The organism is Roseateles saccharophilus (assembly GCF_004342485.1).
GTDB classification, from domain to species: Bacteria; Pseudomonadota; Gammaproteobacteria; order Burkholderiales; family Burkholderiaceae_C; genus Pelomonas; species Pelomonas saccharophila.
Genome location: NZ_SMBU01000003.1, coordinates 164,193 through 252,944 on the forward strand (window position 1 = coordinate 164,193; position 88,752 = coordinate 252,944).

General features: G+C 68.6%; 86 protein-coding genes, 3 tRNA genes, 2 pseudogenes and 1 riboswitch (1 of these 92 cut by a window edge). Of the genes and pseudogenes, 58 read left to right on the top strand and 33 right to left on the bottom strand.

Going from position 1 to position 88,752, the window contains the following annotated elements:
• From EV671_RS04130 to EV671_RS04165, 8 genes are all read right to left on the bottom strand, one after another.
• Positions 1-1,581, bottom strand: the 5' portion of a protein-coding gene (locus tag EV671_RS04130; RefSeq protein ID WP_132570020.1) for a TonB-dependent receptor plug domain-containing protein. The gene continues 1,260 nt to the left of window position 1, outside the view; 1,581 of the gene's 2,841 nt are visible here — the first part of the coding sequence; its start codon is at positions 1,579-1,581; its stop codon lies beyond the left edge, outside the window.
• Positions 1,582-1,829: 248 nt separating this feature from the next.
• Positions 1,830-3,662 carry an ABC transporter ATP-binding protein gene (locus EV671_RS04135; RefSeq protein ID WP_132570021.1) on the bottom strand — a complete coding sequence of 611 codons (1,833 nt, stop codon included), beginning with the start codon at positions 3,660-3,662 and terminating at the stop codon, positions 1,830-1,832.
• A complete protein-coding gene (locus EV671_RS04140; RefSeq protein WP_132570022.1) occupies positions 3,655-5,097 on the bottom strand; it encodes an ABC transporter permease in 1,443 nt (480 codons plus the stop codon). Before EV671_RS04140 ends, EV671_RS04135 begins: the two co-directional genes overlap by 8 nt.
• Entirely contained in the window at positions 5,094-6,077 is a 984-nt protein-coding gene (locus tag EV671_RS04145; protein ID WP_132570106.1) for an ABC transporter permease, read from the bottom strand. The genes EV671_RS04140 and EV671_RS04145 overlap by 4 nt, the downstream gene beginning before the upstream one ends.
• Positions 6,077-8,305 (bottom strand): ABC transporter substrate-binding protein, encoded by a 2,229-nt coding sequence (locus EV671_RS04150; RefSeq protein ID WP_415840367.1) that lies wholly within the window; start codon positions 8,303-8,305, stop codon positions 6,077-6,079. Before EV671_RS04150 ends, EV671_RS04145 begins: the two co-directional genes overlap by 1 nt.
• Before the next feature lie 124 nt (positions 8,306-8,429).
• Positions 8,430-9,407 (bottom strand): LD-carboxypeptidase, encoded by a 978-nt coding sequence (locus EV671_RS04155; protein WP_132570023.1) that lies wholly within the window; start codon positions 9,405-9,407, stop codon positions 8,430-8,432.
• Entirely contained in the window at positions 9,407-9,964 is a 558-nt protein-coding gene (gene tadA / locus EV671_RS04160; RefSeq protein ID WP_132570024.1) for a tRNA adenosine(34) deaminase TadA, read from the bottom strand. The genes EV671_RS04155 and tadA overlap by 1 nt, the downstream gene beginning before the upstream one ends.
• Before the next feature lie 25 nt (positions 9,965-9,989).
• The gene (locus EV671_RS04165) at positions 9,990-10,493 is read right to left on the bottom strand and encodes a winged helix DNA-binding protein (protein ID WP_243655570.1); all 504 of its coding nucleotides are present in this window, start codon (positions 10,491-10,493) and stop codon (positions 9,990-9,992) included.
• Positions 10,494-10,550: 57 nt separating this feature from the next.
• On the opposite strand from EV671_RS04165, the gene pxpB reads away from it, so the two are divergent.
• The 7 genes from pxpB (at position 10,551) to EV671_RS04200 (ending at position 16,349) form a co-directional block, all read left to right on the top strand.
• The gene (gene pxpB, locus EV671_RS04170) at positions 10,551-11,207 is read left to right on the top strand and encodes a 5-oxoprolinase subunit PxpB (RefSeq protein ID WP_132570026.1); all 657 of its coding nucleotides are present in this window, start codon (positions 10,551-10,553) and stop codon (positions 11,205-11,207) included.
• Positions 11,204-12,124, top strand: a complete 921-nt coding sequence (locus EV671_RS04175) for a 5-oxoprolinase subunit C family protein (RefSeq protein ID WP_132570027.1) — start codon at positions 11,204-11,206, stop codon at positions 12,122-12,124. The genes pxpB and EV671_RS04175 overlap by 4 nt, the downstream gene beginning before the upstream one ends.
• Positions 12,125-12,132: 8 nt before the next feature.
• Entirely contained in the window at positions 12,133-12,867 is a 735-nt protein-coding gene (gene pxpA / locus EV671_RS04180; protein WP_132570108.1) for a 5-oxoprolinase subunit PxpA, read from the top strand.
• A 161-nt stretch (positions 12,868-13,028) separates the two neighbouring features.
• Complete coding sequence (locus tag EV671_RS04185) at positions 13,029-13,742, top strand: DUF969 domain-containing protein (protein WP_132570028.1); 714 nt, start codon at positions 13,029-13,031, stop codon at positions 13,740-13,742.
• On the top strand, positions 13,739-14,701 hold the full coding sequence (locus EV671_RS04190) for a DUF979 domain-containing protein (RefSeq protein WP_132570029.1): 963 nt from the start codon (positions 13,739-13,741) through the stop codon (positions 14,699-14,701). The genes EV671_RS04185 and EV671_RS04190 overlap by 4 nt, the downstream gene beginning before the upstream one ends.
• Positions 14,701-15,363: a pyroglutamyl-peptidase I gene (gene pcp, locus EV671_RS04195; RefSeq protein ID WP_132570030.1), complete on the top strand. Its 663-nt coding sequence runs from the start codon at positions 14,701-14,703 to the stop codon at positions 15,361-15,363. The genes EV671_RS04190 and pcp overlap by 1 nt, the downstream gene beginning before the upstream one ends.
• Entirely contained in the window at positions 15,363-16,349 is a 987-nt protein-coding gene (locus EV671_RS04200; RefSeq protein ID WP_132570031.1) for a DUF72 domain-containing protein, read from the top strand. Before pcp ends, EV671_RS04200 begins: the two co-directional genes overlap by 1 nt.
• Here EV671_RS04200 and EV671_RS26655 read toward each other — a convergent pair whose 3' ends face one another.
• Both EV671_RS26655 and EV671_RS26660 read right to left on the bottom strand, forming a co-directional pair.
• Complete coding sequence (locus EV671_RS26655) at positions 16,350-16,895, bottom strand: 2'-5' RNA ligase family protein (protein WP_165917463.1); 546 nt, start codon at positions 16,893-16,895, stop codon at positions 16,350-16,352.
• A gap of 8 nt (positions 16,896-16,903) precedes the next feature.
• Positions 16,904-17,122 carry a hypothetical protein gene (locus EV671_RS26660; protein ID WP_165917464.1) on the bottom strand — a complete coding sequence of 73 codons (219 nt, stop codon included), beginning with the start codon at positions 17,120-17,122 and terminating at the stop codon, positions 16,904-16,906.
• Between the two features lie 283 nt (positions 17,123-17,405).
• On the opposite strand from EV671_RS26660, the gene EV671_RS04210 reads away from it, so the two are divergent.
• Positions 17,406-19,304, top strand: a complete 1,899-nt coding sequence (locus tag EV671_RS04210) for a S53 family peptidase (protein ID WP_207911086.1) — start codon at positions 17,406-17,408, stop codon at positions 19,302-19,304.
• Positions 19,305-19,409: 105 nt separating this feature from the next.
• On the opposite strand, the gene EV671_RS04215 is transcribed toward EV671_RS04210, so the two are convergent.
• From EV671_RS04215 to EV671_RS04250, 8 genes and pseudogenes are all read right to left on the bottom strand, one after another.
• Positions 19,410-19,811 carry a hypothetical protein gene (locus EV671_RS04215; RefSeq protein WP_132570033.1) on the bottom strand — a complete coding sequence of 134 codons (402 nt, stop codon included), beginning with the start codon at positions 19,809-19,811 and terminating at the stop codon, positions 19,410-19,412.
• 87 nt (positions 19,812-19,898) lie between these two features.
• Complete coding sequence (locus tag EV671_RS04220; protein ID WP_207911087.1) at positions 19,899-22,001, bottom strand: PKD domain-containing protein; 2,103 nt, start codon at positions 21,999-22,001, stop codon at positions 19,899-19,901.
• Positions 22,002-22,459: 458 nt separating this feature from the next.
• On the bottom strand, positions 22,460-25,069 hold the full coding sequence (locus EV671_RS04225; protein WP_165917465.1) for a PAS domain-containing hybrid sensor histidine kinase/response regulator: 2,610 nt from the start codon (positions 25,067-25,069) through the stop codon (positions 22,460-22,462).
• Positions 25,070-25,781: 712 nt separating this feature from the next.
• On the bottom strand, positions 25,782-28,148 hold the full coding sequence (locus EV671_RS04230; RefSeq protein WP_243655571.1) for a DEAD/DEAH box helicase: 2,367 nt from the start codon (positions 28,146-28,148) through the stop codon (positions 25,782-25,784).
• 465 nt (positions 28,149-28,613) lie between these two features.
• Positions 28,614-29,564 carry a nucleotidyl transferase AbiEii/AbiGii toxin family protein gene (locus EV671_RS04235; RefSeq protein WP_132570036.1) on the bottom strand — a complete coding sequence of 317 codons (951 nt, stop codon included), beginning with the start codon at positions 29,562-29,564 and terminating at the stop codon, positions 28,614-28,616.
• On the bottom strand, positions 29,548-30,369 hold the full coding sequence (locus tag EV671_RS04240) for a type IV toxin-antitoxin system AbiEi family antitoxin domain-containing protein (RefSeq protein ID WP_132570111.1): 822 nt from the start codon (positions 30,367-30,369) through the stop codon (positions 29,548-29,550). The genes EV671_RS04235 and EV671_RS04240 overlap by 17 nt, the downstream gene beginning before the upstream one ends.
• Positions 30,370-30,659: 290 nt before the next feature.
• Positions 30,660-30,938: pseudogene (locus EV671_RS04245) on the bottom strand (Arm DNA-binding domain-containing protein); the annotation flags it as partial.
• A 226-nt stretch (positions 30,939-31,164) separates the two neighbouring features.
• The gene (locus EV671_RS04250; protein WP_243655572.1) at positions 31,165-32,082 is read right to left on the bottom strand and encodes a DUF3800 domain-containing protein; all 918 of its coding nucleotides are present in this window, start codon (positions 32,080-32,082) and stop codon (positions 31,165-31,167) included.
• Between the two features lie 90 nt (positions 32,083-32,172).
• Between EV671_RS04250 and EV671_RS04255 the strand changes: the two are divergent.
• Together EV671_RS04255 and EV671_RS04260 are read left to right on the top strand one after the other, a co-directional pair.
• A pseudogene (locus EV671_RS04255) lies at positions 32,173-32,468 on the top strand (addiction module antidote protein).
• A gap of 285 nt (positions 32,469-32,753) precedes the next feature.
• A complete protein-coding gene (locus EV671_RS04260) occupies positions 32,754-33,014 on the top strand; it encodes a hypothetical protein (protein WP_132570038.1) in 261 nt (86 codons plus the stop codon).
• A 313-nt stretch (positions 33,015-33,327) separates the two neighbouring features.
• On the opposite strand, the gene guaA is transcribed toward EV671_RS04260, so the two are convergent.
• The 3 genes from guaA to guaB form a co-directional block, all read right to left on the bottom strand.
• Positions 33,328-34,914: a glutamine-hydrolyzing GMP synthase gene (gene guaA / locus EV671_RS04265; protein WP_132570039.1), complete on the bottom strand. Its 1,587-nt coding sequence runs from the start codon at positions 34,912-34,914 to the stop codon at positions 33,328-33,330.
• Positions 34,915-34,934: 20 nt separating this feature from the next.
• Positions 34,935-36,149, bottom strand: coding sequence for an MFS transporter (locus EV671_RS04270; RefSeq protein WP_243655573.1), 1,215 nt, complete (start codon positions 36,147-36,149; stop codon positions 34,935-34,937).
• 91 nt (positions 36,150-36,240) lie between these two features.
• Positions 36,241-37,710: an IMP dehydrogenase gene (gene guaB, locus EV671_RS04275; RefSeq protein WP_132570041.1), complete on the bottom strand. Its 1,470-nt coding sequence runs from the start codon at positions 37,708-37,710 to the stop codon at positions 36,241-36,243.
• Between the two features lie 60 nt (positions 37,711-37,770).
• Between guaB and EV671_RS04280 the strand changes: the two genes are divergently transcribed.
• The gene (locus EV671_RS04280) at positions 37,771-38,277 is read left to right on the top strand and encodes a DUF4124 domain-containing protein (protein ID WP_132570042.1); all 507 of its coding nucleotides are present in this window, start codon (positions 37,771-37,773) and stop codon (positions 38,275-38,277) included.
• Here EV671_RS04280 and EV671_RS04285 read toward each other — a convergent pair whose 3' ends face one another.
• Entirely contained in the window at positions 38,278-38,592 is a 315-nt protein-coding gene (locus EV671_RS04285) for an RnfH family protein (RefSeq protein WP_243655574.1), read from the bottom strand.
• Positions 38,582-39,040, bottom strand: coding sequence for a type II toxin-antitoxin system RatA family toxin (locus tag EV671_RS04290; RefSeq protein ID WP_132570044.1), 459 nt, complete (start codon positions 39,038-39,040; stop codon positions 38,582-38,584). The genes EV671_RS04285 and EV671_RS04290 overlap by 11 nt, the downstream gene beginning before the upstream one ends.
• A gap of 47 nt (positions 39,041-39,087) precedes the next feature.
• Between EV671_RS04290 and smpB the strand changes: the two genes are divergently transcribed.
• From smpB to EV671_RS04380, 18 genes are all read left to right on the top strand, one after another.
• Positions 39,088-39,549, top strand: a complete 462-nt coding sequence (gene smpB, locus EV671_RS04295) for an SsrA-binding protein SmpB (RefSeq protein WP_132570045.1) — start codon at positions 39,088-39,090, stop codon at positions 39,547-39,549.
• Positions 39,550-39,774: 225 nt separating this feature from the next.
• A complete protein-coding gene (locus tag EV671_RS04300) occupies positions 39,775-40,320 on the top strand; it encodes an outer membrane beta-barrel protein (RefSeq protein ID WP_132570046.1) in 546 nt (181 codons plus the stop codon).
• A gap of 65 nt (positions 40,321-40,385) precedes the next feature.
• The gene (gene ybiB, locus EV671_RS04305; protein ID WP_132570047.1) at positions 40,386-41,309 is read left to right on the top strand and encodes a DNA-binding protein YbiB; all 924 of its coding nucleotides are present in this window, start codon (positions 40,386-40,388) and stop codon (positions 41,307-41,309) included.
• A gap of 116 nt (positions 41,310-41,425) precedes the next feature.
• Complete coding sequence (locus EV671_RS04310; RefSeq protein WP_165917470.1) at positions 41,426-42,193, top strand: sulfite exporter TauE/SafE family protein; 768 nt, start codon at positions 41,426-41,428, stop codon at positions 42,191-42,193.
• A gap of 2 nt (positions 42,194-42,195) precedes the next feature.
• Positions 42,196-43,917: a nitrite/sulfite reductase gene (locus tag EV671_RS04315; protein ID WP_132570049.1), complete on the top strand. Its 1,722-nt coding sequence runs from the start codon at positions 42,196-42,198 to the stop codon at positions 43,915-43,917.
• Positions 43,914-44,408, top strand: a complete 495-nt coding sequence (locus EV671_RS04320) for a DUF934 domain-containing protein (protein ID WP_132570050.1) — start codon at positions 43,914-43,916, stop codon at positions 44,406-44,408. The genes EV671_RS04315 and EV671_RS04320 overlap by 4 nt, the downstream gene beginning before the upstream one ends.
• Complete coding sequence (gene yfcF, locus EV671_RS04325) at positions 44,408-45,022, top strand: glutathione transferase (RefSeq protein ID WP_132570051.1); 615 nt, start codon at positions 44,408-44,410, stop codon at positions 45,020-45,022. Before EV671_RS04320 ends, yfcF begins: the two co-directional genes overlap by 1 nt.
• Positions 45,019-45,774, top strand: a complete 756-nt coding sequence (locus tag EV671_RS04330) for a phosphoadenylyl-sulfate reductase (protein ID WP_132570052.1) — start codon at positions 45,019-45,021, stop codon at positions 45,772-45,774. Before yfcF ends, EV671_RS04330 begins: the two co-directional genes overlap by 4 nt.
• Positions 45,771-46,736: a sulfate adenylyltransferase subunit CysD gene (cysD, locus tag EV671_RS04335; RefSeq protein ID WP_132570053.1), complete on the top strand. Its 966-nt coding sequence runs from the start codon at positions 45,771-45,773 to the stop codon at positions 46,734-46,736. The genes EV671_RS04330 and cysD overlap by 4 nt, the downstream gene beginning before the upstream one ends.
• The gene (locus tag EV671_RS04340; protein WP_132570054.1) at positions 46,736-48,022 is read left to right on the top strand and encodes a sulfate adenylyltransferase subunit 1; all 1,287 of its coding nucleotides are present in this window, start codon (positions 46,736-46,738) and stop codon (positions 48,020-48,022) included. Before cysD ends, EV671_RS04340 begins: the two co-directional genes overlap by 1 nt.
• Positions 48,022-48,813, top strand: coding sequence for a uroporphyrinogen-III C-methyltransferase (gene cobA, locus EV671_RS04345; protein ID WP_132570055.1), 792 nt, complete (start codon positions 48,022-48,024; stop codon positions 48,811-48,813). Before EV671_RS04340 ends, cobA begins: the two co-directional genes overlap by 1 nt.
• Positions 48,810-49,133, top strand: a complete 324-nt coding sequence (gene fdxA, locus EV671_RS04350; protein WP_132570056.1) for a ferredoxin FdxA — start codon at positions 48,810-48,812, stop codon at positions 49,131-49,133. Before cobA ends, fdxA begins: the two co-directional genes overlap by 4 nt.
• A gap of 26 nt (positions 49,134-49,159) precedes the next feature.
• On the top strand, positions 49,160-50,248 hold the full coding sequence (locus EV671_RS04355) for an NAD(P)/FAD-dependent oxidoreductase (RefSeq protein WP_132570057.1): 1,089 nt from the start codon (positions 49,160-49,162) through the stop codon (positions 50,246-50,248).
• Between the two features lie 107 nt (positions 50,249-50,355).
• On the top strand, positions 50,356-50,787 hold the full coding sequence (locus EV671_RS04360) for a YciI family protein (protein WP_132570058.1): 432 nt from the start codon (positions 50,356-50,358) through the stop codon (positions 50,785-50,787).
• A gap of 37 nt (positions 50,788-50,824) precedes the next feature.
• A riboswitch (TPP riboswitch) is annotated at positions 50,825-50,926 on the top strand.
• A gap of 89 nt (positions 50,927-51,015) precedes the next feature.
• Positions 51,016-53,121, top strand: a complete 2,106-nt coding sequence (locus tag EV671_RS04365; RefSeq protein ID WP_243655575.1) for a TonB-dependent siderophore receptor — start codon at positions 51,016-51,018, stop codon at positions 53,119-53,121.
• A 36-nt stretch (positions 53,122-53,157) separates the two neighbouring features.
• A tRNA-Asn gene (locus tag EV671_RS04370) sits at positions 53,158-53,233 on the top strand.
• Between the two features lie 52 nt (positions 53,234-53,285).
• A tRNA-Asn gene (locus EV671_RS04375) sits at positions 53,286-53,361 on the top strand.
• 58 nt (positions 53,362-53,419) lie between these two features.
• A complete protein-coding gene (locus tag EV671_RS04380; protein ID WP_132570060.1) occupies positions 53,420-53,764 on the top strand; it encodes a zinc ribbon domain-containing protein YjdM in 345 nt (114 codons plus the stop codon).
• Positions 53,765-53,773: 9 nt separating this feature from the next.
• Here EV671_RS04380 and EV671_RS04385 read toward each other — a convergent pair whose 3' ends face one another.
• The 8 genes from EV671_RS04385 to EV671_RS04420 all read right to left on the bottom strand — a co-directional run bounded on the left by EV671_RS04385 (position 53,774) and on the right by EV671_RS04420 (position 59,473).
• A complete protein-coding gene (locus EV671_RS04385; protein WP_165917466.1) occupies positions 53,774-54,595 on the bottom strand; it encodes an HDOD domain-containing protein in 822 nt (273 codons plus the stop codon).
• 133 nt (positions 54,596-54,728) lie between these two features.
• A complete protein-coding gene (locus EV671_RS04390; protein ID WP_132570062.1) occupies positions 54,729-55,391 on the bottom strand; it encodes a hypothetical protein in 663 nt (220 codons plus the stop codon).
• Positions 55,392-55,451: 60 nt separating this feature from the next.
• Positions 55,452-55,661, bottom strand: coding sequence for a hypothetical protein (locus tag EV671_RS04395; protein ID WP_132570063.1), 210 nt, complete (start codon positions 55,659-55,661; stop codon positions 55,452-55,454).
• Positions 55,662-55,814: 153 nt separating this feature from the next.
• On the bottom strand, positions 55,815-56,252 hold the full coding sequence (locus tag EV671_RS04400) for a hypothetical protein (protein WP_132570064.1): 438 nt from the start codon (positions 56,250-56,252) through the stop codon (positions 55,815-55,817).
• A gap of 68 nt (positions 56,253-56,320) precedes the next feature.
• Positions 56,321-57,025 carry a TorF family putative porin gene (locus tag EV671_RS04405; RefSeq protein ID WP_132570065.1) on the bottom strand — a complete coding sequence of 235 codons (705 nt, stop codon included), beginning with the start codon at positions 57,023-57,025 and terminating at the stop codon, positions 56,321-56,323.
• Positions 57,025-58,230 carry a S8 family peptidase gene (locus EV671_RS04410; RefSeq protein ID WP_243655576.1) on the bottom strand — a complete coding sequence of 402 codons (1,206 nt, stop codon included), beginning with the start codon at positions 58,228-58,230 and terminating at the stop codon, positions 57,025-57,027. The genes EV671_RS04405 and EV671_RS04410 overlap by 1 nt, the downstream gene beginning before the upstream one ends.
• Complete coding sequence (locus tag EV671_RS04415; RefSeq protein ID WP_132570066.1) at positions 58,227-58,847, bottom strand: zf-HC2 domain-containing protein; 621 nt, start codon at positions 58,845-58,847, stop codon at positions 58,227-58,229. Before EV671_RS04415 ends, EV671_RS04410 begins: the two co-directional genes overlap by 4 nt.
• The gene (locus EV671_RS04420) at positions 58,844-59,473 is read right to left on the bottom strand and encodes an RNA polymerase sigma factor (protein ID WP_132570067.1); all 630 of its coding nucleotides are present in this window, start codon (positions 59,471-59,473) and stop codon (positions 58,844-58,846) included. The genes EV671_RS04415 and EV671_RS04420 overlap by 4 nt, the downstream gene beginning before the upstream one ends.
• A gap of 117 nt (positions 59,474-59,590) precedes the next feature.
• Between EV671_RS04420 and EV671_RS04425 the strand changes: the two genes are divergently transcribed.
• The 14 genes from EV671_RS04425 to EV671_RS04490 all read left to right on the top strand — a co-directional run bounded on the left by EV671_RS04425 (position 59,591) and on the right by EV671_RS04490 (position 71,397).
• Positions 59,591-60,754, top strand: coding sequence for an ABC transporter permease (locus EV671_RS04425; protein WP_207911088.1), 1,164 nt, complete (start codon positions 59,591-59,593; stop codon positions 60,752-60,754).
• Positions 60,751-61,602, top strand: coding sequence for an ABC transporter ATP-binding protein (locus tag EV671_RS04430; protein ID WP_132570068.1), 852 nt, complete (start codon positions 60,751-60,753; stop codon positions 61,600-61,602). Before EV671_RS04425 ends, EV671_RS04430 begins: the two co-directional genes overlap by 4 nt.
• A gap of 5 nt (positions 61,603-61,607) precedes the next feature.
• The gene (locus tag EV671_RS04435; RefSeq protein ID WP_132570069.1) at positions 61,608-62,573 is read left to right on the top strand and encodes an MlaD family protein; all 966 of its coding nucleotides are present in this window, start codon (positions 61,608-61,610) and stop codon (positions 62,571-62,573) included.
• Entirely contained in the window at positions 62,570-63,154 is a 585-nt protein-coding gene (locus tag EV671_RS04440; RefSeq protein ID WP_132570070.1) for an ABC-type transport auxiliary lipoprotein family protein, read from the top strand. Before EV671_RS04435 ends, EV671_RS04440 begins: the two co-directional genes overlap by 4 nt.
• A gap of 8 nt (positions 63,155-63,162) precedes the next feature.
• Positions 63,163-63,513 carry a divalent-cation tolerance protein CutA gene (gene cutA / locus EV671_RS04445; RefSeq protein ID WP_243655577.1) on the top strand — a complete coding sequence of 117 codons (351 nt, stop codon included), beginning with the start codon at positions 63,163-63,165 and terminating at the stop codon, positions 63,511-63,513.
• 79 nt (positions 63,514-63,592) lie between these two features.
• The gene (locus EV671_RS04450) at positions 63,593-63,910 is read left to right on the top strand and encodes a hypothetical protein (protein ID WP_132570072.1); all 318 of its coding nucleotides are present in this window, start codon (positions 63,593-63,595) and stop codon (positions 63,908-63,910) included.
• Positions 63,911-63,955: 45 nt separating this feature from the next.
• Positions 63,956-64,282, top strand: a complete 327-nt coding sequence (locus tag EV671_RS04455; RefSeq protein ID WP_132570073.1) for a cupin domain-containing protein — start codon at positions 63,956-63,958, stop codon at positions 64,280-64,282.
• Positions 64,283-64,366: 84 nt separating this feature from the next.
• Positions 64,367-65,386 carry an NADP-dependent oxidoreductase gene (locus tag EV671_RS04460; RefSeq protein ID WP_132570074.1) on the top strand — a complete coding sequence of 340 codons (1,020 nt, stop codon included), beginning with the start codon at positions 64,367-64,369 and terminating at the stop codon, positions 65,384-65,386.
• Positions 65,386-65,835: a GNAT family N-acetyltransferase gene (locus EV671_RS04465; RefSeq protein WP_132570075.1), complete on the top strand. Its 450-nt coding sequence runs from the start codon at positions 65,386-65,388 to the stop codon at positions 65,833-65,835. The genes EV671_RS04460 and EV671_RS04465 overlap by 1 nt, the downstream gene beginning before the upstream one ends.
• The gene (locus EV671_RS04470) at positions 65,832-66,716 is read left to right on the top strand and encodes an SDR family oxidoreductase (protein ID WP_132570076.1); all 885 of its coding nucleotides are present in this window, start codon (positions 65,832-65,834) and stop codon (positions 66,714-66,716) included. The genes EV671_RS04465 and EV671_RS04470 overlap by 4 nt, the downstream gene beginning before the upstream one ends.
• A 21-nt stretch (positions 66,717-66,737) precedes the next feature.
• Entirely contained in the window at positions 66,738-68,069 is a 1,332-nt protein-coding gene (locus EV671_RS04475) for a BaiN/RdsA family NAD(P)/FAD-dependent oxidoreductase (RefSeq protein WP_132570077.1), read from the top strand.
• Between the two features lie 48 nt (positions 68,070-68,117).
• Positions 68,118-69,332: a metallophosphoesterase family protein gene (locus tag EV671_RS04480; RefSeq protein ID WP_132570078.1), complete on the top strand. Its 1,215-nt coding sequence runs from the start codon at positions 68,118-68,120 to the stop codon at positions 69,330-69,332.
• Positions 69,333-69,355: 23 nt separating this feature from the next.
• Positions 69,356-69,964: a PEP-CTERM sorting domain-containing protein gene (locus EV671_RS04485; RefSeq protein WP_165917467.1), complete on the top strand. Its 609-nt coding sequence runs from the start codon at positions 69,356-69,358 to the stop codon at positions 69,962-69,964.
• A gap of 167 nt (positions 69,965-70,131) precedes the next feature.
• On the top strand, positions 70,132-71,397 hold the full coding sequence (locus EV671_RS04490) for a cytochrome-c peroxidase (RefSeq protein ID WP_132570080.1): 1,266 nt from the start codon (positions 70,132-70,134) through the stop codon (positions 71,395-71,397).
• Here EV671_RS04490 and EV671_RS04495 read toward each other — a convergent pair.
• The gene (locus tag EV671_RS04495) at positions 71,394-71,609 is read right to left on the bottom strand and encodes a hypothetical protein (protein ID WP_132570081.1); all 216 of its coding nucleotides are present in this window, start codon (positions 71,607-71,609) and stop codon (positions 71,394-71,396) included. The two genes, EV671_RS04490 and EV671_RS04495, sit on opposite strands and share 4 nt — an antisense overlap.
• 75 nt (positions 71,610-71,684) lie before the next feature.
• Here EV671_RS04495 and EV671_RS04500 point away from each other — a divergent pair, with 75 nt between their 5' ends.
• From EV671_RS04500 to EV671_RS04565, 14 genes are all read left to right on the top strand, one after another.
• Entirely contained in the window at positions 71,685-72,461 is a 777-nt protein-coding gene (locus EV671_RS04500) for a substrate-binding periplasmic protein (protein WP_132570082.1), read from the top strand.
• Between the two features lie 49 nt (positions 72,462-72,510).
• Positions 72,511-74,841 (top strand): Tex family protein, encoded by a 2,331-nt coding sequence (locus EV671_RS04505; RefSeq protein ID WP_132570083.1) that lies wholly within the window; start codon positions 72,511-72,513, stop codon positions 74,839-74,841.
• Positions 74,842-74,957: 116 nt separating this feature from the next.
• The gene (locus EV671_RS04510) at positions 74,958-77,177 is read left to right on the top strand and encodes a TonB-dependent receptor plug domain-containing protein (protein WP_165917468.1); all 2,220 of its coding nucleotides are present in this window, start codon (positions 74,958-74,960) and stop codon (positions 77,175-77,177) included.
• A 70-nt stretch (positions 77,178-77,247) separates the two neighbouring features.
• On the top strand, positions 77,248-78,336 hold the full coding sequence (locus EV671_RS04515) for a patatin-like phospholipase family protein (RefSeq protein ID WP_132570085.1): 1,089 nt from the start codon (positions 77,248-77,250) through the stop codon (positions 78,334-78,336).
• Positions 78,337-78,433: 97 nt separating this feature from the next.
• Positions 78,434-78,988: a glycine zipper 2TM domain-containing protein gene (locus tag EV671_RS04520; protein ID WP_132570086.1), complete on the top strand. Its 555-nt coding sequence runs from the start codon at positions 78,434-78,436 to the stop codon at positions 78,986-78,988.
• Between the two features lie 193 nt (positions 78,989-79,181).
• Positions 79,182-81,089, top strand: a complete 1,908-nt coding sequence (gene thrS / locus EV671_RS04525; protein ID WP_132570087.1) for a threonine--tRNA ligase — start codon at positions 79,182-79,184, stop codon at positions 81,087-81,089.
• 66 nt (positions 81,090-81,155) lie between these two features.
• Positions 81,156-81,701, top strand: a complete 546-nt coding sequence (gene infC / locus EV671_RS04530; RefSeq protein WP_132570088.1) for a translation initiation factor IF-3 — start codon at positions 81,156-81,158, stop codon at positions 81,699-81,701.
• A gap of 121 nt (positions 81,702-81,822) precedes the next feature.
• The gene (gene rpmI, locus EV671_RS04535; protein ID WP_132570089.1) at positions 81,823-82,026 is read left to right on the top strand and encodes a 50S ribosomal protein L35; all 204 of its coding nucleotides are present in this window, start codon (positions 81,823-81,825) and stop codon (positions 82,024-82,026) included.
• A gap of 26 nt (positions 82,027-82,052) precedes the next feature.
• On the top strand, positions 82,053-82,409 hold the full coding sequence (gene rplT / locus EV671_RS04540; protein WP_025564000.1) for a 50S ribosomal protein L20: 357 nt from the start codon (positions 82,053-82,055) through the stop codon (positions 82,407-82,409).
• Positions 82,410-82,524: 115 nt separating this feature from the next.
• Positions 82,525-83,568, top strand: a complete 1,044-nt coding sequence (gene pheS / locus EV671_RS04545) for a phenylalanine--tRNA ligase subunit alpha (protein ID WP_132570090.1) — start codon at positions 82,525-82,527, stop codon at positions 83,566-83,568.
• A gap of 41 nt (positions 83,569-83,609) precedes the next feature.
• Complete coding sequence (pheT, locus tag EV671_RS04550; protein WP_132570091.1) at positions 83,610-86,039, top strand: phenylalanine--tRNA ligase subunit beta; 2,430 nt, start codon at positions 83,610-83,612, stop codon at positions 86,037-86,039.
• 20 nt (positions 86,040-86,059) lie between these two features.
• Positions 86,060-86,428 (top strand): integration host factor subunit alpha, encoded by a 369-nt coding sequence (locus tag EV671_RS04555; RefSeq protein ID WP_132570092.1) that lies wholly within the window; start codon positions 86,060-86,062, stop codon positions 86,426-86,428.
• Positions 86,429-86,463: 35 nt separating this feature from the next.
• On the top strand, positions 86,464-86,991 hold the full coding sequence (locus EV671_RS04560; protein ID WP_132570093.1) for a MerR family transcriptional regulator: 528 nt from the start codon (positions 86,464-86,466) through the stop codon (positions 86,989-86,991).
• Positions 86,992-87,048: 57 nt separating this feature from the next.
• Positions 87,049-87,125: transfer RNA gene (locus EV671_RS04565), tRNA-Pro, on the top strand.
• A 339-nt stretch (positions 87,126-87,464) separates the two neighbouring features.
• Here EV671_RS04565 and EV671_RS04570 read toward each other — a convergent pair.
• Positions 87,465-87,791, bottom strand: coding sequence for an RES family NAD+ phosphorylase (locus EV671_RS04570; protein WP_277592488.1), 327 nt, complete (start codon positions 87,789-87,791; stop codon positions 87,465-87,467).
• 203 nt (positions 87,792-87,994) lie between these two features.
• Here EV671_RS04570 and EV671_RS04575 point away from each other — a divergent pair, with 203 nt between their 5' ends.
• Entirely contained in the window at positions 87,995-88,525 is a 531-nt protein-coding gene (locus tag EV671_RS04575; protein ID WP_132570094.1) for a DUF6431 domain-containing protein, read from the top strand.
• The last annotated feature ends 227 nt before the right edge of the window (positions 88,526-88,752 follow it).

An 88,752-nucleotide genomic window follows, 5' to 3' on the forward strand; every position in this document is an offset into this window, starting at 1 on the left:
GTCCGCGTAGTTCGGCTGCAGCGCGTTCTGTCCTTGGAGGATCGCGCTGGGGTTGTCCTTGTACTTCTGCAACGTGTAGTCAGCACCAATGCCCAGACCGATATCACCGCCAGGCAATTTGCCGAGCGAGGTCGAGCCGCGGACCGAAACCACATCGATCGAAGACTCAGATTGATCGATGACCTGGTGCAGAACCAGCGGGCGCAGCGAATTGACGCCGGCCCCCTTCACGGACATCAGCGGATCCCACGCGCCGCTGGACACGAGCTGGTCAAAGCCGATCTTGTCAACGTAGCCGCCATCGGCCTTGTCGGAGAACTTGTTCACCGAATGGGTGTAGGTGGCCGTCGTGTCCCAGTTGCCCAGGGTCGCGTCGACACCCGCGACAAAATGCAGCGTGTTGGTGGTGTACACGTCCGTACGGCCACCCGCGTCGAACAGGCGCATATTCATCAGCGTCGAGTTGCCCGCGACGGCGGTCACCCCGGGATGCCCCAACTGCGCCAGGTAGGGGTTGATATCCGCGGCAAGCAGGGATGCGGGGATCAGGTAGTTCTGCTGCGCCGGAGCCGCATAGACCGGCCGGTTCTGGAAGTTCGAAAGCGCCAATTCCGTGAACAGGGAAACCTTGTCGGACACGACCAAACGGCCGCTGGTGAACAGGCTGGCGCGGGTCGAAGCAGGGAGGTCCTCAACCGTTGCCGAATAGTCGTACTTGCAATAGTTGCCGGACTTGACCTGGTCGGCCGGGCAGGAACCCGACGCCAGCAAATGCGGGTTGAACTTCTTCTTGTACTGCGAACCATCGGACAACAGCACGTTCGACACGTTGGCAGGCACCGAATTCGAACTCAGCAACGGGATATTCTGCAGCTGGCCCTGATCCATGAACGTCAGGTTGCCCGTCTTCGAGAAATCACGCTGGCTTGCGAAGAGCGCCTGCTGGTTATCGAAGCCTGCCGCGAAGAGGATGTTGAACTTGTCCTTCTCCAGATCGCCGAAGCCCTTGCTGATGGACATCGTCGAGCTACCGCCGCCCGGATGCTGCGGCTTGTAGGCGCTAACGTTGAATTCGCCGTTGGTCGAATCCTTCTTCGTGATGAAGTTGACCACGCCGGCAATGGCATCGGAGCCATACAGCGCAGAAGCGCCGTCCGTCAGCACTTCGACCCGTTCGATGGCCGAAAGGGGAATGGCGTTCAGATTGACGGTGGAGCCCGTGTTCAGCGGCGCAAGGCGACGGCCGTTCAACAGAACCAGCGTATAGGACGCACCGACATCGTGCAGCGAAGCAGTGGTCGCACCAGCGCCGCCGCCATTCACCGACATCGAACTGGTGGTGAACCCCTGCATGGCCGGCAGGTTCTGGATCAGGTCCGTGACCGAGGTCACGCCGGACTTGGCGATCTCGGCCGAACTGATGGTCTGAACCGGCAGCGCCGCCTCGCCAGCAATGCGCTTGATCGAAGAACCCGTGACTTCGATGCGCTCCAGCTTTTGAGTGTCTTGAACCTCCTGGGCAACAGCGGTCGTGGCGGCCAGCGCCAAGATGGCGCCAGTGATAGTGGTAGTTTTGAACATTGAGACTCCTGTAAGGCTTGGGGCCTGCCCCCGTATTGAGGGCTGACTGACCCGGATGGGGCCGATCCTTGGACTGAGCGATTGGCTCAGGTTCGGGTGCCGAAAGTTTGATCGGGAGGGGGATATGCGCCCCCTTGGTAGATACCCCTAGGCCTCGTCAGAAATCACCTAAGCCATTGATTTATAAGAATCCGCACCATGATGGACCCTAGAGTGATTGCCCTAGGCGTTGGTTCTGCGCGACGGGTTCAGTGCGCCGGATTCGACAGCCGTGGCACCGCGGCCAGCAGATCTTTCGTGTAGCCTTCATGCGGCTGACGCAGGACCGTCTGACAACTCCCCTGCTCGACGATCCGCCCCGCTTTCATCACCGCAATTTCGTCCGCGATGTACTCGACGACGCCGATGTTGTGGGTGATGAAGAGATAGGCCAGCCCTTGTTCGCGCTGCAGTTCGCGCAGCAGGTTCAGGATCTGGGCCTGCACGGAGACGTCGAGCGCCGAAGTGGGCTCGTCGCAGACGATGAGCCGGGGCTCGACGGCGAGCGCGCGGGCGATGGCGATGCGCTGGCGCTGGCCGCCCGAGAACTCGTGGGGCCAGCGCTGTAGCGCGTCGCGGCGCAGGCCGACCTGGTTGACCAGGGTCAGCAGGCGTTCGTGCCGCTGGCCGGCATCCAGTTCGGGGCGCAACGCGATCAACCCTTCTTCGAGCACGTCGGCGACGCGCATGCGCGGGTTCAGCGAGGCGAATGGGTCCTGGAAGATGATCTGCACCTGGCGCCGCGCCTGCACGAGGGCCTGGCCCTGGAGCTGGAACAGGTCCCGGCCGTCGAACAGGGCCAGGCCGCTGACGCTGGCCTGGCGGCGCAGCAACTGGACGATGGCCTTGCCCGAGGTCGTCTTGCCGCAGCCGGACTCGCCGACCAGTGCCAGCGTGCGGCCGGCATGGAGCTTGAAGCTGACGCCATCGACGGCATCGAAATGCCGCGCCCCCCGGTGGAATAGCGGCGCCTTCAGCGCGAAGCGCACCCGCAGGTCGCGCGCGTCGAGCAATGGGGCGCCCCGCCCTGCCGGCTCGGGCGGCGGCGGCCTGGGCACGGCGGGCTGCCGGGGCAGGGCCTCGCCCGGCTGGCTGTAGAGCAGGCAGCGCACTTGGTGCTGTGGGCCTTCCTCGGTAAGCCGCGGCGGCGTGCTGGCGCAATGCCCCATGGCCTTGTCGCAGCGCGGCTCGAAGCGGCAGCCGGCGAAATCCAGCCATAGCGGCGGAACCGTGCCGGCAATCGCCGCCAACGGTTCGCCGCGCCGGGCCGCGTCCGGCAGGGCCTGCAGCAGCAGCCGGGCATAGGGATGCCTGGGCCGGGCAAAGAACTCCGCCGCCGGTGCGACCTCGATGATCTGCCCGGCATACATCAGCGCGACGCGGTGGGCCATGCCGCTGACGACGGCGAGGTCGTGCGTGATCAGCAGCACGCCGAGCTGGCGTTCGCGCTGCAGGCCGCGGATCAGGTCGAGGATCTGCGCCTGGATGGTCACGTCCAGCGCCGTCGTCGGCTCGTCCGCCACCAGGAAGTCGGGCTCCGCGGCCAGCGCGATGGCGATCATCACGCGCTGCTTCTGGCCACCGGACAGGCGGAAGGGATAGTCGTCGATACGGCGCGCAGGCTCGGGGATGCCGACGCGGGCCAGCCAGTCGATGGCCTTGGCGCGGGCGGCCTTGCCGCGCAGCGCGGTGTGAGCCTCGATGGCCTCGACGATCTGGTCGCCGACGCGCATGACCGGGTTGAGGCTGGTCGATGGCTCCTGGAAGATCATGGCCACCCGGCCGCCGCGCACCTCGCGCATGCGGCTTTCGGGCAGCGTGAGCAGATCCTGCCCTTCCAGGCGCACGGAGCCTGCGGCGATGCGGCCGTTCTCCGGCAGCAGGCGCATCAGGGCCAACGCCGTCATGCTCTTGCCGCAACCGCTCTCGCCGACCAGCGCGAAGGTCTCGCCACGCGCCAGCGTCAGATGCATGCCGTCGATGGCGCGCACGAGGCCGGCATCGGCGTCGAGCTGGACCTGCAGGCCGTCGATCTCAAGCATGCTCCGCCGCCCTCCTGCGCACGAAGACCCGAGGCCGCGTCGAGCGTGCCTTGGGGTCGAAGGCGTCGCGCACGCCGTCGGCGAACAGGTTGGCCGCCAGCACCAGGCTGACCATGAAGCCGAAGGCCGCCGCGAAGCTCCACCAGACGATGGGGTCGGCCGACATCTCGGCGCGGGCCAGGTTGATCATGCTGCCGAAGCTGTTCATGACCGGATCGACGCCGACGCCGACATAGGTCAGCACCGCCTCGTACAGGATCAGCTCGGAGAAGCTCAGCACCACGGTGATCAGCACCAGGTGCATCACATTGGGCAGGATGTGGCGACCCATGATGCGCAGATCGCCCACGCCGAAGGCGGTCGCGGCCTGCACATAGTCCAGCTCCCTCAGCTTCAACGTCTCGGCGCGCACGAGGCGGCACAGGCCGGCCCAGCCGGTCAGGCCGAGGATGAGGCAGAGCATCAGCATCTTGACGTCCGAGCGCTCGGCCGCGGTCTCGAAGAGTTCGGGGTTCTTGTCGAAGAAGACCTGCACCATCAGCACGCAGGCGGCGATCAGCAGCACATTGGGCACCGAGCTCAGCGTCGTGTAGAGGTACTGGATGGCCTCGTCCACCCAGCCCTTGTAGTAGCCGGCCAGCACGCCGAGCAGCAAGGCCAGCGGCAGCGTGGCCAGCGTGGACAGCGCACCGATGACGAACGCCGTGCGCAGGCTCTTCAGCGCCTGCACCAGCACGTCGTTGCCGGTGCGGTCGGTGCCGAAGACGTGGTAATGAGGCATCAGCGCGATGACGGGGCCGGCCAGCAGCAGCGCGACGGTCAGCGTGATGAGGATGGCGCGCAGCGGGTAGAAGCTGCGGTCGGCCGCGAGGTCGGCCAGCGCATGGCGCCAGCCCCCGTGCTGGCGGGCCAGGGCGGCGGCGGTCAGCGCCACGAGCAGCGCGGCGACCGCGAGGCCGGCGGCCAGGCCCAGGCCGGCGCGCGCAGCCACGTCGCCGGCCCACTGCGCGGCCGGGTCGCTCAGATGGGCGCCGCCGAACTTCAGGCGCGGGTAGTCGCGATGCACCTCGCCCCGGGCATCGATGACGCTTTCGCGGTTGAACCCATGTGTGCCCAGCGGCATGGAGTAGCTGATCTCGCGCATGTCGAGCTGGCGCTCCAGCAGCAAGTCCAGCAGCGACAGCGTGCGCGTGTCGTAGACGGCCGCCTCGCCCGGGGCCGTCGGCAACGCACGGCGCAGATGCAGACTGTCGACCAGGGTCACCAGCAGGCACAGCGCCAGCACGACACCGGCGCTCGCCGCCACCGGGTCGCGCAGCACGCGGCTCCAGGTCGTGCGCAGATGGGCCAGCGCCCTCACGCGCAGCGCATAGCCCACGCAGGCCGCGGCCATCAGCCACAGCGCGAGGTCGGTCCAGAGCAGCACGAACTTCATTGCAATCTCACCCGCGGGTCCACCCAGGTGTAGGCGATGTCGATCAGCGCATTGCTCGCGATGTAGAGCAGCGCGCCGAGGAAGACCATGGTGCGCACGATGGCGAAGTCCTGGCCGGTGATGGCCTCGATGACGAAGGCCCCGAGGCCGGGGATGCCGAAGAAGCTCTCGAACACCAGGCTGCCGAGGAAGACATAGGGCAGGTAACCGCCGGCGCTGGTGATGATGGGGATCAGCGCATTGCGCAGCACGTGGCGGCCCAACACCCGCCCCTCGCTCAGCCCCTTGGCGCGCGCGGTGCGGACATAGTCCTTGCCCATCTCCTCGAGGAACATCGCGCGGTACAGGCGAGCCTCGCCGCCCAGCCGGCTCAGCAGCGACAGCAGGATGGGCAGGGCCAGGAAGCGCACCGCGTCCAGGCCCGGTGCAAAGCCGTTCATCGGCACGAGGCGCAGCACGCGGGCGAACAGGAACTGGCCGACGATGATGTAGAACAGGCTGCTGATGGACAGCATCAGCACGCAGAGCACGACGCCCCAGAAGTCGATGCGCGTGTGCCTGAAGAACACCAGCAGCAGCGCGAAGGCCACGCTGGCGATGACCTGCAATATGAACAGCGGCAAGGCGAGTTGCAGGCTCACGCCCATGCGCACCTTGACCTCGTGGCCGATGTTGATGGCCTGGCGCGCATCGCTCTTGCCGAAGTCCAGCGCGAACAGCGACACCGAGCGCTCCCACAGGATGGTGTGCGTGACGCGCTCCGCCCCGGAGCGGCTGGCGTCGTAGTAGAGCGGCTTGTCATAGCCGCGCTCGGTCTTCCATTTCTCGATCTGCTCCTGCGTGACACGCTTGCCGCCGATGTTCAGCCGCGCCATGTCGTCCGGGGTGTTGACCGAGAAGAACAGGAAGAAGGTGAAGAGATTGACGCCGACCAGGATGGCCAGGCCATAGCCCAGGCGGCGCAGCACGAAGCCCAGCATCAGGCCGCCTCCACCCGAGCGGGCGCGGCCGTGGCCGTCTCGCGCTTGGCCCAAGCTCGGCGCGTGGCAACCCAGATGGCCAGAGCGCCGGCCGCCAGCAGCAGTAGCGGCCACCAGACCGGCCGGTTCCATTCGGCGACCTTGCGCGCGCGCTCCTCGGCATCCACGCGCAGATAGCGCGCACGGTCGCGCACGACGACGCCCGGCTTGCCGTTATGCACCCAGTGCTGGTAGGCGACGCCCGAGTAGCTCCAGTAGCCGAAGGCCCAGGGCGAGTCCTGGCGGACGATGTCCTCCATCTGCGCCATCAGCCGCGCCTTTTCGGGGCCGTCCTCCAGCGACTGCAGCTTGCGGAAGAGCCGGTCGTACTCGGAGTTGGCGTAGTTGGCCGTGTTCTCGCCCTCGTGCAGGCTCTTGCTGTTGGGGCCGTAGAGCAGGAAGAGGAAGTTCTCGGCGTCGGGGTAGTCGGCGAACCAGCCCCACCAGAAGATCTGGTGCTTGCCCTTGAGCACCTTTTCCTGGAACTGGTTGAAGTCGGTCGCGCGGACGTCGAGCTGGATGCCGAGCTTGGCGAACTGGCGCACCAGCCAGTCGTTCTCGGCCTTGAGCTCGGGCGTGATGACGCGCTGGAAGTCGTAGTTCAGCACCAGGGGCTTGCCCGTCACCGCGTCGCGGCCGCCGGGATAGCCGGCCTCGGCCATCAGCCTGAAGGCCTCCTCCAGCGGCCGGCGCACCACCCTGCCGTTCACGAGCCGGTGCGTCACCGGGTTGTATTCGCCGGGCTGGCCTTCCACGGAGCCGAACACGCCCGGCGGGATGGGGCCGTGGGCCGCATCGCCACCCTTGTCGCGGAAGATGCGGCCATAGCCCTCCTCCCAGTCGATGGCGATGGAGATGGCCTGGCGCAACGCGCGGTTGCGCTTGCTCTGCTCGGGCGTGTCGCCGCGGCCGACGACAGGGTCCAGCCAATTGAAGCCCAGATACCAGTTGGAGATGTCCACCATCATCGGCAGCCGGAAGCCGCGCTCCTCGTAGAAGCGCCTGACCTCGTCCGAGTCGTCGCGGTCCACCGCGAGATTGACACCCCAGTCGGCGCGGTCCATTTCGGGCAGGTCGAGATAGCCCTGCTTGAACAGCTCCTTGATGGGCACCTTCTCCTTCACGTTGGTGGCCACGACCTTGTCGACGAAGGGCAGGCGCTTGCCGCAATCGGCCAGCAGGCCCGCCTGCGCATCGCCCGGGCTGCCCTCGCAGGGGAAGGTGTCGGCGTGGTAGTTGGGGTTGCGGCTCAGCACGTGGCGGCGATCCTGCACGTACTCGGTCATCATGAAAGGGCCGCTGCCGACCGGCCACTGGTTCCAGGTCAGCGAATGGGCCGCCATGCCGGGCTGGGCGTAGAAGGCGTCGACTTCCCAGGGGATGGCTGCCGTGAAGTTGGTGGCCAGCCAGTACTGCCATTGCGGGTAGCGGCCCTTCAGGCGGATGCGCAGCAGGTGGTCGTTGACCGCCTCGGCACCGACCAGCGGCCAGCGGCGCAGGTCCAGGAAGGGCTTGTCGCCCAGGCTCTCGGGCAGGCCGGCCAGCTGGCTGTCGCTCTCGTGCCTGAGCAGGGCCATGTAGTCCTTCAGCCCCAGCACATGCTCGGAGAACAGCGCCGCCAGCGGCGCCTCGATGCGCGGGCTGGCATGGCGCTTGAGCGCATAGACGAAGTCCTCGGCCACGACGGCGCGCGTCGCCAGCTGCTTGAACTCGAAGGGGCTGCGCCTGTCGCCCAGTTCGCCGGGCTTGAGGTGGTGGTAGAGGTAGTTGCCCTGTGCGTCCTTCGCAAAGGCCGGGTGCGGCGACCACTTCAGGTCGGCGCGCAGGGGGATGTCGTAGACCGCCTCGGCGATCTGCTCGTCGGGTGCGTCGTCGGGCAGGCGGCGGCCCTGCGCGTCCAGGTAGTAGGGCTTGGCGATGGCCGCCGCGGCACGCGGGATCAGCGCATAGGGGCGCTTCAGCGCGTGATAGCCGTAGAGCGGCTCGCTGATCTCGTAGACGAAGGTGCTCTCGGGCGCCGAGTAGGACGAGGTCGGGTCCAGATAGCGCGGCGAGCGCTCCGAGAAGGCCATGTAGAGCGTGTTCTCCCGCTCGGCGCCCTGCGGATAGGGGCTGTTGTTGCAGCCGGCGAGCAACACGAGCGTCAACGCACCCAGGCCCGTCCTGATCCAAGCACCGATTCCAGCCACTGCGCCGCCCTCAAAACACGACGCCCCGGCGCGGGCCGGGGCGATGGGCGGGATGATAGTCGGGCACCTCGTCCGGACGAGGCTCGCGCCCCGGGAAAGCCGCTACGGAAAACCCGGTGTGACTTCAGTGATGGTGATGATCGTGCGCGTGGTCATGCGCATCGTGGGCCAGGCGCGGGTCCGACTGCCAGCCGACGATGGCCTCGCGGCCCTGCACATAGAGCTCCACGGTCCCGCCCACGGGCAGGCAGACCTTGGTGCGCACATGGCCGAAAGGCAGGCCGGTCAGCACCGGCGTCTTGGTGCGCGCACGCAGCGCCGCGACGGCGTCCTTGAGGCCGTAGCCGCGGTCCAGCGGCGACCTGGCCGCACCGCTGAAGTCGCCCAGCAGCACCGCCGCCTGCGCGTCGATGACGCCGGCCTGCTGCAGCTGCAGCAGCATGCGCTCGACGCGGTAGGGATGCTCGTTGACGTCCTCGAGGAACAGGATGCCGCCCTTGACCTTGGGCCAGTGCGGCGTGCCGAGCATCGAGCACAGCACGGTCAGGTTGCCACCCCAGAGTCGGCCGCGCGCCTCCAGGCCGTCGAAGTCGGCGGTCGGCGCACGGAAACCCACCGCCTCCAGCGCACCGCTCATCGCCTCCAGGAAGCAGTCGCGCGTGACCTCGTCGACGCCACCTTCCGCCTCGCTGCGGCCGAAGTCGTCGCAGGCCAGCGGGCCGGCCCACATGGACAGGCCCCCTTTGCGGCCGGGATTGCGCGCGATCAGGCCGTTCTGCAGCGCGGTCAGGTCGCTGTAGCCGACCCAGCGCGTGCCGTGCTCGACGCTATGCGCGATGCGGCCCCAGTCGAGCTGGTCGAGCAGGCGCGTCAGGCCATAGCCGCCGCGCGTGGCCAGCGCGACCGAAGGCGCCGCGTCGGCAATGCGGTGGATGGCGGCGAGGCGGGTCGCGTCGTCGCCGGCAAAGCGCTGCTGCCTGGCGAGCGCATCGGCGTCGATGCTGACCTCGAAACCCAGCTGCGTCAGCCGCTTGGCCGCGCGGTTCAGGTTCGCGGCCTTGGCCAGCACGCCCGAAGGCGTGAAGAGCGTCAGTGAAGTCATCAGGATTCGTCCAGTTCGGTGGCTTCGCCGGTGGGAATGAGGCCTTGGCCTGATTCGGCATTTCGGGCCCGCCGCGCACGTGCCGCCTCGCGGCGTTCGGCGAAGAAGTCGCGCAGCAGCTGGGCCGAGGCGTCCGCCATCAGCCCGCCTTCGACGCGCGTGTGGTGGTTGAGCTGCGGCTGGGCGAACAGGTCCATGACCGAGCCGGCCACGCCGGTCTTGGGGTCGGCCGCCGCGAAGACGACGCGCTTGAAGCGCGCATGCATCAACGCCATCGCACACATCGCGCAGGGCTCCAGCGTGACGAAGAGCTCGCACTCCGGCAGGCGGTAGTTCTCCAGCAGCGTCGCGGCGTGGCGCAGGGCCACGATCTCGGCATGGGCTGTCGGGTCATGCGTCGTGATCGGGCGGTTGTAGCCGGTCGCGATGACCTGGCCGCCACGCGTGATGACGGCGCCCACCGGCACCTCGCCCACCAGCCAGGCGTTGTGTGCCTGGTCCAGCGCCTGGCGCATGGCGTATTCGTCGGCGGGGGAGAAGGTGGTCGACTCGCTCATCGGGCCGGCAGTTTAGGCGCGGACCTCAGAGGGAAGCAGCGGAACGCGACGCCTGGTCGTACAGCCCCGACAAAAGGCGCATCAGCTGCGCGCAGTCGCCGATGTCCTGGTTCTGCTGCGCGCCGTCGGCCAGGGCTTCCATCAGGCAGCGCTCGCGCACCTCGCGGTAAGCCTCGCACAGCACCTGGCCCTGCTCGGTCGTCGAGTAGAAGGCCTCCTTGCCGATCTTCTCGCTCTGCACCAGGCCCAGGCCGACGAGCTTGCGCAGCGAGTAGGCCACGACGTGGGTGTCCTCCACGTTCAGCACGAAGCAGATGTCGGCCAGCTTCTTCTGCCGGTCGCGGTGGTTGACGTGGTGCAGCAGCGAGACGTCCATCGCCGCCAGGTCCTTCATGCCGGCCGCGGCCATGCAGCGCACCATCCAGCGGTTGAAGGCATTGCCGACGACGATGAGCCCGAATTCGAACTCCGACAGCTCGGCGCTCTTGTCCGACACCAGATGCGAGGACGACACGATGCTGCGAACCATGATTGACATCATAAACACGACTCGAATACAAATTGCATACGTTTTGAAAACATTGACATGAGCACCGCGCCACCACCCGACCTCCTCGTCCGCCCGCTGGGCGAGGCGGCGCTGTGCTGCGCGGTGGACGCGCCGGTCGCGCTCGAGCACCAGCAGCGCATCTGGCAGCTCGCCGCGGCGCTGGCCCGGACCGAGGGCGTGCTCGGCCTGATCCCGGGCATGAACAACCTGACGCTGAGCTTCGACCCGCTGAAGACCGATGGCGACGCGCTGGCCGAGGCCGTGCTCACGCTGTGGCGCAAGCCGCTGAAGCGCCAGCAGGCCGGGCGGCTCGTCGAAATCCCCGTGTGCTACGACGGGCCCGACCTCGCCGACGTCGCCGCTCACTGCGGCCTCACGCCCGACGAGGTCGTGCGCCGCCACAGCGCGGCCGACTATGTCGTCTACTTCATCGGCTTCCAGCCCGGCTTCGCCTACCTCGGCGGGCTGGATGAATCCCTGCACACGCCGCGCCGCGCCGAGCCGCGCACGGTGGTGCCGGCCGGCAGCGTCGGCATCGGCGGCGCGCAGACCGGCATCTATCCGCTGGCCACGCCGGGCGGCTGGCAGCTGATCGGCCGCAGCGCCCTGCCCCTGTTCGACCCGCAGGCCGAGCCGCCCACGCTGCTCGCCCCCGGGGACCGCGTGCACTTCGTCGCGGAGCAGCCCTCGTGATCGAGGTCTTGCGCGCCGGCCCGCTGACCACGGTGCAGGACCTCGGCCGCCATGCCTGGCGCGACCGGGGCCTGAGCCTTTGCGGCGCGCTGGACGAACTTGCGCTGCAGGCCGGCAACCTGCTGGTCGGCAACCCGCCGGATGCGGCCGGCCTGGAGTTCACGCTGGGCCCGGCCACGCTGCGCCTGCATGCCGACGGCTGCGTCGCGCTGACCGGCACCGATGCCGACGCCAGCCTCGACGGCCGCCCGCTGCGCCCCGGCTGGCGCATCCCGGTCCGCGCTGGCCAGACGCTCAAGCTCACCGCACCGCGTGAGCGCATGCGCAGCTATGTCTGCGTCAGCGGCGGTATCGCCGTGCCCGCCGTGCTGGGCTCGCGCAGCACCGACCTGAAGGCCGGCTTCGGTGGCCTCGAGGGCCGCGCGCTACGCGACGGCGACCGCCTGCCCATCGGCCCGACCGCGCGCCTGCCGACCCGCGCGATCGGCCTGCGCCTGCCCGACTGGACGCCCGCCGTGCGCGTGCTGCCCGGCCCCGAACACGAGGACTTTTCCACCGCCGCCCGCGAGGCCTTCTGGCAGGCCGGCTGGGTGCTGACGCCGCAGAGCAACCGCATGGGCTACCGGCTGGCCGGCCCCAGGCTGGAGCGCGAACGCGGCGGCGAGCTCGCCTCGCATGGCGTGCTGCCCGGCGTCATCCAGGTGCCGCCCTCGGGCCAGCCCATAGTTCTGCTGGCCGATGCGCAGACCACCGGCGGCTATCCCAAGATCGGCGTCGTCATCCGCGCCGACCTGTGGAAGCTCGCACAGCTGCGCCTGGGCGCCACGCTGCGCCTGCTGCCCTGCACCGCCGACGAAGCCCGCGCCGCACTGCGCGAGCAAACACTTCTGCTGGACCTGATGAGGAGCGCACTGTGAGCGAAACCCTGCACGTCGACCTGAACGCCGACCTCGGCGAAGGCGCCCCCGACGACGCCGAACTGCTGGCCCTGGTCAGCTCCGCCAACATCGCCTGCGGCTGGCATGCCGGCGATGCGCGATTGATGCAGGCCACCGTGGCCGCGGCACTGGCCAAAGGCGTCGCCATCGGCGCCCACCCGAGCTACCCCGACCGCGAGAACTTCGGCCGCAGCGAGATGCGGCTCGAGCCCGCCGAGGTGCGCGCCGACCTGATCTACCAGATCGGCGCGCTGGACGCCCTGGTGCGCGCGGCCGGCGGCCGGCTGCACCACGTCAAGCCCCACGGCGCCCTCTACAACCAGGCCGCGCGCGATCCGGTGCTGGCCGATGCCATCGCAACGGCCGTGCTCGACGTGGACCCCTCGCTGGCCGTCTACGGCCTGGCCGGCGGTGAGCTGCTGCGCGCCGCCGAGCGTGCCGGCCTGCGCGCCGTCGCCGAAGTCTTTGCCGACCGCGGCTACCGCGCCGACGGCAGCCTGGTGCCGCGCAGCCAGCCCGGCGCCATGGTCGACGACGTCGGCGCAGCCGTCGCGCGCACGCTGCGCATGGTCAGCGAAGGCGTCGTGCAGGCCGTCAGCGGCGAGACCATGCCGCTGCGGGCCCAGACCATCTGCCTGCACGGCGACGGCCCGCATGCCCTCGCCTTCGCACGCGCCATCCACGGTGCGCTCGCCACCGCCGGCGTTCAGCTGCACGCCTGAAATGATGACCCCTCGTCCAAGGCGTACCTTGGCCGGTCCCCCGTGGGGACGGCGATACATGCCGGCTCGACCGGCATGTACATCGCCAGCGCGGGCCGGCTTGGGAGCGGCCCGGCGCTCGGCCCGCAAGATCACGCGCGAAAGCGCCATGGAGCACTGACATGCAAACCACCGTCTCCCTGTGGCCACTGATCGGCGTCGCCGTCGTCATCGTCGGCTTCGTGCTGCGCTTCAACGCTGTCCTCGTCGTCACGGCGGCGGGCATCGCGACGGGCCTGGCGGCCAAGCTGCCGCCCGACCTCATCCTCGCCAAGCTGGGCACGGGCTTCGTGAAGACGCGCAACCTGCCGCTGACCCTGCTGCTGCCCCTGCCCATCATCGGCCTGCTGGAGCGCCACGGCCTGCGCGAGCGCGCCCAGGCCTGGATCGCCGGCATACGCTCGGCGACGGCGGGCCGCCTGCTCGTCGTCTACCTCTTCATCCGCGAGCTCGCCGCGGCGATGGGCCTGACCTCGCTGGGCGGGCATGCGCCGATGGTGCGCCCGCTGGTCGCGCCGATGACCGAGGCCGCCGCTGAAAAGACCCACGGCCCGCTGCCACCCACCGTGCGCGACAAATGGAAGGCTATGGCCTCGGCGACCGACAACGTCGGCCTGTTCTTTGGCGAGGACGTCTTCGTCGCGTTCGGCTCCATCGTGCTGATGCAGACCTTCCTGGCCGAGAACGGCATCGTCACCGACCCGCTGCACATCGCGCTGTGGGGCCTGCCGACCGCCATCGCCGCCTTCGTCATCCATTCGGCGCGGCTGATCCGCCTGGACCGGCGCCTGCCGCTGGACATCGCCCGCGCTCGCGCCAACGGGAGCACTGAATGAACGCCCTGCTCAAGCTCGACCAGATCTTCCTGCTGACCGGCCTGGCGCTGCTGGTCGTGGCCGGCCTGACCTGGCGCGACCGCAGCAACCCGCGGCGCTGGAGCAGCGCGCTGTTCTGGGCGCTGTGGGCCGCCATCTACCTGGTGGGCGACAGCCTGCCGCCCGTCGTCAGCGGGCTGATCGTCGTCATGCTCGCCGCGCTGGGCGGCCTGGGCGGCGTGTCCATCGGCAAGCACGGCCAGCGCGAGCCGGCCGAACGCGAGGCCAGCGCCGCGCGCCACGGCAACCGGCTCTTCCTGCCCATCCTCGCGATCACGGTGCTGACCCTGGTCGGCAGCCTGACGCTGAAGGACGTGGGCCTGGCCGGCTGGAAGCTCGTCGAGACCAAGAACCTGACCCTGGTCAGCGTCGGCATCGGCGCGCTGGTCGGCCTGGCCGCCGCGCTGCGGATGACGCGCGAGCGGCCGATGCAGGCCCTGCGCGAGGCGCGCCGCCTGCTGGAGGCCATGGGCCCGGCCGTCATCCTGCCGCAGATGCTCGCCACCCTCGGCCTGCTGTTCGCCGATGCCGGCGTCGGCAAGGCCGTGGCCCATATCGCGACCAGCACCATCCCGGTCGACAACCCGCTGTTCGCCGTCGCCGCCTATGCCATCGGCATGGCCCTGTTCACGATGGTGATGGGCAATGCCTTCGCGGCCTTCCCGGTCATGACGGCCGGCATCGGCATTCCCATCCTGGTCGGCCTGCACCAGGGCGACGCGGCCGTGATGGCCGCCATCGGCATGTTCTGCGGCTACTGCGGCACACTGATGACGCCCATGGCCGCCAACTTCAACATCATCCCCGCCGCCCTGCTCGAGCTGAAGGACAGGAACGCCGTCATCCGCGCGCAGTGGCCCACGGCCCTGCTGCTGCTGGCGGTCAATATCGTGCTGCTCAAGCTGCTGATGTTCCGCTGATGAAGACCGCCACCGTTCTGCTGACCGGCTTCGAACCCTTCGGGGGCGAAACCATCAACCCGTCCTGGGAGGCGGTGCGCCGCCTGGACGGCTGGACCGCGCCCGGCCTGCGCGTCGTGGCCGGCCTGCTGCCCTGCGAGTTCGGCGCCGCGCGCGACGCGCTCGAAGTGCTGATCGAGCGCCACCGGCCGCAATGCCTGATCGCCGTCGGCCAGGCCGGCAAGCGCACCGAGATCTGCGTCGAGCGCGTCGCCATCAACGTGGACGACGCGCGCATTCCCGACAACGCCGGCCGCCAGCCCATCGACACGCCCGTCGCACCCGACGGTCCGACCGCCTATTTCGCGACTCTGCCGATCAAGGCCATCGTGCACCGCCTGCGCGAGGCCGGCATACCGGCCGCGGTATCGCAGACGGCCGGCACCTTCGTCTGCAACCACGTCTTCTATGCCGCCATGCACGCGGCGGCCCAGCGAAGTTCAGGCGGCGGCGCCATGCGCGCCGGCTTCATCCACATCCCCTACCTGCCCGAGCAGGCCGCCCGCCACGACGGCGCGGCCAGCCTGCCGCTGGACCTCGTCGTGCAGGCGCTGCAGCTGGCCGCGCAGGAATGCCTGCGGACCGGCGCCGACCTGCGCGAGGGCGGCGGCCAGATCGACTGATGCAAGAGGACTTCTTCGGCACAGCGGCCGCCCGGCCGCGCACCCGCGGCGTGCAGCCCTGCCCACCCGACCCGACCGACGAAGCCCTGGCCGCGGCGCTGTCGCCGCATATCCATCTCGGCACCTCGACCTGGAGCTACCCCGGCTGGCAGGGCCTGGTCTGGACCGGCCGGCACGGCGAGGCGACGCTGTCCAAGACCGGCCTGACGGCCTATGCCGCCCACCCGCTGCTGCGCGCCGTCGGCATCGACCGCGGCTTCTACCGGCCGCTCGCGGCCAGCGAGTTCGAACGCCATGGCAACCAAGTCCCGCAGGGTTTCCGCTTCACGGCCAAGGCGCCCGCCCTCGTAACCGACGCGCTGCTGCGCAGCGAGGACGGCCGCGGCCAGAAGCCCAATCCGCTGTTCCTCGACGCAGAGACGGCGCTGCGCGACTTCGTCGAGCCGGCCTGCGAGGGCCTGGGCACGAAGATCGGCGCCCTGGTCTTCCAGCTCAGCCCCCTGACGCCGGCGCTGCTCGGGCGCATGAGCGAACAGCTGGACCGCCTGCATACGCTGCTGCTGGGCCTGCCCAAACCGCCGGCCGGTGTCATCGCCGTCGAGGTGCGCAACCCCGAGTGGCTCTGCCCCGACCTCGTCGCGCTGCTGCGCGACGCCGGTGCGCGCTACTGCGTCGGCCTGCATCCCAAGCTGCCGCCGCTGGCGGAGCAGCTGCCGCTGCTGCGCGCGCTGTGGCCCGGGCCATTGGTCGTGCGCTGGAACCTGAACCGCCGGCACGGCCCCTTCGGCTACGAGGCCGCCGAGAAGCGCTACGGCGAGTTCAACGAGATGCTCGACCCCGACCCCGACACGCGCGCCGAACTGGCCCGCGTGATCCGCGGCACGGCCGGCGCCGGCCAGGACTGCTTCGTCACCATCTCCAACCATGCCGAGGGCTCGGCGCCGCTGTCCGTGCGGGCGTTGGCCGAGAACATCGTCGAAGTCTGATCAGGGCTGCAAGGGCCAGCGGCCGATGACCTCGTGCCGCGTCTCGCCCTGCGGGCTTTTCACGAGCACGAATTCGCTGGCGATCCAGCCCGGCAATGCAACGTCCCAGGCCGGCGCGACGCGCTTGTCGTAGCGCAGGGTCAGATGCGGTTCGTAGTCGCGCGCCGGTGCGGCCAGACCATGGGCGACCAGGCGCGCAACCAGGGCGTCGCGCAGCTCGCGAACCGGCTCCAGGCCCTGGCCGCCGGTCAGCACGAAAGGATGCTTGCTCGCCGCGGGTTCGCCCCAGCTCCTGAAGCAGTCGAAGCCCAGGTCGAAGGCCGGCCGCAGCACCTCGGCCGCCGCGCGGCTGGCCAGCGCGACGAGCTGCGCATCCGGCTCGCCATCGAAGTAGCCGAAGTAGTGCAGCGTGATGTGGAAGATGCGGCTCGGCCGCAGCCGCGGCGCCAGCCCGCGCGCCGCATGCTCGGCGCTGACGGCACCGGCGATGCGCTCGGCCGTCTCCGCGTCGGGCCGCAGCGCGAAGAAGAGCTTGTGGCCGGGCACCGGCGGCCTCAGTTCGTCGCGGCGGAGGCGGCTTCGGCGGTGCGCCGGGCCGCCTCGTCGATGCTGCCCTGCACCTGCCGGCCGACGGCCTGGGGGACAGGCAGCGCCTCGCTCGCGGCCGACGCGGCGCCGGCCTGCGGCTTCAGCGCCGTGGCCTGCTTCTTGGCCAGCGACAGCACGATGGCCGCGACGATGACGAGGGCGAGAAGGCTGAAGGCGGCACGCACGATGGAATCCCCGCGGATGGATGGTGGTGGCCGGATTGTGGCGGCTCCACATCAGCCAGGAACCCGCTGCGTAAAGTTTGGTCAACGCAGCGAACGCCACCGCGTGGAGGCGGGGCCGGGTCTTGCCCGTTTTGCCTGCGCAGCCGGGCCGGCATTCCTGCGGCAGACGACGGGACCCCCACCAATCAGGGGACAGGCTTGCCCGATTGACGCTGTGCGGCACGGTCCGTAGAACCCGCGGGCCAGGCCCGACCAGGGCGCCACTTCCACACAAGGGAATCCCATGTCCATTCGCAAGCACAGACTCAATACCCTGATGCAGGCCGCCGCCTGCGCGCTGATCCTGTCGACCACCGCACCCGCGGCCTTCGCCGGCCGCTCCGGCGCGGCGCCCCAGGACCTGGGCGCCACCGCCGCCGACGCGGCGCAGACCGTCTCCATCGTGCTGAAGCTGCGCCACGCCGACGATCTGGATGCCTACATCAAGGCCACGGTCGACCCCGACAGCCCGCTCTACCACCGCTTCCTCAGCGTCGAGCAGTTCCGCGCCGCCTTCGCGCCCAGCCGTGACGAGATCCGCCGCGTGACCGCCTTCCTCGCCGCCAACGGCATCGCCGTCAACGAGGTCTACCCGAACGGCCTCATCATCAAGGCCACCGGCACCGCGGCCCAGTTCACGCAGGCCTTCCAGGCCATCATGCACGACTACCGCGACAGCGACGGCAAGACCTTCCGCAGGCCGGCCCACGGCCACAAGGTGCCGAGGGACATGGACGACGTGATCCTCTATGTGGCCGGGCTGAACACCCAGTCCTCGCAGTTCAAGCCCCACTCCACCCAGGCCAGGGCCAAGGCCGCCGGGCTGGGCGATGCGCAGCCCGCCGTGGTGCTGCCGGCCGGCAACGGCACGGCCACCGGCGTGCCGGGCAGCTTCACGACCGGCGACGTGGCCAATATGTATGGCGTGAACCCGCTCTATGCCAGGGGCATCACCGGCAAGGGCAAGACCATCGGCATCGCGACGCTGGCCAATTTCTACCCGTCCGACGCCTACACCTACTGGGGCGCCATCGGCCTGAACGTGTCGCCGACGCGGATCACCCAGGTGCACGTGGACGGCGGCGGCGACCTGTCGGCCAATGCGGGCTCGGGCGAGACGACGCTGGACGTGCAGCAGTCCGGCGGCCTGGCGCCCGACGCGAAGATGGTCGTCTACGACGCCCCCAACACCGAGGCCGGCTTCATCGACGTCTTCTACAAGGCCGTGGCCGACAACACCGTGGACACGCTGTCGGTCAGCTGGGGTTCGCCCGAGATCCTGAACTACGACATCCCCGGCATCTCCAGCGAGAGCCTGGGCGTGATGGTGGCCTACCACCAGGTCTTCGCCGAGGCCGCGGCCCAGGGCATCTCGACCTTCGCGTCGGCCGGTGACGACGGCGCCTATGACACCAACTCGGTGGCGCCCTACCCGACCTTCTCCAAGATCCTGACGGTGGACTCGCCCGCCTCCGATCCCTATGTCATCGCGGCCGGCGGCACGACCATCCCGGCCGACATCCAGCGCAAGTACGGCGTCGTCCATGTCCCGACCGAGCAGGTCTGGGGCTGGGACTACTTCAACCCCTACCTGATCGCCAACTACGGCAACGCCTTCAAGGACTACTACTTCTCGGTCGGCGGCGGCGGCGGCGTCAGCGTGTTCTGGCCGCAACCGGACTACCAGAAGAACACCAGGGGCGTCCGCCGCAGCGAGCCCAACCAGGTCTGGACCTACACCGACCCGAGCACCGGCGTGCAGACCTATCTGTACACGGTGCCGGCCAACGTGAAGGGCCGCAACCTGCCCGACATCTCGCTGAACTCCGACCCCTACACCGGCTACCTCGTCTACTCGACGACGGATGGCGGCTGGATCGCCGGCTACGGCGGAACGAGCTTCGCATCGCCGCAGCTGAACGGCATCTTCACGCTGATCTCGCAGGCCAAGTCCTCGCGCCTGGGCCTGCTGCACCCGATGCTCTACGGCGGCCGCGGCGAAGACTGGCGCCGTCTGTCCAAGCCGGGCACGCTGGACATCACCGCCGGCGACAACTGGTTCTACGGCGGCGTGAAGGGCTACGAGCCCGGCGCCGGCCTGGGCACCATCGACGCGTCGGCATTGGTGCAGGCCATCCGCTGAAGCACGACGCCGCGCGGCCTGCGGGCCCTGCGGCTTGACGGCATCGCCACGAGCCAGGGCCCGAGAGGGCCCTGGCTCTATTTCATCGGGCCGCGCCGCCGGCCGTCAACGCCGCACGCGGATCTCGACGTGTGCCTCGGCGGCCGGGTATTCGCGCAGCCGGGCCACCACGTGGAAGACGCCCTCCGTCGGCGGCGCGACATAGCGGGCCGCATAGCTGCCATCCTCGGCGCGCGCCTCGACAGGCTCCAGGCGGCCGCCGGCCTGGCCTTCGGCGACCTGCCAGTCGACATGGAACAGGATCGCCTCGCCGCCCTGCGGGCGCGCCGCGAGACGGACCTCGCCGCCGGGTGCCAGCAGCAGTTGGGCGGGCTGCAGTTCGAGTCGCGGCTGCGGCACAACTGGGCGGGCGGCCGGCACCGGTACCGCGCAGGCGGCCAGGCCGGCGATCAGTGCAAGCAGCGCGGCCGCGACATGCCGGCGCGGGCGTGCTTGCGATGTGGGCATCTCTTTCATCGACACGGACTCCAAGAAGAAAAAGGGCGGCCCGACGGGCCGCCCCTGGTTCAACGCGAGTGTGATCTCAAGGAATGATCACTGCACGGTCAGCGTGATGTCGTCCAGCACGAAGGAGGTCGCGAGCGACGAGTCCTCGGTACCGACGAACTTGAGGGTCACGGTCTGGCCGATGTAGGCGCTCATGTTCAGGCTCTTGAGCGCATAGCCAGAGGCTGCATTGACGTTGGAGTAGGTCGCCAGCGTGCCGAGCACCGTGCCGGCGCTGTTCAGCACCTGGACCTTCAGCGTGTCGTAGGCGGTCGAGCCCGTCTCCTGGGTGTCGATGTGCAGGTAGAACGACAGCGTCGCACTGGTCTTGCCGGCGGGGATGCTGACGGTCTGCGCGGCCGTGTCGGTGTGGCTGCTGCCGTAGCCGTCGAGCCACAGGAACCAGCTGCCGGCATGGGCCGTCTCGCCGCTGCAGCTGCTGTTGGAGCAGAGCACGCCGGAGGTCAGGGTCCAGGGCGCGGCGGCGCCGCTCTCCAGGCCGGTATTGCCCAGCAGCTGCGACGAGGTGCTCACCGTGACCGAGGTGGTCTTGGTGTTGCTCGTGCCGCTCACGCTGTCGGTCACCGTCTCGCTGACGCTGTAGGTACCCGAGGCCGCGTAGGTGTGGCCGGGGCTGGTGGCCGTCGAGGTCGAACCGTCGCCGAAGTTCCACGAACGCGAACCGATGGTGCCGCCGGTGTCGGTCGAGGTGTCGGTGAAGTTCGCCGTCAGGCCGCTGGTGGTGAACGTGAAGTTCGCCACCGGCGTGCCGCCGCTCGGGCTGACCGTGACCGAGACCGTCTTGGAGCTGGTCTTGCCGCTGGCGCTGTCCGTCACCGTTTCCGTCACGCCGTAGGTACCAGCGGCCGCGTAGCTGTGGCTCGGGCTGGCAGCGGAGGAGGTGCCACCGTCACCGAAGGTCCAGGCGTAGGACGTGATCGCGCCGCCCGAGTCGGTCGAGGTGTCGGTGAAGTTCACCGTCAGCCCCGTGGCCGCATAGCTGAAGTCCGCGGTCGGCGTGCCGCCGGAACCCGCCACGATCGGATGCGAGAGGTCGCAGCGGTTGGTGTCGTTCGACCAGGTGCTCTGCATCGCGAAGCTGCCGGTCGACATCGCCACCAGCGCCGTGGCGCCCTGGCCCGAGCTGATCCAGGCGCACTCGTCACCGTTCTCCTGGCCGTTGGAGGCGGAGCCCGTCTGGTTGATCCAGCCACCCGCGGGGTTCTGGTCGGTGACGGTCTCGGCGTACTCATGGCCGCCCACGATGGAGAAGCCGTCGAGCACCGAGCTCACCGAGCTCTGGCCGCAGCTGGTGCCCATGTCGGTCACATAGGGCATGTTGGTGAACGCGATGTCGCCATAGGACGAGTTCACCGCGCCGCCGCTGAGCGACGTGTCGCCGGTGTAGTCGTGCCAGGCGCAGAAGCCGCCATTCGGCGTGTTGAAGCCGTCGGGCTTGGTGCCCGTGGGCGACATGATCACGTACTGCACGTAGCGGTTGGACGCCGCCGTCGTGTTGCCGAAATGGGCCGCCGCCTTGACGGCCTCGGCACCGATCTGGTTGCCCGTGGCGGCCGAAGGTGCCGCCGCGGAGGTGTCGACCCAGACGCCGGCCAGCACGCCGCCGCCGGTCGGGTAGCCCACGTGGGGGGCGCCGGACGGGCAGCTGGTGGCGCCCCTGGCGACGAGCGGGCCGTCGCAGTACTGGGTCATCACGCCGGACCAGAGCTCACCATTGGTGCCCAGGCCCTTGATCCACTTCTGCATATAGGGCGCCGCGTTCTGCGGGTCGCCGGACAGGGTGGTGTAGCCGTTGGCATCCGTGCCGGACGTGCCCCACTGGCTGCCCCAGAAAATCAGATAGACGCGCGGCGTGCCGCTGGTGACGCCGATGCCGTTGACGCCGCCGTTGTAGCTCAGCGTCTGAGTTCCGGTTGCCACGGTGGCGGTAGTGGCCTTGCCCGCACGCACGGACGGGTGGACCGGGTGGTTCGCGGCCGACCAGGCACGCATCTTCGCGTGGGCCTCGCGGGTGGGCACGACACCGTGCCGGTAGGCGTGTCCGTTGCGCGGCGAGTGGGGGTTGACCACGTCGGTCGCATTGCCGGCGTTCTTGCCCGGGGCTGCCTCAGTCGCAACCGCGACGGACATCGTCGTGCACAAGCCAATCAAGGCGGCGCCTAGGCCTAGCCTTCTTTTCAAGTTGTCCATGGATCCATCTACTCCAGAGTAAGGGTGACTACTGGTACGAGGAGGATCGGCACTGCGGCCAGGTGGGCGGGCGCCATTCAAGCGGCACAACGCGAACACCGATCCCAACGAAGCCCCGAGGTCGAGGCCGGGCGGATGCTAGGAGTGCGTCTTGAACGGGTGCGTGCGGGTTAGCGAGATGCGTCAGCCGAACGCAAGGAAGTGTTGCTGGACCACCAGTGATTTGTAATCGAATGATTCAGTTTTGCTTACTTGTATGTACAAGCTGAGGCCTGCGCCCGCGGCCTCGGCCTCGGCGAAGGTTGCACCAGCAGCGTGCGCGATTGCGCGTGCGGGGGGGGCCAGGCGACGGCCAGCCAGCCATTCAGTGCCAACCCGGCGCGCCTGGGCAAGCGCCCTCAGACCACGGCGTGGCCATCCAGCACCTGGAGCAGCTGCCGAAGGTCGATGGGCTTGGTGAGGTAGCCCTCGAAGCCCCGATCCATGGCGGCACGAATCTGTTCCGGCAATGCGTCGGCGGACACGGCGACCAGGCGAACCCGCGCCGTCGCCGGGTTGCGCCGCAAGGCCCATGCGAGTTCCAGCCCGGTCATGTCGCCCAGGTGCATGTCGACCAGCATCAGGTCGGGAGGATCCTTGCTCGCCTGGATGAAGGCCTCCGCACCGTTGAGCGCCACGCGCAGCTTGACCGCCGGGCGAAAGGACACCATCTGACGCATCAGTTCGACGTTGACCTCGTTGTCCTCCGCGTACAGGACATTCAGACTCTCGCCATCGAGTTGGGCATGGACGCTTGGCGCAAACGGGGCGGGGGCGATCGCGGCCGCGTCGTCGGCGCGCTGCAGGCGCACGGTGGCGACCGTGCCGACCCCGACAAGGCTGTCGATGTCCAGGCGGCCGTGCATCAGCTCCACCAGATGCCGTGACAGCACCAATCCAATGCCCGTGCCTTCGACGCCGGTCCGCTCGGCGCCCAATCGATTGAACGGCTCGAACAGGTGCGCGAGTTGTTCCGCCGTCATCCCGCCGCCGTCGTCCCGGATCGTGCAGTCGACACCGCCGCCCTTGGGCTCGAAGTCGAGCGCGACGCCGCCGCCGCGGCGGTTGTACTTGACGGCATTGCCCAGGAGATTGACCAGCACCTGGCGTAATCGCACGCGATCCGCGACGACCCATGCCTCACGCTCAACGGCAGGCCTCTGCGCGAAGGCCCGGCGGATTCGCACTTCAGCGTCCTTGGCCAGCATGTCGACCATCGAGATCGCTTCGTCGGCGACGGCATGCAGGGCGACACCCTCGAGCGACAGGCTCAAGCGACCTGACTCGACCCGCGACAGATCGAGCACGTCGTTGACCAGGGCCAGCAGATGATGTCCCGCATGCTCGATATGCTGGACCTGGTTCAACTGCGCCTGCGCCAACGGCGGGTTCTTGGCCATCCTCAACAGCTGCGCGAATCCCAGCACCGCGTTCAGCGGCGTGCGCAGCTCATGGCTCATGCGCGACAGGAAATCCGTCTTCGCGCGGCTGCTGGCTTCCAGCGCCTCGTGGGCCTCGCGTTCCTCGCGTATCGCCAGATGCGCGCTGATGTCGCGCAGCACCACCGTCGTCAGCACGTTCGGGCCCATCGAAAGCCGGGACAGCGAGGCCTCCATCGGAAACTGCTCACCGCTGGCGCGCCTGCCGACCAGCTCATGCAGGCCGTTGTGCGCTGACGAACCGCCCTCCTGCCCAGCCAACCCAGCCATCAATGCGCGCAACCGCGGTCTGTCGCTATTCGCAAAATAGCTTCCGATCGGCTGTCCAAGCGCCTGCTCGGCCATCGTCCCGAATGCCCGCTCCGCCGCTCGATTGAACAGCACGATGCGCTCTTCGCCGTCCACGGCAATGACGCCGTCGGCCACGGTGTCGATCAGGCGCGACAAGCGCTGCTCGCTCTCGCGCAGCGCGGCCTGCGTCCGCAGCCGTTCCGTCACGTCGAAGAAGGTGGCCACCGCACCGCTGACGCGCCCGTCCTGCATCACCGGATGCGACCAATACTCGACCTGGAACGCCGTGCCGTCGCGTCGCCAGAACACCTCGTCGGCCACATGCACTTCTTCGACCTGACGCATCGCCTGGTACATGCGGCATTCGCCTGCCGGGTAGGCCCGACCGTCGGCGTGCGAGTGATGGATCAAATCGTGGATGCGACGGCCGACCAGCTCCGACTCCCGCGCATAGCCCAACATCACGAGCGCCGAGCGGTTGATGAAGGTGCAGCGCCCCTCGGTGTCGACGCCATAGAGCCCTTCGGCGGCCGAGTCCAGAAGCAGTTGCAAGGACTCCTGCCGACGGCGCACCTCGGCCGCCGCGGCAGCCCGCGTGCGCAGGCTCTGGCGCAGGAAGTGCACGCTTGTCAGTGCGAGCACGGCCGCCAACGCCAGATTGAGCGCAAGCAGCATGCGCTTGGTCTGCCTGGAGGCCACGCCCAGCTGATCGGAGAACTGTCGCTCGAGTCCCGTCATGCGCTGGTTCAGCAACGACGCCTGCGCCGCCATTGCTTCTACCTCGCGATCGTCGGCTCGGCCGGCTTCGATGTGTTCGTGCGCCCTCTCCACCAGCGCAAGCATCTGGGCGATCAACTGATCGCCCTCGGTCCAGGTGGCGATCGGGCGGGCCATAAAGGGCACCGAGTGGAACCAGCGGAACAGGCGGACCATGCCATCGATGTCGTCGGAATGGTTGCCCCCGGCCAGGAACCCTTCGCGCGCGGCTTGCAGATCCGGCGGGTCGCGCTGCAGCGCTTCGCGCGCGCTGCGGTCACCCAGGGGGACGGCCAGGGCCTGCGAAAACAGCCGGTAGTCTTCGTTGCTGCGAGACCGCGCGTAGCGCAGCAGATGGAGTTGGGCGTCCTTCTGCCCCTTCGAATACAGGCTCTCGCCGGTCACGTAGGCGCGCACGGCCGACAGCATCCCGATGCTGACCACCGCAAGCATGACCTGAAGACCGATGACGACGGCAAGCACGGTCGCCACGGGCCAGATGGCCGATCGGCGAGACGGTGACGGAGGTGCGAGCATGCTGCGCGGGCGTCAGTGCGCTCGCCGGCGTTCCGCTCGACCGCCATTTGAGGCCTCGTCCAGATCCCGCGTCCGCGCCGGACAACTGCCGATGCCCCGCAGAGGCCCCCGAAGGGTGAACAAGTCGGCCACGCTAGCTTCCCCCCTGCGGTCCTTACAGCGAGAACCGCGGGGCCAGCCTATCAACATGGGGCCCGATCTGCAACCGATCGACCGTTCGCTTAGGGCCGTCGATCCCGGAGCAGCAGCGTGGCGGATGCAGGCCGCGCGGCGCGTTGCCGGCATGTTGCCGCTGGACGCGGCTAGGCGGGCCCGGCCACGATGCAGTTCGCCGTCGCGGCGGCCGCCTACGGCAGCCCGGCCGTCATTCCCATTCGATTGTCAACCCGCGCAAGCAAGCCCAGGCGTGGCATGGACCGGAGCTCAACGAAGGACTGTTGATACCGTCATCGATCCCGTCGAACTGCCATGCTTTGGCCGCAGCGTCGGATACGTCCCATCGAGGTTCATGCGAGCTCATCGCACAAGGACTGCTACGAGACCTCGCAGCACCGCCCAACTTGCGCGCCTCTTGAGTTCCTTCGCGCCCGGTCCCGCCTGCGCGAGCGGTTCGGGCGGAGTTTCGCCGGCAGGCATGTACATGCCCATCACGACACCCTCACGGCTGTCTCTTGGCTCCCAGCCCCGCCAGCAGCCCTCCGAGCGCCTCGGCCAGACGCTGTACGGTCTGCGGCTGCGGCAACGGAAACTTAAGCATGTCGCGCCCACTCTGCGGATCACGCTCGATCGATGCGCCCAGGCTGCCAAGGCCGTCTGCATCGCGCTGGGTGAGCACCTGCAGCAGCCCGAGCCCCGCGTCGACAAGCGGCGCCCAAGGATCGGGCGGCGCAGCTGCGGCCTGCACCGCGTCGCTCGGCGCGGGCTCACGTTCGTCAGGGGCTGGTTCTGCCGACTCGGCCGCTCCCATCGCGCCGGTCACTTCGTCGACCGCTTCCATAAACTTCGACAGGCGCGTGCCCTGCAGGAAGACCTCGCTCTCACCGCCGTCGAGCACGCCGGCGAACAGCGACTTCTTGAACGCCAGCACCGACAGCATGCCTTCCTCGATGGTGCCCTGCGCGACGAAGTTGACCACCTGCACGCTCTTGCGCTGCCCCAGCCGATACACCCGACCGATGCGCTGCTCGAGCACCGCCGGGTTCCACGGCAGGTCCATGTTGACCACTGTCGCCGCGGCGTGTTGCAGGTTCAACCCGATACCGCCCGCGTCGGTGGACAGGAACACGCGGCACTGCGGGTCGTCGTGGAAACGGTCGATCAGCGCTGGCCGCCCGTCACCCGGCACCCCACCGTGGAACAGCACATGGCCCCAGCCGCGCGATTTCAGGCGCCGAATGATCAACTCGTGCGTGCGCACCCATTGACTGAAGACCACGACCTTGGCGTCGGACTGCTCGAAGAGCTCCTCCAGCAGCGTCATCAGCTCGTCGGCCTTGATGCCATGGTCAGTATCGTGGTCCAGCAAGTAGGTGCTGTTGCAGGACATGCGCATGTTCTGCATCGCACAGGTCAGCCGGCGCTGATCCGCATCGGAGAGGAACCCTGTCTTGCGCCAGCGCTGCACGATACGGCGCACGGTCTCGCCGTTCTCGGTATGGTGTACGAGCTGTGCCTCAGTCATCGGCACGAACAAGGTGTTGTCAACCCTCTCGGGCAACTGGTCGAGGACCTCGGCCTTGCGCCGCCGCAGCATGACGGGCGCGAGCGTCGCGCCGATGCGATCGAGATCCCGGTACCCGACGACGCGGCCCGATTCGTCGCGCACCTGGTGCTCATGCAGCAACCGCCAGGTGGGCCCCAGCCGGTGCTGGTCGACGAACTGGACGATCGAGATCAGTTCTTCGAGTCGGTTTTGCAGCGGCGTGCCGGTGAGCACGATCGCGTAAGGACTAACGATGCGCTTGAGCGCGTGCGCCGCAACGGTGTTCCAGTTCTTGATGCGCTGCGCCTCGTCGACGATCACGACGTCTGGCGCCCAGGCGTTGATCAGGTTGAGATCGCGCGCCAGCGTTTCGTAGTTCGTGATCTTGGCCCAGCCGCCCTGCTCCGACACGTCGGCCCACTGCTGCTGCCGCGCCGCGCGCAGGCCATGGATCACCTGGCCCTCGCGCCCGCTGAAGCGGGCGATTTCGCGCTGCCACTGGTGCTTCAACGACGTCGGGCACACGACAAGCACTCGCTCGGCGCCACAGTGCCGGCCGAGCAGCTCGGCCGCCGCGAGGGCCTGGATCGTCTTGCCCAACCCCATCTCGTCGCCGATCAGAGCGCGGCCCGCGGTGGCCGCGAAGAGCGCCCCTTCCGCCTGGTACGGGTACAGCGGCACCTTCAGCAGCTTGCGCAGCGCCGCACTCTTCATGCCTTTTGGGTAGGCCTCGGCGAACACCTTGCGCCGGCGCTCGGCGTCGCGCTGTTCGGCCAGGAAAGCTCGCGCATCGTCATAGCAGCGCACCTCATGACCGACCTTTTGTGCCGCGCGCAGGAAGGCGTCGAGCTCGACGGCCAGGTCGGAGCGGCCACTGAACATCGCCGCCCCTTTCTTCGCCAGCGTGGGCGGGCATTCTGTGCCAGCCCGAAAGCGCAGCTGCCGCGCGCCGGCGTAGTGGAGGTAGACCTCGCTGTACGACGGCTGGAAGCCGCGAGCAAGCACCTTACCGTCGCGCCGGGCAAGCAGCTTGGCGAGCGTGAACTCGATGTGCTTGCAGGTGCCAAGGTCGTTGGTCGCGAAGTCGGGACAAGAGCAGTAGTTGTCACCCGGCTTCATGCCGCGCATCGCAACGCGGTAGCGCCCCTTGCTTTGGGGGTTGATTACCACAAACTCCGGCTCGGTACCCTGGCGCTCGAGCGTGAAGGGCTGTTCTCGGCCGAACTGCCGCCGCAGGCTGGCCTGCCAGTCCTCCACCGACATGGAGTCCGGCTGGCGCGTGCGCGACAAGCGCGGTTCGGACGCAGATCGTGAGGTCTTCATGGCAGGGCGGGTCATGCGACGGGGGCGGAAGGGCCGCGACGGCGCGATTGTCATTCAGCCGCGGATCGTCCCAGTCCCATGCCACGCCAGCAGCCACGTCGCGAACACAGTCTGCACGCCACGCGCTTCGCGGCCCCATCCAGGGCTTGACTGACTGCTCCCCAAGACGCTCGATCAAAAGGGCAACTTGACCGTCCGGCGGCGAGAAATCACCATTGACCGAACGGCTAAGCATGCTGGGATCGTCAACCAAAGTTGACGCACTCTAGCAAGTAGCTTGACCGCTGTTTGGTTGGGTTGTTTGCGAAGGTGGCGGTCAGCGCTTCGGGCGCTTTGGCTTGCAAGGCCGTGTCACGACGCTGGAAGGTCGCTGCGATGGCGCGCACGAGGCGGTCCTCGTCGAACTCGTATGGCCTAACTCATGGATCAATGTGAAATCGTGAACCATCGCGCCGCCCTCCCTCGTCATCTGGCACCGGCGACTCGCGCCAGCGTTTCTTCAATCGCCTGGCGATCCGCCGCACGCTTGCCAGCCGTGCGCTGCGCAAGGTTGTGCAGCTTGCGCCGCACACCCGGCAACTCCGCCGCATGCGCAAGCCCGATCAGGCCGAAGTCCGGCTGCTCGTTCTCCACGGATCGCAGGAACGCACATGACGGCTCGTCCAGCCACGCTGCCACGCGCGACACCAAACGCTCGCGACTCTCCAGCAAGGCCCTGACCTCAATGGGCTCGGTCGTCATGCCCTTGAAATGGGCCTCGAAGATAGCCTCGAAATCCGCGGGCACGCGCGGCGCCAGCATCTCCCAGGCCGGTTTGGGGCTGCAGGTCAGGTACACGAGGAAGGTGCGCCAGAGCGCTTCGTCCGCCCGCTCGTCCTGCAGCAGCAAGCCCACATCGAAAAGATCGCGCGGATGCTGCCGCGACAGCGCCGCCGCCAGCTTGCCGGCGTACAGGTCGGCAAAGTCCAGCACCTGCACCTCGGCAAAGCCGAATGCTTCCTCGACTCTGGGACGCACTACCATGTTGCGCACTGGATGCACCGTGCCGCGCATGACCGGCGTCGTCTCGATCTGCACGCGCGCGCGGCCGCGGCTGGCCACCAGCCGCGTGACTGTTCCTGCACCCTCGCCCGCCGACGTCTGCACCTGCAGTTGCAGCGGGCGAGCGCGCAGCACATTGGCCAATCGCCCAAGGGCTTCGGCAATCAGCCTCGCATCCTCGGCGTATTCGTGCACCGGCAGCCAAGCCAAGTCGATGTCCACCGACAGACGCGGTAGATCATGCTCGAACAGGTTGATGGCCGTGCCGCCCTTGAGCGCGAAACGCGGCTCCTGCGCAAGCGCCGGCAGGATCTCGACCAGCAGCCGCACCCGATCGGTGTAGCGCCGATCACAATGGTCAAGCCAGGTGCTCATCGAGGTCTCCCGGCAAGGTGATCTGGTAGGTGGGATGCAGGCGACCGCCAGGCACGAGCGCGCGCTTACCCCGGCCCAGATCGACATCCTCCAGCGGCACGTGCGCCAGCCACGCATGCCGATGGCGATCGGCCAGCGCCAGGAACAGCCGCTTCGCCTTGATGCTGCGGCAGTGGCGCAGCAGCATGCCGACGCGCTGCGGCCGCAGTGTGGTCATGGCCTGCATCAGCGCGTCGGCCTCGTAGACCAGCGCCGCATCCGACACGCCATCGCACAGCTCCAGCATGGCCCGCTCCGGTGTCGAGCACACCAGCGCATCGGTGCCCGAGCCGACCTGATGCCACGCCAGCCCCTGCCCGTACAGCGCGGACTCGGACACCTCGGCCGTGAACGGCACGGCAGGCAGATCGAATATCCGCTTACCCAGGAACGCGAAGCGCTCCTGCAACGGCAGCGTGCTCACCCAGCCCGGTGGCCGCTCCGGCCCAAAGAGGGTGACCGTCCCAGCATCGCCCAGGCGCAGGTAGTGCTCGTGCCCCTGCAGGGTCAGCGCGAACCGCCCCCCGACATGCAGCGGCATTCCCTCCCCGACCTGCAAGCTGCGAACCACCCCATCCCATTGCAGGCGCCCGCCCTGGCGCATGTACGCACCACGGACTGGCGATACCAGCCAGCCGCTGCTGACATAACGCGCGACTAGGCTGTTGGAGTAGCCGTGCACCCGTAGCCAGCGACTGGACACCAGGCGCGTGTCGCCCAGCTCAGCCAGAAGGCGGTTTAGTTTTCCCGCATTTTGCTCACTCATAGTGTTCAAAATACAGATTTTTTGAACTTCCGCCAAGACTCGATGGTTCGATGAATGAGAAATTCAGTCACTTACAGTGATCCTTTTGCGACAACGGTAAACCACCCGCCAGCCATCGGCCGGCATCACCATGTACCAGGATCTCCATGCCATTCTTGGCCACTACGGTCAACCGCCTAGCCGGCTGGCGAGTGGCTGGTTCGGGCGACTGCCTACACTCGTCCGTCGAATCTGAGCGTCAGGAAGTCAAGACTGCAGCGGGACTTCCAGGCGGAGCTGACCGAGTACGGCAGGCGACGCTTCTCGCGCTGCTTCTCGATGGCCGGCGACCTCCCCTCGCTGACGGCGCGCCTGGCGTCTGCAAGGCGTCCACGAGCGACGGCGAGCGAGATGTCATCGCGACCGTAGCGGCCGATGGTCAGCGTCTCCCGCCGCCCGTTGAGCCGGTAGTCGTACCGGAAGGCGACTGTCCCGGTCGGGGAGATGACGGCGTACTTGCCGTCGCGATCGGTGATTTTGTAGGGCTTGGTGCCGAGCAGGAGGTTTCGAAGCGCGGTGTCAGTGAGCATCTTGATTGGTGTTTGATTGGGGGCGGCCTTTTACCACCCTCACCAAACGCCTTGGCCGTGGGGCAACCGAGTGCCCACCATCCACTGCCAGGGTCGTCCTGCAGGCTTTGCCCGTCGCGGGGACGAATGCCTCGCCCAGCCAACTTGGCCATCAGTCGATCGAGGCGTAACTGGGGCTCTCTCACTCGTGGCGCGGGTTGCGCGCGTACGCGTCGCCATGACGGGATCAGGTCGCGCCGTCGGCTGCTGGTCCACCGACCGCTGCGCCGGTGGGGTCAGGGAACGGATACTTGTGCGGCGGGATGGCAGCCAGCGCTGCTTCTGTGGCTGGCGTCACCGAGGCCACCAGGCCGACTCGCTGATGCGCTCGGCAGAGAATGGATGGCTCGATCAATCGGAAGCCACGGTCATCCTTCGACTGGTAGTAGCGGAAGATCCAATACGCGACCAAGTCGGCCATCTGGATGAGACGCGATGCCTTCGAGTCCAGGAAGAGCGGGACCTCCGCGAAGTTCCGCAGGCGGCCCAACGCGTGGCCCTGGTGCTTGAACAAGGACGAGAGCGCTTGCAGCCTCTGCTCGTACGAAGCCTTATCGCAGACGACCAACCCGCGCTGCGCGTCGCGGCGCCGGGCCCACATATCCGCCAGATACTGGTCGAACTGATGTGCGACGGCTTCGAACGAGCGCTCGAGGATCTGATCCTGCGGCATCGTGGACTTCTCGATGACAGAGGCGAAGACACGAAGCTGCAGTTGCGGGTTGCTGAGCAAGGACAGGACGTCGACCAGGGCCTGAACACGATCTGCAGGCGCGACGCCCGCCCAGTCGTCCTTGGCCGAGTACATCGGCGAACCATGGAACTCGATGGCGGAGGGCTCCTGCGGGCTGAACCGTGCGGCGATCGGGTTGATCCTGGATTCCAGCCAGTGTGTCGAACGTTCGAACACGGCAAAGCCTGCCAGGACGAAGAACTGGGTGCCGGGGTCGTGCGGATGGCCCGACTCGTCGAGGTACAAGAGATGCACCGGCGGCCTCGCAAAATGAAAACGGGCCGCGATAATGCGACCCGTCGAGATGGGGGAGCCAGGTGGAACAATCGTCCAGCGCACCGTGATCGACAGTGCTCCCGACTCGACGTCCATTGTACTGCAGGCCGACCGACACAGCAATTGCAGGCCCACAGCGCCACTGGGGGGCGACGCCAAGGATGGCCAAGCAGATGGAGTGACGCAATGACCCTCAAGACGATTCCCTGGGACCCGGCCGACAGCCTGCAGACGCCCGATGACTGCGCTGCCTACCTCAATGCCGCGCTCGAAGAAGCCGGCGACGATGCGACGTTCATTGCCGAAGCGCTCGGAACTATCGCTCGTGCACGTGGCATGGAGGGCTTGGCGCGCGAGACTGGACTGACCAAGCAGGGCTTGTATAAGGCACGGCGCCCGACGGCAACCCGTCGTTGAGCACTTTGCTCAAGGTGGTGCGCGCGCTTGGCCTACAGCTGCACGCAGATCCGCTGGCAGCTTGACCGTAGGACTCAGGTGGCCTCTGCACGTATCGCCTCCATCAAGTCAACGCGCCGCCCCTTGTTGATCGCAGCCAGCACCGGGTCATCGGCGGCCCACTCCTGCTGGGAATAGACGTTCAGGTGAATGGAATGCCCTGGTTCACCTTGAACTGCGTCGAGCAGCGCCGAAGGCAGGTTCGAGGCCAGAAGCCGACATCACCCATTGAGCGGTGGCTCTGCAGCGGAAGCAGGCATTGCCGGCCAGAATGGAAGCATCTTTGACGGCAATGAGCTGGAGGCCGGAGAGTGGCAAAGAACAAGGTCGTCAGGTGGCTCTTGGCTGTGGCCATCCTTCTGACAGGAATCCTGGCATCGTTCTATGTCGCCGAATGGCTTCAAACGGTGCTCAGGCTGCCATCATTCACGATCATCAGCCGCCGAGGTAGTGCGACCGACCTCGTTGTGCTAGCCCTGGCCATCTGTTTGCTCATTGGCTACCTGTACATCGTTCCCAAGCTACTTCGTGTGAGCCACGAGGAAATGAGCCGGATGATGAGGGGGGAATGAGCTGAAGCGTGCCATCGCGCTAGCACGATGACCGCTTCCAGCCTGAGCTGCCCCATGCGGCGTCACTTGCACGACAGCTCGACCAGCAGCCAAGGGCGACGCCGGCACTCACCCAACGTATCTGTTCTCAGCATCGCCAGGGCCAGCCATGCACCGCCAATACCATGAACAGAAACGTCTCCACTCCCATGGCACCGACCGCTTACCAGCAGCGTGCCAGTAAATATGCCAAGAACAATGCCATTGATGATGTATTCAAAGCGGTCGTTGGCCGCGAATTAATTCTTACAAATCAACGACTTACAAAACAACATCACTCCCACTCGATGGTCGCCGGCGGCTTGCTGCTGACGTCGTAGGTCACGCGGTTGATGCCACGCACCTCGTTGATGATGCGACCCGAGGTTTTCTTCAACAGGCTGTAGGGCAGCTCGGCCCAGTCGGCGGTCATGAAGTCGCTGGTCTGCACGGCGCGCAGCGCGACGACATAGTCATAGGTGCGACCATCGCCCATCACGCCCACGCTCTTCACCGGCAGGAAGACGGCGAAGGCTTGGCTAGTCAGCGCGTACCAGCTCCTGCCGGTGGCCGGGTCGATGGTATTGCGCAGCTCCTCGATGAAGATGGCGTCCGCGCGGCGCAGCAGGTCGGCATAGTCCTTCTTGATCTCGCCGAGGATGCGCACGCCCAGGCCCGGGCCCGGGAAGGGGTGGCGGTAGACCATGTCGGGCGGCAGGCCCAGCGCCACGCCCAGCGCCCTCACCTCGTCCTTGAACAGCTCGCGCAGCGGCTCCAGCAGCTTCAGGCCCAGCGTCTCGGGCAGGCCGCCGACGTTGTGGTGGCTCTTGATCGTCGTCGCCTTCTTGGTCTTGGTGCCGCCGCTCTCGACCACGTCGGGGTAGATGGTGCCTTGCGCCAGCCACTTGGCGTTGGTCAACTTCTTGGCCTCGGCCTGGAAGACCTCGACGAACTCGGCGCCGATGATCTTGCGCTTGCGCTCGGGGTCGGTCACGCCGGCCAGCTTGCCCAGGAACTGCTCACTCGCGTCCACGTGCACGACCCTGGCATGCAGGCGGCCGGCGAACATCTCCATGACCATGCGGCCCTCGTTCAGGCGCAGCAGGCCGTGGTCGACGAAGACGCAGGTCAGCTGGTCGCCGATGGCGCGGTGGATCAGGGCCGCGGCCACCGAGGAATCGACGCCGCCGGACAGGCCGAGGATGACCTCCTCGTCACCGACCTGTTCGCGAATCTTCGCGACGGCCTCGTCGATGTAGCTGCCCATCTGCCAGTCGCCCTTGCAGCCGGCGATGTCGCGCACGAAGCGGCGCAGCAGCGCCTCGCCCTGCGGCGTGTGCGTGACCTCGGGATGGAACTGCACCGCGTAGAAACCGCGCGCCTCGTCGGCCATGCCGGCGATGGGGCAGCTCGGCGTCGAGGCCATCAGCTTGAAGCCGGCGGGCAGGGCCGCGACCTTGTCGCCGTGGCTCATCCAGACCTTGAGCATGCCGTGCTTCTCGGGCGTCTCGAAGTCCTGGATGCCGTCGAGCAGCCGGGTGTGGCCATGCGCCCTCACCTCGGCGTAGCCGAACTCGCGGTGATCGCTCCACTCGACGCTGCCGCCGAGCTGCACGGCCATCGTCTGCATGCCATAGCAGATGCCCAGCACCGGCACACCGGCGTCCCAGACGGCCTGGGGCGCGCGCAGCTCGTGATCCTCGTACGTGGAGGCATGGCTGCCGCTGAGGATGATGGCCTTGGGCGCGTAGCCGCGGATGAAATCGTCGGAGACGTCGTTCGGATGGATCTCGCAGTAGACCGAGGCGTCGCGCACGCGGCGCGCGATGAGCTGCGTGACCTGGGAGCCGAAGTCGAGGATGAGGACCTTGTCGTGTTGCATGGCGATCTCGAAGATGGGATTCAGGACGCGGCGGCGGCCGCTGGCGCGCGGCGCAGGCGCGCGAAATGCACGGAGGCGAGCACCGCGGCAGCCAGAAGCAGCGCGCCGCCGAGGTAGTAGGGCATGCCGACGCGCCAGTCGGTCGGCGGCAGGTCGGCGAAGGGCTGCAGCAGGCGCGGGCCGAGGATGGGCGCAATGACCATCATCAGGCTGGACAGGCCGGTGACGGCGCCCATGGTCTGCCCCTGGGACTTGGGATCGGCGGCATTGGAGATGACGGTCTGGCCGGCGGCGCCGGCCGCGAAGCCGACGACGTTGGCGAAGATGGCCGCATACATCTCCCAGCCCTGGGACGCCAGGCCCCAGGCGAGGTAGCACAGGCCCGAGGACACCATGCCGGCCACCATCAGCCGCGGCGCACCCAGCCATTTGGTGAACGGCCCGGCCAGCAGGCCCTGGCCCAGCACCGACATCACGCCGACTGCGAGCAGCGAGTAGCCGATCTGCTCCGGGTTCCAGCCGAACTTGTGGCCGGTGTAGAGAGCCCAGGTCGTGTGCAGCATGAACTGCGCGAGGCTGCCCATCGCGATGACGATGAGCAGCGCGCCGATGCCCTTGAGCTCGAACAGGTGCATCAGCGAGGCGATCGGGTTCGCGCGCGCCCAGCTGAAGGCGCGGCGGCGGTCGCTCGGCAGCGACTCGGGCAGCACGAAGAAGCCATAGAGGCCGTTGCAAACGGCCAACGCGCCGGCCGCGAAGAAGGGCGCGCGCAGCCCGTAGCGGCCACCAAGGATGCCGCCTATCACCGGCCCGAGGATGAAGCCCAGGCCGAACATCGCGCCCAGCATGCCGTAGCGCTTGCCGCGCTGCTCGGGCGGCGTGATGTCGGCAACATAGGCGTTGGCGACGGCCGCGTTCGCATTCATCGCGCCGCTGAAAAGCCGCACCACCACCAGCATCCACAGTTCGGTCGCGATGGCCGTGATGAAGAAGGAGCAGGCCAGGCCGGTGAAGCCCATCAACAGCACGGGCCGGCGGCCAAAACGGTCCGACAGTGCACCAAGCACCGGCGAGCTGAGGAAGTTCGCGATCGCAAAGGCCGTCGCCACCGTGCCGTAGGCGGCGATCTGCTCGCCCGGCGAATGCGCGAAGCTACCCACCAGCTGAGGCAGCACCGGAATGATGAGGCCGACCGAGATCATGTCGATCAGCACCGTGGCCATGATGAAGCCCATGGCCGGGGAACGGGAGGTGGGGCGGGAGTTCATATGGGGTGACGAAAACAAAAACGGGGCGATCTGGTCGCCCCGTTCGAGCCAGCTCAGCTCATTCGCTCCGGTAGTTCGGCGCTTCCTTCGTGATCTGCACGTCGTGGACATGGCTCTCGCGCATGCCCGCCGTCGTGATCTCGACGAACTCGGCCTTGTTCTGCATGTCGGCGATGCTGCCGCAGCCGCAGTAGTGCATCGAGGCCTTCAGGCCGCCGGCCATCTGGAAGATGACCTGCACGACCGAGCCCTTGTAGGGCACCTGGCCCTCGATGCCCTCGGGCACCAGCTTGGACGTGTTGGGGTTGTTGCCCGTCTCAGCCTGGAAGTAGCGGTCCGCGCTGCCCTTGGCCATCGCGCCCATGGAGCCCATGCCGCGATAGCTCTTGAAGGTGCGGCCCTGGTAGAGGATGGTTTCGCCCGGGGCTTCCTCGGTGCCGGCGAAGGCGCCGCCCATCATGACCGTGTCGGCGCCGGCCGCGATGGCCTTGGCCACGTCGCCGGAGTAGCGGATGCCGCCGTCGGCGATGACCGGCACGCCTGTGCCCTTGAGCGCCGTCACGACGTTGTCGATGGCGGTGATCTGCGGCACGCCGACGCCCGCGACGATGCGGGTCGTGCAGATGGAGCCGGGGCCGATACCGACCTTGACGCCGTCGGCGCCGGCTTCCACCAGCGCCAGCGCCGCCGCGCCCGTGGCGATGTTGCCGCCGATGACGTCGACCTGAGGAAAGGCGCGCTTGACCCAGCGCACGCGCTCCAGCACGCCGGCGCTGTGGCCGTGGGCCGTGTCGACGATGATGGCGTCGACGCCGGCGCGCACCAGCAGCTCGACACGTTGCTCGGTGTCCTCGCCGAAGCCCACCGCCGCACCGACGCGCAGGCCGCCGTGGCTGTCGCGCGCGGCGTTCGGGAAGCTGGTCTGCTTGGTGATGTCCTTCACCGTCATCAGGCCGCGCAGCTCGAAGGCGTCGTTGATGACGACGACGCGCTCCAGCTTGTGGGTGTGCATCAGGGCCTTGGCTTCATCGAGCGAGGCGCCTTCGCGCACCGTGATGAGCTTGGCCGCCGGCGTCATGATCTCGCGGACCTTGGCGTCCATGCGCGTCTCGAAGCGCAGGTCACGGCCGGTGACGATGCCGACGACCTTCTTGCCCTCGACGACCGGGAAGCCCGAGAAGCCGTGCATGCGGGTCAGCTCGACGACCTCGCGCACGGAGGCGTCGGGGCCGATGGTCAGCGGCTCGCGGACGACGCCGCTCTCGTAGCGCTTGACCCGCGCCACCTCGCGCGCCTGCGCTTCGGCGCTGAGGTTCTTGTGCACGATGCCGATGCCGCCCTCCTGCGCGATCGCGATCGCGAGGCGAGCCTCGGTCACGGTGTCCATCGCGGCGGACACCAGCGGCAGGTTCAGGGGGATATTGCGCGACAGACGGGTCGCAAGGCTGGTGTCGCGGGGCAACACCTGGGAGAACGCTGGCACCAACAGAACATCGTCGAAGGTGAGCGCTTTGCCGAGAAGGCGCATGAGGAAAGCTCCAGACGCAAAGCGGCATTATACGGACGGTCTCAGGGCTACACTGGCCGGATGCGCCACAAGCCCCTGCTCATCGCCCTGATCGGCCTGCTTCTGGCCGCCTCCGCCCAGGCCCAATGGAAGTGGCGCGACGCCAAGGGCAATGTGCAATACAGCGACATTCCGCCGCCCGCGGGCACGCTCGACAAGGACATCCTGCAGCGCCCCAGCGCACCGGCCCGGCCTCTCATCATCGTTACGCCCGCCGGGCAGGCAGCCAGCGCACCATCCCCCAAGCCGGCCGCCGCCAGCGCGCCCACCAAGGCCGAGCTCGACGCCGCCGCGCGCCAGAAGCAGGAACAGGACGGCCAGGCCGCCAAGCAGAAGGAAGAAGAGCGCCGCGTCGCCGAGCAGCGCCGCGAGAACTGCGCCCGCGCCCAGGGCAATCTGCGCGACCTGCAAAGCGGCGCCCGCATCACGCGCACCAACGAGCAGGGCGAGCGCGTCTACATGGACGACACCCAGCGCCAGGCCGAGGTCGAGCGAACCCGCCAGCTCATCACCAGCGAGTGCCGCTGATCAAGCCTTGACGCCGATGCCGGCCTTGGGCCGGTGGCGCGACACGATGCGCTCGCCGCGCCTGGCATAGCGCAGCCGTCGCGCCTCCTTGGGGTCGACGGTGAGCGGCCGATAGACCTCGACGCGGTCGCGCTCGCGCAGGGGGGTGTCGAGCCGCCTCACACGGCCCCAGATGCCCACGCGCAGCTCGCCGGGCGGCGAGGCGAAGTCGGCGCAGGCACGCAGCGCCGACTCCACCGTGGCGCCCTCCTCCAGCTCCAGCCAGCGGTGCTGCACGTCGCCGGCCGCCGGGCTCCAGACGAGCTCAACGCGCACCGTAGATGACCTCCGCTCGTTGCACGAAACTGTCGACGAAGGTGTTGGCGATGCGGTCGAACACCGGGCTGACGACGGCCTCCAGCGCGCCGCTGCTGAAGGCATAGCTCAGCTCGAAGGCGATCTTGCAGGCCGTGGCCTCGCCACCCGCGCCGGGCTTGTTCAGCGGCTGGAACTGCCACAGGCCGTCGAGATGGGAGAAGGGGCCGTCGACCAGCTCCATGCGCACGCTGCGGCCGTCCTCGTTGCGGTTGCGCGTCGTGAACGCATGGCGCACGCCGGCGTAGGCGAGATGCAGGCGCGCCGTGACGCTGTCGGACTCCTGGGCCAGCGTCTCGACCTTGTTGCACCAGGGCAGGAACTCGGGATAGCGCTCCACATGGGTGACCAGCTCGTACATCTCCCGCGGCGTGTACCAGAGCAGAACGGACTTTTTGACCTGCTTCATAGAATGACGGGATTGTAAGAAGGGCCTCAAGCCCCACATTCGTCTCCATGTCCATCGCCGAGAACCGCCGCGCCCGCTACGACTACCACATCGAGGAACAGTTCGAGGCCGGTGTCGTGCTGTCGGGCTGGGAGATCAAGGCCATACGCGCAGGCCAGGTCCAGCTGACCGACGGCTACGTGATGATCAAGGACGGCGAGCTCTTCCTGATCGGCTGCCGCATCAACGCGCTGCGCAGCGCCTCCACCCACGTCAGCCCCGAGGCCGACCGCACGAAGAAGCTGCTGATGCACAAGGCCGAGATCAAGCGCCTGGTGGGCAAGGTCGAGCAGCGCGGCTTCACCCTCGTGCCGCTGAACCTGCACTACAAGGGCGGCCGCGTGAAGGCCGACATCGCGCTGGCCAAGGGCAAGGCCCAGCATGACAAGCGCGAGACCGAAAAGAAACGCGACTGGGAACGGGAAAAGGGACAGTTGATGCGGCACGCATCAACGGGCCGCAAGGCCTGAGCCGCGCAGCGGATCACCGGACCCTTCACCAAAAGGGACAGTTGATGCGGAACGCATCAACAGGCCGCAAGGCCTGACTAGAAAGCAGGCGCACCGACGTTGCATGCCTGCGACAGCCTGCCCAGCGCCGTCATAAGGACTCGTTAGCATGCGCGCCGCCTCAAGCAGGCAGGGGATGGGCAGCCCCGCCGCCCCTCAACGAGAAATACAGGGAGATCTCTCAAAATGAAGAAAATCGCATTCGCCCTGGCCGCGCTGATCGGCGCCGCCTCCGCACAGGCCCAGGTCTACGGCAACATCGCCGTGGGTTCCTCGCACCTCAACGCGGACTGCGCCGGCACGACCAGCTGCAGCACCAGCGACACCGGCGCCAAGCTGGTGGGTGGCTACGCCTTCGGCAACGGCCTCAGCGTGGAAGCCGGCTACATCAGCTTCGGCAAGTTCCACGCCACCGAAGGCACGGCCTCGGTGGCCATCAAGCCCACCGCCTTCACGTTGGGCGGCGCCTTCGCGCTGCCGCTGGGCACCGCCTGGGGCATGAACGTCCGCCTCGGCGTCGCCCAGGTCAAGACCGACGTCAGCGCCATCGTCGGCACGCTGACCGGCTCGGACTCGCAAAGCAAGGCCAAGGTCTACGCCGGCGTCGGCCTGACCTACGCGCTGAGCAAGGAGTTCAAGCTCGAGCTGGGCTTGGACTCGACCGAAGCCGAATATGCCGGCACCAAGGGCACGCTGCGCCTGATCTCGCTGGGTGCAACCTACGCGTTCTAATCGGTCCCGCACCGATCCCTCCGAGGGCCGCCGCGTGCGGCCCTTATCGTTCCTACACTGGCGCGATGGACTACGCCACGTTGATCAAGGAAGTGGGCCGCGGCGCCCGTGGTGCGCGCGACCTCAGGCGCGAGCAGGCTGAGCAACTGTTCGGCGCGATGCTGGACGGCCAGGTGCCCGACCTGGAGCTCGGCGCCCTCCTCATCGCGCTGCGCGTGAAGGGCGAGAGCGCCGACGAGGTGGCGGGCTTCCTCGCCGCGATGCAGGCTCGCACGGCGGCCATGGCGGCGCCCGAGGGCCCGCGCACGGTGTTGCTGCCCAGCTTCAACGGCGCGCGCAAGCAGGCCAACCTGATGCCGCTGGTCGCACAGCTGCTGGCACGCGAGGGCGTGCCGGTGCTGGTCTTCGGCCGGCACGACTTCGACAGCCGCGTGAGCCCCTTCGAGCTGCTGGATGCGCTGGGCCTGCGCGCCAGCCCCACGCTGGCCGGCGCCGAACAGCAACTGACGACGCGGCGCCTGGCCGTGCTGCCTTTGCAGATGCTCAACCCAGGCTTGAACGCGCTGATGGCCCTGCGCCCCCGCCTGGGCGTGCGCAACAGCGCGCACAGCCTGGCCAAGCTGCTCGACCCCTTCCCCGCCGGCCGCGGCGTGCGGGTCGTCGCGGTCACGCACCCGGAGTACCTGGACAGCATGGCCGCCGCCCTGCCCGGCCTGACCGCGCAGGGCGGCCGGGCGTTGCTGATGCGCGCCAGCGAGGGCGAGGCCTATGCCCACCTGCGCCGCAAGGCCCATCTGATCGGCTTCCAGGATGGGCGCGCCGCCCCGCTGCACGCGGCCGACACGGCCGACCTGGACTGGCCGCTGTCGCCCGCCTGCACGCCTGACGAGAACGCGGCGCTGATCCGGGCCATGCTGGACGGTCGCGAAGCCATCCCCCCGCGCATCGTGGAACAGGTCACGGTTCTGAGGCTTCTCGCCACAAACTGAGGCTGCTTATTCAACCTGGGCATATAGGCCCAAGAATTCTGTAGTTCTGCGGCACTGCAACATTCCCTAGAGTCGCGCCCTCGGGTGGCATGGCGCCGCCCCCTGGAGCAACTGTGCTGGACGGAATTGCGATCGCGAGCGGATTGGGCGTCGGCCTCATCGTCGGCATCACCGGCGTGGGCGGCGGCTCGCTGATGACGCCGCTGCTGCTGTCCGTCTTCAGGCTGAACCCCGCCGTGGCCATCGGCACCGACCTGTGGTTCGCGTCGCTGACCAAGATGAGCGGCTCGGTGGCCCATGCCCGCCACGGCCACGTCAACTGGCCCATCGCCCGCCGCCTGCTGACCGGCTCGGTGCCTGCCTCCCTCTTCACCGTCGCGCTGATGCACCTCAGCGGCGTGAGCAAGGGCTGGGCATCGGCGTTGACCTTCTCCCTGGGCATCGCGCTGCTGCTGACGGCCGTCGTCGTCGCCTTCAAGCAGAGCTGGCAGACCCTGGGCCTGAAGCTGGAGCGCTGGATCCCCGAAGCCCGCAAGCCGGCGCTGACCGTGGCCTGCGGGGTCATCCTCGGCGCGCTGGTGTCGCTCTCATCCATCGGCGCCGGCGCCATCGGCGCGACGCTGATCCTGCTGCTCTACCCGCGGCTCAAGGCCCGCGACATCGTCGGCACCGACATCGCCCACGCCGTGCCGCTGACGCTGGTGGCCGGCATCGGGCACGCCAGCCTCGGCAACGTGGACTGGTCCCTGCTCCTGTCCCTGCTCATCGGCTCCCTGCCCGGCATCTGGCTGGGCGCCCAACTGACCCGCCGCCTGCCCGAAGGCGTCGTGCGCAGCCTGCTGTGCGCCTCTCTCCTGACGGCCGGCTGGAAAGTGATCCACTGAATATGTACCGCTACACCGACTTCGACCGCCGCTTCGTCCATGCGCGTGCCGCGCAGTACCGCGACCAGCTGGAGCGCCACCTGGCCGGCCAGCTCGGCACCGACGACTTCCGCGCGCTGCGCCTGCAGAACGGCTGGTACATCCAGCGCCACGCGCCGATGCTGCGCGTCGCCGTGCCCTATGGCGAGCTGTCGTCGCGCCAGTTGCGCCAGCTGGCTCGCATCGCCCGCGAGTACGACGTCGTCTCCGAAGGCCCGTTCAAGGGCCAGGGCGGCTACGGTCACTTCACGACGCGCCAGAACCTGCAATACAACTGGATCCCGCTCGTGAAGAGCGCCGAGGTGATGGAGCTGCTGGCCGACGTGGACATGCACGGCATCCAGACCAGCGGCAACTGCATCCGCAACATCACGGCTGACGCCTTCGTCGGCATCGCGCCCGACGAACTCATCGACGCCCGCCCCTACTGCGAGGTGCTGCGCCAGTGGAGCACGCTGCACCCCGAATTCGCCCACCTGCCACGCAAGTTCAAGATCGCCGTCTCAGGCGCCGCCGAGGACCGCGCGGCAATAGGCTGGCATGACATCGGCCTGCAGCTGAAGAAGAACGCGGCCGGCGAGATCGGATTCCAGGTCTTCGTCGGCGGCGGCATGGGCCGCACGCCGATTCCCGGCGTGGAGATCAACGGTTTCGTACCCTGGCAGCAGATCCTCGTCTACATCGAGGCCATCGTGCGCTGCTACAACCTCGCCGGCCGGCGCGACAACCTCTACAAGGCCCGCATCAAGATCCTCGTCAAGGCCGAGGGCCAGAAGTTCTTCGACGCCGTCAACGAGGAGTTCGCCCGCATCCTGGCCGACGACCCGGCCGGCCACGAGCAGATCATTCCCCAGGCCGAGCTGGACCGCGTGGCGTCCTGCTTCGTCGACCCCGAGGGCGTCAAGGCCGAGCCGGCCGTGCAACTCGACACGAGTGACTCGGCCTTCACGCGATGGCTGTCGCGCAATGTTCACGGCCATCGCGTCAGCGGCTACCGCGCCGTCACGCTCAGCCTCAAGCGCGTCGGGATCCCGCCGGGCGACACCGCCGCCGACGTGATGGACACCGCTGCGGCCCTGGCCGACCGCTTCAGCCACGGCGAGCTGCGCGTGAGCCACCGCCAGAACCTGGTGCTGCCCTGGGTGCGCGAGGCCGACCTGCCCGAGCTCTTCCAGGCCGCCCGCGCGGCCGGCTTCGCCACCGCCAACGCCGGCCTGCTGACCGACCAGATCGCCTGCCCCGGCGGCGACTACTGCGCGCTGGCCAATGCCCGCTCGCTGCCGCTGGCCGCCGAGATCGCCGAGCGCTATCAGGACGCCGACGAGCTCGAGGAGCTCGGCGAGATCGACCTGCACATCAGCGGCTGCATCAACTCCTGCGGCCACCACCACAGCGGCCACATCGGCGTGCTGGGCGTCGACAAGGACGGCGCCGAGTGGTATCAGCTGACCCTGGGCGGCAGCGACGGCTCGACGCTCTCCGGCACGACGACGCCGGGCAAGGTCATCGGCCCGAGCTTCGCCGCTGACGAGATCGCCGACGCCATCGACGCCGTCATCGAGACCTTCAAGCGCGAGCGCGAGGCCGGCGAGCATTTCATCGACGCCGTGCGCCGCCTCGGCCTCGACCCGTTCAAGACCGCGGCCAACGCCGTGCGCGTGTCCACCGCCAAGGCTCAAGCATGAAGTTCATCAACGCCACCACCTGCCCCTGGCAGCACGCCGTCGGCGAGGACGGCCCCAAGCCCGATCCCGATCCGGCGCCCCACCGCCTGCTGAGCCTGGAGCAATGGCATGCAGTCAAGGGCCACTGGCCGGCCGACATGAAGGTCGCCATCGAGTTCCCCAACGACGCCGACATCCACCAACTCGCGCCCGACCTGCCCCGCATCGCGCTGGTCGTGCTCGACTTCCCTAAGTGGACCGACGGCCGCGCCTACAGCCAGGCCCATCTGCTGCGCATCCGCCACCAGTTCAAGGGCGCCATCCGCGCGCGCGGCGAGGTGCTGGTGGACATGATGCAGCTGCTGGCCCGCACCGGCTTCGACGAGGTCGTCATGCGCGGCGACCAGTCGCAGGCCGCGGCCAGCAAGGCGCTGGACCTGTTCAACCCCGTCGGCTTCTATCAGGGCGACGTGGCCGAGACGCGGCCCTGGTTCCTCCGGAGAGCCGCCTGATGAAGCTCTATGTCGACCGCGAATACGCGTCGCCCTGGGCGATGGCCGTCTTCGTCGGCCTGCGCGAGAAGGGCCTGGACTTCGACGTCGAAGCGCTGGACCTCGCCGCCGGCGACCAGCGCGAGAGCGGCTTTGCCCGCCGGTCGCTGACGCAGCGCGTGCCCTCGTTGGTGGACGGCGACTTTGCCCTGTCCGAGTCGACCGCCATCCTCGAATACCTGGACGACACGCAGCCCGGCCCCGCCCTGCTGCCGACCGAGCCCCGCCAGCGCGCGCGGGCCCGCCAGCTGCAGGCCTGGCTGCGCAGCGACCTGGCCGCGCTGCGCGCCGAGCGCTCGACCGAGGTCGTCTTCTACCGCCCGACCGACAAGCCGCTGACGGCTGCCGGCCAGGCCGCAGCCGACAAGCTGATCGCCGCCGCGACGCAGCTGCTGGGCGACCGGGAACATCTCTTCGGCGACTGGAGCGTGGCCGACGTGGACCTGACCATCATGCTCAACCGCCTGATCCTGAACGGCGACCCGGTGCCCGAAGCGCTGAAGCAATACGCCGCCCGCCAATGGCAGCGCCCGTCCGTGCAAGCCTGGGTGAAGCTCGAGAGGCCCCCGCTATGACCACCGTCTCTACCCTGCCCTGGGCCACGACCAACGCGGCCGGCCATGCCATCGGCCTCTACGCCAAATGGACGCCTGAGCTGGACGCCAAGATCGAGGCCGCACTGCAGCGCCTGCGTGATGCCAGCATCCAGCACGGCGATGGCCTGGTGCAGAGCAGCAGTCTGGGCGTGGAGGACATGGTCGTCACCGACCTGATCGCCCGCACTCAGTTGCCCATCGTCATCGCGACGCTGGACACCGGCAGGCTCCACCCCGAGACGCTGGGCCTGCTGCCGCGCATCGCCGAGCGCTACGGCCGCGATGTCGAGGTCTTCGCGCCGGTGGCCGACGCCGTCATCCAGTTCGTCCGCAAGGAGGGCGAGGATGCGATGTACAAGAGCATCGAGCTGCGCAAGGCCTGCTGCGGCCTGCGCAAGATGGAGCCGCTAGGCCGCATGCTGAAGGGCCGCAGCGCCTGGATCACCGGCCTGCGCCGCGAGCAATCGGGTGCGCGCTCCGACGTCGCCTTCGACGAGGACGACGGCAACGGCCGCCGCAAGATCAGCCCCATCGCCGACTGGACCTGGGCCGAGGTCTGGGCCTATGTCGAAAAATACGCCGTTCCCTACAACCCGCTGCATGACCAGTTCATGCCGTCCATCGGCTGCGCGCCCTGTACCCGCGCGATCGCCGTGGGCGAGGACTTCCGCGCCGGCAGGTGGTGGTGGGAGGATTCAACGAAGGAATGCGGCCTGCACGCGAAATCATGAATGCTGCTGTGAAACCCGAACAACTCATCGCCGACGTCGACCACGCCCACCTGGATGCGCTGGAAGAGGAGGCCATCTTCATCCTGCGCGAGGTGGCTGCGAGCTTCGAGCGCCCCGCCCTGCTGTTCTCCGGCGGCAAGGACAGCTGCGTCGTGCTGCGCCTGGCCGAGAAGGCCTTCAAGATGAAGAACGCCGCTCATCCGAGCGGCTACTCCGGCCAGTTGCCCTTCCCGCTGGTGCACATCGACACGGGCCACAACTTCCCCGAGGTCATCGAGTTCCGTGACCGCCGCGTCGCCGAGATGGGCGAGCGCCTGGTCGTCGGCCATCTTGAGGACTCCATCGCCAGGGGCACGATCCGCCTGGCCCACCCGCTGGAAAGCCGCAACGGCCACCAGACGGTCACGCTGCTGGAGACCATCGAGGAGCACAAGTTCGACTGCCTGATCGGCGGCGCCCGCCGCGACGAGGAGAAGGCTCGTGCCAAGGAACGCATCTTCAGCCACCGCGATTCCTTCGGCCAATGGCAGCCCAAGGAGCAGCGCCCCGAGCTGTGGACGCTGTTCAACACGCGCATCCGCCCGGGCGAGCATTTCCGCTGCTTCCCGATCAGCAACTGGACCGAGCTGGACGTGTGGCTCTACATCGCCCGCGAGAACATCCCGCTGCCGCAGATGTACTTCGCCCACCAGCGCCAGGTCATCCGCCGCAAGGGCCTGCTGGTGCCGCTGACCGACGTGACGCCTCCCGAGGCCGGCGAGACGGTCGAAACCGCCACCGTGCGTTTCCGCACCGTGGGCGACATGACCTGCACCTGCCCGGTCGAGAGCCCCGCCGCCAACGCGAGCGAGGTCGTCGCCGAGACGCTGACCGTCACCGTCAGCGAGCGCGGCGCCACCCGCATGGACGATCGCACCAGTGAAGCTTCCATGGAGAAGCGCAAGAAGGAAGGCTACTTCTGATGAAAGCCCTGAGATTCCTCACCGCCGGTTCCGTTGACGACGGCAAGAGCACGCTGATCGGCCGCCTGCTGTTCGACGGCCAGGCCATCCTGGCCGACCAGCTCGACACGCTGGAGCGCCGCGCCGCCGGCCGGCCCATCGACCTGAGCCTGCTGACCGACGGCCTCGAAGCCGAGCGCGAGCAGGGCATCACCATCGATGTGGCCTACCGCTATTTCGCGACCAAGCACCGCAAGTTCATCATTGCCGACGCCCCCGGCCACGAGCAGTACACGCGCAACATGGTCACGGCCGCGGCGGGCAGCGATGCCGCCGTCGTGCTGGTGGACATCACCAAGCTGGACCTGGCGCAGGATGAGGTCACGCTGCTGCCGCAGACGCGCCGCCACTCGCTGCTGGCCCAGCTGCTGCGCGTGCCCAGCATCGTGTTCGCCATCAACAAGATCGACGCGCTGGACGACGCCGGCGCGGGCTTTGCCAAGGTCAAGGCCGCGCTGGACAAGTTCGCCGCCGCCGCCGGCCTGAACGTGGCCGCCACCGTGCCGGTCAGCGCGCTGCGCGGCGACAACGTGACCCAGCCGCTGGACGCGCCCTGGTGGAACGGCGAATCGCTGCTGCAGGTGCTGGAGCGCCTGCCCACGCTGAGCGAGCGCGCCGACGCGCCGCTCTCCCTGCCGGTGCAATACGTGCAGAAGGACGCCTACCAGTCCAAGGGCACCGGCGTGCAGCCGCGCGTGCTGTGGGGCCGCATCGCCCACGGCGCCGTGAAGGCGGGCGACACCATCGAGGTGCTGCCGTCCAGGCAGACGGCCGTCGTCGCCGAGGTGCGCCTGGCCGGCGAGACCGTACCCAGCGCCGAAGCCGGCGACTCGGCCGGCCTGGTGCTGGACCGCCAGCTCGACGTGAGCCGCGGCGACTGGATCGTCACCCCGGGCTCGGCGCAAAGCACCAAGACCTTCCCGGCAACCCTCGCCTGGCTGGACACCGAGGCCGCCAAGCCCGGCCGCAAATACTGGGTGCGCCACGGCAACCGCTGGGTGCAGGCGCGCATCTCGGCCATCGACTCGGTGCTGGACATCAACACCCTGCAGCCCCAGGACGCCCACGAACTGCCCGTTAACGCGATCGGCCGCGTGCAGATGGAGGTGCAGCACGAGCTGCCGGTCGAGCCGTTCAAGGACAACCGCGTCGGCGGCGCGCTGATCGTCGTCGACCCGGCCAGCCACCGCACCAGCGGCGCACTGCTGGTGGACGTGCAGCCGGCCACGACGGAAGAGGCCTGGTGATGACTGGCCGAGTGATCTTCGTCAGCGCCGGCCCCGGCGCCGCCGACCTGATCACGCTGCGCGGCGCGCGTGCGCTCAGCGCAGCCGATGTCGTGCTGGCCGATGCGCTGGCCGACCCGGCGCTACGCGAACTCGCCCCGCAGGCCCGCTGGATCTCGGTCGGCAAGCGCGGCTTCGAGCATTCGGCCAAGCAGACCGAGATCAACACCCTGCTCGTCAAGGCCGCGCAGGAGCACGCCCTCGTCGTGCGGCTCAAGGGCGGCGACGCCAGCATCTTCGGCCGCCTGGAGGAAGAGCTGATCGCGCTGGCCGAGGCCGGCATCGCCAGCGAGGTCGTGCCCGGCGTCACCGCGGCGCTGGCCGCCGCCGCCCAGGCCCGGCGCCCGCTGACCCGCCGCGGCCGTGGCCGTTCCGTCAGCCTGACCACGGCCATGACCGAGGCCGGCGAGCTGCGCGCCGCCCGCTCGGCCGACACTGAAGTCTTCTACATGGCCGGCCGCCAGCTGGCCGCCCTGAGCCGCCAGCTGCTGGCCGCTGGCTGGGCGCCGGACACGCCCACGCTGGTCGTCAGCCGCGCCGGCTGCGCCGACGCCATCACCAGCGAACATGCGCTGTCCGATCTCGCCCAGGCCGCGCTGCTGCACCGTGGCCGCCCCACCGTCGTGACCGTGGGAATGGGCGCAAGTCTTGTCGGAGATCAGGGAAAGCCCATCCCGGTGTCCAATAAAATCGCCGTTTCGCCCGAAATCCCGTTGATGAAGGCGCCTCTCACTTCCAAGAGCACCCCATGACCCACGTCGTCACCGAATCCTGCATCCGCTGCAAGTACACCGACTGCGTCGATGTCTGTCCGGTCGACTGCTTCCGCGAAGGCCCGAACTTCCTGACCATCGACCCCGACGAGTGCATCGACTGCGCCGTCTGCATCCCCGAGTGCCCGGTCAATGCGATCCTGCCGGAGGAGGATGTGCCGGGCGACCAGCAGCACATGATCAAGATCAACGCGGATCTGGCCAAGAAGTGGCCCAGCATCACCAAGCGCAAGCCCGCCCTGCCCGACGCCGAGGAGTGGAAGGACAGGACGGACAAGCTCAAGGAACTGATCCGCTGAACGCCGGCGCGCCAGCGCCGCTCCGCATGCAAGAACAAGCCTCCCCGCGCGCCGACGCGATCGAGACCGATGCCGTCATCGTCGGCGCCGGGCCGGTCGGCCTCTTCCAGGTCTTCGAACTCGGCCTGCTCGAGATCAAGGCCCACATCATCGACAGCCTGGCCTACCCCGGCGGCCAGTGCATCGAGCTGTATCCCGACAAGCCGATCTACGACATCCCGGCCGTGCCCATGTGCACCGGCAAGGAGCTGACGGACAACCTGCTCAAGCAGATCGAGCCCTTCGGCGCGGGCTTCCACCTCGGCCAGGAGGTCACCGTCGTGCAGAAGCGGGAGGATGGCCGCTTCTTCGTCGAGACCAGCAAGGGCACGCAGTTCCTGACCCGCACCGTCTTCGTCGCCGGCGGCGTCGGCAGCTTCCAGCCGCGCACGCTGAAGGTCGACGGTGTCGAGAAGTACGAGGGCAGCCAGGTCCACTACCGCGTGAAGAGCCCTGAGCAGTTCGCCGGCAAGAACCTGCTCATCATCGGCGGCGGCGACTCGGCGCTGGACTGGGCGCTGAACTTCTGCGCCGCCAATGCCGACGGCAACCCGCACAAGGCCGAGAGCGTCATCCTCGTGCACCGCCGGGATGGTTTCAGGGCGGCGCCCGCGAGCGTGGCCAAGATGAAGGAACTCTGCGACGCGATGGAGATGCAGTTCATCGTCGGCCAGGCCACCGGCATCGAGGAGGCCGACGGCCAGCTCAGCGGCGTGAAGATCACCGGCAACGATGGCATCACCCGCATCGTGCCCTGCGACCAGGTGCTGGCCTTCTTCGGCCTGTCACCCAAGCTCGGCCCCATCGCCGACTGGGGCCTGGCGCTGGAACGCAAGCAGATCGTCGTCGACACCGAGAAGTTCGAAACCAGCGTGCCGGGCATCTTCGCGGTCGGCGACGTGAACACCTACCCGGGCAAGAAGAAGCTCATCCTCAGCGGCTTCCACGAATGTGCGCTGGCCGCCTTCGGCGCGGCGCCCTACGTCTTCCCCGAGAAGCGCATCCATCTGCAGTACACGACGACCAGCCCCAAGCTGCACAAGGTGCTGGGCGTGGAGTCGCCGGTGTTCGACTGAGCGCCCTTGCCTTTCGAAACAAGCCACCTCCGGGTGGCTTTTTCACGCCCCGTCGGAACGTTCCGCCTCATTGCCGTACCGTGCGCACCTCAAACAAGGAGATCGAGATGCGTGTCATGGTGATCGTGAAGGCCAGCCCCGAATCGGAAGCCGGCCAGATGCCCAACACCGAGTTGCTGGCGGCAATGGGCGCCTACAACGAAGAACTGGTCAAGGCCGGCATCATGCAGGGCGGCGACGGCCTCAAGCCCAGCTCCGCCGGCAAGCGGGTGCATTTCTCGGGCAAGGAACGCACCGTCATCGACGGCCCCTTCACCGAGACCAAGGAGCTGATCGCCGGCTATTGGCTCTGGCAGGTCAAGTCCATGGACGAGGCGGTCGAATGGGTCAAGCGCTGCCCCAATCCGATGCTGAGCGACAGCGACATCGAGATCCGGCCCTTCTTCGAGGCGGACGACTTCGGCGCCGAGTTCACGCCCGAACTTCGCGAGCAGGAGGACAGGCTGCGCGCCGAGCTCGAAGGCCGCAACGCCCCGTAACTCGTAGAATCCGGTTCGCGCGCCGGCTTGAGCGGCGCGCCTTCGCTAGGGGTGTTGGTGGCCAGGCGCCATCGACTGAGACAGTCCCTTTGAACCTGATTGGGGTAATCCCCGCGCAGGGAAGCAGCCGAATCGCAGCCCCATCTTTTCGTCTCCCGGGGCCAGGCGTCTTCAGTGTTTGCCGACCTGCCATCGCTTTGCATTCCGATGGCAAACCACTCCCTTTCCATGCTCGGCGCCGCTGCGGCGCTGCTCGCCGCCCAACTCGCCACGGCCCAGACCTTGCCCCAGGTCAGCGTGACCGGCAAGGCCACCGAGGCCGCAGCCGGCCTCGCCGGCTTCGGCGACCCGCCGGCCAGGCTGCCGATGCAGGCCGTCAGCCTCTCCGCGGAACGCCTGGCCGACAGCGGCATCGACCAGCTCTCCGGCCTGACCAGGCTAGACGCCTCGGTCTCCGACAGCTACAACGCCATCGGCTACTGGAGCCAGCTCAAGGTGCGCGGTTTCGACCTCGACAACCGCTTCAACCTGCGCCGCGACGGCCTGCCGATCAACGGCGAGACCTCGCTGAGCCTAGCGAACAAGGCCGCCGTCGAGGTGCTGAAGGGCAGCTCCGGCATGCAGGCCGGCACGAGCGCGCCGGCCGGCCTCGTCAACCTCGTCGTCAAGCGCCCGCTGGCCGACGACGCGACGACACTGGTGCTTGGCGCCATCCAGGGCGGCACCGTCGAGGCCAGCCTCGACCACTCGCAGCGTTTCGGCGCCAACCGCGAGTTCGGCCTGCGCGTCAACCTCGCCGCGGCTCGCCTCGACCCGACACTGCGCAGCAGCAAGGGCAACTCGCACACCGCCGCGCTGGCGGCCGACTGGCGCGTCAGCCCCGACACCCTCGTCGAGGCCGAGGTCGAGTTCAACCGCCAGGCCCAGCCCAGCCAGGACGGCTTCAGCCTGCTCGGCAACACCCTGCCCGACGCCCGGCGCATCGACCCCAACATCAACCTCAACAACCAGCCCTGGACGCAGCCCGTCGTCTTCGACAACACCCACGCCTCGCTGCGCCTGCAGCAGAAGCTGGCCGGCGACTGGCACGCCCAGGCCCATTTCGGCATCCAGCGCCTGCGCACCGATGACCGCAACGCCTTCGGCTTCGGCTGCACGGCGGAGAACAACTACACGAGCTATTGCTCCGACGGCACCTTCGACCTTTACGACTACCGCAGCGAGAACGAGCACCGCGACACGACCTCGCTCGACCTCTCCGCCAGTGGCCCCGTGCAGCTGGCCGGCCTGCGCCATGACCTGACCGTGGGCGGCCTGACAAGCCAGTTCAAGGGCCGCTTCCAGCGCCTGGCCTACAACTACGCCGGCACGGGCAACATCGACGGCAGTGCCGTCACACCGCCCGCACCCGACCTGACCGGCGAGAACACCAACCTCACGGAGCGCAGCAACGAGCTCTACCTGCGCGACCGCGTCGCCCTGGGCGCCGACACCACCGCCTGGCTGGGTCTGCGCCACACCCGGCTGCACCGCGAAAGCGTGCAGACCGACGGCAGCCAGGCCACCGCCTATTCGCAGGGCATCACGACCCCGTGGGTCGCCATCAGCCACGCGATCACCGCGGACTGGCTGGCCTATGCCAGCTGGGGCCAGGGCGCGGAGAGCGAGGTCACACCCAACCGCCCCTTCTACGCCAACAAGGGCCAGGCCCTGCCGGCGCTGAAGAGCCGCCAGACCGAGATCGGCCTGAAGACCGGCACCCAGCGCGTGGAGGGCGCGCTGACGCTGTTCGACATCCGCCGGCCGGTGTGGAACGACATCGCGCTGCCCGGCTTCAGCGACTGCACGCTGGACAACAGCTGCGAGCACCGCGCCGACGGCTACGCCCGCCACCGCGGCATCGAAGCCAGCGCCGACCTGAAGTGGAGCGGCGGCGGCCTGTTCGCCAGTGCGCAGCGCCTGCGGGCGCGCCGCGAGAGCAGCGCGGACGCGAGCCTGAACGGCCTCACCCCGCCCAACACGCCGCAGACCACGCTGAAGGCCCAGCTGCGCCAGGACCTGCTGCCCGGCCTGCAAGCCCTGCTCGGCCTGCAGTACGAAGGCCGCCGCTACGCGACGCCCGACAACGGCATCCCGGTGCCCGCCTGGACCGTCGCCGACGCCGGGCTGCGCTACACCCAGGGCATCGGCAACCAGACCTGGATCTGGCGCGCCGCCTTAGACAACCTGAGCAACCGCCGCGCCTGGCGCGAGTCGCCCTGGCAGTTCGAGCACAGCTACCTCTACCCCCTCGCGCCGCGGACTTTGCGCGCGAGCCTCGAGGTCCGCTTGTGAAGCGCCTTAAAAAGCCCCTATAATGGCGGGCTCTGTTCCTCGATAGCTCAGTCGGTAGAGCGCCGGACTGTTAATCCGTAGGTCCCTGGTTCGAGCCCAGGTCGAGGAGCCAACAGAAATTTGACGCACATCGCAACCGTTCGGTGTGCCGACATACCAACCATTCCTCGATAGCTCAGTCGGTAGAGCGCCGGACTGTTAATCCGTAGGTCCCTGGTTCGAGCCCAGGTCGAGGAGCCAAATCAAGCCTCATCCGCGCAAGCGGATGGGGCTTTCTTCATTCCTCCCGGAGCCTCCCATGAGCAACCTGCCCGCCTGCCCCAAGTGCCAGTCCTCCTACACCTACGAGGACGGCGCCCAGCTGATCTGCCCCGAGTGCGGCCACGAGTGGTCGGCCCAGGGCGCGGAAGCCGCCGCCACCGACGAGGTGCGCGTCATCAAGGATGCCGTGGGCAATGTGCTGCAGGACGGCGACACGGTCACCGTCGTCAAGGACCTGAAGATCAAGGGCTCGTCCCTGGTCGTCAAGGTCGGCACCAAGGTCAAGAACATCCGCCTCACCGACGGCGACCACGACATCGACTGCAAGATCGACGGGATCGGCGCGATGGGCCTGAAGTCGGAGTTCGTGAAGAAGCTGTGAGCGCCGCGATCAGGTGAAATCGCGCGCCTCGTCCGGCGGCGTCCAGGCGATGACCTTGTCGTCGCGCAGCCGCTCTGCGTCGCTCAGGCCGATCGCCTGGGCCACGCCCTGCGGGAAGTCGCCGTGCGGCGCATTGCCTTCGATGTCCAGTTCATGGGCACGGGCACTCCAGCAGGCCAGGTAGAGAAGGCTGGAATAGGTCGGGTCGGCGCACTCGCGCGGCTCGCACTGGAAGCGGATGGCCTCGACCAGGTTGTCCGGGAACAGCCAGCGCGCGGCAAAGGCGGCGCCGACCTCCGGATAGGCGAAGCCCAGCTCGGCGACCTGCGCCTCATAGCGGCCGTCGTCGGCGGCAAAGGCCGGCCGCAGGCACGCGCAATCGGGCATCGCCATCTTCATGATCAGGTCGCCGGTGCCATGCAGCAGGCCTGCCGTGAAGGCCAGCCCCTGGTCCAGCCTCAACTCCTCGGCCAGCGACTGCGCGATCTTCGCGACGTCCAGGCTGTGGCGCCAGAACTCGGTCATGTCCACGCCGGGCACGCCTCGGAACGCCGCGCCCACGGCCGCTGCCTGCACGAGCTGGCGCGTGGCGTTCAGGCCCAGCATGGCCGTGGCCGCCTCGACCGTGCCGATGCGCTGGCCACCCGTGCTGTAGCGCGCGGAGTTCACCAGCCGCAGCAGGCGCACCGTCAGCCCGACTTCGCCGGACAGCAGCCGATTGACCCGCTGCAGATCGGGTTCTTCATGCTGCAGCTCCCCAAGAATTCGATTGACCGCCTCTGGCAATGACGGGATCAAGGCATCGGCAGCGAGCAGGTCTTCGAGTTTCACGGGATACCTCGCAAGGAATAGCGCAATGCTAATAGCCTGCCTTGCGGACCGGAAACGGCTTGCCCTGCTGGCGCCTCTCCGCCTCGCCAGCCGGCGCAGCAACTGCGCCGGAACGGTAATTCGCCACGGTTACTCAGAACAACGCGTGCAGCTCCGCGAAGGCGGCCCGCCGGTTGTCGAAGGGGTTCTGAAGCGCGCCGACATGGCGCCGATAACCCGCCCTCAGCTGCACGAAGGCGATGGGCGTGTACTCGTAGACCAGGCTGTAGCGCGCCTTGCCGTCGTGGGCGGCGTGCAGGCCGGGGTCGAGGAATTCGCTGCTCAGCTTCAAGTTGTGGCCCCGGCTCAGCAACCAGTCGGCCTCCAGCAGCGTCGCCAGCTGGCGGCGCCGGCCGCCGGCGAAGCCGTCGTCGCCGATGAGATGGAGTTCGCCCAGCCAGGCCACGGGCCGGTCACCGGGCCGGCGAAGAAGCCCCAGGCCTGGCGGTTGCCCGCGCTCGAAGTCAGCTGCACCGTCGCCACGCCCACGCGGCCCCAGGGCTGCAGCCAGACGAGCTGGCCCGTGAGCTGGTGCCCCGTCACGCCGCCCCGGTTGCCCGGGGCCTTTGCTGTAGGCCAGCTGAGCCGAGAAGCTGCTGCCCTCGTGGCCGAGCTCCAGCCCTTTGTCCGGCACCGCCATGCTGACGCCGCTGAGCTGGCGCACGAAGGCGAGGTTGTCCTGCAGCCGCCAGCCGTAGGGCAGGTAGAACTGGCCGGCCTTGGCATACCAGCCCAGGCCCGGCGTCTGCAGCCGCAAATAGGCCTCCTGGCGCGCGGCCTTGCCCGGCGCGAGCTGCTCGTCGACATAGGCGCCGAGTCAGTCCTTCACCAGCTGCACGTCGGCGTAGAGCCGCGCCTGCTCGGTGCCGCCGACGCGGCTGCTCGGCTGGCCGGGGATGGCGGTACGCGTCGTCGCGGTGCGGAAGTCGCCGCCCAGGCGCAGGCGCTCGTTCAGCAGTGCCCCCCTGCCATCCCTGCAATGCCCCGGGCAACGCGTTGGCCGGGATCGACCCCTGGGCGAACGCATTGCCCACCGCGTTGCGCAGGCCGCCGCCGGTCGGGTTCACATGGCAGGCCACGCAATCCAGGCCCGCGCGGACGGCCAGATAGGGCTCGGCCCGGCAGATGGCCGGCAACAGCAGCGCGAGCAGGCAGCAGGACAGCAGCCGGCCCACTGCCCTCACTGTGCCGCCCCGTTGTCGATCCACTGGCGGATCAGGCCGATGGTGGTGGCGTCGAGATAGGGGCCGCCGAAGGGCATGCGCGCACCCACGGCCGCGTGGCCCTCGAGCTTCTGCACGATGTAGCTGTTGGCCGCATCGCCGGGTGCCACGCGCTTGATCGATGGCACCTCGGCGCTCGCGACGTTGACCAGCATCATGTAGCTGTTGGCCACGTCCAGCTTCAGGCCCTGCGGCGCCGCTGCGCCGGCATGGCAGGCCGAGCAGATGGGCGTGAACACATGGGACTGGATGGAGGCGAAGGTCGCCGTCATCGGTGGATTGGGGTCGGTGCCCGGCGACCCGCTCGAGCCGCCGTAGCCACCGCCGCCGCCGCAGCCCGCCATGCCCACCAGAAGGGCGCCGGTCGCGCCGAGTCGAATTGCAGAGGTCTTCATCGCCGTCCTTTCGTGACACACGGCGGTATGTGCCTCCCGGTGTCGCGAGGGTTCAGCGCATCGACGGGTTAGAGGGCGGCGTTGAAGCTCAGCACGGCTGCACGCCGGCGCGTCGGGTCCGTCCAGGTGTAGGGCCCGCCGCGGCTGGCCGTGACCCAGGCGAGCTGGAGTTCGCAGCCACGCCCCAGCTGCCAGGACAGGCCCGCGCGCAGGTCGATGCGCGTCGGGCCAAGCGGCTCGACATAGGCCGGCAGCGCCGCGCCGCGCCCGCGCAACACGCCGGCATGGCCGAAGGCCGCCACCTCCGGGCCCAACGGCCAGCGCAGGTTGAACTCGCCATAGACGCTGCGCTGGCCGCTGCCGTAGTAGTTGGGCGAGTGGTGCAGGCGCAGGCTCCAGCGCTCGCCGAGCAGGCCGGCATAGACCTCGGCGAAGTCGTATTGCGACAGGCGCTCGAAACGGTTCCACAGCAGCCCGGCCTCGCCGTCCAGGCCTGGCCGAAGCGCGACGACGCGACCGCCGTAGACGCGCAGCCAGGCCCCCTGGTGCTCGGCATCGAAGCGGGCGTGCGTCAGCAGCGCACCGGCATAGCCGCCGGCGTCGCCGTCCCAGGTGAGGCCGAGTTGCGCGCTCGGGCGGTTGCCGCTGTAGGACAGGCCCCGGTCGCGCGAGTCGGTTTGCAGCGACAGCGTCGCACCCACGTCCGCCCGCACGGCGCCGGCAAGCAGCGCTGCGGTCAGGCTCGTCAGGCAGGCCAGGCGCGTGGAAGGCATCAGTCGGCAGTTTGCCGCAGGGTGGCGCAGGCCATGGCCCCGCGCGCACCGGCATGGCGTGCCAGCGTCGCGCAGCTGTCGATATGCCCCTGCGCCGCCATGACGAAGGCCGCCCGCGCTGCCACGGTGCCGTGCGCGCCATCAAGTTCGCGCACCAGGGCCAGCAGGCCGGCCGCATGCGCGGCCGCGAAGGACGAACCCGACACCAGCGCCCAGCCGCCGCCGGGCGCCGTGCTCGGCACGTCACGCCCCGGCGCAAGCACCGCGCCCTCGGGCAGCGGCGGCGCGCTGCCGACGACGAGCACGCCGGGGTGGTCGGCCGGGAAGGGCCCGCCCGCGCCCGGCAGCGCCGCGACGATGCTGGCGCCGCGCGCCTGGGCCTGGTCCAGCAGCAGCCCGAGCAGGCGGTCGTCCGGCCCGCCCAGGCTCATGTTGATGATGTCGGCGCCCTGCTGGATGGCCGCGTACAAGGCCCGGGCCAGGCCGAGGCTGGTACACAGCGTCCGGGCCTGCGCCGCCTGCCAGCAGGCCCGCAGCGCGAGCAGCCGGGCCTGGGGCGCAACGCCGGCGATGCCGACGCCGTTGTCGGCGCGTGCCGCGATGATGCCGGCCACGGCCGTGCCATGGGCCTCGGCGGGCGGCGGGCGGTCGTCGACGAAGTTCGCGTTCAGCGCGACCTGGCCAGCCAGGTCGGGGTGGCCCGCCTCGACGCCGCTGTCGACGACGGCCACGCGCACGCCACGGCCGGTGGCGAGCCGGTGCAGTTCGGCCAAATGCCATTGCCGGGCCGCGGGCTGGGCTGCATAGAGCGGCTCCTGCTGCGCCCCCTGGGCCTGGAAGAGGCCGACCGGCTGGGCCCAGGCCACGCGCCGGTCCCCGGACATCGCCTGGGCCGCCTCGGCCGGGCTGCGCGCGTCGCCGTCGCGCAGGCGCATGACGAAGCAGTCCACGCCGGCCAGCGGCATCGGCCACTCGCTGTGCATCTCGAGGCCATGCTCCCGGGCCAGCGCCTCGGCGACGCGCTGGCGCGCCTGCCGGCCCACGCCCTCGCCATAGGTTCCGGCATAGCTGCCATCGGGCCTGTAATGGGCCTTGGGCAGCTGCAGCATCACGAGGACCTGGCGCTGCGCCGCCTCGGCCTGGGCCATGGCGCCGCCGCCACACAGGCATGCGAACAACAGCAGCCAGCGCAGCCAGTGCTTCATCGCGGCGGCCCCGGTTGCAGAGGCTCGGCCATCTGGACGATGGGCGCCACGCGCAGCGCCGCCAGGCCGCGGGCGTCCACGCGCAACAGCCAGGCGCCGGTCTCGGTCGGGCCGGCAACGATGCCGGCGTCATGCGCCTGAAGCAGCTCGCGCAGTTGGCGCTCGCTGGTGCCGGGCTTGAACATCACGAGGGCGTCGGCCACGACTGGCGCCGTACCAGGTGCAGCGGCGGCCGACAGGCCCTGGTAGTCCGGCGCCTCGTTGCGGGCCTGCAGCCACAGCGCCAGCAGCGCCGCGACGGCCATGCCCTGCAGGCCCAGGGCCCAGGGCATCCAGCGCGGCGGGCGCGGGCGCAACTCGGGCACGGGCTGCATGCGGGCATGCAGCCGGGCCAGGCCGGCCTCGACATCGCCGCCCTCGGGCAGCGCGCCGGCCACGTTCAGCAGGGCCTGCATCGGGCCCTCCGCGGCCAGCTCGTCCCGGCAGGCGGGGCAGTGCAGCAGGTGCTGCTCCACCCATTGCCGCTCGGCCTCGCCCAGCTGGCCGCGCGCCAGCCAGGGCAGCAGGGCCTGCGCGGCCACATGCTCGTCGTACTCCATCCGGACGACCACGCTCATGACGCCTCCCCCTGGCCCGGCCCGGCCAGATCGTCCAGCAGCAGGCGCAGCCGGCGGCGCGCGTAGAACATGCGCGTCTTCACGGTTTCGGGCGGGCAGCCCACGACCTCGGCGATCTCGGCATAGGCCATATCGTGGAAGTAGCACAGCTCGACGACGGCGCGGTGCTCCACCGAAAGCTCGGCCAGCGCCCCGGCCAGCCGCCCGCGCAGCTGCGCCAGGCCCAGCCGCTGCTCGGGGCCGGGGCCGGGGTCGGCGGGCTCGTTCACGACGTCGGCCTCGAGCGGCAAGTCCAGCCGGCTCAGCGCCTTCAGGGCCTTGCGATAGGCGATGCCGAACACCCAGGTCGACAGCTTGCTGCGGCCGTCAAAGCTGTCGGCGCGCTGCCAGACGACGAGCAGGGTGTCGTTCAACACCTCCTCGACCTGCTCGCCGCGGCGCAGCATGTGCACCAGGAAGCGCCACAGCCGCGGGTGGTAGAGCCGGTAGAGGGCGTCGAACTCGGCGCGCCGGCCCTGCCTGACGCCGGCCAGCAGCGCCAGCTCCAGCGCCTCGGTCACCGGCGCGCCGGGCTCCTCGGCGGCGGGGTTCTCACGCCTGTTCCTGATGCTGGGCCACTTCAACATGCTGGGCACATTCCGGTGCGGGCAAGGGGTTGGGATGCGCGTGAGTGCCGGGGCGGCACCCAAAGGTTCAAGGCATCCTAGACGCAACCTTGCGCCAGGGGCGCTATCGTTGCATCCATGAGCGATGCTGGCGCCCTGTCCATCCCCGAGCCGCCCGAGGCCTGGGCCGCCGGGTCGCCGGATGCCGAGCCGCAGTTGCTGGCCGCCGGGCCGCAGGAATGGCGCATCAGCGGCGACTGGACCTTGCTGGCCTTGCGCGGGCGCTACGACGAGTTCCGCCAACGCATCGCCGCCGCAGTGGCGGAGCCCGGCGAGGCGCTGTGGGACCTGCGCGGCCTGCGCCGGCTGGACACCGCCGGCGCGCTGACGCTGTGGCAAGGCTGGGGGCGCAAGCCGCCGGCGCGGCTGCTGTGGCTGCCCGAGCATGTGACGCTGTTCGCGCAGTTCATGCAGCCCGGCGCGGTGCCGAGGCGCCGGGCGCGCCTGGCCCCGGGCATGGCCCTGGCCGGCTCGCGGCTGCTGGCCTTCGCCCGCCACGCGGTCGACATCGTCGCGCTGACCGGCCGCCTGGTGCTGGACCTGGGCCGCATGCTGCGCCACCCGTCGCTGATCGGCTGGCGCGAAATCTCGGCCAATGTCTTCCGCACCGGCGCGCAGGCGCTGCCGATCACGGCGCTGGTGGGCTTTCTCGTCGGGCTGACGCTGTCCTACCTGATCTCCAAGCAGCTCAGGGCCTATGGCGCCGACATCTTCGTCATCAACATCCTGGGCCTGGCCGTGCTGCGCGAGCTCGGGCCGTTGCTGGCGGCCATCATCGTGGCCGGGCGCTCGGGCTCGGCGATGACGGCGCAGATCGGCGTCATGCGCGTCACGCAGGAACTGGACGCGCTGTCGGTGATGGGCATCTCGCACACGGTGCGCCTGGTGGCGCCCAAGGTCATCGCGCTGGCGCTGTGCCTGCCGCTGGTCGCGCTGTGGACGGGCGCGCTGATGCTGCTGGGCGGCATGGCGGCGGCGCGCATGCAGCTCGGCATCGACCCGCTGCAATTCCTGCATGTGCTGCCGCGCGTCGTGCAGCCCGCCAACCTGTGGCTGGGCTGGAGCAAATCGGTGCTCTTCGGCGGCCTGATCGCGCTGCTGGCCTGCCACTTCGGGTTGCGCGTCAAGCCCAACACCGAGAGCCTGGGCCTGGGCGTCACGCAGTCGGTCGTTACGGCCATCACGCTGGTCATCGTCGTCGACGCGGTCTTCGCGGTACTTTTTTCGAACGTGGGCATATGAGCGCCGAAGCCATCATCGAAGTCGACAACGTCAGCACCGTGCTGGGCGGCCACGTCATCCACCGTCACCTAAACCTGACCGTCTACCGCGGCGAGGTCATGGCGCTGATCGGCGGCTCGGGCTCGGGCAAGACGACGCTGCTGCGCCTGCTGCTCGGCCTGGAGGTGCCCACGGCCGGCAGCGTGAAGATCTTCGGCCACCCGCTGGGTCGCTGCGCCGCGCGCGACCTGGAGTGCGTGCGCTACCGCTGGGGCGTGCTGTTCCAGAACGGCGCGCTGTTCTCGGCGCTGAACGTGTTCGACAACGTCGCGCTGCCGCTGCGCGAGCTCAAGAGCGTGCCGGACGACCTCGTCAAGCCCCTCGTCATGCTCAAGCTCGCCCAGGTCGGCCTCAAGCCCGAAGACGCGCTCAAGCGCCCGGCCGAGCTGTCCGGCGGCATGGTCAAGCGCGTGTCGCTGGCGCGCGCCCTCATCCTCGACCCGCAGCTGCTCTTCCTGGACGAGCCCACCGCCGGCCTGGACCCGGACAGCGCCAAGCAGTTCGTCAAGCTGCTGCGCCGACTGCGCCAGGAGCTGGAGCTGACCGTCGTGATGGTCACGCACGACGTGGACACGCTGTTCGCCGTCGTCGACCGCGTGGCCGTGCTGGCCGACCAGCACATCATCGCCTGCGGGCCGCTGGCAGACGTGGCCCGCCTGCCCCATTCCTTCGTGCGCAACTTCTTCCTCGGCCACCTCGAGCGCTGCGCCGAGGAGGACCTGCGGCGCTTCCGCCTCAGCCTGGACGACACCAGCGAGGACGGCGGCGTGCCGGCCGTGCTGCGCGAAGCCGAAGAGATCCACCACTGACCCTCATGGAAAACAAAGCCCACGCCATCGCCGCCGGCCTCTTTGTGCTGCTGCTCGGCTTCGCGCTCGCGGCCACCGTCGCCTGGTTCCAGGGCGACCGCACCGAGCGCGTGCACTACACCGTCGTGTCGCGCAGCGGTGTCACCGGCCTCAACCTGAAGGCGCCGGTCAAGCTGCGCGGCGTGGAGGTGGGCCATGTCGAGGGCATAGGCTTCGACCCGACCGATGCGCGCCAGATCCTCGTCGACATCGCCGTCGACGTGGCCGCCCCCGTCTCCACCAGCGCCTATGCCCAACTCGGCCTGCAAGGCGTCACCGGCCTGTCCTTTGTCGCGCTTGAGGAGGCCGATGCCGAGGCGCCGTTCAAGCGCGCCGAGCCGGGCGCCCGCATCGCGCTGCGGCCCACGCTGCTGGACCGCCTGGCCGAGAGCGGCCCCAACCTCGTCGCCGGTTTCGCCGAGACCGCCACGCGGCTCAACGCCGTGCTCAGCGACGACAACCGCGCGCAGCTCGGCGAGGCCCTGGTGCAGCTGCGCCAGGCCGCCGGCGACACCAGCCGGCTGATGGCCGCGCTGCAGCCGGCCGCGCGCGAGCTGCCCGGCCTGCTGAAGGATGCCGATGCCGCCACCCAGCGCGCCGACGCGGCGCTGCGCCGCGTCGAGGCCCTGGCCGCCGATGGCCAGCAGCTCGCCCAGGACCTGAAGGCTCGCGCCGCGATGCTGGACCGGCTGGAGGCCGCCGCCGCTCAGGTCCAAGCCACGAGCCGCAACCTCGAGCTCGCGCTGGTGGGCGACACGCCGCCGCGCACGCGCCCGCTGCTGTCCGACATCTCGGCCGCCAGCCGCAGCGTCGAGCGCGCCGCCAACGAGGTCGGTGAACAGCCGCAAAGCCTGCTCTTCGGCCGTGGCGCGCGCCCACCCGGCCCTGGCGAGACCGGCTTCGAGCAACGCCAGAAGACCGGCACCAAATGACCCTCCGACTCCTTGCCACGACCCTCGCCGCGCTGCTGCTGAGCGCCTGCTCGCTCGCGCCCGTCGCCCCGGCCAAGACCGTCTACGACCTCGGCCCCGCGCCGGCCGCGCCCGCCGGCGGCGGCGGCCCGCTGGCCTGGCGCATCGCCGACGTGACCGCCCCGCCCTGGCTCGGCGGTGACGGCATCGCCTACCGGCTCGGCTACGAGCAGGCACTGCGCCAGCAGCACTACCGCGACAGCGTCTGGGCCGCGCCCCCCGCCGCGCTGCTGACCCAGCGCCTGCGCGAGCGGCTGGACACGCCGCCCGGCTGCGCCAACCGGCCCGCCGCGCTGCTGGCCGTCAGCCTGGACGAGTTCGAGCAGGTGTTCACGAGCCCGGCGAGCAGCCAGGTCGTGCTGCGCGTGCACGCGACGCTGTGGCCCGCCGGCGCCACCGGCCCGACGCTGCAGCAGCACTGGCGCCTGGAGCGCCCCGCCGCGACACCCGACGCCGCTGGCGCCGTGCGCGGCCTGGCCCAGGCCGTGGACGAACTGCTGCCGCAACTGGCCGACTGGCTGGTCGTATCGGCCTGCCGCTGAGGGTGTCGATGGACATGCTGGCCGTCTTCACCACCGTCGCGACCGAGGCCCAGGCCGATGCGCTGGCCGGCGCCGCCATCGAGGCGCGGCTGGCCGCCTGCGTGCAGGCCGAAGCCATCCACAGCACCTATCGCTGGCAGGGCCGGATCGCCAACCAGTCGGAAATCCGCCTGCTGTTCAAGACCCGCCGCGAGCACTACGCTGCCCTCGAAAGACTGCTGCGGGAACGGCATCCCTACGAGCTGCCGGCGATCTTTGCGCTGGAGGTGGCGGCGGCGTCCCCCGGCTACGCGGCCTGGCTGCAGGAATCGCTCGACGGCGCGCCACCGCAGCCGCAGGGCGGCGAGCCACAGGCTTGAGGATGGATCGCGGCGCGCGGCGATGGAATTCCGGGCGACGCGGCGTCACACTCGGGCCAACCGACCGCCGCCCCCAGCCATGAACGAACTGCTCGCCGCCTACCGCTACACCAGCAACAACCACGCGCAGATCGAGGCCAGCAAAGTCTGCGGCTGCTGCAACTGCGTCGAGCTGTTCAAGCCCGAGGACATCGTCGGCTGGACGGGGCTGACCGTGCAGAACATGGACGACCCCAAGGCCATCCGCCAGCAGACCGCGATGTGCCCGCGCTGCGGCAGCGAGGCCGTGCTGGGCGATGGCTGCGGCTTCGCTATCAACGCGAACTTCCTCGCGCGGATGAACGAGGCCTGGTTCCAGCGGACGATGATCCACCGGCCGGCGCAAAAGAAGCCCTGAAACCCGGCTTGGCACGCCCCCGGCAGGCGGCGCATACTGCCCCGCATGGCCATCGCCCACGCCACTCCCGGTCAAGCCATCGACATCCGGCCCGCCGCCGCCGACCCCGACGGCGCCCGCACAGTGGCGCTGTTCAAGTCGCGCGACCTGGAGGTCATGCGCCTCGTGCTGCCGGCCGGCAAGGCCCTGCCGCCGCACAAGGTGGCGCGCGAGATCACCATCCAGTGCATCAGCGGCGCGCTGGCCGTCAACACCGCGGCCGGCCGGCACGAGCTGAAGGCCGGGCAGTTGCTCTACCTCGACCGCGAGGCCATGCACGACGTGCAGGCCCTTGAAGACGCGATGGCCCTGGTGACGGTCGCCCTGCCCTGAGAACCCAGGCGTTGTCGCCCCTGGGACGCCGGGGCGCCGGCCAGGGTGCTTCAATGGCGGCCGTTTGCATGAACAGGCAGCCCCATGAGCACCATCAACCACCAGATCGTCCTCGCCTCGCGCCCTAAGGGTGAGGTCACGCCCGACAACTTCCGCCTCGTCGAGGCCCAGCTCCCGCCGCTGGCCGAGGGCCAGGTGCGCGTGCGCAACCACTACCTGAGCCTGGACCCCTACATGCGGGGCCGCATGAACGACAGCAAGAGCTATGCGGCCTCGCAGCCGCTGGACGAGGTCATGATCGGCGGCACCGTCGGCGAGGTGGTCGAGTCCCGCAACGCCAATTTCGCCGCCGGCGACAAGGTCGTCGGCATGGGCGGCTGGCAGGAATACTTCACCGTGGACGGCGGCCAGCGCGGCGTGCTGAGCAAGGTCGACACCACCCACATCCCCCTGTCCGCCTATCTCGGCGCGGTCGGCATGCCGGGCGTCACCGCCTGGTACGGACTGATGAAGATCATCAACCCCAAGGCCGGCGAGACCGTCGTGGTCAGCGCCGCCAGCGGCGCGGTCGGCAGCGTCGTGGGCCAGCTCGCCAAGGCACGCGGCGCCCGCGCGGTGGGCCTGGCCGGCGGCGCAGACAAATGCCGCTATGTCGTCGAGGAACTGGGCTTCGATGCCTGCATCGACTACAAGCAGCATGCCGACCTGAAGTCGCTGTCCGCCGCGCTGAAGGCCGAGTGCCCGAACGGCATCGACGGCTATTTCGAGAACGTCGGCGGCATGATCCTCGACGCCGTGCTGCTGCGCGCCAACGCCTTCAGCCGCATCGCCATGTGCGGCATGATCTCCGGCTACAACGGTGAGCCCATCCCGCTGACCTACCCGCAGCTCATCCTGACCAACCGCATGAAGGTCGAGGGCTTCATCGTCTCCGAGCACATGGAAGTCTGGCCCGAGGCACTGAAGGAGCTGGGCGGCCTGGTGGCCTCGGCCAAGCTCAAGTTCCGCGAGTCCGTCGCCCAGGGGATCGCCAGCGCGCCCGAGGCCTTCATGGGCCTGCTCAAGGGCCGCAACTTCGGCAAACAGCTGGTGAAACTGGTCTGATGCGCTGGACCTGCGCGCCCTTCGCCGAGTTGAGCGTGCAGCTACTCCACGACGCCTTGGCCCTGCGCTCCGAGGTCTTCGTCGTCGAGCAGAACTGCGTCTTCCTCGACATCGACGGCCTGGACCCGCAGGTCTGGCATCTGCTCGGCCACGGCGACGACGGCAGCCTCAGGGCCTATGCGCGGCTGATCCCGCCCGGGCTCAAGGCGCCCGACGCACTGATCGGCCGCGTCGTCACCGCGCCCGCCGCCCGCGGCGGCGGAACGGGCCGCGCGCTGATGGCCGAAGCCGTCGCGCAGTGCGAACGGCTGTGGCCGGGCCACGGCATCACGCTGCATGCCCAGGCCCATCTGCAACGCTTCTACGCCGGCTTCGGCTTCCTGCCGGTCGGCGAGCCCTACATCGAAGACGGCATCCCCCACCAGGAGATGCGCAAGGAGACCGCATGAAAAAGACCGCAGTGATCACCGGCGCCGGCTCCGGCTTCGGCCTGGAAACCGCCCGCCTCGCCGCCAAGCGCGGCATGAACCTCGTCCTCGTCGACGTGCAGGCCGATGCCCTCGACAAGGCGGCCTCGGAGTTCAAGGACGTCGAGGTGCTGGCCCGCGTCGTCGATGTCGCCAAGGCCGAGCCGATGGAGGCGCTGGCCGCGGCCGTGCAGGAGCGCTTCGGCGCGCCGCACTTCGTCTTCAACAACGCCGGCGTCGGCTCCGGCGGCCTGATCTGGGAGAACGCCCTCAGCGACTGGGAATGGGTGCTGGGCGTCAACCTGATGGGCGTCGTGCACGGCGTACGCCTGTTCACGCCGATGATGCTGGCCGCCGCCAAGGCCGACCCCGGCTACTCGGGCCACATCGTCAACACCGCGTCGATGGCCGGCATGCTGAACCCGCCCAATATGGGCGTCTACAACGTGTCCAAGCATGCCGTCGTGTCGCTGTCGGAGACGCTGTATCAAGACCTGTCCCTCGTCACCGACCAGGTGCACGCCTCGGTGCTCTGCCCCTTCTTCGTGCCCACCGGCATCAGCCAGAGCCACCGCAACCGGCCGGGCGAGTTCGCTGCGCCCAAGCCGACGAAGAGCCAGCTGATCTCGCAGGCCCAGACCGACAAGGCCGTGTCCTCCGGCAAGCTGACCGCGGCCGACGTGGCGGCGCTGGTGTTCGACGCCGTCGACCACGACAAGTTCTACATCTTCAGCCACCCGCAGGCCCTGGCCGGCGTGCAGACGCGGCTGGAAGACGTGATGCTGCTACGCAACCCGACCGATCCCTTCATCGACAAGCCCGAGATCGGCGCCGCGCTGCGCGCCAAGCTGCGAGCGGACTGAAGCGGCTGGGACAATCGGGGGATGCATTCCCCCGATTCCATCGCCGTCATCGGCGGCGGCCCCGCCGGCCTGATGGCCGCCGAGGTGCTGGCCGCCGCCGGCCACACCGTCACCGTCTACGACGCCAAGCCCAGCGTCGGCCGCAAGTTCCTGCTGGCCGGCAAGGGCGGCCTCAACCTGACCCACTCCGAGCCCTTCGAGCCCTTCCTCGGCCGCTTCGGTTCGCGCGCCGCGCAGTTGGCGCCGCTGCTGCGCGGCTTCGATGCGGACGCGCTCCGCGAATGGGCCGCGGGCCTCGGCATCGAAACCTTCGTCGGCACCTCGGGCCGCGTCTTCCCCAAGGACCTGAAGGCCGCGCCGCTGCTGCGCGCCTGGCTGCACCGGCTGCGCGCGGCCGGCGTGAAGTTCGCGATGCGCCACCGCTGGACAGGCTGGGCCGAGGACGGCGCGCTGCGCTTTGAAACCCCCGACGGCGGCGAACGCCGCATGCAGGCCCGCGCCACGCTGCTGGCCCTGGGTGGCGCGTCCTGGCCCCAGCTGGGCTCGGACGGCGCCTGGGCGCCCTGGCTGGCCGAACGCGGCGTCGGCATCGCGCCGCTGCAGGCCGCCAACTGCGGCTTCGACGTCGGTGCGACGGCGGCCCATGCCGACGGCCCCGGCTGGAGCGAGCGCTTCGCCCGCGAGTTTGCCGGCCAGCCCATCAAGCCGGTGGCCCTTGCGACCGATGGCTTCGCCTACCGCGCTGGCGAGTTCGTCGTCACCGCCAGCGGCATCGAGGGCTCGCTGGTCTACGCCGCCAGCAGCGCGCTGCGCGAGCAGATTGCCCGCAAGGGCTCGGCCACGCTCTATCTGGACCTGCTGCCCCAGCTGACGCCCGAGCGCGTGCTGGCCGAGGTGCGCCACCCGCGCGGCAGCCGCTCGCTGTCCTCGCATCTGAAGAGCCGCCTGCACCTGAACGCGCTGAAGCTCGGCCTGCTGCACGAGCTGCTGACGCGCGAACAAATGCTGGAGCCCGCCACGCTGGCCGGTGCGCTGAAGGCGCTCAAGCTCACGCTGCACGCGCCCCGCCCCGTGGCCGAGGCGATCAGCACGGCCGGCGGCGTGCGCTTCGAGGCGCTGACCGACGACCTGATGCTGCAGGCCCTGCCCGGCGTGTTCTGCGCCGGCGAGATGCTGGACTGGGAGGCCCCGACCGGCGGCTATCTGCTGACGGCCAGCTTCGCCAGCGGCCGCGCGGCGGCGCAGGGGCTAGCCCGCTGGCTGGCCGGCCATCCGCCCCCTGACTGGAGGGGCGAGCTGCCCCCGATCCGCCGAGTCACGGTGACGTCACCTCGGCTCCAGACACTCGCGTGAGCCTGCGACAGGCCCTCCTTCACCGAGCCCACCAACGGAGCCATTCAAATGATCTCGTCACGCTTTCGGCTGCTGGTTGCAGCCCTGGCCGCAGCGGTGAGCGCCGGTGCCGCGCAAGCCCAGAACACCACACCGGTGCTGTTCAGCTTCTCGACCGTCGGCGACTCGCGCCAGGACCCGATCACCTACGACCAGGCGAGCGTGGGCGCCACGCTCAGCGGCCAGGACGCGATCTGGCTGCAGAACACCAAGGCCTTTGCCCGCATCCTGCGCACCATCCAGGCGCAGAAGTCGACCATGCTGTTCTTCAACGGCGACATGATCAACGGCTACGGCTGGAACGCGCTGGGCTACACCTCGGACTTCGTCGCCAACAAGATCAGCGGCCCGACGACGCCGGCCAGCACCGCGGACGTCGTCAACTCCGACCTGCTCAAGGCCTATCAGCAGTACGCCTTCTGGCGCGGCCTGGTGGCGCCGGTCATGGAAACCGGCACCTACGTTTTCCCGGTGCCAGGCAACCATGAGACGGTCTGCAAGTTCTGCCCGGCCAACAGCGACAAGCAGAAGGTCGCCAAGGTCGAGAACGAACAGGCCTATGCCGCCAACATGGGCGACCTGATCCTCGACAACAGCCGCTTCAGCACGCTGCTGGGCACGCTGCCGCAGAGCTTCAACCCCGGCCCGGCGGCCGGCAGCAGCCCGGACGGCCTGACGACCGACCAGAGCAAGCTGTCCTACAGCTTCGACTACAAGGGCTTCCATTTCGTCGTCATCAACACCGACCCGGTCGGCGCCGAAACCTCGGCCCCCACCAACTGGCTGGCGGCCGACCTGGCCGCCGCCAAGGCCCGCGGCGCGAAGAAGCTCTTCGTCTTCGGCCACAAGCCGGCCTACAACTACAACTACCAAAAAACCGGCGTCGCCAGCAGTTCGTCGCTGGACGCGACGGCGGCGACCACCGTCAAGCGCGACGCGTTCTGGACCGTCATCGAGCAATACGGCGCCACCTATTTCAGCGGCCACGAGCATGTCTACAACATCTCCCAGCCCAAGGGCGGCGCCTACCAGGTGATCGTGGGCTCGGGCGGCTCGCCGTTCGACGACAAGGCCAGCGTGCCAGGCGCCAACCCGCTGACCGACCGCAGCTACGCCTGGGCCACGGTGCGCGTGCATCAGGACGGCGGCGTCGACATCCTCGGCTACGGCTTCGACGAGCACTTCGGCCCGACGCAGCTGTACCAGCAGATCTACCTGCCCTGAAGCCCCGCTTGGAGCGCATGAACATGACGACGACGAACCTTCGCCTCGCACTCGCCACGGCGGCGCTGCTGTCCACGGCCGCGGCCCAGGCCGTGACCGTGGTGGACACGGGCACCCCCAGCAACCAGCCGCCGTTCGGCTACGCACTCGACGCGGTCGACTACGTGGCCGGCGAGGTCGACTTCGCCAACGCAACCCAGGTCGCCTCGGTGGCGGCCCACATCCTGGGCGGCACGGCCGGCGACAGCTTCACGGTGGCGCTGTATGCGGACAGCGGCGCGCACGCGCCCACCGGATCGGCCCTGTACACGGCCACGGCCAGCTACACGGCGGACGGCTGGAACGGCGTGTCGGGCCTGAACTGGGCCGTCTCGACGGGCGCCTACTGGGTGGCCCTCGAAATCGGCGCGAACGACACGCTGAGTTCCGGCTTCGAGAACGTCGTGCTCGACCATGGCGCCCCCAAGCCGCTGGCCTTTACCGCGGCCGCATCCGGCAGCGGCTACAGCACGACCGCCAGCCCGATGAGCTTCGGCCTGCAGGTCACCGCCGTCCCCGAGCCCTCCTCCTGCCTGCTGATGCTGGCGGGCCTGGCCGGCGTGGGCGGCCTCTCTCGCCGTCAGCGGGCCTGATACCTCGGCTGCCCTCGCACAGCCCGGCCGGCCACGGCCGGGCCTTTTTCGTTCTCTATGGCGGCGTCCGCGTCGCCGCTTGCCAGGACATCACCGTGGCGCACACCAGGCCAGATCCATCCAGGCCCCGCCGGCTTCGTGGCGCCGTCTTCTGCATCGCCGCCGCCATGGCCCTGCTGCCGCAGGCCCTGGTGCTCGCCTGCGGCGATGCCGTCGAGCCCACCGGCACCGACACCCACTTCCCGCTCGTCTATGGGGACAGGCCCAGCGTGGCGCAGCTGACCGAGCTGGGGCGGCAGATGTTCTCGGATGCCGGCCTGTCGGCCTCGGGCCGGCAATCCTGCGCCAGCTGCCACGACCCCAAGGCGGCCTACGGCCCGCCAAACCATCTGCTCGTTCAGCCCGGCGGGCCGGCCATGAACCGTTTCGGATTTCGCAACACGCCGTCGCTGCGCTATCTGCATGCGCCCATCGCCTTCACCGAGCACTTCTACGAGGTCGAGGTAACAGGTGGCAAGGACGACCAGGGCCCCACGGGCGGGCGGACCTGGGACGGCCGCGCCGACACCGGCCATGACCAGGCGCTGATGCCGCTGCTGGACGCCAATGAGATGGCCAACGCCAGCAAGGAGGAGATCGCCGCCCGGCTGGCCCGCGCGCCCTACGCCAAGGCCTTTGCCGCGGCCGTCTCGCCACCGGGCGAGAACGTCTTCGACGACCCGGAATCGGCCGTGCTGTGGATGACCGTCGCGATCGAGAACTTCGAGCAGTCGCGGGCCGACTTCCATCCCTTCTCGAGCAAGTTCGACGCCTATCTGCGCGACCAGGCCCGGCTGACGCCGACCGAGCTGCGCGGCCTCGCCCTGTTCAACGACGTGAAGAAGGGCAATTGCGCCAGCTGCCACCCCAGCCTGCACAAGAACGCCGGCGCGCGCTTCCCGATGTTCACCGACCTCGGTCACGTGGCCCTGGCCGTGCCACGCAACCGCAGCCTGGCCGTCAACAACGACCCCGGCTTCTTCGACCTGGGCCTGTGCGGCCCGCTGAGAACCGACCTGAAGGACAGGCCGGAATACTGCGGCCTGTTCCGCACCCCGACGCTGAGGAACGTGGCCCTGCGCCACCACTACTTCCACAACGGCGCCTTCGGCTCGCTGCGCGAGGTCGTGGAGTTCTACGCCACCCGAGACACCAACCCGGACAGGTGGTACCCCAAGGGCCCGGGCGGCAAGCTGCAGCGCTACGACGACCTGCCTCGCAAGTACTGGGGCAATGTGAACATCGACGCCCCGTTCAAGCCCCTGCCCGACGGCAGGCCGCGCCTGAGCCCGCGGGACATCGACGACATCGTCGCCTTCCTCGGCACCTTGTCCGATGGCTATGTGCCGCAGGCGGCCACTTCGGCCCGTACACGGCTTGCCGGCAAGCCCTAAGGCCCGCCCGCACCACCCAGCTGGCCCTCCAGCTGGCCGACATCCCGGCCCAGCTCGGCGAGATAGCGGTCGCGCTCCTCGCTGCGCCACTCGGCGTCCGAGAAGCCCTTGGTGGCATAGCTGCCGCTCTGGTAGGCCACGCCCTCGCGCCGCGCCGGCAGGGTGCGGTCGGGGAACCCGCAGGAACTCCGGCGCGCGAACGCCGTCAGCACCACGACATGCGGCGCCCGGAGCGCAACACCTAGACTGCCGGTTTCCTGCCTCTGCTTCCTTCCCTCCCCATCCCGATGCGCCGGCGCGAATTCCTGCTCACCCCCGGCCTGGCCGCGCCCGGCCTGGGCCTGCAGGCCCAGCCGGCGTCGCGGCCGCTGCGGGTCGTCATCGGCGCGGAGAACGACTGGTTTCCCTATTCGGGCGAGAGCCTCGGCCGCGCCGAGGGCATGACGGTGGACCTGGTGGCGGCGGCCTTCGCCGCGGTCGGCGTCGAGGCGCGCTTCGACGTGCTGCCCTATGCCCGCTGCATGGCCCTGGCCAAGGTCGGCCAGTTGGTGGCCTGCTTCAACACGACGCGCACCGAGCTGATCGAGGCCGACTACCTGTGGCCGGCCAAGCCGATGTTCGAGGAGCGTTTCCTCATCTATGCGCGCCAGGACGGCGTCCCGGCCCGGCCCGCGCTGGGCGTGCGCGACCTCGAGGGCCAGCCGGTCGCCGTCACGCGCGGCTACGAGTACGGCAGCGAGTTCGACGCCAACCCGCGCATCGAGCGCCTCGTCACCAGCCACGACGAGAACAACTTCCGGCTCGTGCTGCGCGGCCGCGCCCGCTACACGCTGGCGCCCGACATCAATGCGCGGCTGCTGTTCCAGCGTTTTCCCGAGCTGGCGGGCCAGTTCAAGGTCGTCGGCGGGCTGAGCCTGTTCGGCATCTACACGGCCTTTTCGCGCCACCATCCCGAGTCGGCACAGACGCTGGCGGCCTTCGACGAGGGCATGCGCATCATCGGCGCCAACGGCGTGGCCAAGGCCATCCAGGAGCGCTGGCGCCAGCGGGCCGGCGGCCGCTGACGCCCCCTGGCAAAATCGCCGGCTTTTTGCTGCGTTGTCAGGCCCCGTTTTGGACAAGTTGATCGTTTCCCAGATCGCCGCCGAGCTCAAGGTTCGGCCCGCCCAGGTGCAGGCTGCCGTCGAGCTGCTGGACGGCGGGGCCACCGTGCCCTTCATCGCCCGCTACCGCAAGGAGGCCACCGACGGCCTCGACGACATCCAGCTGCGCGAGCTGGATGCCCGCCTGGCCTATCTGCGCGAGCTCAGCGGACGCCGCGAGGCCGTGCTCAAGAGCATTGCCGAGCAGGGCAAGCTCACAATCGAGCTGGAGACGGCCATCCGCACCGCGCCGACCAAGCAGGAGCTGGAAGACCTCTACCTGCCCTACAAGCCCAAGCGCCGCACCAAGGGCATGATTGCCCGCGAGGCTGGCCTGGAGCCGCTGGCCGACCAGCTCTTCGCCGATCCAGCCCTGGTGCCGATGGACGAGGCCGCGAAGTTCATCAACGCCGAGGGCGGCTTTGCCGACGCCTTCGCCGTGCTGGACGGCGTGCGCGACCTGCTCAGCGAGCGCTGGGCCGAGGACGCCGTCCTCGTGGGCAAGCTGCGCGAATGGCTGTGGGCCGAGGGCCTGTTCCAGAGCAAGCTGATGGACGGCAAGAACGGCGAGCTGCCGGACAACGCCAAGTTCCGCGACTACTTCGACTACGCCGAACCCATCCGCACCGTGCCCTCGCACCGGGCCCTCGCCGTCTTCCGCGGCCGCACGCAGGAGCTCTTGGACGCCAAACTGGCGCTCGATGAAGAGCCCGTGGCCGGCAAGCCCGGCCTCGCCGAGGGCCGCATCGCGAGCCACCTCGGCTGGCGCCACGCCAATCGCCCGGCCGACGAGCTGATCCGCAAGACCGTGGGCTGGACCTGGAAGGTCAAACTCTCGCTGAGCCTGGAGCGCGACCTGTTCGCCCGCCTGCGTGAGTCCGCCGAGGCCACGGCCATCAAGGTCTTCGCCGAGAACCTGCGCGACCTGCTGCTGGCCGCACCGGCCGGCAAGCGCGTCGTCATGGGGCTGGACCCGGGCATCCGCACCGGCGTGAAGGTGGCCGTGGTGAGCGACACCGGCCGCGTGCTGGACACGTCCACCGTCTACCCGCACGAACCGCGCCGCGACTGGGATGGCAGCCTGCACACGCTGGCCAAGCTCTGCGCGACGCACGGCGTCAACCTGATCGCCATCGGCAACGGCACGGCCAGCCGCGAGACCGACAAGCTGGCGGGCGAGCTGATCAAGAAGCTGCAACAGCTCGACGCGAACGTGAAGATCGAGCGTGTCGTGGTCAGCGAGGCCGGCGCCTCGGTCTACTCGGCCTCCGAGTTCGCGTCCAAGGAGCTGCCCGACCTCGACGTGTCGCTGCGCGGTGCCGTGTCGATTGCCCGCCGCTTGCAGGATCCGCTGGCCGAGCTGGTCAAGATCGACCCCAAGAGCATCGGCGTCGGCCAGTACCAGCACGACGTCAACCAGACCGAGATGGCCCGCGCACTGGACGCGGTCGTCGAGGACTGCGTGAACAAGGTGGGCGTGGACCTGAACACCGCATCGAGCGCGCTGCTCGCCCGCGTGTCCGGCCTGTCGGCTTCGGTCGCCAGCAGCATCGTGCGCTGGCGCGACGCCAACGGCGCGTTCAGGAACCGCCAGCAGTTGCTGGACGTGGCGGGCCTGGGCCCCAAAACCTTCGAGCAGTCGGCCGGCTTCCTGCGCATCCGCGGCGGAGACAACCCGCTGGATTTCAGCGGCGTCCACCCCGAGACCTATCCCATCGTCGAACGCGCGCTGGCCCAGCTGAAACGCGGCGCCGACGAGATCATCGGCCGCAGCGAGGTGCTGCGCGCGCTCAAGCCCGAGCTGCTGGCCGACGAGAAGTTCGGCCTCATCACCGTGAAGGACGTGCTGGCCGAGCTGGAGAAGCCTGGCCGCGACCCGCGCCCGGACTTCAAGGTGGCCCGCTTCAACGACGGCGTCGAGGACGTGAAGGACCTGCAGCCCGGCATGCTGCTCGAAGGCACGGTCAGCAACGTCGCGCAGTTCGGCGCCTTCGTGGACCTGGGTGTGCACCAGGATGGCCTCATCCACGTCAGCCAGCTGAGCAACAAGTTCGTCAACGATGCGCGCGAAGTGGTCAAGACCGGCGACATCGTCAAGGTCAAGGTGCTGGAGGTCGACCTGGCCCGCCAGCGCATTTCCCTGACGATGAAGCTGGACGCCCAGGCCCCGCGCGGGCCGAAGCAGGACAACGCCTTCCGGCCGGCGGCCCGCAACGAGCGCCAGGGCGGTGGTGGCTCGCGCGACGCCCAGCCCGCGGGCGGCAACGCGATGGCCGCGGCCTTCGCCAAGCTCAAGCGCTGACCTTCGTCATCCGAGGTCGGCGCTGTCATCATCGCGCCCCGCCGGCCGTCGCGAGATGGCCGGCGCTCGCATTGCGCCGCCCAGGCGCGCGCCACCGCCCCCTCGGAGTCCCCCGCTTGAAATCCCCCGCCCTCGCGTCGCTGCTGCTGCTTTGCCCTGCCTTGGTCCTGGCGCAGCAGGAAGTCGACCGCGCCGCGAACAACTCGCCTTCGCCCGGCAACCAGCAGCTCGAACGCGTGTCGGTGACGCGCCAGCAGACCGACACCGACCTGCGCCGCCGTGAGCCCGTGGCCAAGCAGCTCTACGGCCGCGAAGAGCTGGACAAGTACGGCGACACCCAACTCTCCGACGTGCTCAAGCGCCTGCCCGGCATCAATGTCTCGGGCGGCCAGCTGCGCATGCGCGGCCTGGGCGGCGCCTACACGCAGATCCTCGTCAACGGCGAACCGGCGCCGCCGGGATTCAGCCTCGACAACCTCAACCCCGCCCAGGTGGAACGCCTGGAGGTCAGCAAGGCACCCACGGCCGACCAGAGCGCCCAGGCCATCGCCGGCACGCTGAACATCATCCTGAAGGACGCGCCGCGCGTCGTGCAGAAGGATCTGCGCGTCGGCGTCGCCTATGCGAACGAGAAGCCCGTCGTCAACGCCGGCTTCACCTATGGCGACCGCGTCGTCGGAGGCCTGGGCTTCGTGCTGCCGATCTCGCTCTATCAGTGGCATTACAGGAGCGATGCCGACGGCGAACGCCTTGGCCGCGACGCCGGCGGCCAGCCCCAGCACCTGGCCAACACGGGGTTTGACCGTGGCTTCGGCCGCGGAATCAACCTCTCGCCGCGCCTGAACTGGAAGATGGCCGACGACGAGACGCTGACCCTGCAGGGCTTCTTCGTCGACAACCGCTTCCACAACGAGGGCGGGAACACGACGACCGTGCTGCTCGGCAGCGCGCCGAGCAGCGTGCTGGACACGACGCGCAACCAGGGGACCTTCGCGGCCCAGCGCGTCAACCTGCAATACAACAACCGCTTCAACGAGGACCGGCGCGTCGAGCTGCGCGCCGGTGCGGGTTCGGGCGGCGCCGACTTCGACTACAACTTCTTCGGCCGCGACAAGGACGGCAACCCGACGGTCACCCGCGAAACCACGGGCAGGAACCGCAACCACAACGCGACGCTGTCCGGCAAATACAGCCAGTACGCCGGCGAGGCCCACACCCTCGCTGCCGGCGGCGAGCTGGAGCGCAAGGTGCGCGACGAGAACCGCCGCACCGTCGAGAACGGCCACGACCTGCTGCCCGGCATCGAGGGCCAGCCTTTCGACGCGACCATCACGCGCAGCGCCGTGTTCGCCCAGGACGAATGGGAGATCAACCCCCAGTGGTCGGCCTATTTCGGCGTGCGCCACGAGCAGATCAAGACCGACAGCAAGGGCAGCCAGGACGGCGTCGGCAGCAGCGACTTCTCCAGCATCAGCAAGGTCACGACGCCGGTGCTGCACCTGAACTTCAAGCCCGACCCCAAGGGCCGCGACCTCGTGCGCGCCAGCCTGACGCGCAGCTACAAGGCGCCCGATGTGCAGCAGCTCATCAACCGCCCGACCATCAACACCAGCTACCCGGTCAGCGGCCCCAACACACAGACCGCGCCCGACCGCGTCGGCAACCCCATGCTGAAGCCCGAGCTGGCGACCGGCCTGGACGTCGCCTACGAAAGCTATCTGCCGGCCGGCGGCCTGGTTTCGGTCGGCGTCTTCCATCGCCGCATCACGGGCCTGATGCGCAACAGCCTGGCGCTGGAGACGGTGGCCTGGTCCACGCAGCAGCGCTGGGTGTCCAAGCCCATCAACCTCAGCAAGGCCACGACCGATGGGCTGGAGCTGGAGGTCAAGGGCCGCGCGGGCGAACTCTTCCCCAGCCTGTTCGAGCCGACCACGGCACTGAGCCTGCGCGCCTCGCTGAACCTCTACCGCTCCAAGGTCGCGGACATCCCCGGCCCCGACAACCGCCTGGAAGGCCAGCAGCCCTGGCAGTTCAACTTCGGCGCCGATTACCGGCTCAAGAGCCTGCCACTGAGCATGGGCTTCAGCGCCCAGATCGCACCCAGGTTCGACGTGACCCAGAGCGCACTGCAGAGCCAGCAGACCCTGGCCAGCCGCTCGCTCGACGCCTTCGGGGCCTGGCAGCTCGGCAGGCAGGACAGCCTGCGCCTGAGTGCCAACGGCCTGCTCCAGCCCAAGCAGGGCACCCTGGTCGCCATCACCGGCCTGGCGGACTTCAACCTGAACGAGCGCAAGCCCGTGCCCTGGTGGGCGCTGAACTGGGAACACAAGTTCTGAGGGGCGCTGCCCTCGACGCCGTCCCGGCCGCGTCACTCCGCGCGGCCGCCCTCGGCTATCTTGTCGGGCGATGACTTCCGCTGCCCTTCAAGTATTTGCCGGCCCCGCCGCCAGGGCGCGCCTGGCCGAACGCGGCCTGCGCGCCGAGGATGTCGGCCTGATTCCCGCCGCCGCCGGCGGCCCCAAGGGGCTGATCCTCAACGGCCTGGACCGCCACGTCTTCGGCGACTGGCTGCCGCAGAGCCGCCAGACCGTCCACCTCGTCGGCGCCAGCATCGGCGCCTGGCGCATGGCCACGGCCGCGCTGGCCCACCGGGACGTCGCCGCCGCCTTCGACACGATGGCCGAGGCCTATGTGACGCAGGAATACGACGTGCTGCCGGGCGAGAAGCGCCCGCGGCCCGAGGGCGTCAGCCGGCGCTTCGGCGAGATCCTCGGCGGGATCTTCCAGGGCCGAGAGTCGGAAGTGCTGGCCCATCCGCGGCTGCGCCTGCATGTCGTCACGTCGCGCGGACGCGCCGGCCTGCTGGCGCGCGAAGGCCGGCTGCGCACGCCGCTGGGCTACCTCGGCGCCTTCGCGGCCAACGCGCTGTCGCGCCCGCTGCTGGGCCGCTTTCTGGAGCGCGTCGTCTTCTCCGACCCGCGCGACCGCCTGCCGCTGAAGCTGAACGACTTCACGAGCCGCGAGGTGCATCTGTCGCGCGCCAATCTGCGCGGCGCGCTGCTGGCGAGCTGCTCCATCCCGTTCTGGCTGCAGGCCCAGCACGACCTGCCCGGCGCGCCGCGCGGTGCCTACTGGGACGGCGGCATCACCGACTACCACCTGCATCTGGACTACCGCGCGCTGCAGGCCTCGGGCGCGCCGCTGGTGCTCTATCCCCATTTCCAGCGCCAGGTCGTGCCGGGCTGGCTGGACAAGGCGCTGAAGCATCGCCACCGCTCGACCGCCTTCCTCGACAACGTCGTGCTGCTGTGCCCGTCGCCGGATTGGATCGGCAAGCTGCCTGGCGCCAAGCTGCCCGACCGCAACGATTTCATGGCGCTGGACGCGGGCGAGCGCCGCCGCCGCTGGCGTGTCGGCGTGGCCGAGAGCCAGCGCCTGGCGGACGAGTTCGACGCCCTCGTGCGCCGCGAACGGATCGAAGCGCTGCCGCTCTGAGCAGCTACCGACTGTTGCAGTCACCCAGTCAACCGACAGCGGGCGACCGAACGTTACAGCGGCAGCCGTCCCCTTGCCGGACGGAGGACCTCCCCTCATGAAACTCCGCCATCGCCCCCTGTTGCGCTCTGCCGCCCTCGTCACGCTGGGCAGCGCCCTGCTGGCGGGCTGTGTCGTCGCACCGGTGCACCGCGCCCCCCCGCCCGCCTACAGCCCGCCGCCGGTCGGCTATGCCGAGCCGGCGCCTGGCGGCTACTACGGCGGCAACGAGTCCGGTTACGGCGGCCGCTATGCCGATGTCCGCTATGGCACCGTGGCTGCCATCGAACCGCTCGGCAACCAGCCTCGCAGTTCCGGCGCCGGCGCCATTGCAGGCGGCCTGATCGGCGGCGTGATCGGCCACGAGATCGGCCGCGACATGGGCGGCCCGCGCGGTGACGGTGGCAAGGTGGGCGCCGTGCTCGGTGCCGTCGGCGGTGCGGTCATCGGCGACCAGATCGAGCGCGACGGCAGCCGGGGTCCGGCGGGCTACCGGGTCTGGATACGCCTGGACGGCGGTGGCGACCAGAACCTGCAGCTCGCCAACCCGGGTGATCTTCGCGTTGGCGAACGGGTGCGCCTCGCCGACGGGCAGTTGCAGCGCCTGCGCTGACTGGCCCTAGAATTGCCGCTCCCTCCCCTCACAAGAGCGAGAAAGGCACCCTGGTTATGACACCGCGAACTACGACCACCACCTTCACCGGTAAATAGTCGGCCGCGGCACGTCACGTCTTCTCGCCTTCGGGCAATAAACAAGCGCGGCACCTGGCCGCGCTTTTTGTTTTCTGCCCCTGAACGGAGCACCCATGATTTCGATTCAACTCCCCGACGGCTCGCGCCGTGAGTACCCCGCCCCGCTGTCGGTCGGCGATGTCGCCGCCAGCATCGGCGCCGGCCTGGCGAAGGCCGCACTGGGCGGCAAGGTGGACGGCAAGGTCGTCGACCTGAGCTACGTCATCGACAAGGACGCCAGCCTCGCCATCGTCACCGACAAGGACGCCGACGGCCTGGAGCTGATCCGCCACTCGACGGCCCACCTGCTGGCCTATGCGGTCAAGTCGCTCTACCCGGAAGCTCAGGTCACCATCGGCCCGGTCATCGAGAACGGCTTCTATTACGACTTCGCCTACAAGCGCCCCTTCACGCCCGAGGACCTGGCCGCCATCGAGGCCAAGATGACCGAGCTGGCAAAGAAGGACGAGAAGGTCGTGCGCCGCGTGCTGCCGCGCGACGCGGCCGTGGCCCACTTCAAGGCCATGGGCGAGGCCTACAAGGCCGAGATCATCGAGAGCATCCCGGCCGACCAGGATGTGTCGCTGTACGCCGAAGGCGCCTTCGAGGACCTCTGCCGCGGGCCCCACGTGCCCAGCACGGGCAAGCTCAAGCACTTCAAGCTGATGAAGGTGGCCGGCGCCTACTGGCGCGGCGACCATCGCAACGAGCAGCTGCAGCGCATCTACGGCACGGCCTGGGCCACGAAGGACGACCTGCAGAAGTACCTGACGATGCTGGAGGAAGCCGAGAAGCGCGACCACCGCAGGCTAGGAAAGGAATTGGACCTCTTCCACATCGACGAGCACGCCCCCGGCGTCGTCTTCTGGCACCCCAAGGGCTGGACGGTCTGGCAGGAGGTGGAGCAGTACATGCGCCGCGTCTACCGCGACAACGGCTACCAGGAGGTCAAGGGCCCGCAGCTGCTCGACAAGACGCTGTGGGAAGCCACGGGCCACTGGGACAAGTACCGCGAGAACATGTTCACGACGGAGTCCGAGAAGCGCGACTACGCGCTCAAGCCGATGAACTGCCCCGGCCACATCCTGATCTTCAAGCAGGGCGTGAAGAGCTACCGCGACCTGCCGCTGCGCTTCGGCGAGTTCGGCCAGTGCCATCGCAACGAGCCGACCGGCGGCCTGCACGGCATCATGCGCGTGCGCGGCTTCACGCAGGACGACGGCCACATCTTCTGCACGGAAGACCAGATCCAGGGCGAGGTCACGGCCTTCACGGCCCTGCTGCAGAAGGTCTACAAGGATTTCGGCTTCACGGACATCATCTACAAGCTGTCCACCCGCCCCGAGAAGCGCATCGGCAGCGAGGAGAGCTGGGACAAGGCCGAGCACGCGCTGGCCGAAGGTCTGCGCGCGTCCGGCTGCGAGTTCACCTACCTGCCGGGCGAAGGCGCCTTCTACGGCCCCAAGATCGAATACACGCTGAAGGACGCCCTCGGCCGCGAGTGGCAATGCGGCACCATCCAGGTCGACCCCAACATGCCGGAGCGGCTGGACGCGGCCTTCGTGGACGAAGACGGCGAGCACAAGCGCCCGCTGATGCTGCACCGCGCCATCGTCGGCAGCCTGGAGCGTTTCATCGGCATCCTGATCGAGCAACACGCCGGCGCCCTGCCCGTCTGGCTGGCGCCGACGCAGGTCGTCGTGGCCAATATCACCGATTCCCAGGCCGATTACGTTGCGGAAATTGTGAAATCGCTGCAAAAACAAGGGCTTAGGGCCTCAGCCGATTTGCGCAACGAGAAGATCACCTATAAAATCCGCCAGCATTCCATGCAAAAGCTGCCGTACATCCTCGTCGTAGGCGACAAGGAAAAGGCGAATGGCAGCGTTGCGGTCCGCGCCCGTGGCAACCAGGATCTGGGCGTGATGCCCCTGCAGGACTTCCTCGATCGGATCTCCGCAGACATCACCAACAAGGTCTGAAACGCCACCCGGGCGCGCTTCTGTTTTTTGTGGCCCCTCGCCTTGGGCCGTTGAAAGGTCCACACCATCGCTACGTTTGCCGACCGTCGTGCGATTCCGGAGCGCAAGCACCGGTTGAACCGCGAAATCATGGCTCCCGAAGTCCGTCTGAACGGCCCCGAGAACGAACCCATCGGAATCGTCAGCATCCAGGAGGCCCTGCGAATGGCGGGCGACATGGATGTGGACCTGGTCGAGATCTCCGCCACCGCCAATCCGCCGGTCTGCCGGCTGATGGACTACGGCAAGTTCAAATACCAGGAGCAAAAGCGCGCCGCCGAAGCCAAGGCCAAGCAGAAGATCATCGAAATCAAGGAAGTCAAATTCCGCCCGGGCACGGACGAAGGCGACTACCAGATCAAGATGCGCAACCTGCGTCGCTTCATCGCCGAAGACGGCGACAAGGGCAAGGTCACGCTGCGCTACCGGGGCCGCGAGATCACCCACCAGGATATCGGCATGCGATTGCTGGAGCGGATCCGCGACGAACTGGCCGACGTGGCAGTGGTCGAGAACATGCCGAAGCTCGAAGGTCGGCAGATGATCATGGTCCTGGCGCCGAAAAAGCGCTGAGACCGAAACGAGTTCAACCGGTCGGTTTGGTCGCTGGCCGGTTCACAAGTCTCCTGAGGCCAACAAGCGTGACGGGCTCTTTCGTCACCGCCCCAGGGACACACTTAAAAGGAGCATTCACATGCCCAAGATGAAGACCAAGAGCAGCGCGAAAAAGCGTTTTCGCGTTCGTCCGGGTGGCACCGTCAAGCGCGGTCAGGCGTTCAAGCGCCACATCCTGACCAAGAAGACCACGAAGAACAAGCGTCAGCTTCGCGGCGCCGTGACCGTGCACGAGACCAACATGGGCCACATGGCTCAGATGTTGCCTTTCGCCGGCCTGTAATCCACCAAGACTAGAAGGAGAAACATATGCCTCGCGTCAAACGTGGTGTTACCGCTCGCGCCCGTCACAAGAAGGTCCTGGCCCTCGCCAAGGGCTTCCGCGGTCGTCGTAAGAACGTCTTCCGCATCGCCAAACAGGCGGTGATGAAGGCGGGCCAATACGCCTACCGTGACCGCCGCACCAAGAAGCGCGTGTTCCGTCAGCTGTGGATCGCCCGTATCAACGCCGCCTCGCGTGGCCTGGGCCTGTCCTACAGCAAGTTCGTGGCGGGTCTGAAGAAGGCCCAGATCGAGATCGACCGCAAGGTTCTCGCCGATCTGGCCGTCAACGACCCGGCTGGTTTTGCCAGCATCTTCGCCAAGGTGAAGGCCGCGCTCGCCTGATTGCGACCCGCTCCGGCTCACGTCGGAGCACGCAAACTTTCGGGGCCGGTCACTGCGTGACCGGCCCTTTTTGTCTTCGACGCAAGGGCTGCACCCTTGTCATCCCGAATTCCGAATGTCTGATCTCGACGCTCTTCTTGAAGCGGCACGCAGCGACTTTGCCGCCGCGCCCACGCCGGCCGAACTCGAAAACGCCAAGGCCCGTTTCCTCGGCAAGTCCGGCCGTGTGACCGAACTGATGAAGGGCCTGGGCGCCCTCAGCATCGAGGAAAAGAAGACCCGCGGCGCCGAGATCAACCAGCTGAAAGTCGGCATCGAAGCCGCCCTCACTGCACGCCGCGATGCGCTCGCCGCCGCCGAGCTGGAGAAACAGCTCAAGGCCGAGGCGCTGGACGTGACGCTGCCCGGCCGCCAGCGCGGCACCGCCGGCCTGCATCCGATCACGCGCGCGATGGAGCGCATCGAGGCCATCTTCAGCTCGATGGGCTTCGACGTGGCCGACGGCCCCGAGATCGAGACCGACTGGTACAGCTTCTCGGCGCTGAACAACCCCGAGAACCACCCAGCCCGCTCCATGCAGGACACCTTCTACGTCGACATGAAGGACGAGAACGGTGCCTGGCTGAACCTGCGCCCGCACACCAGCCCGATGCAGATTCGCTACGCGCAGGCCCATGCCAAGCGCTATGCCGGCCAGGAGCACATGCCCGAGATCCGCGTCATCGCGCCGGGCCGCACCTACCGCGTCGACAGCGACGCGACCCACTCGCCGATGTTCCACCAGGTCGAAGGCCTGTGGGTGGGCGAGAACATCTCGTTCAAGGACCTGAAGGCGGTCTACCTGAACTTCATCACCGCCTTCTTCGAGACCGACCAGCTGCAGCTGCGCTTCCGCCCCAGCTACTTCCCGTTCACCGAGCCCAGCGCCGAGATCGACATCATGTTCGAGAGCGGCCCGCTGAAGGGCCGCTGGCTGGAAGTCTCCGGCTCCGGCCAGGTGCACCCGCAGGTCATCCGCAACATGGGCCTGGACCCGGAGCGCTACATCGGCTTCGCGTTCGGCTCCGGCATCGACCGCCTGGCCATGCTGCGCTACGGCGTCAACGACCTGCGCGCCTTCTTCGACGGCGACCTCCGCTTCCTGGCTCAGTTCCGCTGAGCCATCGAAGTTTCAGGCAGTTCAAGTAATTCAGAAGAACCATGCAATTCCCCGAGTCCTGGCTGCGCGAGTTCTGCAATCCGCCGCTGTCCACCGAGAAACTGGCCGAACTCCTGACCATGTCTGGCATGGAGGTCGAAGAGCTGCGCCCCGTCGCGCCGCCCTTCCACGGCATCGTCGTCGCCGAAATCCTCGAAGCCGAGCAGCACCCCAACGCCGACAAGCTGCGCGTCTGCAAGGTCAACGCCGGCGGTGCGGAGCCGCTGCAGATCGTCTGCGGCGCGCCCAATGCCCGCGCCGGCATCAAGGTGCCGCTGGCCACTGTCGGCGCCGAACTGCCCCCCGGTGAAGACGGCAAGGCCTTCAAGATCGGCGTGGGCAAGCTGCGCGGCGTCGAGAGCTTCGGCATGCTGTGCTCGGCCCGCGAGCTCAAGCTCAGCGAAGACCATGGCGGCCTGCTGGAGCTGGCTGCCGACGCCGTCATCGGCGAAGACATCCGCAAGCACCTGAACCTCGACGACACGCTGTTCACCCTGAAGCTGACGCCCAACCTGGGCCATGGCCTGAGCGTGTTCGGCATCGCCCGCGAGGTCGCCGCGCTGACCGGCGCGCCCCTGCTCAAGGCCGAGTTCCCGGCCGTGCAGCCTTCGCTCGACGACAAACTCCCCGTGCGCGTGGAAGCCACCGACCTGTGCGGCCGTTTCTCGGGCCGCATCGTCAAGGGCATAGACACGAAGGCTCAGACGCCGGCCTGGATGGTCCGGCGCCTGGAGCGCTGCGGCCAGCGCTCGGTGACGGCCCTGGTCGACATCTCCAACTACGTGATGTTCGAGTACGGCCGCCCGTCTCACATCTTCGACCTGGACAAGATCAGCGGCGAACTGGTCGTGCGCTGGGGCAAGGCCGGCGAGCAGCTCAAGCTGCTGAACGGCAACACCATCACCGTCGACGAGAAGGTCGGCGTCATCGCCGACGCGCGGGAAGTCGAGTCCCTAGCGGGCATCATGGGCGGCGACCACACCGCCGTGTCCGACGACACGCGCAACGTCTACGTCGAAGCCGCCTTCTGGTGGCCCGAGGCCGTCATGGGCCGCGGCCGTCGCTACAACTTCTCGACCGATGCCGGCCACCGCTTCGAGCGCGGCGTCGACCCATCGCAAACCGTCGAGCACATCGAGCGCATCACGCAGCTCATCGTCGACATCTGCGGCACGGCCGACACCCAGGTCGGCGCTATGGACGACCAGGTGCCCAACATACCGGTGCGCAAGCCCGTGGCGTTGCGCGTCGCCCGCGCCGCCAAGATCATCGGCATGCCGCTGACCCAGGCCCAGTGCGAAGGCGTATTCACACGCCTGGGCCTGCCCTTCTGCGCTGCTGACGGCGTGATCACGGTGACACCGCCGAGCTGGCGCTTCGACATCCAGATCGAGGAAGACCTCATCGAGGAAGTCATCCGCGTTCTGGGCTATCCGACGCTGCCGTCCACCGCACCACTGGCGCCCATCGTCGGTCGCGTGTGCTCGGAGTCGCGCCAGGCGACGCACGCACTGCGCCGCGCCGTTGCCGCGCGCGACTACTTCGAGACGATCAACTTCAGCTTCGTCGAGGAACGCTGGGAGCGCGAGCTGGCCGGCGTCGCCGATCCGATCAAGCTGCTCAATCCCATCGCCGCACCGCTGTCGGTGATGCGCACCAGCCTCATCGGCAGCCTCGTGCAGGTGCTGCGCCACAACCAGACCCGTCGTGCGACGCGCGTGCGCGTGTTCGAGCTGGGCCGTGTCTTCAAGCGCGATGCCGGCGTCGCCAACGGCCCGCTGAGCGTTGCCGGCATCGAACAGCCGCTGCGCCTGGGCGGCTTGGCCTGGGGTGCGGCCGATCAGCAGCAATGGAGCCAGCGTGACCGCGCCGTCGACTTCTTCGACGTGAAGGGCGACCTGGAAGCCCTGTTCGCGCCGCAGACGCTGAGCTTCGAAGCCGCCGAGCACCCCGCCCTGCATCCGGGCCGCAGCGCCCGCGTGAGCCTGAACGGCACCATCGTCGGCGTCGTCGGTGAACTGCACCCGCGCTGGCGCCAGGCCTACGAGATCAGCGGCGGCGCGCCCGTCGTCTTCGAGCTGGACCTCAACGCCGCGCTAGCTCGCACACTGCCGCAGGGCCAGCCGCTGCCGCGCCAGCAGGCCGTGCAGCGCGACCTGGCCCTGGTGGTAAAGGACAGCATCAGCCACGACGCGCTGATGGCCGCCATCACGGCCGCCGGCGGCGCGCTGTTGCGCTCGGCCCGGCTCTTCGACGTCTTCAAGCCCGCCGCCGGTGCCAGCACCGACCTGCAGGCCGACGAACGCAGCCTGGCCGTGCGCCTGGAACTGCTCGACGACGAAGCCACGTTGACCGACGAGCGCATCGATGCGGCCGTTGCCGCCATCGTTGCCGCCGTCAGCCAGCAGCTTGGCGGCCGCCTGCGCGGCTGACCGCAGAACGAGAAAAAACCATGGACGCCAACGACACCAAGAAGGACGCGGCCGCCGTCGTCATCGGCAGCCTCGAAACGCCCACGCTGACCAAGGCCGAACTCGCCGAACTGTTGTTCGACAAGCTGGGCCTGAACAAGCGCGAGTCCAAGGACATGGTCGAGGCCTTCTTCGACATCCTGCACGACAGCCTCGTCAAGGGCCAGGACGTGAAGCTATCGGGCTTCGGCAACTTCAACATCCGCCGCAAGGCGCCGCGCCCGGGGCGTAACCCGCGTACCGGCGAGTCCATCCCCATCAAGGCCCGGAACGTCGTGACTTTTCACGCCAGCCACAAACTCAAGGGGTTGGTGCAAGGCGATACGCCTGCCGGCGAAGACTTCGAGTAGAGTCTGCCTTCCCCTCGCGAACTCGTTGATTTGCAATGGAAAAGGCGCTTCCCGCCATCCCCGCCAAACGCTACTTCACCATCGGTGAGGTCAGTGAGCTGTGCGGCGTGAAGCCCTATGTGCTGCGCTACTGGGAGCAGGAGTTCACCCAGCTCAAGCCGATGAAGCGGCGCGGCAACCGGCGCTACTACCAACACCACGAGGTGCTGCTGATCCGCCGCATCCGCGACCTGCTCTACGACCAGGGCTTCACGATCAGCGGTGCACGCAATCAGCTGAGCGAAGGCCTGCCACCCGCCGCGGCGCAGAACTTCCGCGACGAGGCCGAAGCCGCGCAGGCACTGGAGGCCATGGACGACGACAGCGCACTTGACGCCGATGACGACCTCGACGTCCCGGCCGAGCTGCTGCGCACGCCGATAGGTCGCCCCGCGGCACCGCACACCCAGCCGCTGAAGGCGGCCGAGGCCTCAATCACGCTGCCCGTCCCGGCAGCTGGGAACATCACCTCGCTGGAACAGGTGCGCGCCGAACTGCTGGCGATCCGAGCCAGCCTCCTCTAAAAAAGCGCCCGAATTCGCCGGAAGGCTGGATTCCTGAGTTATAGTAGTGGGCTCAGTCGGGGCGTAGCGCAGCCTGGTAGCGCACTTGCATGGGGTGCAAGGGGTCGCGAGTTCGAATCCCGCCGTCCCGACCATTTTTTTCGTTATAGAACAACGGCTTAGCAGCTTCGGCAGCTAAGCCGTTGTTCTTTGCTCACCCGGTTTATCGCTTCATGGGGATACCCATGGGGATACCGAAAACGTGCTGTTGGTGAACTTCTTGGTACCTCATAGCACCGCAGCCGCTGCCCCGCCTCATTCCGCGGAACATTTCGGCAGCGTTCTGCCGCTGCGACCAGTTCGACCAGGCGTCCGCCGCAACTGCTCGTTTGGATCTGCATGCCGCCAGCACAGGAGGCCTCCGAGCCGTGTTGGATGTCAGAGCGGCTGCCCTCGAAGAACCGGGCAAGCCTTTGACCCAGCTGTCCTGAGCACTAGAAATCCCAACTGAAGGTTGAGGCTCCGTCCTTGTGGGTGACGATCACCCGAGCGCGCGTTGCCCTGCAGACCCAGTCCTGCATGTCGTAGGGTGGCGTCGTCCGCAGCGCACACGGACTGAGGACCGCTGCGCAATGCGTCCCAGGGCAGCGCACCGACTCGTAGCGAATCCACTCCACGCCATGGACGCGCGCTTCCGCGGCCACCGCCTGCGTTCCGCTGTAGTCTGCGCCGTGAGTCCACTGAGCCCGTCCGGCAACCCATGGCGCTTCCGTCAGGTCCATCGACCGGCCGTTGATTCGGGTCTGGAAAAGCGTGTGCAACGTCAGCAGTTCGCCGTCGTCCTTCGCCAGGTGTTATGACCGTCGCTGTCTGAGGCTTGCCAGGGCTTGATGTCCCAGGAACGTTGGGGGCGTTCGTGAGAACGCTGCCGCGGTCATCGCGGGACGGCGCGCAAACGAGATAGGCCGGTGCTTCGTTGTTATCGTGGGGTTACCAAGCACCACAACACAACCAAGACCGACCTATGCAGCGCATTGTAGGGAGCATCACCGAGCTCGCCCAGCACCTGATCGCCGTCGCCACGGACCCTGAGCAATACCGCCCGGCGGCGTGCCCGCGCTGCGGGCTGGCTCGCATGTGGCATCACGGTTGCTATTACCGCAAGGCCGATCGCAGCGCAGGCGGTGCGCTCAACCCGGTGGCGGTGCTGCGCTTCCTGTGCGCAGGCTGCGTGCGGACCTGCTCGCGGCTGCCGGCATGCATCGCGCCGTGGCGCTGGTATGACTGGGCGGTGCAGCAGGCGGTGTTGCTGCTGCTACTCAGCGGGGTATCGCTGCACGGCTGCGCACGCCGCAGTGGCTTGGATCGGCGCACCGTGCGGCGTTGGCGCGACTGGCTGCACGCGCGCGATGCTCAGTTCGCCTTCGTTCTACGTGGCCGCTGGCCCGAGCTGGGGCGCGTGTCCGAGTTCGACGCGTTCTGGCGCAACGTCATCGACGAGTTGTCGCTGCAGCAGGCCGCGGTTTGGCTCGACCGTGACTTGGTTGTCCCGTGATGCGCGGCTCCTGATCCAGCCTGACGCGCCGGCTCACCCGCCTGAGCAGGCACCCCACACACTGTGCCCTCTGGCGGGCAGGCCCGACAGCGGCTGTCATCGGCACTCCCCAACCCATGGAGTGCATGACGATGAAGGAAGTCGATCCCAAGGCGCTGTTCCGGCTGTCGGTGCTGGGCCCGCTGATCAGCCGCGAGCGGCTGGCGCGCGGCGAGCTGCAGCAGTTG

Coding starts and splice junctions, on each gene's coding strand:
- EV671_RS04135 (WP_132570021.1), bottom strand. CDS start 3,662: ATGCTTGAGATCGACGGCCTGCAGGTCCAGCTCGACGCCGATGCCGGC.
- EV671_RS04140 (WP_132570022.1), bottom strand. CDS start 5,097: ATGAAGTTCGTGCTGCTCTGGACCGACCTCGCGCTGTGGCTGATGGCC.
- EV671_RS04145 (WP_132570106.1), bottom strand. CDS start 6,077: ATGCTGGGCTTCGTGCTGCGCCGCCTGGGCTATGGCCTGGCCATCCTG.
- EV671_RS04155 (WP_132570023.1), bottom strand. CDS start 9,407: ATGACTTCACTGACGCTCTTCACGCCTTCGGGCGTGCTGGCCAAGGCC.
- tadA (WP_132570024.1), bottom strand. CDS start 9,964: ATGAGCGAGTCGACCACCTTCTCCCCCGCCGACGAATACGCCATGCGC.
- EV671_RS04165 (WP_243655570.1), bottom strand. CDS start 10,493: ATGGTTCGCAGCATCGTGTCGTCCTCGCATCTGGTGTCGGACAAGAGC.
- pxpB (WP_132570026.1), top strand. CDS start 10,551: ATGAGCACCGCGCCACCACCCGACCTCCTCGTCCGCCCGCTGGGCGAG.
- EV671_RS04185 (WP_132570028.1), top strand. CDS start 13,029: ATGCAAACCACCGTCTCCCTGTGGCCACTGATCGGCGTCGCCGTCGTC.
- EV671_RS04190 (WP_132570029.1), top strand. CDS start 13,739: ATGAACGCCCTGCTCAAGCTCGACCAGATCTTCCTGCTGACCGGCCTG.
- pcp (WP_132570030.1), top strand. CDS start 14,701: ATGAAGACCGCCACCGTTCTGCTGACCGGCTTCGAACCCTTCGGGGGC.
- EV671_RS04200 (WP_132570031.1), top strand. CDS start 15,363: ATGCAAGAGGACTTCTTCGGCACAGCGGCCGCCCGGCCGCGCACCCGC.
- EV671_RS04210 (WP_207911086.1), top strand. CDS start 17,406: ATGTCCATTCGCAAGCACAGACTCAATACCCTGATGCAGGCCGCCGCC.
- EV671_RS04215 (WP_132570033.1), bottom strand. CDS start 19,811: ATGCCCACATCGCAAGCACGCCCGCGCCGGCATGTCGCGGCCGCGCTG.
- EV671_RS04220 (WP_207911087.1), bottom strand. CDS start 22,001: ATGTCCGTCGCGGTTGCGACTGAGGCAGCCCCGGGCAAGAACGCCGGC.
- EV671_RS04230 (WP_243655571.1), bottom strand. CDS start 28,148: ATGAAGACCTCACGATCTGCGTCCGAACCGCGCTTGTCGCGCACGCGC.
- EV671_RS04235 (WP_132570036.1), bottom strand. CDS start 29,564: ATGAGCACCTGGCTTGACCATTGTGATCGGCGCTACACCGATCGGGTG.
- EV671_RS04240 (WP_132570111.1), bottom strand. CDS start 30,369: ATGAGTGAGCAAAATGCGGGAAAACTAAACCGCCTTCTGGCTGAGCTG.
- EV671_RS04250 (WP_243655572.1), bottom strand. CDS start 32,082: ATGGACGTCGAGTCGGGAGCACTGTCGATCACGGTGCGCTGGACGATT.
- guaA (WP_132570039.1), bottom strand. CDS start 34,914: ATGCAACACGACAAGGTCCTCATCCTCGACTTCGGCTCCCAGGTCACG.
- EV671_RS04270 (WP_243655573.1), bottom strand. CDS start 36,149: ATGGGCTTCATCATGGCCACGGTGCTGATCGACATGATCTCGGTCGGC.
- guaB (WP_132570041.1), bottom strand. CDS start 37,710: ATGCGCCTTCTCGGCAAAGCGCTCACCTTCGACGATGTTCTGTTGGTG.
- EV671_RS04280 (WP_132570042.1), top strand. CDS start 37,771: ATGCGCCACAAGCCCCTGCTCATCGCCCTGATCGGCCTGCTTCTGGCC.
- EV671_RS04290 (WP_132570044.1), bottom strand. CDS start 39,040: ATGAAGCAGGTCAAAAAGTCCGTTCTGCTCTGGTACACGCCGCGGGAG.
- smpB (WP_132570045.1), top strand. CDS start 39,088: ATGTCCATCGCCGAGAACCGCCGCGCCCGCTACGACTACCACATCGAG.
- EV671_RS04300 (WP_132570046.1), top strand. CDS start 39,775: ATGAAGAAAATCGCATTCGCCCTGGCCGCGCTGATCGGCGCCGCCTCC.
- ybiB (WP_132570047.1), top strand. CDS start 40,386: ATGGACTACGCCACGTTGATCAAGGAAGTGGGCCGCGGCGCCCGTGGT.
- EV671_RS04315 (WP_132570049.1), top strand. CDS start 42,196: ATGTACCGCTACACCGACTTCGACCGCCGCTTCGTCCATGCGCGTGCC.
- EV671_RS04320 (WP_132570050.1), top strand. CDS start 43,914: ATGAAGTTCATCAACGCCACCACCTGCCCCTGGCAGCACGCCGTCGGC.
- yfcF (WP_132570051.1), top strand. CDS start 44,408: ATGAAGCTCTATGTCGACCGCGAATACGCGTCGCCCTGGGCGATGGCC.
- EV671_RS04330 (WP_132570052.1), top strand. CDS start 45,019: ATGACCACCGTCTCTACCCTGCCCTGGGCCACGACCAACGCGGCCGGC.
- cysD (WP_132570053.1), top strand. CDS start 45,771: ATGAATGCTGCTGTGAAACCCGAACAACTCATCGCCGACGTCGACCAC.
- EV671_RS04340 (WP_132570054.1), top strand. CDS start 46,736: ATGAAAGCCCTGAGATTCCTCACCGCCGGTTCCGTTGACGACGGCAAG.
- cobA (WP_132570055.1), top strand. CDS start 48,022: ATGACTGGCCGAGTGATCTTCGTCAGCGCCGGCCCCGGCGCCGCCGAC.
- fdxA (WP_132570056.1), top strand. CDS start 48,810: ATGACCCACGTCGTCACCGAATCCTGCATCCGCTGCAAGTACACCGAC.
- EV671_RS04355 (WP_132570057.1), top strand. CDS start 49,160: ATGCAAGAACAAGCCTCCCCGCGCGCCGACGCGATCGAGACCGATGCC.
- EV671_RS04360 (WP_132570058.1), top strand. CDS start 50,356: ATGCGTGTCATGGTGATCGTGAAGGCCAGCCCCGAATCGGAAGCCGGC.
- EV671_RS04365 (WP_243655575.1), top strand. CDS start 51,016: ATGCTCGGCGCCGCTGCGGCGCTGCTCGCCGCCCAACTCGCCACGGCC.
- EV671_RS04380 (WP_132570060.1), top strand. CDS start 53,420: ATGAGCAACCTGCCCGCCTGCCCCAAGTGCCAGTCCTCCTACACCTAC.
- EV671_RS04395 (WP_132570063.1), bottom strand. CDS start 55,661: ATGCGTTCGCCCAGGGGTCGATCCCGGCCAACGCGTTGCCCGGGGCAT.
- EV671_RS04400 (WP_132570064.1), bottom strand. CDS start 56,252: ATGAAGACCTCTGCAATTCGACTCGGCGCGACCGGCGCCCTTCTGGTG.
- EV671_RS04405 (WP_132570065.1), bottom strand. CDS start 57,025: ATGCCTTCCACGCGCCTGGCCTGCCTGACGAGCCTGACCGCAGCGCTG.
- EV671_RS04410 (WP_243655576.1), bottom strand. CDS start 58,230: ATGAAGCACTGGCTGCGCTGGCTGCTGTTGTTCGCATGCCTGTGTGGC.
- EV671_RS04415 (WP_132570066.1), bottom strand. CDS start 58,847: ATGAGCGTGGTCGTCCGGATGGAGTACGACGAGCATGTGGCCGCGCAG.
- EV671_RS04420 (WP_132570067.1), bottom strand. CDS start 59,473: ATGTTGAAGTGGCCCAGCATCAGGAACAGGCGTGAGAACCCCGCCGCC.
- EV671_RS04425 (WP_207911088.1), top strand. CDS start 59,591: ATGAGCGATGCTGGCGCCCTGTCCATCCCCGAGCCGCCCGAGGCCTGG.
- EV671_RS04430 (WP_132570068.1), top strand. CDS start 60,751: ATGAGCGCCGAAGCCATCATCGAAGTCGACAACGTCAGCACCGTGCTG.
- EV671_RS04435 (WP_132570069.1), top strand. CDS start 61,608: ATGGAAAACAAAGCCCACGCCATCGCCGCCGGCCTCTTTGTGCTGCTG.
- EV671_RS04440 (WP_132570070.1), top strand. CDS start 62,570: ATGACCCTCCGACTCCTTGCCACGACCCTCGCCGCGCTGCTGCTGAGC.
- cutA (WP_243655577.1), top strand. CDS start 63,163: ATGGACATGCTGGCCGTCTTCACCACCGTCGCGACCGAGGCCCAGGCC.
- EV671_RS04450 (WP_132570072.1), top strand. CDS start 63,593: ATGAACGAACTGCTCGCCGCCTACCGCTACACCAGCAACAACCACGCG.
- EV671_RS04455 (WP_132570073.1), top strand. CDS start 63,956: ATGGCCATCGCCCACGCCACTCCCGGTCAAGCCATCGACATCCGGCCC.
- EV671_RS04460 (WP_132570074.1), top strand. CDS start 64,367: ATGAGCACCATCAACCACCAGATCGTCCTCGCCTCGCGCCCTAAGGGT.
- EV671_RS04465 (WP_132570075.1), top strand. CDS start 65,386: ATGCGCTGGACCTGCGCGCCCTTCGCCGAGTTGAGCGTGCAGCTACTC.
- EV671_RS04470 (WP_132570076.1), top strand. CDS start 65,832: ATGAAAAAGACCGCAGTGATCACCGGCGCCGGCTCCGGCTTCGGCCTG.
- EV671_RS04475 (WP_132570077.1), top strand. CDS start 66,738: ATGCATTCCCCCGATTCCATCGCCGTCATCGGCGGCGGCCCCGCCGGC.
- EV671_RS04480 (WP_132570078.1), top strand. CDS start 68,118: ATGATCTCGTCACGCTTTCGGCTGCTGGTTGCAGCCCTGGCCGCAGCG.
- EV671_RS04485 (WP_165917467.1), top strand. CDS start 69,356: ATGACGACGACGAACCTTCGCCTCGCACTCGCCACGGCGGCGCTGCTG.
- EV671_RS04490 (WP_132570080.1), top strand. CDS start 70,132: ATGGCCCTGCTGCCGCAGGCCCTGGTGCTCGCCTGCGGCGATGCCGTC.
- EV671_RS04500 (WP_132570082.1), top strand. CDS start 71,685: ATGCGCCGGCGCGAATTCCTGCTCACCCCCGGCCTGGCCGCGCCCGGC.
- EV671_RS04515 (WP_132570085.1), top strand. CDS start 77,248: ATGACTTCCGCTGCCCTTCAAGTATTTGCCGGCCCCGCCGCCAGGGCG.
- EV671_RS04520 (WP_132570086.1), top strand. CDS start 78,434: ATGAAACTCCGCCATCGCCCCCTGTTGCGCTCTGCCGCCCTCGTCACG.
- thrS (WP_132570087.1), top strand. CDS start 79,182: ATGATTTCGATTCAACTCCCCGACGGCTCGCGCCGTGAGTACCCCGCC.
- rpmI (WP_132570089.1), top strand. CDS start 81,823: ATGCCCAAGATGAAGACCAAGAGCAGCGCGAAAAAGCGTTTTCGCGTT.
- rplT (WP_025564000.1), top strand. CDS start 82,053: ATGCCTCGCGTCAAACGTGGTGTTACCGCTCGCGCCCGTCACAAGAAG.
- pheS (WP_132570090.1), top strand. CDS start 82,525: ATGTCTGATCTCGACGCTCTTCTTGAAGCGGCACGCAGCGACTTTGCC.
- pheT (WP_132570091.1), top strand. CDS start 83,610: ATGCAATTCCCCGAGTCCTGGCTGCGCGAGTTCTGCAATCCGCCGCTG.
- EV671_RS04555 (WP_132570092.1), top strand. CDS start 86,060: ATGGACGCCAACGACACCAAGAAGGACGCGGCCGCCGTCGTCATCGGC.
- EV671_RS04560 (WP_132570093.1), top strand. CDS start 86,464: ATGGAAAAGGCGCTTCCCGCCATCCCCGCCAAACGCTACTTCACCATC.
- EV671_RS04575 (WP_132570094.1), top strand. CDS start 87,995: ATGCAGCGCATTGTAGGGAGCATCACCGAGCTCGCCCAGCACCTGATC.